We start from the raw sequence: 115,343 nt of genomic DNA, 5'->3' as shown, positions 1-115,343 counted from the left end.
TGGTGTTTCTCAACCGTCGGGGCTTTGCGCCAACGCTGCTGTGCCATGACTGCGGCTGGATGTCCGAATGCGAGCGCTGCGATGCACGCATGACGGTGCACCAGCGCCACGGCGAGTTGCGCTGCCATCACTGCGGCCACGTGGAACGGGTGCCCCGCCACTGCCCGCAGTGCGGCAAGGTGGACCTGCGCCCGGTGGGCGCGGGCACCGAACGTGCAGAAGAACGTCTGGGCATTCTGTTCCCGGACTACCCGGTACTGCGGGTCGACCGCGACAGCACGTCGCGCAAGGACGCGATGAATCAGCTTTTCGCCACTATCCAGAAAGGCCAGCCGTGCATCCTGGTGGGTACGCAGATGCTTGCCAAAGGCCACCACTTTCCACGGGTGACCCTGGTGTCGATCCTGGATGCCGACGGTGGCTTGTTCTCCGGGGACTTCCGCGCCAGCGAACGCATGGCGCAGTTGATCGTGCAGGTCGCAGGCCGCGCCGGGCGTGCCGAGGAGCCGGGCAAGGTGATTATCCAGACGCACCTGGCCGACCACCCTTTGCTGATCCAACTGACCGAGCAGGGCTATTTTGCCTTCGCCGAACAGGCACTGAGCGAACGCCGTTCCGCCGGCCTGCCGCCGTTTGCCCACCTGGCCTTGCTGCGCGCCGAAGCCCATAAACCTGGCCAGGCCGAAGGCTTTCTCGATGAAGCCTGCAGCGTCGCCGAACGTTTGCTCGGCGAACTGGGCATCACCGGCATCGAACTGCTCGGCCCGGTGCCCGCCCCCATGGAGCGCCGCGCCGGGCGTTATCGCGCTCAGCTACTCTTGCAGGCAACCTCGCGCGCACCGCTGCACAAGCTATTAAGTAGCTGGCTGCTTGCCCTGGAGCAAATGCCCAGCGGCCGACAAGTGCGATGGTCACTGGATGTAGACCCGGTAGATTTGTATTAACCCACGCCACAGGTCCCACGAAGGTTGGCAAGCCCGCCCTCGCCACGGATAATGCCCAGTTTTTCCACCTGCGCATCGCGCGCCGCCGCTTGCGGTCGAAAGAGAACACCATGAAAGACACCATTCGCCAGCTGATCCAACAAGCCCTCACCCAACTCGTCAACGAAGGTGTGTTGCCTGAAGGCCTGACGCCGGCGATCCAGGTGGAGAACACTCGCGACAAGACCCACGGCGACTTCGCCAGCAACATCGCGATGATGCTGTCCAAGCCAGCCGGCATGAAACCGCGCGATCTCGCAGAAAAAATCATCGCCGCGCTGCCGGCCGACGACAGTGTGACCAAGGCCGAAATCGCCGGGCCGGGCTTCATCAATTTCTTCCAGAACACCCAGGCCCTGGCTTCGCGCCTGGATGCTGCCCTGGCCGATGCCAAGATCGGCGTGCGCAAGGCAGGTCCGGCTCAGCGCGTGGCCATCGACCTGTCGGCACCCAACCTGGCCAAGGAAATGCACGTCGGCCACCTGCGCTCGACCATCATTGGCGACGGCGTGGCACGGGTGCTGGAGTTCCTCGGCGACACCGTTATCCGTCAGAACCACGTGGGCGACTGGGGCACCCAGTTCGGCATGCTGATGGCGTACCTGCAGGAAAACCCGATCACCAGCAACGAGCTGTCGGACCTGGAGAACTTCTACCGCGCCGCCAAGAAGCGCTTCGACGAATCCGAAGAGTTCGCCGACCGCGCCCGTGGCCTGGTGGTCAAGTTGCAAGCCGGTGACCAGGAATGCCTGGAGCTGTGGGGGCGCTTCCGTGATATCTCGCTGTCCCACTGCCAGGAAATCTACGAGCTGCTCAACGTCAAGCTGACCATGGCCGACGTGATGGGCGAAAGCGCCTACAACGACGACCTGATCAATGTGGTCAACGACCTCAAGGCCAAGGGCCTGCTGGTGGAGAGCAACGGCGCGCAGTGCGTGTTCCTCGAAGAATTCAAGACCGCCGACGGCGAGCCGTTGCCGGTGATCATCGTCAAGGCCGATGGCGGCTACCTCTACGCCACCACCGACCTGGCGGCCGTGCGCTACCGCAGCGGCGTGCTCAAAGCGGATCGTGCGCTGTACTTCGTCGACCAGCGCCAGGCCCTGCACTTCCAGCAAGTGTTTGAAGTGGCGCGCCGTGCGGGCTTCATCACCCACCCGATGCACATGGAGCACATGGGTTTTGGCACCATGAACGGCGCCGATGGCCGCCCGTTCAAGACCCGGGACGGCGGCACCGTCAAGCTGATCGACCTGCTCAACGAAGCCCAGGAACGTGCCTACACCTTGGTGAAGGAAAAGAACCCGGAACTGGCCGAGGCCGACCTGCGCAACATCGCCCGCGTGGTGGGCATTGGCGCGGTGAAATACGCCGACCTGTCCAAGCACCGCACCAGCGACTACAGCTTCAACTTCGAACTGATGCTCAACTTCGAAGGCAACACCGCCCCCTACCTCTTGTACGCCTACACCCGCGTGGCCGGTGTATTCCGCAAGCTGGGCAAGGACTTCAGCGAAGTCCAAGGCCAGATCGTGCTGGATGCACCCCACGAACAGGAACTGGCCGCTAAACTGGCGCAATTCAGCGAAGTGCTGAACAGCGTCGGCGAGAAAGGCACACCGCATATCCTGTGCACCTACCTGTATGAAGTCGCCGGCCTGTTCTCCAGCTTCTACGAGAACTGCCCGATCCTCACCGCCGACGACGAAGCCCAGAAGCAAAGCCGACTGCGTCTCGCCGCATTGGCTGGACGGACCCTCAAGCAAGGCCTGGAACTGTTGGGCCTGGAAACTCTGGAGCGTATGTAAGTTGGCTGCCAAGAAAAAACCTGCACCCAAGCGCGGCGCCAGCCGCTACCAGGCCCCGGCGAAAAAGCCGATCCCGGGCTGGTTGTGGATGGCCATCGGCCTGTCGGTCGGCGCATTTATCGTGTTCCTGATGAAACTGGACCCGGGCCAGGGCGATGACGTCAAACGGGTCAAACAGGAACAGCAGAAAGCCACGAAAATCGCTGAAGCCAACAAGACCGCCCCGAGCCCGACTGCACCGGTGAAGCCGAAGTACGACTTCTACACGCTGCTGCCGGAATCGGAAGTGATCGTGCCGCCAGACGCCGTGCCGGAGAAAACCCTGCCGACGCCGCAAGTGCCGACCACACCGGTTACGCCTGCGGAAGCGGCAAAAATCGACACCGCACGTGCCCAGGCGGCACTGGCCGGGATCACCCCGCCACCCGCACCACCGGTTGCAGAAACCAAAGCGGCGCCGGTGACCAAGTTCTTCCTGCAAGCGGGCTCGTTCCCGAAACAGGCGGATGCGGATCGCGTGCGGGCGCAGATCATTCTGCTGGGCCAGTCGGTGACGGTGGAGTCCGGTACGGTGAAGGATGCGACCTGGTATCGCGTGCTGGTCGGGCCGTTCAGCAACCGTGAACAACTGACCGTGGCGCAGAAGCAATTGGCTGGCGCAGGGTTTAGCAACCTGTTGTTACAACAACGCCAAAGCCGCTGATTCGGGCTCAACTTCGATCAAAATGTGGGAGGGGGCTTGCCCCCGATGGCGGTGTATCAGTCACCAGATTCATTGACTGACACTCCGCTATCGGGGGCAAGCCCTCTCCCACATTTGGTTATGCAGCGCTCTGAAATGCGTGTCAGACCGATAAACACCACTCGTCCGCCATAAACCCCTATGGTTGAAATCCCCCCCGCCACCCCCATATGAGTTTCCATCAGGGCATTTTCGCCCCGCTGCGTGGAGACTCTCCCCTTGACCACCATCGTTTCAGTACGTCGCCACGGCAAAGTCGTCATGGGCGGCGACGGCCAGGTTTCCCTGGGCAATACCGTGATGAAAGGCAATGCGAAAAAAGTGCGCCGCCTGTACCACGGCCAGGTCCTCGCCGGTTTTGCCGGTGCCACCGCCGACGCCTTCACCCTCTTCGAGCGTTTCGAAGGCCAGCTGGAAAAACACCAGGGCCACCTCGTACGCGCCGCGGTCGAACTCGCCAAAGAATGGCGCACCGACCGCTCCCTCAGCCGCCTGGAAGCCATGCTGGCCGTGGCCAACAAAGACGCGTCCCTGATCATCACCGGTAACGGCGATGTGGTTGAGCCCGAGCATGGCCTGATCGCCATGGGTTCCGGCGGCGGCTACGCCCAGGCGGCCGCCAGCGCATTGCTGAAGAAAACCGACCTGTCGGCCCGTGAAATCGTCGAGACCGCATTGGGTATCGCCGGCGATATCTGCGTGTTCACCAACCACAACTTCACCATTGAGGAGCAGGACCTCGCCGAATAAGCCGTAGGCTTATTCCCGCTTGAGGCCGCCAAACACTATGTCCATGACTCCCCGCGAAATCGTCCACGAACTCAATCGCCATATCATCGGCCAGGACGATGCCAAGCGCGCCGTTGCCATCGCCCTGCGTAACCGCTGGCGCCGGATGCAACTGCCCGAAGAACTGCGCGTTGAAGTAACGCCCAAGAACATCCTGATGATCGGCCCCACCGGTGTCGGTAAAACCGAAATCGCCCGGCGCCTGGCCAAGCTCGCCAATGCCCCGTTCATCAAGGTCGAAGCCACCAAGTTCACCGAAGTCGGCTATGTGGGCCGTGACGTCGAGTCGATCATCCGTGACCTGGCCGACGCCGCCCTGAAGATGCTGCGCGAACAGGAAGTGACCAAGGTCAGCCACCGCGCCGAGGACGCCGCCGAAGAACGCATCCTCGACGCCCTGCTGCCACCGGCACGCATGGGTTTCAACGAAGATGCCGCGCCGTCGTCCGATTCCAACACTCGCCAACTGTTCCGCAAGCGCCTGCGCGAAGGCCAGCTGGATGACAAGGAAATCGAGATCGAAGTGGCCGAAGTCTCGGGTGTCGATATTTCCGCACCGCCTGGCATGGAAGAAATGACCAGCCAGTTGCAGAACCTGTTCGCCAACATGGGTAAGGGCAAGAAGAAAAGCCGCAAGCTCAAGGTGAAAGAGGCGCTGAAGCTGGTGCGCGACGAAGAAGCCGGGCGCCTGGTGAACGAGGAAGAACTCAAGGCCAAGGCCCTGGAAGCGGTCGAGCAGCACGGCATTGTGTTTATCGACGAGATCGACAAAGTGGCCAAGCGCGGTAACTCCGGCGGCGTCGATGTATCCCGCGAAGGCGTGCAGCGCGACCTGCTGCCGCTGATCGAAGGCTGCACCGTGAACACCAAGCTGGGCATGGTCAAGACCGACCACATCCTGTTCATCGCCTCCGGCGCGTTCCACCTGAGCAAGCCAAGCGACCTGGTGCCGGAGCTGCAAGGCCGTCTGCCGATTCGCGTGGAGCTCAAGGCGCTGACCCCCGGTGACTTCGAACGCATCCTCAGCGAGCCGCACGCGTCGCTCACCGAGCAATACCGTGAACTGCTGAAAACCGAAGGCCTGGGCATCGAGTTCCAGGCGGACGGCATCAAGCGCCTGGCGGAGATCGCCTGGCAGGTCAACGAGAAGACCGAGAACATCGGTGCCCGTCGCCTGCACACGCTGCTGGAGCGCCTGCTGGAAGAGGTGTCCTTCAGCGCCGGCGACTTGGCCGGGGCGCAGAATGGCGAGGTGATCAAGATCGACGCGGATTACGTCAACAGCCACTTGGGTGAGTTGGCGCAGAACGAAGACCTGTCGCGGTACATTCTGTAAGCCGCAAGCTGTAAGCTACAAGCCGCAAGTGGAGCACATTCAACTTGCAGCTTGTAGCTTACAGCCCAAGGTGTCCCCAATGCCGAAATTCCCCACCGCTGTCAATTTGCACAAAACCTCCAACACCCTCGGCCTGACCTACGGGCCTGATGAAACCTACCAACTCCCGGCCGAACTGCTGCGCACCCACTCGCCTTCTGCCGAGGTCCAGGGCCACGGCAAACCCATCCTGCAATTCGGCAAGCTCAACGTTAAGTTGATCAAGATAGAACCGGCCGGTCAGTACGCACTGAAATTGACCTTCGACGATGGCCATGACAGCGGACTGTTCACCTGGGACTACCTCTACCAATTGGCCGTGCGTCAGGACGCGCTATGGGCCGATTATCTCGCCGAACTCAAAGCGGCCGGCAAAACCCGCGACCCGAGCCAATCGGTCGTGCGGCTGATGCTCTAGCCCAGGCTTCTTGCTCATTAGTGGGCATTTTCTAATTTCATCTGCTTGAATGCCCTGTCGCGTGGCCAACGATTGGCCCGCTTGCGAAAAAAATTAAACTCGGGTAACCAATGGAACTGGCAAGTTCCCTGCATTTGACGATGCGGTATCAACGGTCACCCGAGTCGCAGTACCAGGCTTGTGTTGTGTATCGAAACTTGGTGCACAGCGGTACCCGGTACTCGTCTTTCGGACAATGGAGCGTCGTAGATGAGTAACAAGAACAACGATGACTTGAAACGCCAGGCCTCGGAAAACACCTTGGGGCTGAACCCGATCATCGCGTTACGCAAAAAGGATTTATTGGCCTCGGCGAAGATGGTGCTGACCCAAGCCATCAAGCAACCGTTGCACAGCGTCAAGCACGTCGCCCACTTTGGCGTTGAATTGAAGAACGTGATGTTCGGCAAATCGCAGCTGCAGCCCGAAAGCGATGACCGTCGCTTTCACGACCCGGCCTGGAGCCAGAACCCGCTCTACAAACGCTACCTGCAAACCTACTTGGCGTGGCGCAAGGAACTGCACGACTGGATAGGCGACAGCAACCTGTCGGACCAGGACATCAGCCGCGGCCACTTCGTGATCAACCTGATGACCGAAGCCATGGCGCCCACCAACAGCGCGGCCAACCCGGCGGCGGTCAAACGCTTCTTTGAAACCGGCGGCAAAAGCCTGCTCGACGGTCTGTCCCACTTGGCCAAGGACATGGTGCACAACGGCGGCATGCCGAGCCAGGTCAACATGGGCGCCTTTGAAGTGGGCAAGTCCCTGGGCACTACCGAAGGCGCCGTGGTGTTTCGCAACGACGTGCTGGAGCTGATCCAGTACAAGCCGATCACCGAGCAAGTGCACGAACGCCCGCTGCTGGTGGTGCCACCACAGATCAACAAATTCTACGTATTCGACCTGAGCCCGGAGAAAAGCCTGGCGCGCTTCTGCCTGCGTAATAACCAGCAGACCTTTATCGTCAGTTGGCGCAACCCGACCAAGGCCCAGCGCGAATGGGGCCTGTCGACTTATATCGAGGCGCTCAAGGAAGCGGTCGATGTGGTCACGGCGATTACCGGCAGCAAGGACGTCAACATGCTTGGCGCCTGCTCCGGTGGCATCACCTGCACCGCCCTGCTCGGCCACTACGCCGCGCTGGGGGAGAAAAAGGTCAATGCCCTGACCTTGCTGGTCAGCGTGCTCGACACCACCCTGGACACTCAGGTGGCGCTGTTTGTCGACGAGCAAACCCTGGAAGCGGCCAAGCGCCACTCCTACCAGGCCGGCGTACTCGAAGGCCGCGACATGGCCAAGGTGTTTGCCTGGATGCGCCCCAACGACCTGATCTGGAACTACTGGGTCAATAACTACCTGCTGGGCAATGAGCCGCCGGTGTTCGACATCCTGTTCTGGAACAACGACACCACGCGCTTGCCGGCCGCCTTCCACGGCGACCTGATCGAACTGTTCAAGAACAACCCACTCGTGCGCGCCAATGCACTGGAAGTGTGCGGTACGCCAATCGACCTCAAGCAAGTCACCGCCGACATCTACTCACTGGCCGGCACCAATGACCACATCACGCCGTGGCAGTCCTGCTACAAGTCGGCGCAACTGTTTGGTGGCAAGGTGGAGTTTGTGTTGTCCAGCAGCGGGCATATCCAGAGCATCCTCAACCCGCCGGGCAACCCCAAGGCACGCTACCAGACCAGCGACAGCCTGGCGGGCAAGCCGCTGGAATGGCAGGAGAATGCGACCAAGCACACCGATTCGTGGTGGCTGCATTGGCAAGCGTGGCAGGCGGAGCGTGCGGGCAAGCTGAAGAAGGCGCCGACAGCTTTAGGTAACAAGACCTACGCAGCAGCGCAAGCAGCCCCAGGAACTTACGTACACGAACGCTAAATTGAAATGCGGTCAATGTGGGAGGGGGCTTGCCCTCGATAGCAGTGTGTCAGTCACCTGATCCATTGGCTGATCAATTGCAATCGGGGGGCAAGCCCCCTCCCACATTTGGCCTGCATTCCAACCGTCAAATCTCACAGGGCTTGAGCATGCCGCAACCGTTCATCTTCCGTACCATCGACCTGGATGGCCAGACCATCCGCACGGCGGTGCGCCCGGGCAAGCCTCACTTGACGCCGCTGCTGATCTTCAACGGCATCGGCGCCAACCTTGAGTTGGTGTTTCCGTTCGTCCAGGCCCTGGACCCGGACCTGGAAGTGATCGCCTTCGATGTGCCAGGCGTGGGCGGTTCGTCGACGCCCAAACGGCCCTATCGTTTTCCCGGCTTGGCCAAACTTACCGCACGCATGCTCGATTACCTGGACTATGGCCAAGTGAATGCCGTGGGCGTGTCCTGGGGCGGAGCGCTGGCGCAGCAGTTCGCCTATAACTACCCGGAGCGCTGCAAAAAGCTGATTCTGGCCGCCACCGCTGCCGGCGCCTTTATGGTGCCGGGCAAGCCGAAGGTGTTGTGGCTGATGGCGAGCCCAAGGCGTTACATCCAGCCGTCCCACGTGGTGCGCATTGCCCCGATGATTTACGGCGGCTCGTTCCGCCGCGACTCCAAGCTGGCCGCCGAGCACGCCAGCAAAGTGCGCTCGGCCGGCAAGCTCGGCTATTACTGGCAACTGTTCGCGGGGCTGGGCTGGACCAGCATTCACTGGCTGCACAAGATCCGCCAGCCGACCCTGGTGCTGGCCGGGGACGACGACCCGCTGATCCCGCTGATCAACATGCGCATGCTCGCCTGGCGTATTCCCAACGCGCAGTTGCACATCATCGATGACGGCCACTTGTTCCTGATCACCCGGGCCGAGGCCGTGGCGCCGATCATCATGAAATTCCTGGAGGAAGAGCGCCTGCGCGCAGTGATTCACCCACGACCGGCGATGTAAGGACCGCACCGCCGCGCAACTTGCCAGGAACCGACTATGGTTCTGGATTGGCGTGCCCGTTGATGGCTTGACGAAGGAGTGTTGGCTCATGCGAGAAAGACCTGTGACGAACCCGGCGCCCACCCCCGCTGCGTTCATCAATGCGCAACATGCGATCACCGGCCTGCGTGGCCGGGATTTGCTGTCGACCCTGCGCAGTGTCGCCGTCCACGGCTTGCGTAACCCGCTGCATACCGCCCGTCACGCGCTGGCCCTGGGCAACCAACTGGGTCGCGTGCTGCTCGGTGAGACCGTGCACGAGCCCAACCCGCACGACAGCCGCTTCGTCGACCCGACCTGGGCGCTCAACCCGTTTTATCGGCGCAGCCTGCAAGCCTACCTGAGCTGGCAGAAACAAACCCGCCACTGGATCGACGACAGCGCCCTGAGCGCCGACGACCGCGCCCGCGCGCACTTCGCCTTCGCGCTGATCAACGATGCGGTGTCGCCCTCCAACACTCTGCTCAACCCGCTGGCGATCAAGGAGCTGCTCAACTCCGGCGGCAACAGCGTGGTGCGCGGCGCCAGCAATCTGTTCGAAGACTTGCTGCACAACAACGGCCTGCCGCGCCAGGTCAGCAAGCACGCGTTTGAAGTGGGCAAGACCGTCGCCACCACACCCGGCTCGGTGGTGTTTCGCAATGAGCTGCTGGAACTGATCCAGTACAAGCCCATGAGCGAAAAACAGTACGCCAAGCCACTGTTGATCGTGCCGCCGCAAATCAACAAGTACTACATCTTCGACCTGAGCCCGGCTAACAGCTTTGTGCAGTACGCCCTCAAGAACGGCCTGCAGACATTCATGGTCAGTTGGCGCAACCCGGATGTGCGGCACCGCGAGTGGGGCCTCTCGACTTACGTCGCCGCCCTGGAGGAAGCTCTTAACGTCTGCCGCGCCATCACCGGCGCCCGCGAGGTCAACCTGATGGGCGCCTGCGCCGGTGGCCTGACCATCGCCGCGCTGCAAGGCCACCTGCAAGCCAAGCGCCAGTTGCGCCGCATCTCCAGCGCCAGCTACCTGGTGAGCCTGCTGGACAGCCAGATCGACAGCCCCGCCATGCTGTTCGCCGATGAGCAAACCCTGGAAGCCGCCAAGCGCCGCTCCTACCAGCAAGGCGTGCTGGACGGCCGCGACATGGCCAAGGTGTTCGCCTGGATGCGCCCCAACGATCTGATCTGGAACTACTGGATCAATAACTATCTGTTGGGCAGGGAGCCGCCGGCCTTCGACATCCTGTACTGGAACAACGACAACACCCGCCTGCCAGCCGCGCTGCATGGCGACCTGCTGGATTTCTTCAAGCACAACCCGCTGGCCCACGCCGGCGGCCTGGAGGTGTGCGGCACGCCCATCGATCTGCAGAAAGTCACGGTGGACAGCTTCAGCGTAGCCGGCATCAACGACCACATCACGCCGTGGGACGCGGTGTATCGCTCCACCCAATTGCTCGGTGGCGACCGGCGCTTCGTGCTGTCCAACAGTGGGCATATCCAGAGCATCCTCAACCCGCCGGGCAACCCCAAGGCCAACTACGTCGAGAACCCCAAGCTGAGCAGCGACCCACGCGCCTGGTACTACGACGCCAACCACGTCGAAGGCAGTTGGTGGCCGCAGTGGCTGGAGTGGATCCAGCAGCGCTCGGGCGCGCAACGCGAAACCCTTACCGCCCTGGGCAACCAGAATTACCCACCGATGGAAGCAGCGCCGGGCACCTACGTGCACGTGCGCTGAGCTCAACGATCAGATTAAGAAGACTGGATGAAGACCCGCGACCGTATCCTTGAATGTGCCCTGCAGTTGTTCAACCAGAAGGGCGAGCCGAACGTGTCGACCATGGAGGTGGCCAATGAAATGGGGATCAGCCCCGGCAACCTCTACTACCACTTCCATGGCAAGGAGCCACTGGTGCTCGGGCTGTTCGAGCGCTTTCAAAATGAGCTGGCGCCGCTGCTTGATCCACCGGCGGACGCGCAACTGGTGGCAGAGGATTACTGGCTGTTCCTGCACTTGATCGTCGAGCGCATGGCCCATTACCGGTTTCTGTTCCAGGACCTGTCCAACCTGGCCGGGCGCCTGCCCAAACTGGCCAAGGGTATCCGCACCCTGCTGACCGCCCTCAAGCGCACGCTCGCGTCACTGCTGGCCCGGCTCAAAGCGGATGGACAACTGGTCAGCGATACCCAGGCGCTTGGGCAATTGGTGGAACAGATCACCATGACCCTGCTGTTTTCTCTGGACTACCAGCGGATTCTCGACCGCGAAGGCGAAGTGCAGGTCGTGGTGTACCAGATCATGATGTTGGTGGCGCCGCACCTGTTGTTACCCGCGCGGCTGGCAACGGAGCGTCTGGCGCTGAGTTATCTGGATGAATCGGCCTGAGAGTCGGTCATCCGGGCTCACCGAACTGGTGGGTAAACTTGAACAGCTCACTGTCAGTCTTGATACCCAACTTGCGATACGCCGATTGTTTTTGCGTACTGATCGTACTGGCACTGCGTGAGAACTTTGCCGCTATTGAGTTGACTGACATCCCATCCAGAAAACAACGCAACACTTCCTGCTCTTTGGGTGTGAGGCAGGCATTCAATTGCAACTGAGTCGAGAAGCCTACCCTCGACTTCACACTCGCAACATCAATGACTGACTGCAGCCCCTGAAGGGCCGGCACCATGCATGGCTGCAAGTACACCCGTCCCTGGGCAATGGTTCGCACCGCTGTGATCAACTCCGTGAGGTTTTGCGTCTTACCCAGAATCCCCCAGCACCCCGCCTTCAACGACAATGCAACGGTCGCAGGAGTGTAGTGCGACGCCACAATCAACGGCCGGCACTGGCTGAAGCGTCTGTTCAATGCCTGAAGCAAGCTCAAGCCGTCGATGTCCGACGGCGCCAGGACAAAGTCCATCACCACGACATCCGCAAGTTGCCGGGCCAGAGCCTCCAGCAATTGCGAGCCCGTGCCAAAGGAGCCGATCACTTTGATATCGGATGCTTCGCCAAGGCCCAGCTCAATGCCCTGCCTGACCATTTCATGGTCATCCAACAACATGACGGTGTACGGAATGGCGGTTGAAATAGGCATAAGAACACCCGCATAAGTTAATGCAGCAGCGTGCATACGCTCGCACGCTACCCAGTTCGATATAACACGCGACTTCTCCTAAATCAGTAAAAAATAGTACGGAAACTTACAGCAGGAACTGACAGAACATTCCTAGAGCAATCTTTAAAAGACCAACAACACCTCGAAAAAAACTTAAACAAAACAATATCCTTTCGAACAATCACGAACGGAAAATCGCAACTTCTCTATAGAGAAATTTAACTTTTAGATACAAATTATGTGTGTCCGCTACTCGAAAGAAATTCGAGCCGCTTTATCACTCAAGTACTGGAAACACCATGAACGTCCACGCACTCTCCATCGTCGCAACCGCTTTAGCTTTGACGGTGACGCTCTCGCCCTCCGCCTATGCGGCAGATGGCGTTATCAATTTCAGCGGTCTGGTGACCGATGTAACCTGCACCGTCGAAGGGGCTGCATCTGGTACGGGCGCGGTGGTCAAGGACGTCAACCTCGGCGGTGTCTCCGCTGCACGCCTGGCCACGGCAGGCAATCGCGCCAACCCGACCGGTTTCACCCTTCGCATCGGCGCACCCGGCGAGGGCAGTTGCACCAACGGGCGCACCGCAATGGTTGCATTCGACCCAACCAGCCCGGCCATCGATGTGGCGACCGGGCGTTTGAACATCGACGGTTACGACGACCCGTCCGACACCACCAACGCCAAAAACGTGCAGGTCGAAATCACCCGTCGCAACGGCACACCTCTGAATGTTTACACCGAAAAATCCGAAGGCGTTGTCATTGCCGACAACCAGGCAATCATCCCGCTGGCGGCACAACTGTACGCGAGCGGGCCAGCCTCCGAAGGCAAGGTCAAGACGCGTGTGGGCTTCATGATCGAGTACGCCGAGTAAGGCCGGCAAAGCCTCGTGATGCAGGGAGACCCATGCGATGAAAAGCCTTGTGCTTGCCACCTGTACGTTCGTCCTCTTGGCGCTGCCCGCCCATGCAGGTGTGATTATCCACGGTACACGGGTGATCTACCCTGTCGAGCAGCAGGAAGTGGTGGTGCGCCTGGAGAACAGGGGAAGCCTCCCGGCGCTGGTGCAAACCTGGCTGGATACGGGCGACCGGCATTCGACGCCCGCGACCGCACAGGCGCCGCTGAGCGTCTCGCCACCGCTCTTTCGCATTGAGCCCTCCCAGCAACAGGCGCTGCGCTTGCGTTATACCGGAGGGCCATTGCCTGGCAACCGTGAAAGCCTGTTGTGGCTGAACGTACTGGAAGTGCCGCCGCGCGCCGTGGATGCCGCGCAGAACAACCAGATCGAGTTGTCGTTCCGTACTCGTTTGCGCGTATTTGTGCGACCACAGACACTGCCCTATCCGGTCAGCAGCGCCCCGACAAAACTGCAATGGACACTGGTGCCCCACGAAAAGGGTTTTGCGCTGCAGGTCACCAACCCGACGCCCTACCACGTGTCCCTGGCCACGATCGACTTGCTGAGCAATGGCAAACGGTTCAGCAAAGCCCCCAACAAGGCCGCCAATGACAGCCTGCTGATGCCGGCCGGTGACGTGAAACTGTTTGTGCTGCCCCAACTGCGCAATCGCCCCAGCGGCGCAGCTACCGTCGAGTTCACCACCGTCAGTGACTTTGGTGCCCGGGTACGCCATTCGACGGGCCTTGCCTCTTCAGGCGCGCAGTGACCGTCATGAAGGACATATTCATTTCGCACCTGCCGGCCAAGCTCATAACGATGATGTTTGTACTGCTTGCCGCCGTTGCAGCGCACGCGAGCGTTGTCATCAACAACACGCGGATTATCTACCCCCAGAGTGACAAGGAGGTCACTGTCCGGCTGGAAAACAAAAACCAGGCACCGGTGCTGGTCCAGACGTGGCTGGACGCTGGCGATGAACACTCAACACCGGACCTGGCCGGCATGCCTTTCGTCGTCACACCGCCGATCTTTCGCATGGAGCCCGGAAAACAACAGGTGATACGCGTGGCCTTTACCGGCGAAACGTTGCCAGAGGACCAGGAAAGCCTGTTCTGGTTCAACCTGCTGGAGGTGCCCTCACAACCAGCAGGTGCCCAACAGCGCAACCAACTGCAGTTGGCTTTTCGGTCTCGGATCAAGTTGTTTTTTCGCCCGCCGAACCTGCCTTACGGGGCCGAAGCAGCACCCGGCAAATTGCAATGGCGCTACGTATCGACAAAGCAAGGCCAGGCGCTTGAGACCTACAACCCGACCCCCTACTACCTGACATTCGAACACATTGAAGTCTTGGAGGGCGGGCAACGCTACCCCCGCGAAACCTCGGCCTCAGGCGCTGAGAACATGGTGATTCCCGGCGGGCGCCAACGCTTTGAGCTGCCCAGCCTCAAGGCTACCCCGGGCAGTGCGGCCACCGTTGAATTCCAGACGCTCGACGACTTTGGAACAAAGGTCTCGCACAGCGCCAAGGTGTCCCCATGACGGCCCAGGCACACAGCCTCCCACCCTGACTGTCAGCCCTCTGGTTGAACCGGCTATTTGCGTCATCGAACGCCTTCAGTGGATGCCCGTTTATCAAGGCGGGCATGCCCCATGCCGCCATTCGGGCAACCCTGTTTTTTGAGAACGTAGACATGAGTTTCAAGTGCACAGTGCGCGCCCTGCTGCTGATGGGGGTTGCGCATGCCAGCGGCGCCCAGAGCGCCGAACTGGTTGAGTTCAACCCAGCCTTTTTTGCAGCTGGCGCAGACGGCTCGCCGATCGATATTACAAAATTCAACCGGGGTAACGTCATCCTGCCCGGTAGCTACCGTGCGGATATCCACCTCAACGGTCAGTGGATCGGGCGTGAAACCCTGACCTTCGTGACGAGCGAACGCCAGGCAGCGACGCAGTTATGCCTGGAGCGAGATGCACTGCTCAGGTTCGGCATCAGCCTGGACACAGCAGCACCCGCAGCAGCATTTTCCCGCTGCGCCGATATCGCGTCCTACCTGCCGGGTGCCACGAGCCTGTTTGATCCCGGTGAAAACCGCCTGGACCTGCAGGTTCCGCAGATCTACCTGGCGCGCCAGGCGCGGGGCTATGTCGACCCGCAACAGTGGGACAGTGGGATCAATGCCGCCTTCGTGCGTTATAACACCAACACCTTTACCACTCAGACAAACGGCCGCTCGCTCGGCTCCAGCTACCTGGGCCTCAACACCGGGCTCAACCTGGGCGATTGGCACTGGCGCCACACCGGCAGTTACAGCCGTTCTGCACTCGGTGCCGGCTATCAAAGCAGTGCCACCTACGTGCAGCATGAATTGGGCCCGCTGCGATCACAACTGATGGCGGGAGAGATCTACACCCCCGGTGAACTGTTCGACAGCGTGCGCCTGCGCGGCGCGAGCCTGTTCAGCGATGATCGGATGCTGCCCGACTCCCAGACCGGCTTTGCGCCGGTGGTACGTGGCGTCGCCGAGACCAACGCTCGCGTTACGGTGCGCCAGCGCGGTGTACTGTTGGATGAAGTGTCGGTCGCACCCGGGCCTTTCGTACTCAACGATTTGTTCCCCACCGGCTATGGCGGCGACCTGAACGTCACGATCACCGAGGCCGATGGTCGTCAGCGTGAGTTCGTCGTGCCATTTGCAGCCAACGCCAACCTGCTACGTCCCGGTTACGGGCGTTACGCGCTGAGTATCGGTCAGTTGGATGAAGTCGGCTTGCAGCATCCTCCCACGCTGATACAGGCCACTTACCAGCGCGGCCTGAGCAATCTGTTGACCGGCTACACCGGCGTGGTGGCGGGCGATGACTACCGGTCACAGTTGTTGGGTGCCGCCTTCAATACCCCGCTGGGCGCGCTGTCGCTTGACCTGACCCATTCGTACGCAAAAATACCGGGGCATGGTCCACGTGAAGGCCAAAGCCTGCAGCTGCGCTACAGCAAAAATTTCGCCAACACAGGTACCCACTTCGCCCTCGGGGCGTACCGTTATTCCACCGAAGGTTTCCTCAGCGTGAGCGACGCCGCACGCGTTCGCGACCTTGCCATCGACGGATCAAACCTGGACCACCTGTCACGTCTGCGTGACCGGATGGACATCAGCCTCAACCAAAGCCTGGACAACGGCTCGGTGTACATCACCGGCTCATCACAGAACTATTGGAACCGCCACAGCGGCAACCTGACGTTCAGCACCGGCTACAGCGGCACGTGGAAGCACCTTCACTACACCGTCAGTGCACAGCGCACCCGCGACTTGCTGAGCGACAGAGTCGACGAGCAAGTGGACATAACCGTGAGCCTGCCACTGGGCAGCGGCGCACGTTCACCCACCTTGACCGCCACGACCTATCACGGCGAGCAAAGCAGCGGTGAGCGTGTCAGCCTGGGCGGCAGCCTTGGCGACCGTAACGAGCTCAGCTACGGCGTGAGCACCAGCCAGGCCCAGGGTAGTGGCAATGTGTCCAGTGCCGACATGAAATACCAGACAAACCTGGGGGTGCTTTCCGCCGGGTATGGCCGAAGCGATGCGTACCGCTCAACGTCGCTGGGCATGACCGGCGGTATTGTCGCCCATGCGGGCGGCGTGACCTTTGCCCCGGAGTTAGGCGATACCCTCGGCATCGTTGAAGCGCCCGACGCCCAAGGCGCACGGGTCAATGGCAGCCACAGTGCACAGGTCGGCAAAAGCGGCTATGCGGTAGTACCGCACCTCACGCCCTACCGCCAGAACGTAGTCGAGCTTGACCCCAAGGACCTCGCCGTCGACGTGGAACTCAAGACCGCCGCGCAAAACGTCGCACCGCGTGCCGGTTCGGTGGTGAAACTGCAGTTCGAGACACTCAGCGGCCAGGCGTTGTTGATCACAGCGCTGCGCGAGGATGGCAGCCCACTGCCGTTTGGCGCGGATGTATTTGAGGAAGACGGCGCCAGCGTCGGCGTGGTCGGGCAAGGCGGCAAGGCCTTTGTTCGTGTGACGCACAACCCGGGGGAACTGCACATCAAATGGGGTTCGAGTGCCGCAGCCACCTGCCGACTTCACTACGACCTGAACAAGGCTACTGGCACCGTCGGTGCTGAGCGTTTACGCGATTTGAACGCCGGTACCTGCGTTAAAACGCCCCTGTTTCTGACGCGAGGCTGAAAATGAAACAATCCATAAAATTCATTTCGATACTGAGTGTGCTTTCCCAGGTGCCCATTGTTCAGGCCTGCAATTACTATCCCCATTTCGAAAACGGCTTCTCTTTTGCGGGCACTATCACTGTGCCGGGGAATTTGCCGGTGGGCGGGCTGATCGCTCGCGCGCCAGTTACCGGATCCGTTCGCACAGGTATCAGCACCTGCCCGACCCCTATCACCCAGATAACCACCGGGCGCTTCAAAACCTTTGTAACGCTGCCAGGACTGCGAGGCGTTCATCAAACCAACGTTGAAGGTGTCGGCATGTTGATTCGCTCAAGCCTGCACGGCGGCATAGCCCACTTTCACCCAATGGTAAGCAGTGTCGCAACGCTTCGCCCTGAACGGTATGAACATACCCTATTCAATACATCGGCAGAGTTTTACAAAATCGGACCGGTATCAGCGGGTACGATCCCCAGCGGAAACCTTCAGGAAATCAACTGGGACGGGAGAAAAGTTTCTCACTTTCGGCTAAACACCGCTGTGCGTTTTGTTACCCCCACCGCTACCTGCGACCTGGCAACCGGCGACGTCAACCGCTCCATCTCGCTGGACCCGGTGCAAGTCAGCGCATTCAAAAACGCTATCACCGCAGGCGCCCGCAACTTTGAAATAGCCGCACACTGCACCAACGCCGCCAACGTAACCTTCCGCTTTTCCGGCACACCCGCGCCAGGCAATGACCACGTCTTTGCCAACACCGGCACCGCCGACGGCATTGCGCTGCGGTTGTACTCACGCATCGGCGGTGGGACCCAGAACATTCTTGCCAACGGCACCGAAAACACACGCACGGTGGCGGTTTCCGGTGCCCAAGCGGTCTTGCCGCTCGGCGCGGCTTATCACAAAAACGGCACGGTCAGGCCTGGCACGCTCGCCAGCACCGCCACCGTCAACATCACCTATGACTAAAACCCTGAGGGTTATGGAATGAGCCTTCGAGCGCTATCAGCACTATTTTCAATCACTGCGAGCCTGGCCGCTCCCCCCACCCACGCCGAGACCACGGGCAGCTTGCACTTTATCGGCCTCGTCAACGGCGGTACCTGCAACCTGGCTGCCGGCGATGTGAACCGTACTGTCACACTGCCAACGGTCAAGGTCTCCGATTTCGAATCCACCGACTTTGCAGGCGCACTGACCTTCGAGATCTCCGCTGACTGCGAATCGGACGTCAGCACTGTGACGTTCCTGTTCGCAGGCACACCCGCCACCGGAAACGCCGCCATGTTTGCCAATACGGGAACCGCGGGGGGCACCGCCCTCTGGCTGCAACACCAGGGCATTGCAGACATCCCTGCCAACGGCACCCCCGCTAAGCGCAGCCGCACGATTGCAACGAGCGCAAACAAGGCCGTACTGCCGCTCAGGGCCGCGTACCATAAAACCGGCGCAGCCATCACCCAAGGCACCCTGGCCACTGCGGTTACCGTTTCGATCACTTACAACTGATCAATCCTGACGCGCAAAAAAGCCCGACCTTCGCAGGCCGGGCTTTTCTGTACGTCCCGGAAAAATCAGGACTGACTGGTTGGCGTCGGGGTTGCCGGCGTTGCAGTCGGGGTAGCAGCAGGCGTCGGTGCGGACACCGAGTTGGCTGTCGAAGCAGCCGGGGCCGCAGTGGCGGGCTTGGCGGCAACGGCAGGCTTTGGTGATGCTGGTTTTTTCGCTACAGCGGGCTTTTTCGCCGCCGCAGGTTTCGCGGCAGGCTTGGCGGCCGCTTTGGCAGCAGCCGGTTTGGCCGCAGGTTTCGCAGAGGCTGGCTTGGCAGCAGGTTTGGCAGCAGCGGTTTTAGCAGCAGGTTTTGCTACAGCCTTCGCTGCAGGTTTAGTCGCTGCCTTCGCCGCCACAGGTTTTGCAGCTGGCTTGGCGGCCGGTTTAGCGGCAGCGGTTTTCGCCGCAGGCTTGGCAGCCGGTTTAGCGGCAGCTTTTGCTGGCGCCTTGGCGGCTGGTTTTGCAGCCGGTTTGGCAGCCGCTTTTACCAGAGGCTTGGCGGCCGTTTTCACGGCAGGCTTGGCGGCAGCGGTTTTAGCGGCAGGCTTGGCAGCCGGTTTAGCTGCAGCCGCTTTCACAGGAGCCACTTTGGCACCGGTGAGTTTTTCGATCTGCTTGGTCAGGGTATCGACCTTGCCGTGCAATGCCTTCAATTCAGCTTTGCTCGGCACGCCCAAGCGCGAAATAGCGCTGTTGAGTCGCTTGTCCAGTGCCCCTTCGAGTTCGCCCCAAGTACCCAATACCTGTTTCTTCGCATCGCTGATGCGCGAACCGGCGGTAGCTTTGGCAGCGCCTACTTGTTTACCTACTGCGCTCTTGGTCAACTTCTCGGCCTTCTCGCCGTCTTTAACCAGCGTCTCGAAGAGTTTGCTGCCGTCACTGTCGATCTTCGAGTAAACGCCTAAACCAGCGAGCCAGATTTTGCGGGAATATTCTTCAACTTTCCCGACCCACGAGCTGCCTTCTTTCTGAGTAGTCTTTTTAACAGCCATCCCGATGTCTCCTTAGTGTTTACGCGCGACACGTTCGAGCAATGCCGTCAGCTCTTCGAGCTTAGCAGAGAGTGTCTCCACGTCATGTTTAGACGCAATGCCGATTCGATTCAAGGCACTTGCAACACGAGTATCAAAAGCTTTTTCAACTTTATCCAGCTGAACTTCTACCAGACCTTTGACGGCGGAGACATTACTCTTTACTTGGTCAATCTGACTGTTGGCGGCATCAAGTTGTTCAACTGCAACTTTTTTACCTTTATTTTCAACATGTTGACCGCTCTTAACCAGCTCTTTGAAGTAGTCGCCGCCCTCGCCGCCGACCTTGGCATAGGCACCCAGGCCTGCCAGCCAGATCTTGCGGGCGTAGGTTTTAACGTCAGTCAGGGTGCCGGTCTGTACGTCGATTTTTTTCTTCAGGATAACTTTGGCCATGGTGCACCTCACGCAGGATAGGGTGGAGGAACGGCCCGCAGGAGTTGAGGGCTTGGGCACAAAGTAGGCTGGAAAATTAGAATCGGCACCCTAAGAACAGCCAGGTCAGGCCAGCGCCTTATCCAGGGCTTTCTCGATTTCGGACTTGATAGTGCCACTCATGGCCGACATCAACAGGCCCAGTTCCACATCGATGCGCAGCAAATCATCGGCCACTAAGACCGTGCCTTTAACCCCGGAACGCTTGAGGTTCAAGGTATCGCCAGACCAGGACGGCTCCAGGCCATATTGCTCTTTGAGTTTATGTGCCAACTTCTCGGCCTTTGCCCGTGCCCCTTCTTTACCCAGGGAATGTGCACGCTCAACGGTTATACGGGCCATTGCAATGACTCCTCTTTATAGGGATTTGAATACCTTCCATGCGGCAAAAGGTCTCGGTGGCGGCCTATCTTACCCATACGCAACTCTACAATCTGCAGTGAGCGGGCTTGCCCCGCAAGCTGCAGATTGCGTCGGTGTCTTCAGCCTTGCCAAGACAAAGCAGGCCTTGGGGATTATCATGTCCCGCATTCTCTTTTGGTGACAGCGATATGACTGATCAGCGCAAAGGCAGCGATGCCGAACCCACCACTCACTTCGGCTTCAAGAACGTCCCGGAAAGCCAAAAGGCGGAAAAAGTCGCTGAGGTGTTCCACTCCGTCGCCGCCAAGTATGACCTGATGAACGACGTGCTCTCCGGCGGCATGCACCGCCTGTGGAAGCGCTTCACCATCGAACTGTCGGGCGTACGCACCGGCAACCGCGTGCTGGACATCGCCGGCGGTACGGGTGACCTGGCAGCCAAGTTCTCCAAGCTCGTCGGCCCGACCGGCCAGGTGGTACTGGCGGACATCAACGGCTCGATGCTCAAGGTCGGCCGCGATCGCCTGCTCGACAAGGGCGTGGCCGGCAATATCGAATTCGTCCAGGCCGACGCTGAAAAGCTGCCGTTCCCCGACAACCACTTCGACTGCGTGACCATCGCCTTCGGCCTGCGCAACGTCACCCACAAGGAAGACGCGATCCGCTCGATGCTGCGTGTGCTCAAGCCCGGTGGCCGCCTGCTGGTACTGGAGTTCTCCAAGCCGACCAACGCGCTGATGTCCAAGGTCTACGACACCTACTCGTTCGCCTTCATGCCGTTGATGGGCAAGCTGATCACCAATGACGCCGAGAGCTACCGCTACCTGGCCGAATCGATCCGCATGCACCCCGACCAGGAAACCCTGAAGTCGATGATGGTAGAAGCCGGTTTCGACCGCGTGACCTACCACAACATGACCTCCGGCATCGTCGCCCTGCACCGTGGCATCAAGCCCTGATGCTGCTCGCCGGCCTGCTCGCCAGCGTTGAACACGGCCTCAACCGTGTGCTGCGCCTGGACAGTACCGCCCTGGCACGGCTTGGGCATTTGAATGGCAAGGTGATTGCCGTCGACTGCACCAGCCCCGCCTTGCAGCTGTTTATCCTGCCCAGCGATGAAGGCCTGCTGCTCGCCAGCCATTGGGCCGCCGAGGCCGACTGCACCCTGCGTGCGCCGGCATCGAGCCTGCTGCACCTGGCGTTGAGCCGCAACAAGACCGCCATCCTCCACGGTCCTGAAGTGCATCTGGAAGGCGACAGCGCGGTGCTGATGGACCTGGCCGCCGTGCTGCAAGACCTGGAACTGGATTGGGAGTACGAGCTGTCCCGCTGGATCGGCCCCGTGGCCACCCAGTTGATCAGCGGTCACCTGCGCAGCCGCTCGCGTTGGTACCAGCAAGGGTTTGCCAGCCTCAACCAGAACCTCGCCGAATACCTGAGCGAAGAATCGCGCACCCTGGTCGGGCAGCGGGAAGCGCAAGCGCGCTTTCGTGAACTCGACAAGGCCAAAATCGACCTGGAACGCCTTGAGGCCCGCTTCGAGCGCCTGAGCCGTTCCCTTGATCCAAGCGATAACGCATGAAGCTGCTCGCCGTCCGCCGTCTGTTTCGTATCCAGCGCGTCGTAATCCGCTACCGCCTCGATGACCTGCTGTTCGCCCTGCCACTGCCGTGGTTCCTGCTGGCGGTACGCTATGTGCTGCCGTGGCGCTGGTTCCCGCGCAAACAGCTGGAGCTGAGCCGGGGCGCACGCCTGCGCCTGGCGTTGCAGGACCTGGGCCCGATCTTCATCAAGTTCGGCCAGATCCTGTCGACGCGCCGCGACCTGCTGCCCGAAGACATCGCTGACGAATTGATGCTGTTGCAGGACCGCGTGCCACCGTTCGACTCCAAGCAATCAATGGCGTTGATCGAAGAACAACTGGGCAAGAAGATCAGCGAAGTCTTCAGCCGCTTCGATGTCGAGCCGCTGGCTTCGGCCTCCGTGGCACAAGTACACGCCGCGCAGCTCAAGACCGGCGAAGAAGTGGTGGTGAAGGTGATCCGCCCTGGCCTCAAGCCGATCATCGGCCAGGACCTGGCATGGCTGTTCATCCTCGCCCGCGCCGCCGAACGCTTCTCTGCCGATGCGCGCCTGCTGCACCCGGTGGACGTGGTCGCCGACTACGAAAAAACCATCTATGACGAACTCGACCTGCTGCGCGAAGCGGCCAACGCCAGCCAGCTCAAGCGCAACTTCGAAGGCTCGCCGTTGCTGTACGTGCCGCAAGTGTATTGGGACTGGTGCCGCCCCAAAGTGCTGGTGATGGAACGCATCTACGGCGTGCAGGTCACCGACCTCGCGACCCTGGCCGACCAGCGCACCGACATGAAGATGCTTGCCGAGCGCGGCGTGGAGATTTTCTTCACCCAGGTGTTTCGCGACAGTTTCTTCCACGCCGACATGCACCCCGGCAATATCTTCGTCAGCACCGTCAACCCGTGGAGCCCGCAGTACATCGCGATCGACTGCGGCATCGTCGGCAGCCTCACGCCGGAAGACCAGGACTACCTGGCGCGCAACCTGTTTGCCTTCTTCAAGCGCGACTACCGCCGCGTGGCGCAGTTGCACATCGATTCGGGCTGGGTGCCGGCAGAAACCAAGCTCAACGAATTCGAAGCCGCGATCCGCACCGTGTGCGAGCCAATCTTTGAAAAACCGCTGAAGGACATCTCCTTCGGCCAGGTGTTGATGCGCCTGTTCCAGACGGCGCGGCGCTTCAATATGGAAGTGCAGCCGCAGTTGGTCCTGCTGCAAAAAACCTTGCTCAACATCGAAGGCCTGGGCCGTCAGCTGTACCCCGACCTCGACCTGTGGAACACCGCCCAGCCGTTCCTGGAGCGCTGGATGCGCGAGCGCATGAGCCCGAAAACCGTGCTGGGCAACCTGCACAGCCAGTTCGAACAACTGCCGCACCTGGCCAACATGACCCGCGACCTGCTGGAGCGCATGTCCCAGCCCCACGCCAAAGACCCGCCGCCGCCGTGGCACAAACGCAAGGACGACTGGTTCCTGCGCCTGCTGGGCGCCGCGCATCTGGTCGGTGGGGTGATGCTGGCCATCGGCGGGCCGTTGAACCAGTTGGGCCACTGGCCTGCTGGCATCATGGTCGCCGTGGGTGTTTATCTGATCGTGCGTCGATAGCCAATCCGGTTATACACTGTCGCAAATTGCCGGAGCCGAACATGAAAGACTGGCTGGACGAGATCAAGTGGGACAGTGACGGCCTGGTGCCGGCCATTGCCCAGGACTACAAGACCGGGCGCGTGCTGATGATGGCCTGGATGAACCGCGAGGCCCTGAGCCTCACCGCCGCTGAGCAGCGCGCCATTTACTGGTCACGTTCCCGTGGCAAACTGTGGCGCAAGGGCGAAGAGTCCGGGCACGTACAGACCCTGCACGAGATGCGCATCGACTGCGACGCCGACGTGGTGATCCTCAAGGTCGAGCAGATCGGCGACATCGCTTGCCACACCGGCCGTCACAGCTGCTTCTACCGCGTGTTCGAGAACGGCGAGTGGAAGGTTGTAGAGCCGGTGCTCAAAGACCCGCACGCCATTTACTCCGCAGGACACTGACCATGAGCGATACCCTGAACCGCGTGGCACAGGTGCTGGAAGACCGCAAAGGCGCGGACGCCGACAGCTCCTACGTCGCCAGCCTGTACCACAAGGGCCTGAACAAAATTCTGGAAAAGCTCGGCGAAGAGTCCGTCGAGACCATCATCGCCGCCAAGGACGCACAAATCAGCGGCGACTGCAGCGATGTCATCTATGAGACCGCCGACTTGTGGTTCCATAGCCTGGTCATGCTCGCCCAACTGGGGCAGCATCCACAGGCCGTGCTGGATGAACTGGACCGTCGCTTCGGCTTGTCCGGGCATGCCGAAAAGGCCTCGCGCCCGTCCGCTTGAATAACTTAAGACTAGAGGATTTGCAGCATGGGCATTTTTGACTGGAAACACTGGATCGTCATTCTGGTGGTCGTGGTACTGGTATTCGGCACCAAGAAACTCAAGAACCTGGGCACCGACGTGGGCGAGTCGATCAAGGGCTTTCGCAAAGCCATGAACGACGACGAGAAACCCGCCGACCCGGCCGCCAATCCGGTACCGCCGGCGCAGCCTGTACACCCGCAGGCCACCCAGCCGATCACCGAGCGTCGTACCTTCGACGTGCAGGCTGAGAAAGTCGAAGAGCCGACCCGCAAAGACTCGTGAGCACTGACTAATGTTTGGTATCAGCTTCTCTGAACTGCTGCTCGTCGGCCTCGTGGCCCTGCTGGTACTGGGGCCGGAACGCCTGCCCGGTGCCGCACGCACGGCCGGCCTGTGGATCGGGCGCCTGAAACGCAGTTTCAACGCCATCAAACAGGAAGTTGAACGGGAAATCGGCGCCGACGAGATCCGCCGCCAGCTGCACAACGAACATATTCTGTCGTTGGAGCAGGAAGCACGGAAGATTCTTTCGCCGGTGAATGAACCGGCCACACCGGCAACGCCTGTGGCTGAACACAGCATCACACCTGCAGCACAAGTCCCGCCCGCCGTTGCCACCCCGACCGAGCCTGCGCCGACGCCCGTTGCGTCGCCCGCGCCCCATGACCCTACATTGCCGCCGCGAGCCCCATGAGCGCTGATAAACCGGAAAACGACCAGCACATGCCGCTGGTCTCGCACCTCACCGAGCTGCGTACCCGCCTGCTGCGTTGCGTAGCGGCCATCTTCATCATCTTTGCCGGGCTGTTCGCCTTTACCCAGCAGATCTACACCTTCGTCTCCACGCCGCTGCGCCAGTACTTGCCGGCCGGGGCGACGATGATCGCGACCGACGTGTCGTCGCCATTCCTCACGCCGTTGAAGCTGACGATGATGGTCTCGCTGTTCCTGGCGATCCCGGTGATCCTGCATCAGATCTGGGGCTTTATCGCGCCCGGCCTGTACAAGCATGAGAAGCGCATCGCGGTGCCGCTGCTGGTATCGAGCATCCTGCTGTTCTACACGGGCATGGCGTTCGCGTACTTCCTGGTGTTCCCGTTGATCTTCAAGTTCTTCGCCGCCGCCACCCCGGCCGGTGTGGAGATGATGACCGACATCACCAGCTACCTCGACTTCGTGATGACGCTGTTCTTCGCCTTTGGCGTGGCCTTCGAAATCCCGGTGGCGGTGGTGTTGCTGGTGTGGATCGGCGTGGTCAACGTGGCCTACCTGAAGAAGATCCGCCCGTACGTGATCATCGGCTGCTTCGTGGTCGGCATGATCCTGACCCCACCGGACATCTTCTCCCAGACCCTGCTGGCTGTGCCGATGTGGATGCTGTTCGAAATCGGCATCCTGTTCAGCGGCTTGATCAGCAAGCGTGGCGAACACCCGGATGACCAACCCGCCGACGACGACCAGCCGCCAGCGACCCAGCCGTGAACCTGCTGCTGCTTGAAGAGGCCGACTTTATCGCGGCCGACCGGGTGATCCTGCGTGATCGACGCCTGGTGCATATGCACGAAGTCCACCGCGCCGCCGTAGGCGATAGCCTGCGCGTGGGGCGCATTGGCGGGTTGATGGGCAGCGCGCAGTTATTGCGCCTGGAGGCCAGCGAAGCCGAGCTGCAAGTAAGCTTCGACCAACCGCCGCCGGCCAAATTGCCCCTGACCCTGCTGCTGGCCCTGCCCCGCCCGAAAATGCTGCGCCGGGTACTGCAAACCGTGGCGGCAATGGGCGTGCCGAAGGTGGTGCTGCTCAACAGTTACCGGGTGGAAAAGAGCTTCTGGCAAACTCCGTTCCTGGAGCCCGAGGCGATTCGCGAGCAACTGATCCTCGGCCTGGAACAGGCGCGGGACACAGTGCTGCCCGAGATCATTATCGAGAAGCGCTTCAAGCCGTTCGTCGAAGACCGCCTGCCGGCCATGACCGAGGGCACCCTGGGCCTGATCGGCCATCCGGGTGATTACCCGGCGTGTCCCCGAGGGCTGGATGAGCCAGTGACCCTGGCCATTGGCCCGGAGGGCGGCTGGATTCCCTACGAAGTCGACCTGTTGACCAAGGCAGGCCTGCAGCCGGTACAACTCGGTGCGCGCATCCTGCGTGTCGAAACCGCCGTGACGGCCCTCCTCGCCCGCCTCTTCTAAACACACCGCACATCCAATGTAGGAGGCGGCTTGCCCCCGATAGCAGTGTGTCAGGCGCCGTATAAGCTGACTGATGCATCGCCATCGGGGGCAAGCCCTCTCCCACATTGGAGCTATGTTGCTACAGAATCCCGGGGCCGTGCCGATAACCCCTGAATAAGTCCAAGCCTTGTTCCAAGGGAGTTCGCAGCATGTATCGTTGGTTAGCCGAAAAGCTGGGGAATGTCAGCGTCAAAACCAAGCTGGGCGTGGGCTTCGGCCTGGTATTACTGCTCACCCTGATGATCACCCTCACCGGCTGGACCGGCTTGGGCGATGTGATCAGTCGCGGTGACAAGCTGGGTTTTATCTCCAGCCTCAATGGCTTGACCAAGGACCTGCGTCTCGCCCGCCTGGACTATGACATGCGTCGTGGCGAACAAGGCCCGGGCGCGGTCAGCGAGTTGCTGAACAAGCTCGACAGCGGCCTGAACACCGCCCGCAAACTGATCGAGCAACCCGCCGACGCGGCGCTGGTCGACGAGCAGTTGGCCGCCGTGGACCAGTACAAGCGCGCATTCAGCGACATGGTGCAGGCCGGCGCGAACCGCGAAAACGCTCGTAGCAAGTTGGGTGACACCGCTGACAATGCGGTAGTCAAAATCAACGAGATCGAAAAGTCGTTGCTGCAAGGCGACAGCATCAGCCTGTTCAACAGCGTGGTGGACGTGAGCAAGCTGATCCAGCAGGCGCGCTTCCAGGTACGCGGCTACACCTACAGCGGCAAGGTCGAAGCCGAGCAACCGGCACTGGATGCCATCGACAACGCCCTGAAAAAAATCACCGGCCTCAACGGCCAACTGCCTGATCAATATTCAACCAACCTGCAACAGGCCAGCGTCTCGCTGCAAGCCTACCGCGCCGCCGTCAGCCAGTACCGCGACTCGCAAGTGGCCAACGCAGCAGCGCTTAAAACCATGAGCGCCCAAGGCGACCTGCTGCTCGGCCACAGCGACAAACTGACCATTTCCCAAACCGTGGTGCGCGACACCGATGCCGCGCAAGCCAAGTCCATGTTGCTGCTGGCGACTGTGTTGGCGTTGATCTTTGGCTTGGTAGCCGCCTGGGCGATCACCCGCCAGATCATCATCCCGCTGGACCAAACCCTCAAGGTCGCCGAACGCGTCGCCTCGGGCGACCTGAGCCACAACCTGACCTCCTTGCGCCAGGACGAACTGGGCCAACTGCAACGGGCCATGCAAAGCATGACCGTGGGCCTGCGCGAATTGATCGGCGGCATCAGCGACGGTGTCACCCAAATCGCCAGCGCCGCCGAACAACTGTCAGCGGTTACCGAGCAGACCAGCGCCGGGGTCAACAGCCAGAAAGTCGAAACCGACCAGGTGGCCACTGCCATGAACGAGATGGCCGCCACCGTGCAGGAAGTCGCACGCAATGCCGAAGAAGCCTGCGAGGCTGCCGCAGCGGCTGACCAGCAGGCCCGCGAAGGCGACAAGGTGGTCGGTGAAGCCATCGCCCAGATCGAGCGCCTGGCCACTGAGGTCGGCAACTCCACGGTCGCCATGGGCGACCTGAAACGCGAAAGCGACAAGATCGGCAGCGTCCTCGACGTGATCAAGTCCGTGGCCCAGCAAACCAACCTGCTGGCCCTCAACGCCGCGATTGAAGCCGCACGCGCCGGTGAAGCCGGACGTGGCTTCGCGGTGGTCGCCGATGAAGTGCGCAGCCTGGCCCAGCGCACCCAGAAGTCCACCGAAGAGATTGAAGAGCTGATTGCCGGCCTGCAGAGCGGTACGCAACAGGTGGCGTCCATCATGGACAACAGCCGCAACCTCACCGACAGCAGCGTCGAACTGACCCGCCGTGCCGGGAGCGCGCTGGAGAACATCACGCGCACGGTCTCGACCATCCAGGCGATGAACTCCCAGATCGCCACCGCCGCCGAACAACAAAGCGCCGTGGCGGAAGAAATCAACCGCAGCGTATTGAACGTGCGCGATGTATCGGAACAGACCGCAGCAGCCAGTGAAGAGACCGCCGCGTCGAGCACCGAACTGGCGCGCCTGGGCACCCACCTGCAAGCATTGGTCGGCCGCTTCCGCGTCTGACCCCCTCCCCGTGCGGCGACCTGCCCTGGGTCGCCGCCTGCAATCTGTGAAATTTCCTACACGTTTTTCAGGCCCACCCGACCTTCAAAGTCACTAGCGTTCAACTCAGTTCATGTGTGATCGCGCACCCGCAGTGCTCCGACACATAGAAGAACGCCCGCTAGTTCACTTGTCGGAGGTCAATCATGCTTCGTCGAATGACTCATCTGCTGGGTAACGCCAGTGTCACCCTCAAACTGGCCCTGGGTTTTGCCCTGGTACTGGCCCTGAGCCTTGTCATTGCCGTGACCGGCTGGCAAGCCTTGGCTGCCTCCCTTTACCGCTCGCAAACGCTGACCGTGTTGGCGCAATTGGCGGTGGCGGGCGAAGAACTGCGCGCCGATAGAATCCTCTACCGCACCCTGGACGAGGCTGAAAGCCTCAATCGATTGAGCGCGAGCATGGAGAAGGTCGACAAGGCCCTGACAGAAATGTCGAACCGCCTCAAAGTCCCTAAATCCCTTCAATACCTGCAGGAGATGACCCGCATCTGCGCGACGTTCAAGTCCACCCTCAAGGGCGTGCCCGCACTGGTGGAAAAGCGCGAAAACGCCCGCGAACAACTGACACAGAGCGCCACGCGGGCCGGCGATGTGCTGGCACAACTGGCCAGTGATTTACCTGACCAGGACGATGAAAAGGCCCTGGATACCGTCGAGAACCTGCGCCAGGCCATGGAGCAGGCCGAAGATCGAGCCAAGAGCCCGGCCTGGGCTGCGAGTTCGCTGGATGCCTATGGCCAGTCCGTGGTTGACGCAGAGCGCAGCCTTGAAATCGCCCAGGCCGACGTGGCCAAGCTGCCGGTCGACAGCAGCGCACTGAAAAATGCCGTGCTCAGCTTCCGCACCCATCTGACTCGCCTCAGGGACGCCCAACTCACGACCGAAAGCACCCACAACCAGTTGGAGCAGCAGCTGGATCAGTTGCTTGTGCAAAGTGACCTGCTGAGCCAGGACCAGACCCAGCGGCGCGACCGTGAAGCCGAGCAAGCCCGCACCCAGACGTTAAGCACCACCGCCGCCGCCTTGCTCTTCGGCACCCTGGCTGCCTGGGTGATCGCCGGACAAATCGTGCACCCGCTGCGCAAGGCGCTGTCGGTGGCCAATCGCATTGCCGAGGGCGATCTGAGCCACGATGTGCAGACACTGCGCCGCGATGAGCTGGGCCAGTTGCAACGCAGCATGAGCCAAATGACGCTGAACCTGCGGGGGCTGATCGGCAATATCAGCGACAACGCGCGACAAATCGCCAGCGCCGCCGAGGAGCTCTCGACCGTCACCGAACAAACCCGCGCCGGGGTAAATGATCAGCGTGATGAAACCGAGCAGGTGGCGACGGCCATGAACCAGATGCTCGCCACCGCCCAGGAAGTCGCACGCCACGCCGAGCAAGCGTCAATCGCCGCCAACCAGGCCAATCAACAGGCTGAACTGGGCGATCAGGTGGTGACGGATGCAGTGGCGCAAATTGAACACCTGGCGCATGAAATGGCTCGCTCCAGCGAAGCCATGCTAGGACTGCAGCGCGAAGGCCAGAAAATCGGCAGCGTGCTGGATGTGATCAAGTCGGTCTCGCAGCAAACCAACCTGCTGGCGCTCAACGCCGCGATAGAAGCCGCACGGGCCGGTGAGGCCGGTCAAGGCTTTGCGGTGGTCGCCGATGAGGTGCGTAGCCTCGCGCAGCGGACCCAGCAGTCTGCCGAAGAAATCGAAGAGTTGATTGATGGCTTGCACAGCGGCACGCAACAGGCGGCCGACATCATGGACTACAGCCGCACCCTCACCGACAACAGCGTCGGCCTGACCCGCAACGCCGGGGACGCGCTGACAGAGATCGCCCGCACCGTGGCCGTCATCCAGGAAATGAACCCGCAGATTGCCGCAGCGGCCGAGGAGCAAAGTGCGGTTGCCGAAGAAATCAATCGCAGCGTGTTGAAAGTCCGCGACGCCTCGGAGCAAACCGCTGCCGCCAGCGAGCAGACGGCGGCCGCGAGCATCGAGTTGGCGCGACTGGGAGCAAATCTGCAGCAGTGCGTGGGGAGATTCAAGGTATGAACCTCCCGTTTTCAAAGGCCCGGCCTACAGAACCTGGCGCAGGAACGCCTGGGCGCGTGGGTCTTTCGGCGCAGCGAAAAACTCGGCAGGCGCCGCATCTTCGAGCAACTTGCCGTGATCGAAAAACAGCACGCGGTCCGCCACTTCGCGGGCAAAGCCCATTTCGTGGGTGACGCAGACCATGGTCATGCCTTCCAGGGCCAGGGTCTTCATCACGTCCAGTACTTCGCCGACCATTTCCGGGTCGAGCGCCGAGGTGGGTTCGTCGAACAGCATCACCTTCGGTTCCATCGCCAGGGCCCGGGCAATCGCGACCCGCTGTTGCTGGCCACCGGACAGACGTGACGGAAACTCGTTGGCCTTCTGCGCGATGCCGACCTTTTCCAACAGCGCCAGGGCTTTGGCTTCACGCTCTTTCTTACCGCGCTTGCGCACGACCTTTTGCGCCAGGCACAGGTTTTCGAGCACGGTCATGTGGGGGAACAGGTTGAAGTGCTGGAACACCATGCCGACTTCACGGCGATAGGCGTTCACGTCGGTTTTCGGGTCGGCCAGTTGCAGGCCGTCGATACTCACCGAGCCCGAATCGAACTCTTCGAGGCCATTGAGGCAACGCAGGAAAGTGGACTTGCCGGAGCCGGACGGGCCGATCACCACCAGCACTTCGCCCTTGGCCACCTGGGTGGTCACGTGGTCCACCGCGCGCACTACCTGGCCACGGGTATCGAAGACTTTTACCAGATCGCGGACTTCAATCACTTTGGGCGAGCCTCCGCTCAAGCCGGCTGGCCATCTTCGACAGCGGCAGGTTGATCAGCAGGTACAGGCCTGCGACGCAGAACAGGATTTCAAACGGCGAGAACGAGGTGGTGATGACTTCGCGGCCGCTCTTGAGCAGTTCGGTAATGGCGATCACCGAGACCAGGGACGTGTCCTTCACCAGGCTGATGAATTGCCCGGCCAGGGGCGGCAGCACGCGCTTGAAAGCCTGCGGCAGCACCACATGGCGCATCGACTGGCTGGCGCTCAGGCCTAGGGAGCGTGCGGCTTCGTTCTGCCCACGGGTGATGGACTGCACGCCGGCACGCACGATTTCTGCTACGTAGGCACCCGTGAACAACGACAGCGCGGCGATCCCGGCAAACTCCCGGGACAGGTTGAGCACCGTGCCGATAAAGAAATAGAAAATGAAGATCTGCACCAACAGCGGGGTGCCGCGCACCAGTTCAACGTAGATCGTCGACAGATCACGCAAGGTCGGGTTGTTGGACAGGCGGCACAGCCCCGTGGCCAGGCCAATTGCCAGACCAAGGATGCCGGACACTACCGACAGCCACAATGTGGTCCACAAGCCCCACATCAGTGGCCCCAAGGCCCAATGGCGGTTTACGCCGATGACATCGCCTTCCGCCACATCATCGCCGCGCGCCACTTGCAGGCTGTTGTCGGCGACCGTCACTTTTTGCTCGGCGCCTGCGTCGTTGCGCAGGGTCACTTCGGCAACGTCGCCTTTGCGGACCAGCTCAATAACGGTGGAGATATCCGCTGCTCGCTGGGCTTCTTCGGCTTGGTAGGCGAAGTATTGCGGCACGCGGTTCCAGCGCCATTCGTAGGACATCAGCGAAGTGGCGTAGTACAAAGCGCCGGCCAGACCGACCAGCACGACCACGGTCAGCAGGTGCCAGGGCCATTGGGCTTTTTTCTGTTTCATTTCACTTTCCGGGATGTGTATCGACTGGCAGGCCGTCATCGCGGGCTTGCCCGCTCCCACATTTGAGCTTTGAACACCGTCAGATGTGGGAGCTGGCTTGCCTGGGATGAAGTCGACGCGATGTCAGCTCTTATTCCATGTCCTTGAGCCACTCGGAGCTCTTGAACCACTTGTCATGGATGCGATCGTAGGTGCCGTCGTTCTTGATCTGGTGCAGGAAATTGTTGATGAAGTTGATGCTGTCGTAGTCACCTTTCTTCAGGCCAAACGCCAGTGGCTCGAAGGTGAAGGGCTCGTCCAGGAACACCAGCTTGCCGTTGCCGACTTTCTTCTCGGCAACCACGTTGTACGGCGCGTCGTAGACGAAGGCATCGGCCTTGCCATTGACCACGTCCAGCACACCTTCCTGCTCGTTGTCATAGCCGTGGTACTTGGCTTTGGAGATCAGCTTCTTGGCAACCATCTCGCCGGTGGTGCCGAGCTTGGAGGTCAGGCGGTATTTCTCGTCGTTCAGGTCTTTGTAGGACTTGATGGTGCCTTCCAGCTCCTTGCGGATCAGCAGGGTCTGGCCGACCACGATGAAGGGTTCACTGAAGTTCAGGCGCAGGTTGCGCTCCTGGGTCAGGGTCATGCCGCTGCCGATCATGTCGAACTTGCCGGTCAGGAAGGCTGGGATGATGCCGTCATAACCGGTGGAGACCAACTCCAGCTTGACGCCCATGGACTTGGCCATCGCCTTGAGGATGTCGACTTCAAAGCCAATGATTTCGCCACGCTTGTCTGTCATTTCGAACGGCATGTAGGTCGGGTCCATGCCGACTTTCAGCGTGCCGCGCTTGACCGCATCATCGATGGCGCCGGCCTGGGCCGCAGTGGCCGCGACCAGCGCGGTGACGCCAAGCAGCAGCATCGAAAGATACTTTTTCATCATCAAGTCCCCTGAACGGTTCTTATTAGGTCGGCGCGCAAAAGGGCTGCACCAATTCGGGGTGCGATGCTAACCCACTCGTTGCCTGTCACAAAGGTTTCACGGGGAATTGTTGTCAGCGTATGTCGGAAATGCCTTACAAGGCTGCGACGAAGCGCAGGAGTAGACACCTGCGTAGCCTGCGTCGGCAACGGATTGATGTGTAAGCAGTTATGACTTTGAATCAATTTCCGCCAGCCATGTGGTGTCCCTGAACCACTTATCGTGCAGGCGATCATAGGTTCCATCCTGAGCTATCTGATTGAGGAAATGGTTGATCCAGTTAAGGCTGTCGAAATCACCTTTCTTTACGCCAAATGCCAAGGGTTCAAAGGTGAACGGCTGTTCCAGCACCAACAGTGCGCTGTTCTGCGGCCGGCTCACCGCGATCAGGTTGTAGGGCGCGTCATGGATAAAGGCATCGGCTGCACCGATCACGACCTGGTGCACACCCTCTTCCGGCGTTGCAAAGCTGCTGCGGCGTGCCGCCCCCAGGAACTGCTGCGCTGCGGCTTCACCGGTGGTGCCTTCAGTGGTGACGACCCGGTAGCTGGCGTCATCCAGATCTTCAACGCTCGTGACCTTGCCAACCAAGCTGGGGTGCAACAACACGGTCTGGCCCACCACCACGAAAGAGTCGCTGAAATTCAGCCTCAGGTTGCGCTCTTGAGTGACGGTCATGCCGCTGCCTATCAAGTCGAAATTTTTCGCCATCAGCCCCGGTAACAAATCGGTGTAAGCCACGCTGACCAGCTCAAGCTCCACGCCCAGGGCCTGGCTCATGACTTGCAGCAAGTCGATTTCAAAACCGACGATACGCCCCTGCTTGTCGGTCATTTCAAAGGGGACGTAGGTGGGTGTGGTGCCGACTTTCAGCACGCCACGCTGTACAGCGTCGTCGATGGCACCGGCCTGCACTTCGCCACCATGAACCAGCGCTACCGCGCCAATCAGCGATGCCAAACAATACCTTTTAATCATTGAGTCCCCTGTGACCGAGTCAAATTTGGGGGGCGATCCTAACTCAGTCGCGGACACGCAAATACGTACCGATAAAAGGTATTTTGTTTCGAAATAACAACGATTTTGGAAGATTAGGAGGGAACGCAAAACACGGTAGGAACAACGTCAGGAGCACCCCCGAGGTAAGCCCTCGGGGGTGTCTGAATCAGGCCGGCTGGGCCTGGGACGACAGCGGTTGCAGCGGCAGCAACGGCGCATGCGGGTCGGCTTTGATCGAGTCGCGCCAGGCGGCGAGCCACTCGGCGTGCCCTTCGCTCCAGACCTGCTCGTGCAGGCGGGCCAGGGCCACCGGATCACTGAGCAAGGCCACGCGTTCAGCGTTGTTGAGGCCGGCAGGGCCGACTTTCAACGCATGACGAACCCGCTCGGTACGCAGGTACTCGATCGGCTCGGCCTCACGGTGACGCGAGGTCGCCAAGGCACAGGCCAGGGCGTTCTGCTGCGGGTCGACCACCGAACGCACGAACCCGTCGTTGAGGGCGTGCCAACGGTTTTCGTGGGTGTACTTCTCCGTCGACAGCAGCGCTTGCGGCGGGTTGTACTCCTCGGGGATCAGGAACAGGCTCTCGTCGCGGGACTTGAGGCCCAACTTGACCCGGCTGGAAATCACCGACACCGGGATCGACAGCATCAGCGAACCCACGATCGGCACGAGCCACCACAGGAAGCTTGGGTTCAACCACACCACCAGCAGCGCCCACAGGAAGCCCAGCACGGTTTGCGGGCCGTGGCGCTTGACGGCTTCGCTCCAGGGCGTGGAGTCATCGTCGCGCTGCGGCGAGTTCCAGGTCGCGGCCCAGCCGAGGAACGCGGCGAGCACGAAACGGGTGTGGAAGATCATCCGCACCGGCGCCAGCAACATGGAGAACAACATCTCCAGCAGCATCGACAAGGTCACCTTGAACTTGCCACCGAACTCTTTCGCGCCCTTGGCCCAGATCAGGATGATGCTCAGCAATTTAGGCAGGAACAGCAGCACGATGGTGGTGGAGAACAGCGCCACCGCCTTGTCGGGATGCCATTGCGGCCACAGCGGGTACAACTGGCGGGGGGCCATGAAGTACTGCGGCTCCATCAGGGTGTTCACCGCCAGCAGGGCCGTGGACAGCACCAGGAACAGAAACCACAACGGCGCCGACAGGTAGGACATCACGCCGGTCAGGAACACCGCGCGGTGCACCGGGTGCATGCCCTTGACCAGGAACAGGCGGAAGTTCATCAGGTTGCCGTGGCACCAGCGACGGTCACGCTTGAGTTCGTCCAACAGGTTCGGCGGCAGTTCTTCGTAGCTGCCCGGCAGGTCGTAGGCGATCCACACGCCCCAGCCGGCACGGCGCATCAGCGCCGCTTCAACGAAGTCGTGGGACAGGATGGAACCGGCGAACGCGCCTTTACCCGGCAATGGCGCCAAGGCGCAGTGCTCGATGAACGGCTTCATGCGGATGATCGCGTTGTGACCCCAGTAGTGGGATTCACCCAACTGCCAGAAGTGCAGGCCGGCGGTGAACAGCGGGCCATACACACGGGTGGCGAACTGCTGCATGCGCGCATACAGGGTGTCCATGCCCGACGCACGCGGCGCGGTCTGGATAATCCCGGCATCCGGCGTGGCTTCCATCAGGCGCACCAGGCTGGTCAGGCATTCGCCGCTCATCACCGAGTCAGCGTCCAGTACGACCATGTACTTGTAGTCACCGCCCCAGCGACGGCAGAAGTCGTCGAGGTTGCCGCTCTTGCGTTTGACGCGACGGCGACGACGGCGATAGAAGATCTTGCCAAAGCCACCGGCTTCACGGCACACGTCGAGCCAGGCTTGCTGTTCGGCGATGCAGATGTCGGCGTCGTTGCTGTCGCTGAGCACGAAGAAATCGAAGCGGTCCAGGTCACCGGTCGCGGCCACCGATTCGAACGTCGCACGCAAACCGGCGAATACACGCGGCACGTCTTCGTTGCAGATCGGCATCACCAGCGCGGTGCGGGCATCTTTCGGAATCGGCTCGTCGCCGGCACTTTTACCGGAGATCCGGTATTTATCGTGGCCAGTGAGCAGCTCAAGGAAACCCATCAAGGCGGTCCAGAAGCCGGCCGACACCCAGCAGAACAAGATCCCGAACATGATCAGGATGCTGGTTTGCAGAGCGTAAGGCAGGACCTGGGTAGCGGTTTGCAGCAGGGTCTGGTTGCGGATCTCGTCGAAGTCGACCAGCGACCAGCCCTGGTACGGCATGATGCCTTTCATGTACCAGCCGGCGACGATCGTCTGGCCGAGCATCAGCACCAGCAGGATATAACGACGAATCGAACCCACGGTACGCCAGCGTGCGGCCGGCAATACGCGTTCATCCTTCGGCGGAGCCGGTGGATTGCTGCGGCCAGTGAGACGGCGCCAGCCGCGCACCAGGATATTGGTACGCCACGGCTCCGGCACCACGCGGGTGCGACGGATCGGCGGCGTGGCCTTGAGGCACACGCGACCGCTGGCGTCGAGCGCCAGCATCTCGGCATCTTGCAGCTCTTCAGCGGTGCTGAGCTTCAACCGGCTGCCAACCGACGCCTGGGCGGCGTCGATGGGCGCATCGAAGGTCTTGGACGACAAACGCTCGTGCAACTCGGTGAAAGATGTGCAGCCCGCCAGTTCGGCGCGCTGCTCAGCGGTCATCGGGAGATGCGCCAGGTACTCGGACAGAGTCTCTGGCGTGACTTGAGAATTACTCATCGGCAGGCAACTGATAGCTCCAGGTTTCGGTCAGGACTTGCTCGGTCTTGATCGGCTCCGGTGTGGCTGGGGCAGCTTCTGGCTGCTTGGCTTCCTTGTCCTTGGCGTCTTTCTTGGCCTGTTTCTCGTGCTGCTTGGCCAAAACCTTGTCAGCCTTGAGCACTTGGGTCGAAACCTTCTCAGGCTCAGCCTGCGGGATGTCCTGGACCAGGGCAGCACGCATTTCGGTCGGTTTGCCTGCGTCCTTGATCTTCATGCGCAGGGTCAAACGCCAGCCTTTGGTGTGCTCGTTGTAACGCACGCTGTTTTCTACCAGCTCAGCGTTATCACCCACACTCACCTGGCTGCGCACCGGGGCGTCCGGCAGCAGCTTCTTCAGGGACGGGCCTTCGAAGTCCACCAGGTAGGCGACGCTGCCATCCGGCTGACGGATCAGGTTGGATTGCTTCACATCACCCGTGGAACGCAGGGTTTGCTTGACCCAGGCGCTGTCCGGCGAGTGGAACGCGGCGTCGTCCAGGGTCCAGTGCAGGCGGTAGGCAACTTCCAGCGGCTCGCCGACTTTCGGCAACTCGGCCGGGCTCCAGAACGCAACGATGTTGTCGTTGGTTTCGTCAGCAGTCGGGATCTCGACCAAGTCGACAGAACCCTTGCCCCAGTCGCCGTCAGGCTCGATCCAGGCGCTTGGGCGCTTGTCGTAGTTGTCGTCCAGGTCTTCGTAGTGGCTGAAGTTGCGACCACGTTGCAACAGGCCGAAACCACGCGGGTTCTCGACGGTGAAGTTGCTGACCGACAGGTGTTTAGGGTTGTTCAGCGGGCGCCAGATCCACTCGCCGTTACCGGCATGGATCGACAGACCGCTGGAGTCGTGCAGTTCGCGACGGTAGTTGAGCACCTTGGACGGCTGGTTGGCGCCGAACAGGAACATGCTGGTCAGCGGGGCAACGCCCAGCTTGCTGACCTTGTCGCGCAGGAACATCTGGGATTTGACATCGACCACCGTGTCGGTGCCCGGACGCAGGATCAGGCGATAGGCGCCGGTCGCACGTGGGGAATCGAGCAGGGCAAAGATCACCAGGTGCTTGTCACCCGGTTTTGGACGCTCGATCCAGAACTCGGTGAAACGCGGGAACTCTTCGCCAGACGGCAGCGCCGTGTCGATCGCCATGCCACGGGCGGACAGGCCATACACCTGGTCCTTGCCGACGACGCGGAAATAGCTCGCGCCGAGCATGGTCATGATCTCGTCTTGCTTGTCGGCCTTGTTGATCGGGAACAGCACACGAAAGCCTGCATAACCCAGCTGTTCGGTGGCTTTAGGATCAAACTTGACGTCGCCGAAATCGAAACGCGACGGGTCGTATTTGATTTCCTGGACGCTGTCAGCAGTGACTTCGTTGATTTTCACCGGTGTATCGAAGTGCATACCCTGGTGATAGAAGGACAGCTTGAACGGGGTGTTCTGATCGGCCCACTCGGCTTTTTCATTGCGGAAACGAATCTTCTGGTAGTCCGCGAACTTCATTTCACGGAATTCGTTCGGCAGATTGCTGCGCGGAGCTTCGTATTTCTGCCCGGCCAGCTCTTTTGCCTTGGCCGACACATCATCCAGACTGAATGCCCACAGTTGACCCGCGCCGAACAGGCAAAACAGGGCGGAGCCCGTTACCAGTGCGTTTCGCAACCGTTTGGCAGACAATTTTGGTGCATTACAGGGACTAACAATCACGAGCAACCCTCGCCGAAAACAGATCAAAAAACCAACGGCCAGCTATCTATATGCCAGGTTGGCGAGCATTGTTCCGACTCCCCTGGGTCAAAATGATTCCCCAATGGTTGTCGGACAAGTCTCTACCTAAGTCAAAAATGGACCAAACAACGCTGATCCCCGTAGCGCGCGATTATCTAGTAGCCTGCGAGACAACGCATCAGGGGTAACGAAGTATTTGTAGCGAAATACTGCGTTTTTAAGCATTAAAAGTCGTTTTTAATACATTCACGTCTGTAACAGAAAGGTCACAGGGCCATCATTGACCAAATGCACCTGCATGTCGGCGCCAAAACGCCCCGACGCCACCTTGCCATGCAATTGTTGCGCTTGTAACAGAAGGTGGTCAAAAAGTGCCGCTCCCAAGGCTGGCGGGGCCGCTGTCGAGAAGCTCGGCCGCAGCCCGCTCTTGGTATCGGCCGCCAACGTAAACTGCGAAACCAGCAACAAACCGCCGCCGATGTCCTTGAGCGACAGGTTCATCTTGCCCTCGTCGTCGCTGAAGACCCGGTAGTTGAGCAACTTGTGCAGCAGCTTATCGGCGCTCTCAGGCGTGTCTGAAGGCTCTACCGCCACCAGCACCAGCAACCCCTGGTCGATGGCACCGACGATTTCGCCCGCCACCTCGACCCGGGCGCCACGCACCCGTTGCAACAAGCCCTTCATGCTTCTTCTGGCGGCAGATCAAGCAGGCGGCGTGCCATCTCGCCGGTCGCGCGCACCAATGCATCAGTGATGCCCGGCTCGGACGCCGCATGACCCGCCTCGCGAATCACCTGCAGTTCGCTGTTCGGCCAAGCCTGATGCAGCTCCCAGGCGTTATCCAACGTGCAGATCATATCGTAGCGGCCATGAATGATTACGCCAGGCAGATGGGCGATCTTGTGCATGTCGCGAATCAGCTGGTTGGGTTCCAGGAAAGAATTATTGGTGAAGTAGTGGCACTCGATCCGCGCAATGGACAAGGCGCGCTGCGGTTCGGAAAAACGCTCCACATGCTGCGGGCTTGGGCACAGGCCCAGCATGCGGCCTTCCCAACCGGACCAGGCTTTGGCCGCGTGCATTTGGGCGATCTGGTCGTTGCCGGTCAGCCGTTTATGGTAGGCGGCGATCATGTCGTGACGCTCGTCCGCAGGGATCGGCGCGAGGTAATCCTGCCAGTAATCCGGGAACAAGCGGCTGGCGCCGGCTTGGTAGAACCATTCGATGTCCTGGGGGCGGGCCAGGAAAATGCCACGCACAATCAGGCCATGCACCCGCTCGGGGTGGGTTTGCGCGTAGGCCAGGGCCAACGTGGAGCCCCAGGAGCCGCCAAACAGCACCCATTTCTCGATGCCCAGATGCTCGCGGATACGCTCAAGGTCGGCGACCAGATCCCAGGTGGTGTTGTTTTCCAGACTGGCGCGGGGCGTAGAGCGCCCGCAACCGCGCTGGTCGAAGGTGACGATGTGGTAAAGATTGGGATCGAAATAGCAGCGGCTCTGGGCATCGCAACCGGAGCCAGGACCACCGTGGATAAAGACGACAGGCAAGCCTTCGGGGGAGCCACTTTCATCGACATACAAGGTGTGGGTGTCATCGACGGCCAGATCGTGCCGGGCGTAGGGTTTGATCTGCGGGTACCAAGTCTGCATTGCGCGCTCCGTAGGGGGTCGGGTTCATCCCTGGGGGGACGTCTTTTATTTTGCCGTCTGGCACTATAAACCCGAATTGTGCAATGAGCATGTCCTTGAGCGCTTAGAGCTGTGTCAGTCGTTCACTCCTGAGGTCATCCTGCAGATAGGCCCCCACCTACTGATGCATATAAACCTTGGGAGCCGTCCTACGAGCGTCTCGGAAAGTCTCACCTGAGCAAGGACACAATCGCGTGATTTGATCCCGGTCTTTTCAGACACGGATCGTTACGCATGACTGACATGCTGTGGGCCGCCCGCGAGGGTGACGCGCTTCTGCACAGTTCAATGCTCGCCGACGTGTTAGGCGGCGTCCTGGAGATTGCCGCCAGCGTGGCCGTGATGGCCTTGGCGACAGCCGCTGTTGTTGCCGCAGCCGGCTTCACCGTGGCAACGGGCGGTCTCGGCTGCGTTGTATTGGGCGCCGTCGTGGGTGCGGTGGTCGGCATCGGCATGAGCCAAACCGGCGCGGATAAAGGCCTCTCACGATTATGTGAGTACTTTGCCAATGCGCTGTTCCCTCCGGTCATCGACGCCTTCATCAGCAGCGGTTCGCCCAACGTCTTCATCAACGGGAAACCCGCGGCGCGGGCGGCCGGCAAACTGTCGGATGTCACCGCGGCGCCAGGGGTGGAGCCGTCTTATCTGGATATCGCCGACGGCTTTTTCTCTCAGCTATGGCGCCCTACGGTGGCTGCCCCGGTGGCGGGCGCCGTGCCTTGTCCCGCCGATAAAGTCGACTGCAATAAACACCCGCCGATGCCGGAGCAATACCTGGCGGAAGGCTCCAGCAGGGTCTTTATCAATGGTCAGCCAGCGGTGCGTAGTGGGGACCGGAGCACCTGCGAAGCCAAGGTCGCAAATGTACAGATTTCGCCAAATGTGATCATCGGTGGCGCGCCCGTAGTGGTACGTGAGATTCGCAGCGGCAAGACGCCGGGCGTGGGGTTGGCAGTGACGGCGTTGCTGACGTTGCGCGGCAGTGGCGCGAGGTTTTTCAGCGCGTTGCCGTGCATGGCGGTGGGCGGGCTGGTGTCGTGGGGCAGCAGCCAGGTAAGTAATGCGATGAGCGCTGCGGTCGCGGGTTCGCCCAACCCGGTGCACAGCGCCACGGGCGCGAAGATCCTCGACGGTGAAGACGACCTGGACTTCGCGTTGCCAGGACTGCTGCCTATCGAGTGGCAGCGCTATTACTGCAGTCGCGATGAACGGCGTGACGGCCTGTTCGGCGCCAGTTGGAGCGTGGCTTATGAAGCCCGCGTCGACATTGACGTGCACTCCGGAGGCGGCGAGCAACTGGTCTACATCGATGAACAGGCCCGCAAGGTCGACATGGGCATGATCCCACTGGGCGGCGCGGTATTCAGCGCGGGCGAAGGCTTGAGCGTACGGCGCCATACCGACGGGCACCTGCTGATTGAAAGCGTCGATGGGCGCTATCGGCTGTTTGAACCCGCACCGGGCAACCCCTCGCACCTGCGTCTGAGCCAGTTGGGGGATCGCAATGACAACCGCCTCTTGCTTGACTATGACAACCAGGGCCGCCTGAGCCGGTTGCGCGATACCTTCGATAATGTGCAGATCGAACTGGGCTACAGCCAGCAATGGCCCGCTCGAGTCGCTCAGATTGAACGCCTGTTCCCTGATCACGGCCGAGAAACCCTCGTCAGCTATAGCTATGACAGTCAAGGCAACCTGGCCGACGTTCGCGATGCCGCCGGGCACACTCAACGTCGTTTCGCCTACGACAGCGGCCAGCGCATGATCGAGCACCAACGGCCCACCGGATTGTGCTGCTTCTACCAATGGGCCTGTGTGGACGACCGCGAATGGCGCGTGGTCCGACACTGGACCGACGAGGGTGACGACTACCAATTCGACTATGACCTACAAGCCGGGATCACGCGGATTACCGATGGCTTGCAACGGGTCAGTACCCGCCAATGGAACCCGCAGTACCAGATCACCGCGTATACCGACAGCCTCGACCAAACCTGGCAATTTGAATGGAATGACGAGCGCCAGTTACTCGGAGCCACCGATCCCCAGGGCGGTCAGTGGACGTTCGGTTACGACACCTCCGGCAACCTGTGCGAGACGCAAGATCCGTTGGGGCGCGCCGAATCCACGGTATGGCTGGGGCATTGGTCGCTGCCTTTAGTGGAGACCGATGCCGCCGGCCAAGCCTGGCAGTATCAATACGACCCGCGTGGCAACTGTGTCAGTCAAACCGACCCGCTGGGGCATGTCACGCGCTACCGCCATGATGCGTTTGGCCAGGTCGTCGAAATCACCGACGCCACCGGAAAAAACCACCGCCTGCGTTGGAATGAAGTCGGGCAATTGACCGAGCATGTAGATTGCTCGGGGTATCCCACAAGGTTCGAGTTCGACCGTCGGGGCCACTTGCACGCCGTGATCGATGCGCTGGGTGAGCGCCAGCGCTATCAACACGACAGCCAGGGCCGCCTGCTGCAAACCGAAAGGCCGTATGGGCATATCGAGCATTATCTGCGCGACACCAGTGGCCAGTTGATCGCCTACACCGATGCAGCCGGCCAGACCACCCGTTACCAATACGACCGCCGTGGGCAGGTTCGCCAGCGCGTTGATGCCCAAGGCCGACAGATCGAATTCCGTCACGACGCTTACGGCCGCCTGCAAACCCTGACCAACGAAAACGGCGAGCGCTACCGCTTCGCCTGGGACCAGGGTGACCGCCTTGCGCAGCAGCAAGACCTCGACGGCAGCGCGCGGCGTTATGCCTACGATGCACTGGATAACCTGGCTGCCGTCGAATATGTGCCGTCCAATGGTACGCCTTCTATCGTCCATCGCCTGGAGCGCGATGCAACTGGGCGCTTGCGGGCGAAAGTGACCGATGATGGTCGTACCGACTACACCTACGACCCGTTGGACCAACTCACCAGCGTCACCTTCACCGGCAACGGCCAGATCATCCAGACCTTGGCCTTCGCCTACGATCCACTTGGCCAACTGCTCACCGAACACAGCGCTGCCGGCAGCCTGAACCACCACTACGACGAACTCGGCAACCTGATCCAGACGCAACTGCCCGACGGGCGCTGGCTCAATCGCCTGTACTACGGCAGCGGTCACCTGCACCAGCTAAACCTCGATGGCAACGTCATCAGCGACTTCGAACGCGACCGCCTGCACCGCGAAGTGCTGCGCACCCAAGGGCAGATCACCACCCGCAACGAATACGACCGCTGCGGCCGATTGCGCTCGCGTAAACGCAGCCCTACAGGCCAACCCCGGCAACTGCCGCCCACCCAACAAAAAACCTTCGAGTACGACCCCGCCGACAACCTGATCGGCCGCCTGGAAGCGGGCCAACGCCAACTGCTGCACTACGACGCGACCGGTCGGATTATCGCTACCCAGGACAACACACAAGGTCAGCAGGAAACCTTCGCCTACGATGCTGCCGCGAACTTGCTGGATGGCCCCCAGCTTGGCGCCGGATTAGTGAGCCACAACAAGTTGCTGACGTATCAGGACAAGCGCTACCGCTACGACGGCTTTGGTCGGCTGATCGAAAAACGCAGCACCGTCCGAGGCTTGCAACGCTTCGCGTACGACGCCGAACACCGTTTGATTGAAGTCCATAGCCAGAAAAACGGGCGAGAAACACGGGTAAAAATGAGCTATGACCCACTCGGCCGACGCATCAGTAAAACCGAATACGACAGCCACGGTTATCCGCTGAGCGAAACCCGCTTCGACTGGGAAGGCCTGCGCCTATTGCAGGAGCATCGACATAGTCAGACGAGCCTTTACCTTTATGAAGACGACGGCTACGCGCCGCTTGCCCGAGTCGATGGAAAGGGCGAACACCAGCGCGTGCGCTATTACCACAACGACCTGAACGGGTTGCCGGAACAGCTGACGGAAGCCGACGGGCACAACGCCTGGCGCGCAACTTATCAGGTGTGGGGCAACACGCTGGAGGAGGTGCGCGAGCCTTACTACATTGAAGAACAGAACCTGCGGTTTCAGGGGCAGTATCTGGATCGGGAGATCGGGCTGCACTACAACACGTTCCGGTTTTATGATCCGGATGTGGGGCGGTTTACGACGCCGGATCCGGTTGGTCTACGGGGAGGGCTGAATTTTTACGACTACACGCCCAATCCCTTCGGCTGGATTGACCCGCTGGGTCTTTCATGCCGTCTAAATTCTGTCGGTAGAACGCCAGGCAAAAATAGTAAAACGGGGAAAGCGGTCATTGCACGAATGCGTACTGAGGATCGTATCAAGGGTGAAGGCAAGAATATGAAGTTCAAGAATAGGCTAGATAATGAGTGGTACCCGATAAAGGATGCCGATATGGCGCACCGAACTGATGCTGTCAGATACTGGAATCAGAGAGGCGGCTATCACGGTGCCAAGGCCAAAGAGGTACGAGGTTGGATGCGCGATCCGAACAACTATGAGTTGGAGCATTACAGCTACAACCGATCTCGAGGCGCACGCCTGAAAGACCGATACAAGGAACCAGATGTATTCATAGGGCCGGCCGAGAAGCCTGAATATAGATACTGAGGACATTACCTATGAAAGATCTATCTGAAGAAAGCCCAGACCTAGATGCGAAAATTTCTTCCATCGTAGAAGGTGGAAACAAGCTGGACGAAGAAGGCAAAAAACCTCAGGCGCTTGCTGCTTATATTCAAGCGTGGGAGCTACTCCCAGAGCCAAAATTGGGCTGGAAGCTATTGACCGGATGGATTGCAGGCTCGCTTTACAATTTCTACTTTGACAACGGTGATTTCAAAAAATCTAAGTATTGGGCTCAAGCTGCACTCGCTGGCAGAAGTTCCCAACGGAATACCGGGCCATTGATAGATTTGGGTATGGTTTGTTTCGAACTTTATGAGGAGGGCGAGGCTTTTCGATATTTTGATGAGGCTTATTCCATCGGAAAAGAAAGAGCTTTCAAAGAAAGACCCAAAAAATACCTGAATTTTTATTTGATTAAGAAAAATAAAAATGAATAGACGATTCAAATTTTTTCAACTCTGACGCGACTGCTTTTCAAAAAAACAGTGAATTTATTACAACTAACGTGAGGCATTTGGAGCACGGAAGGTTTTAAAACCCTGAATGGCCGATGGTGTTCATTGGGCAGCTCGACATCAGCGATGCTGAGTCATGACCGCGCTCAGGGTTAGCTGTTTTTTGATGAACAGAAAAACGTCCATACCTACACTCAAATATGCTGGCCTTTTTGCTCTGACGTCTGTCGACAACCTGCTTTCTTAAACTAGCGCGACAACCGGAATGATCTTGGCAAAAAGTGCAAGCGTTACTGCTACGTCGGTCTCAGTCGACGCCCAGTAAAACCGAATACGACAGCCACGGTTATCCGCTGAGCGAAACCCGCCTCGACTTCGGAAGAAGAGTACCTACTCACCGAAACTAACTATGTAGAAACGGTCATTGCAATTTGCCAATGCTTGGGCGCTTCTACGTTGATAGTTAGCAGTCTTGAAATAAATTCAGAGGGTGAACCTTACACCGAAGGACAAAGCATTGAGGTCGATCGACTAGCCCCAGCCCTCCAGGCTATTTTGAGAGAACACATCTGATGCAAGCTGAAATCTGCAAGCGTTGAGTTTCACTTTGGCTATGACTATTACATGTATCTAATCTCGGAAACCGACTTAGTTCTCTGCTTTCCGAAGGAAAAAAGCAAACTGTTCGTTGAGGCTTTTCTATCACCTTATCTTAATAGTTAGCCCTAACGTGAACCGGTTGGGGATAGCTGAAAAATACAGGTGCGCTTTCTGTGCAGGAAACCGCACTTGTATTTATTTCATTCAATAGCGCCCACGCCCCCAAGCCAAAAAACCTTCCAGCAATTGCTTCAACACCACCTGCGTCGGCTCGGCCAGATCCGCGCGATAGCGGAATGGCTCGACCTCTTCCATATAGGTGCTCTGGCACAACTCCAACTGCACCGCATGAATATCCTGCGCCGGGTCGCCGTAATGGCGGGTGATATGCCCGCCCTTGAATCGCCCGTTCAGCACATGGCTGTACTGCGGGTGCCCGGCGCAGATGGCTTCCAGCTGGCTGGCCAGTTCGGGGTCGCAGGCGGCGCCGTTGAAGGTACCGAGGTTGAAGTCGGGAAGTTTGCCGTCGAACAGGTGTGGGATCAGCGAGCGGATCGAGTGCGCATCGAACAGCAGCGCGTAGCCGAACTCGGCCTTGAGCCGTGCCAGTTCCTCTTGCAGCGCCCGGTGATACGGACCCCAAATCTTTTGCAGGTAGCTGGCGCGCTCTGCCTCGCTCGGCGCCAGGCCTTCACGGAACAACGGCACGCCATCGAACAATGTCGCCGGGTACAAGCCGGTGGTGGCGCCGGCGTACAGCGGTTTGTCGTCGCAGGGCCGGTTCAGGTCGATGACGAACCGCGAGTACTCCGCCGAGAGGGTGCTGGCGCCCAGCTCCTCGGCAAAGTCATACAGCGTGGGGATATGCCAATCGGTGTCCGGCAGGCTTTGCGCCTCGGGGATCAACCCGGCCTCGACCGCAGGCGTCAGGCGCAGGCCGGCGTGGGGCATGCTGATCAGCAGCGGCGTGCGGCCTTGTTTGAAGTTCAGAACCTTATCCACAACAGCACTCCTTACACAGTGACATCGACGCCGTGGCGCACGACGCGTTTATCCAACTCGCCGCCCAGCCAGTAGGCCAAGTCGGCGGGACGATCAATCTGCCAGGCGACAAAGTCCGCGACCTTGCCGACTTCCAGCGAACCATGGGTATCGCCCATGCCCAGCGCGGTAGCCGCATGTTGGGTGGCGCCCGCGAGGGCTTCTTCGGGGGTCATGCGGAACAGGGTGCAGGCCATGTTCAGCATCAGGCGCACCGACAGTGCCGGCGAGGTGCCGGGGTTGAGGTCGCTGGCGATGGCGATCTTCACGCCGTGTTTGCGCAGCGCATCCATCGGTGGCAGTTGGGTTTCGCGCAGGAAGTAGAACGCACCCGGCAACAACACGGCAACGGTGCCGGACGCGGCCATGGCGATGGCGTCTTCTTCGGTCATGAACTCCAGATGGTCCGCCGACAACGCGTGATAACGTGCCGCCAGGCTGGAGCCGTGCAGCGACGACAGCTGTTCGGCGTGCAGTTTCACCGGCAGGCCGAGTTGCTGGGCGACCTTGAACACCCGCTCCACCTGCTCGGTGGAAAACGCCAGGTATTCGCAGAAGGCATCCACGGCGTCCACCAGCCCTTCTGCCGCCAGGGCCGGCAGCATCTCGTTGCAGATATGCTCGATGTAGTCGTCGGCGCGGTCCTTGTACTCCGGCGGCAACGCGTGGGCCGCCAGGCAGGTGGCGCGCACGCTGACCGGCAGCGCATCGCCCAGGCGGCGGGCCACGCGCAGCATCTTGCGTTCGTTGGCCAGGTCCAGGCCGTAGCCGGACTTGATCTCCACCGTGGTCACGCCGTCGCGCAACAGGCTGCGCAGGCGCTTTTGAGCACTGGCAAACAGTTCATCTTCTGTCGCCGCACGGGTGGCACGCACGGTACTGGCGATACCGCCGCCCTTGGCCGCGATCTCGGCATAGCTCACGCCCTCAAGGCGCTGCTCGAATTCGCCACTGCGATTGCCACCAAACACCGCGTGGGTGTGGCAGTCGATCAGCCCGGGAGTGACCCACGCGCCTTGCAGGTCATGCACCTGGGCGTAGTCTGCCGTCGGCACTTGGCTGCGCGGGCCGATCCACTGGATGAGTGAGCCGGCAGTGACCATGGCCGCATCCTCGATGATCGAGTAGTTACCATTGGCCATGGTTGCAACGTGGCAGTGTTGCCAAAGGGTTTTCATCAACGCCTCCCTAAGTTATCGATGAGACACAGCCGGGTCGTAATGGACGGTGGCCGCTTGCCCGGCGGCGGGTTTGACCCACAGCAGGTACGCAACCACCAACAGCACAATCCACACGGCGCCGACCAGCAAGGCCGCCTGGGTGTCCGGGAAGTAACCCAGCACACCAAATACAAACAGCATGAATACGATGGCCGCCGCCGGCGCATAGGGCCAGAACGGTACCGGGAATTTCAGCTCGGCGACCTGTTCCTTGGTCATCGAGCGACGCATGGCGACCTGGGTGAACAGAATCATCAGCCATACCCACACCGTGGCGAAGGTGGCAATCGAGGCAATCACCAGGAATACGTTCTCCGGGATCAGGTAGTTGAGCAGCACGCCGCCGAGCAGCGCTGCGCCCATCACCACCACGGTCATCCACGGCACGCCCTGTTTGGACAACTGGGCAAAGCCTTTGGGCGCCTGCCCTTGCTGGGCCAGGCCATACATCATGCGCCCCGCGCCGAAGATGTCACTGTTGATCGCCGAGACTGCCGCCGAGATCACCACGATGTTGAGGATGGTCGCCGCCGAGCCGATGCCCAGGTTGCTGAAGATCTGCACGAACGGGCTGCCCTGGCTGCCGATCTGCGGCCACGGGTAGATGGCCATCAGCACAAACAGGGTCAGCACGTAGAACAACAGGATGCGCAACGGTACCGCGTTGATCGCCTTGGGGATCACGCGTTGCGGGTCCTTGGCTTCACCGGCGGTGATGCCGATGATTTCGATACCGCCGAAGGCGAACATCACCACCGCGAACGAGGCAATCAGGCCACCGATGCCATTGGGCATGAAGCCGCCGTGGGCCCACAGGTTGCTCAGGCCGCTGGCCTGGGTCTCGCCTGCCGAATGGATGCCGAACAGCATGATGCCGAAACCGCCGAGGATCATCGCCACGATGGCGCCGACCTTGAGCAGCGACAGCCAGAACTCCATCTCGCCAAACACTTTGACGTTGCACAGGTTCAGGCCGCCGATCAGGAACACGATGCCGAGCACCCACACCCAGCGCGCGACCTCGGGAAACCAGAAGCCCATGTAGATGCCGAACGCCGTGACGTCGGCGAGGCAGACGATGATCATTTCAAACGCGTAGGTCCAGCCGAGGATAAACCCGGCCATCGGGCCCAGGTAGGTGCTGGCGTACTGGCCGAAGGAGCCGGACACCGGGTTGTGCACGGCCATTTCACCGAGGGCGCGCATCACCATGAATACCGCGGCGCCGCCGATCAGGTAGGCCAGCAGCACGGCGGGGCCGGCCATCTGGATGGCCGAGGCGGAGCCATAGAACAGCCCGGTGCCGATGGCCGACCCCAGTGCCATGAAGCGAATATGTCGGGCGCTGAGGCCGCGTTTCAAACCCTTTTCTTGCTGGTGCATTTCTCGTCCTTAATTATTTTTATCCTGAGAAAATTAGAATCCGCGCTCGGGACAACTGCTTTTTTGTGGTGATCGGGCTTGTTGTGGTGAGCGGGCTTGTCGAATCGTCGCACCGCCCGCGCTGGGCTGCGAAGCAGCCCCACTCCGGTTAGGGGGCTGCTGCGCAGCCCAGCGCGGGGCAAGCCCGCTCACTACAGAGCGAGTGTCGCTTACAGGCTCGGCAACAACTTGGCCGGCACCAGCTCATTCAGGCAGCGGCTGGCGAGCAGTTCGCTGGCGGCGAGGATGTCCGGGGCGAAGAAGCGGTCTTTGTCATAGAACGCCACTTTGCCGCGCAGGATGCTCCGCGCCTGTTCAAGCTTCGGCGAGGTCTTCAAGCCTTCGCGCAGGTCCAGGCCCTGGCAGGCGGCCAGCCACTCGACGGCGAGGATGCCGCGGGTGTTCTCGGCCATTTCCCACAGGCGCTTGCCCGCAGCCGGGGCCATTGACACGTGGTCTTCCTGGTTGGCGGACGTCGGGATGCTGTCGACGCTATGGGGGTGGGCCAGCGCCTTGTTCTCGCTGGCGAGCGCGGCGGCGGTCACCTGGGCAATCATGAAGCCGGAGTTGACGCCGCCATTGCCCACCAGGAACGGCGGCAGTTGCGACATGTGCTTGTCCATCATCAGCGAGATACGGCGCTCACTGAGCGAGCCGATTTCGGCGATGGCCAACGCCATGTTGTCAGCGGCCATAGCCACCGGTTCGGCGTGGAAGTTACCGCCGGAAATCACATCGCCTTCGGCGGCGAACACCAACGGGTTGTCGGACACCGCGTTGGCTTCGACCACCAGCACTTCAGCGGCCTGGCGGAACTGGGTCAGGCACGCGCCCATGACTTGTGGCTGGCAGCGAAGGGAATACGGGTCTTGCACCTTGTCGCAGTTCTGGTGCGACTGGGAGACCTGGCTGCTGTCGCCGAGCAGGTCGCGGTAAGCGGCAGCCGAATCGATCTGCCCACGCTGACCGCGTGCGGCGTGAATGCGGGCGTCGAACGGCGAGCGCGAACCCAGCACCGCTTCCACGGTGAGGCCGCCGCAGGCCAAAGCGCCGGCGAACAAATCTTCGCCTTCAAACAGGCCGCGCAAGGCATAGGCGGTGGACACCTGGGTGCCGTTGAGCAAGGCCAGGCCTTCTTTGGCGGCGAGGGTCAGTGGCGTGAGGCCGGCGATTTTCAGCGCGTCGGTCGCTTCCAGCCATTCGCCTTTGTAACGCGCTTTGCCTTCGCCCAGCAGCACCAAGGACATGTGCGCCAGCGGCGCCAAGTCACCGGAGGCACCCACCGAGCCTTTCAACGGAATATGCGGGTAAACCTCGGCATTGATCAGCGCGATCAGCGCGTCGATCACCTGGCGACGAATCCCGGAGAAGCCGCGGCTCAGGCTGTTGACCTTGAGCACCATGACCAGCCGCACCAGCGCATCGCTGATCGGCTCACCGACGCCGGCGGCGTGGGACAGCACCAGGGAACGCTGGAGGTTTTCCAGGTCTTCGCTGGCGATGCGGGTCGAGGCCAGCAAGCCGAAACCGGTGTTGATGCCATAGGCGGTGCGGTTCTCGGCGAGAATCTGCTCCACGCAGGCCACACTGGCTTCGATCTGGGCCGAGGCACTGTCATCCAGACTGAGGGTCACTGGCTGCTGGTAGATGGCCCGCAGTTGGGCAAGGCTCAGTTGGCCTGGATTCAGGTTTAGCGCAGTCACATTCGTACTCCTTGTGAATTGTTCTTTTTGAAAAATTGTTCAGTGCAAATTCGGTAACGCGGTGTCTTTGAGCAACTTGGCGGCGGCCGCGATATCCGGCGCCAGCCAGCGGTCCTGCTCGTACGCGGGGACCACTTCACGCAGCAAACGCCACGCGCTGTCAGTGCCTGCGCCGAAGCGCTGGTCCTTCAAGAATTCAAAGGCCTGGGCCGCCAACAAGTATTCGATGGCAAGAATCTGGGTAACGTTGGCCAGCAGTTGATGCAGCTTGAGCGCGGCGTTGGTGCCCATGCTCAGGTGATCTTCCTGCAGGCCCGAGGTGACGAAATTATCGAGCACCGCAGGTTGCGCGAGCTGGCGGTTTTGCCCACACAAGGACGCGGCGACGTACTGCACGATCATCATCCCGGAGTTGACCCCAGGGTTGCTCACCAGGAATGCCGGCAAGCCACTGACATGCGGGTTGATCAAACGGTCCAGGCGGCGCTCGGCCACCGAGCCGATCTCGGCCATGGCAATGGCGAGCAGGTCGGCGGCCAAGGCGACGGACTGGCCGTGGGGGTTGGCCTGGGACACCACGCGGTAGTTGCCCGGCGTGCCGAGCAGCAACGGGTTGTCGGTGGCGCTGTTGAGTTCGGTCTCGATCTGGCGCGTGGCGTGCGCCACCTGGTCACGCGCCGCGCCGTGGATCTGCGGGATCGAGCGGATGCTCAGCGCGTCCTGGGTGCGAATGCCTTGGCTGCTGGCGATCACTTCACTGCCGTCGAGCAACGCCCGCAGGTTGCGACCGACGTGCTGCATGCCGGGGTGCGGCTTGAGGGCGATGATTTCTTCATCAAATGCATCGATTTGACCGCGCTGGGCTTCGAAACTCATGGCGCCGATCACGTCGGCCCATTGCAGCAGGTGGTGGGCATCAGCCAAGGCCAGGCAGCTCAGGCCGGTCATGCACGGCGTGCCGTTGACCAGGCACAGGCCGTCTTTCGCGCCGAGCACCACGGGCTGCAAACCTTCGGCCTGCAAGGCCTCTTGCGCGGTCACGACCTGGCCGCGATAACTCACCATGCCGACACCCAGCAGCGCCACGCCGACATGGGCCATGTGGGTCAGGTAACCCACCGAGCCCTGGGACGGCACTTGCGGCGTGATGCCGTGATTGAGCAGCGCCAGCAACGCACGTACCACCTGCGGATGCAGGCCGGATTTGCCGTGGCTGTAGTTGATCACGGCGGCGCAGATGATTGCGCGGGTCTGCTCATCGCTGAGCACCGGGCCGACGCCGCAGGCATGGCTGAGCAAGGTGTTGCGCGACAGCTGGCTGAGTTGCTCGCCCGCCAGCGACACATTGCACAGCGCGCCCAGGCCGGTGTTCACGCCATAGGCGCGTTCACCACTGGTGACGATGCGCTGCACGATGGCCTGGGCGTTGTCGATGCGCGCCCAGGCCTGGCCCGAAAGTTCGAGCAAAGCGCCGTGGCGGGCGACGGCGACGACGTCCTGCCAGTGCAGGGGCGTGTCGGCGATGGTGATGTTTGTTGCCTGGGACATTGTTGACCTCTTCATATTCTCTACAGCTTTGCCGGCCCTATCGGGGGCCAGCAGCCTCACCACCCAACCCGGATCAAACCACCGCCGCCCGCCGCTGAACAAACCTGTCCACATACTCATCCGCCGGCGAATGCAGGATCTCGCGAGGCGTGCCCACCTGGATCAGCTTGCCGTCCTTGAGAATCGCAATCCGGTTGCCGATGCGCACCGCCTCGTCGAGGTCGTGGGTGATGAACACGATGGTTTTGTGCAGGGTCTTTTGCAGCTCCAGCAACTGGTCCTGCATCTCGGCGCGGATCAGCGGGTCGAGGGCGCTGAAGGCTTCGTCCATCAGGATGATGTCGGTGTCGGCGGCCAATGCACGGGCCAGGCCGACGCGCTGGCGCATGCCGCCGGAAAGTTGGTGCGGGTATTTGTTTTCGTAGCCCTTCAGGCCCACGGTTTCGATCCAGTGCAACGCACGTTCGGCGCACACCTGCTTGGTTTCGCCACGCACCTTGAGGCCGTAGGCGACGTTGTCGAGCACGCTTTTGTGGGGCAGCAGGCCGAAGCTCTGGAACACCATGCTGATCTTGTGCCGACGGAATTGACGCAGGGCGTCCATGTCCAGTTGCAGGATGTCTTCGCCGTCCACCAGGATCGCGCCGCTGGTGGGGTCGATCAGGCGGTTGAAGTGGCGCACCAGGGTGGATTTACCGGAACCCGACAGGCCCATGATCACGAAGATCTCACCGGTGCCGATGCTCAGCGACAAGTCGTTCACGCCCACCACGCAACCGGTCTCGGCCAGCACCTGGTCCTTGGTCTTGCCTTGGCCAACCATCGCCAGCGCCTCCTTGGAACGCGCGCCAAAGATCTTGAAGACGTTTTTGACTTCGATTTTGCTGACAGTGGTCATTTGCTCGCCTCATGCCGTGGACGGCCATAGGCCTGGGTAATGCGGTCGATGACCACTGCAAGAATCACGATCGCCAGCCCCGCTTCAAGGCCACGGCCTACGTTGAGGGTCTGGATGCCGACCAGTACGTCTTCGCCCAAGCCACGGGCACCGATCATCGAGGCGATCACCACCATCGACAACGCCATCATGGTGGTCTGGTTGATGCCGGCCATGATGCTCGGCAGCGCCAGCGGCAATTGCACGCCGAACAACTGCTGCCAGCGGTTGGCACCGAAGGCGTTGATGGCTTCCATGACCTCGCCGTCGACCTGGCGGATCCCCAGGTCTGTCAGGCGAATCAGCGGCGGCGCGGCGTAGATCACCGTGGCGAAAATCGCCGGCACCTTGCCCAGGCCGAACAGCATCAGCACCGGGATCAGGTACACGAAGCTGGGCATGGTTTGCATGATGTCGAGCAGCGGCATCAGCACCGAACGCAGGCGATTGCTGCGTGCCGAAAGGATGCCCAGCGGGATGCCGATCAGCACCGAAATGACGGTGGCGACCATCATCAAGGCCAGGGTCTGCATCAGCTTGTCCCACAGGCCGACCGCGCCCACCAGGAACAGCAAGCCGACAATCACGGCGGTGGTCACCACCTTGCGCGTGGCGTGCCAGGCAACGCCGCCGACGATGGCCAGCATCAGCCACCAGGGCGCGGCGCGCAGCAGGCCTTCCAGGTTGACGATGGCCCATAGCAGGGTGTCGGAGATCTGCCGGAACACGTCGCCGTAGTTGGTGACCAGTGAATCCACCCAACCGTTGACCCAGTCGGCAATGGAAAACGTAAAACTCTCAGGAAACATAGCGTGCTCTCGATCCAATGGGTTGCGGCCAGTCGCCCGGCCACCCCTCAGGGTAGCCGTGCACACTTGACCTACAAGGCCGCGTCGATTTTCTTGGCTGCGTCTTCACTGACCCAGGCGTGCCAGACTTCAGGGTGTTCCTTGAGGAAGATCTTCGCCAGCTTCGGCGACTCAATACGCTCCTTGGCCATGCGCCCCAGGTTCTGGTTCAGCAGGTCGATAGGCAGGTTGACCTTTTCCAGCACAGCCACCAGTTCCGGGGCCTGTTCGTGGAAGGCCTTGGACAGGCCGACCTTGATGCTCACGCTCTTGTCCACGCCGGGTTTTTCTTCGAGTTTCACCAGATCGACCTGGCCCATCAGCGGCGTCGGCGACCAGTAGTAGAACAGGATCGGCTCGCCACGCTTGTAGCTCGACAGCACCGCCGCATCCAGCGCCGGGCCGGTGCCTGGGCGGAAGTTGGTGTAGGTGCTTTCCAGGCCGTAGCTTTTGAGCATCTCGCTGTTGTCCAGCTCACAGGTCCAGCCGGCCGGGCAGTTGTAGAAACGGCCCTTGGACGGCTCTTCCTGGTCCTTGAACACCGAGGCGTACTTGGCCAGGTCGGCGATGTTTTTCAGGTCCGGCGCCTTGGCTTGCAGCTTGCGCTTGGCGTCGCCTTCGATCACGTAGCGCGGCACGTACCAGCCTTCGATAGCGCCCACCACCGGGGCACCGACGCCGACCACCTTGCCGGCCTTCTCGGCCTTGTTCCAGACTTCACTGCGGCCCACCCACTCTTCGGCGAAGACCTGGATGTCGTTGCTGCTCAGGGCGTTTTCCATGGTGATGGAGTTGCCTGGCAGGCTGTCGGTTTTGCAGTCGTAGCCTTTTTCCAGCACGGTTTGCAGGATGTCGGTAAGCAACATGCCGCTTTCCCAGTTCAGGCCTGCGAATTTCACCGGCTTACCCGACTCGCACCAACCGGCCGCCTGGGCGCCAGCGCTGGCCAGCAAGCCTGCAGAGAACAACGTGGTCAGCAGGGTCTTATGCATTTTCATTGTGTGACGCTCCCAATCATGAAATGGATTACGGCAGTCAAAAGGCATCCTGCCCTGTCCACGTCCCGTCAGGCCTGCGCCGCAGCGCGACCGGCCCCACTTGTTTTAGTGGGTACAACGCTGTCCTGCTCGACCGGCAGGATCAGGTGATCGGGCACGCTGCCGTGCCATTTTTTCGCACACACGTAATACAGCGCGGCAGGCAACACCAGGCCGATGATCCAAGAGATATCCACACCGCCCAGCGCGTCTACCAACGGGCCGGTATAGAACTTGGTGGAGATGAACGGCATCTGTACCAGCACACCAAAGACATAGACGCTGATACCCAAAGGGTTCCAGCGGCCATAGCGCCCCTTGGGATTGGCCAGCGCCGGCACGTCATAACGCTCGCGGGTGATGCAGTAGTAATCCACCAGGTTGATCGCGCTCCAGGGCGTAAAGAACGCCAGCAGGAACAAGATGAAGGACTTGAACGCACCCAGAAACGAATGCTGGCCGAGCAACGCGATCAGGGTCGCCGTGCCGACGATGGCCAGCACGAAGACCAGACGCTGCAGACGCGTCACCTCCAGGCGACCACGAAAGCCGCTGATGATGGTCGCGATGCACATGAAGCTGCCGTAGGAGTTCAGCGTAGAGATGGTGACCTTGCCGAACGCGATGCTGAAATACAGCAGCGCAGCGGCGGCACCGCTGCCGCTCAACCCGACGATGTAGGCCACTTCATGGCCGGCGAATTGCCCGTTGGACATGGCCGCGGCAAACACACCGAGGATCATCGCCACCTGGGCGCCAATCACTGAACCTGCGCCCGCGGCGAAAAAGGTTTTCACCGACGACGTGCGGCTCGGCAGGTAACGCGAATAGTCCGCCACATACGGCCCGAACGCGATCTGCCAGGAAGCGGCGAGGGATACCGCGAGCAAGAAGCTGCTCCAGCTGAAATGGCGGATTTGCAGCAAGGCGCCGATGTCAGCCTGGCCCATCAGGCGGGTGAACAGGTAAACGAAAGCAATCACCCCAATGACGCTGGCCACGCGCCCGATGAAGTGGATCACCCGATAACCGAGCACCGTGACCAGCACGATCACACTGGCAAAAAGCAGGATGCCGACGCTGTCGCTGACACCAAACAACTGGCCCAGCGCCTGGCCGGAAAGCACCGTACCGGTGGCCGTGAAACCGAGGTACATCAAACAGACCAGCACGATTGGAATCGCCGCGCCATACACGCCGAACTGCACGCGGCTGGAGATCATCTGCGGCAGGCCAAGCTTGGGCCCTTGCGCCGCGTGCAACGCCATGACGCCGCCACCGATCAGTTGCCCGATCAACAGACCGATCAACGACCAGAACACATCACCGCCCAGCACCACGGCCAAGGCCCCGGTGACGATGGCGGTGATCTGCAGGTTGGCACCCAGCCACAGGGTGAACTGGCTCAAGAGACGACCGTGTCTTTCCGCTTCCGGGATGTAGTCGATCGAACGTTTCTCGATCAACGGGGTGGTGTCGTTTGAAGCCATGTAGGTTCAACCTCTGATGGATTGTTTTGTATGCATCTTGCTCTTCTGTGGGAGCCGTTACTTGACCATCGGCAGGTTCAGGCCCTGCTCTTTGGCGCAGTCGATAGCGATCTGGTAACCGGCATCGGCATGACGCATCACCCCGGTCGCCGGGTCGTTGTGCAGCACGCGGGCGATCCGCTCGGCGGCCTCGTCGGTGCCGTCGCAGACGATGACCATGCCGGAGTGTTGCGAGAAGCCCATGCCGACGCCGCCGCCGTGGTGCAGCGAGACCCAGGTCGCGCCGCTGGCGGTGTTGAGCAAGGCGTTGAGCAGCGGCCAGTCGGACACGGCGTCGGAACCGTCCTGCATGGCTTCGGTTTCGCGGTTCGGGCTTGCCACCGAGCCGGAGTCGAGGTGGTCACGGCCAATCACCACCGGCGCCGACAGCTCACCGCTGCGCACCATCTCGTTGAAGGCCAGGCCGAGCTTGGCGCGCTGGCCCAGGCCGACCCAGCAGATACGCGCCGGCAGGCCCTGGAAGCTGATGCGTTCGCGGGCCATGTCCAACCAGTTGTGCAGGTGGGCGTCGTCCGGGATCAGCTCTTTGACTTTGGCGTCGGTCTTGTAGATGTCTTGCGGGTCGCCCGACAGCGCCGCCCAGCGGAACGGGCCGATGCCACGGCAGAACAGTGGGCGGATGTACGCCGGCACGAAACCCGGGAAATCAAAGGCGTTTTCCACGCCCTCTTCCTGGGCCATCTGACGGATGTTGTTGCCGTAGTCGAAGGTCGGGATGCCCTGCTTCTGGAAGTCCAGCATGGCTTGGACGTGCACGGCCATCGACTGCTTGGCAGCCTTGATCACGGCAGCCGGTTCGGTCTTGGCGCGGGCGCGGTATTCGTCCCAGGTCCAGCCGGCCGGCAGGTAGCCGTTGAGTGGGTCGTGGGCGCTGGTCTGGTCGGTGACCATGTCCGGGCGCACGCCGCGCTTGACCAGTTCCGGCAGGATCTCTGCAGCGTTACCCAGCAGGGCAATGGAGATAGCCTTGCCTTGCTGGGTGTATTTGGCGATGCGGGCCAGGGCGTCGTCGAGGTCGGTGGCTTGCTCGTCGACATAACGGCTGGCCAGGCGGAAATCGATGCTGACCTGCTGGCACTCGATGTTCAGCGAGCAGGCACCAGCGAGTGTGGCCGCCAGCGGCTGTGCGCCACCCATGCCACCGAGGCCGGCGGTGAGTACCCAACGGCCGGTCAGGTCGCTGTTGTAATGCTGGCGACCGGCCTCGACGAAGGTTTCGTAGGTGCCTTGGACGATGCCCTGGCTGCCGATGTAGATCCAGCTGCCGGCGGTCATCTGGCCGTACATGGCCAGGCCCTTGGCATCCAGTTCGTTGAAGTGTTCCCAACTGGCCCAGTGCGGCACCAGGTTGGAGTTGGCGATGAGTACACGCGGCGCGTTGCTGTGGGTCTTGAACACGCCGACCGGTTTGCCGGATTGCACCAGCAGGGTTTCGTCGTCGTTCAGGTGGGTGAGGCTCTCGACGATCTGGTCGTAGCACTCCCAATTACGTGCAGCACGGCCGATACCGCCGTACACCACCAGCTCTTTCGGGTTCTCGGCCACTTGCGGGTCGAGGTTGTTCATCAGCATGCGCAGCGGCGCTTCGGTCAGCCAGCTTTTGGCGGTGAGCGTGTTACCGCGGGCGGCGCGGATTTCGACGTCACGGTATTTTGTAGGCTTGGTCACAGCTAAGACTCCTCGGCGATCGATGCGCGGACAGTGATGGTGCGAAGGAGAGTCTTACGCACACATCTTTACTTGTATGTACAAGCATATGCAATCGAGCGGCCAACTTGACGGGAGAGGGGTTGAGATTTTTTTTGAACGCGCGTGGAAGCCTCGGAAATTAAGGCTTGGGGGCTTGATGAAATTTCTTACAGGGGGCTTTGGCAGCGAGGCCGGTTTGTCACGAGAGCATGGTTTTGCGCCACGCTGGGGCATTCGGTAACAAATTGGTGCGGGGGTTGGAAACAGATCGCAACAACAGCGAGAAACAAATGTGGGAGGGGGCAAGCCCCCTCCCACACTTTTTAACCGCGCTGAGTCAGTTCAATGATGCAACTGCGGCCACTGACCGAGATATCCAAAAGCCCAGTGTTACCGTCCACCTGCAGACAATCATGATGCCCGAGCTTCTCGCCCAACACCTTCACCTCATCCGCCACACTGAACACCAGCACCGTCTGCGCCGAGCTGAAAAAACGCTGCGCGCCATCCACCCATTGCAACCGTGCGTGGTAACGCTGGGGCGAGTAAATCAGGTTGAAATCGCGAATAGGCCCTGTGATCAATCGGCACGATACCTGGCTGTCACCCTTGAACGCGAAGGCCTGCAGCGGTAACAGGCCGCGCTGCTCTTCACCGTCCACCGTCAACACCATGCCCGCGCCCTGGATCACAGTGATCACGCGCTGGTAGCCGGCGAAGGTAGAGAAGCCACCCGATTCGGCGATATCGGCAATCGACAGCCGCCAGCCAAAGCCATCCAGGCCGGTGCCTGCGTCACGGGTGATTTCTTCGGTGCTGCCACCGCCGTTTTTCCACGGCATGCGTACGTAATCGGCGGCGCGCCAGACGGTGACTGCACTCATTTGCTGAACCGTCCTTCGAGGCTGTGGCGGGAACCGGGGTGGATCAACCGCGCAGCAGTCACCGGCTGGCGCCCCGACCAAGTACGGCGGCGAATCAACAGGCACGGCTCGTTAGGCTCGATCTGCAGCAGCTTGCACTCGGCAGCGTCGGCGAGAATCGCTTCAACCACGTGCTCACCCTCGGTCAGCGGCGCGACCTGGTTGAGGTAGGCATAGGGCGTTTGTTGGGTGAAATCCTGCTGCAAGTATTCCGGCGCAACCAACGCGTTGACGAAACGGTCTTCGATTTGCACGGGAATGTCGTTCTCGAAGTGCACGATCAGCGAGTGGAACACCCGCCCGCCTTCGCGCATTTCCAGGGCGACGGCACGCTCGGAACCGGCGGCCTCTTCGCCCAGGTGGATAACCTGGCAGGTGTGTCGATGGCCGCGCGAGGCGATTTCATCGGCAATGTTGTGCACTTCAAACAGCGCCGACTGGCTCTTGGGCTCGGCGACGAAGGTGCCGACGCCCTGCATGCGCACCAGCAAACCTTCGGCGGTGAGCTCGCGCAAGGCACGGTTGATAGTCATGCGGCTGAAGCCCAGTTGGCTGACCAGCTCACTCTCCGACGGCACGCGGTAATGGGGCGGCCAGTTGCCGTTGAGGATCTGCTGGCTGATCATTTGTTTGACGCGGGCATACAAGGGCGCCGGACTTTCGTCCATGTGGGCAGCCAGCGAAGACTTGGCGGGCGGAGTCGGCACAGGGAATCCTTGCAGGGGGAAAAGATGCATAGATTGCCGGAGTTTACCGAGCAGGCAAACGTCTGTATATGTATATACAAATAAACACACGACCGGAGTGCTCCGAACATGTCCGCTTTTTTTGCCGAACGCGCACTGCTGCCTAATGGATGGGCCAACGATGTACGTCTTGAAGTCAGCGCCGATGGCCTGCTGACACAGGTGACGGCCAATGCCAGTGCAGAGGGCGCCGAACGGCTCAAAGGCCCGGTTTTGGCGGGTATGCCGAACCTGCACTCCCATGCGTTCCAACGCGCCATGGCCGGTTTGGCCGAAGTGGCCGGCAACCCGAATGACAGTTTCTGGACCTGGCGCGAGCTGATGTACCGCATGGTTGGCAAGATCAGCCCGGAGCAACTACAGGTCATCGCCCGACAGCTGTACATCGAGATGCTCAAGGCTGGTTACACCTCAGTGGCCGAATTCCACTACGTGCATCACGACGTCAGCGGCCTGCCGTATGCAGACCCCACGCAGCTGTCGCGGCAGATCAGCCTTGCGGCGGCCAGCAGCGGAATCGGCCTCACGCTGTTGCCGGTGCTTTACACCCACTCAGGCTTCGGTGGCCAGGCGCCGAATGAAGGCCAGCGGCGGTTTATCAACAGCACCGAGCACTACCTGAAGCTGCAAGCAGACCTTAAACCGATCCTGGCGGCGCAACCGGCGCAGCAACTGGGCCTGTGTTTCCACTCACTGCGCGCCGTGACGCCGCAACAAATCAATCAAGTATTGGCCGCCAGCGACAAAGCCTGCCCGGTCCATATCCACATCGCCGAGCAGCAAAAAGAAGTCGACGACTGCCTGGCCTGGAGCGGCAAGCGGCCGCTGCAATGGCTGTATGACAACGTCGACGTGGATGAACGCTGGTGCCTGGTACACGCCACCCATGCCGATCCCGATGAGGTGACGCGCATGGCCAAGAGCCGGGCGATTGCCGGCTTGTGCCTGACCACCGAAGCCAACCTGGGCGACGGGATTTTCCCAGCCGTCGATTTCCTCGCCCAGGGCGGGCGCATGGGCATCGGTTCCGACAGCCATGTGTCGTTGAGCGTGGTGGAAGAACTGCGCTGGCTGGAATACGGCCAGCGTCTGCGCGATCAACGGCGCAATCGCCTGTATCGCAGTGATCAGCCGATGGTTGGCCGCACGCTGTTCGATGCTGCGCTGGACGGTGGCGCCCAGGCGCTGGGGCAGCCGATTGGTCGGCTGGAAGCGGGCAAGCGTGCGGATTGGATTGTGCTGGACGGTAACGACCCGTACTTGGCGACAGCGACTGAAGACGCGATTCTGAACCGCTGGTTGTTTGCTGGGGGGGATAGGCAGGTGCGCGATGTGCTGGTCAACGGCAAGTGGGTAGTGCGCGATGGGCGGCATGCCGGCGAGGAAGACAGCAGCCGTGCGTTTACGCAGGTCTTAAGGGATCTACTCGGTTAAAAAAATGTGGGAGGGGCGGTGCGACGATTCGACTTGCCCCCTCCCACATTTCTAACAGTGGTGATCCTGGGTTACTGCGAAGTCTTGGCCATCTGCTTGTCCGACGTGCGGTAGATCAACCGCGTGGTGTCATACCCCTGCTGTCGCGCCCTGCTCAGCAGGTCTTCGCGGGTGTCAGCGCTGACCGTCGGCGTGCGCGACAGGATCCACATATAGCGCCGGCTCGGGCTGCCGACGATGGCGGTCTTGTAGTCATCGCTGACGTACAGCACCCAGTAATCGCCCTTGGCGACGCCCGGTAGCAGTGACGTGAACCAGTTATTGAACTCGACCCAGAGCTTGTCAGTCTTGCCAGGCACTTGCGGCGTGGCGGTGCCCTTGGCTTCTTCCCACTTCCATTCGGTGGTCAGGCAGCGGTTGAACACCGACATGTCGCCATCCGGCAGCAAGGTGTAGCGGGCTTCGGACTGCGCGCAGTTGCGCTGGAAGTACATCGGCAATCGGGCCAACTCATACCAGGTGCCCTGGTAACGCTTGAGGTTGACGCTGCCGGCGGTCTTGGGTTGCAGATCATCGCCAGCATGGCTGGCACAGCCCGCCAAAAACAGGCTGGCGCAAAGGAACACAACAAAACGCATCATTCTTCTTCTCCCGCAGGCTCTCGCCCCGGTTTACTTCAGGCCTTGCCCGGAAAACATGAGAACTTTGTCACCGGCATATTGAACGCTGATAAAGCTGGTTTTATCGCCCCAGGTGCAACTGGACATGCCCAGTGCGCCGGAACAATCGGTCGGCTTACCCAACAACGATTCCACTTCGGCCTTAGCCATGCCGGCCGACAACTTCGCGTAATTTTCTTGGTTGACCTTGCTGCAAGCGGCCAACAGCACGCAAAAAGCCAGCAAAGCGAGACGGCGTAACGACATGGAATAACTCCTGGAGGGACAAAGCAGCGTTGGTATCTGCCAGAAGCTTAGAAGGGAAAACAGGTGTCTGGTTCCCGACGAGCAAAAACAAAAAAGCCCCGTAAACGCTGAAACGTTTCGGGGCTTCTTGAAGGGTGATCCGGCTCACAACAACGCCGATCACTTATCGCCGCAGCTTACTTCTTGTGATAGGCCGTGACGCGCTCAACTTCTTCCTTCGAACCCAGGAATACCGCTACGCGTTGGTGCAGGCCTTCCGGCTGGATGTCGAGGATGCGCTGGTGGCCGTCGGTGGACGCACCGCCCGCTTGCTCAACCAAAAACGACATCGGGTTGGCTTCGTACATCAAGCGCAGTTTGCCCGGCTTGGACGGCTCGCGGCTGTCACGTGGGTACATGAACAAGCCACCACGGGTCAGGATGCGATGCACGTCAGCAACCATCGCGGCAACCCAGCGCATGTTGAAGTTTTTCTTCAGCGGGCCTTCTTCACCGGCCATCAGCTCGCCAACGTAACGGGTCACCGGCTCTTCCCAGTGACGCTGGTTGGACATGTTGATCGCAAATTCCTGGGTCGATGCAGGAATGGTGATGTCTTCGTGGGTCAGTACAAAGCTGCCCATTTCGCGGTCCAGGGTGAAGCCTTTGACGCCGTCGCCCAGGGTCAGCACCAGCATGGTCTGTGGGCCGTAGATCGCATAACCGGCAGCGACCTGCTCGGTGCCTGGCTGCAGGAAGGCCTTTTCGTTCAGGGCTTCGTTCTGGCTCAGGTATTCGTTCGGGCAGCGCAGCACAGAGAAGATGGTGCCGACCGGGGCGTTGATGTCGATGTTGGACGAGCCGTCCAGTGGGTCGAACACCAGCAGGTACGCGCCTTTAGGGTACTTACCCGGGATCTGGTAGGCATTGTCCATTTCTTCGGACGCCATGCCGGCCAGGTGACCGCCCCACTCGTTGGCTTCGAGCAGGATCTCGTTGGAGATCACGTCGAGCTTCTTCTGCACTTCGCCCTGCACGTTTTCAGTGCCCATGCTGCCCAGGACACCACCCAGTGCGCCTTTGGACACGGCATGGCTGATTTCCTTGCAAGCACGCGCAACCACTTCGATAAGGAAGCGCAGATCGGCAGGCGTGTTGTTGCTGCGGGTCTGCTCAATCAAATAGCGACTCAAGGTAACGCGGGACATGTAAGGCTCCGGAGAATGGGGGGCTTGAAAACCCGCGCAGTTTAACGCGAGTCGGGGCGTATTTCCTCCTATCAGAGGATTTAAACCCAATAGAGTTCATGGACTTTATTTAACGTGCCACCGGCGGCTTGCGCAGCAGACTGTAGGCCATCGCGCCCAGTGCCGCCACGCCGAGCAGTAACACGGCCCAGAGTCCGAGTTTTTTCCAGTTGGGCCCGTCGTCGACAGGCGCGACCGCCGCCTGCGACGCGACCGCAATTTCCCCGGCGACCTTGGCTTGCCCCAACGTGTTGAGGCGCTCGGCGCTGTAGTCAGGGATCAAGGTCGACAGCGGCAAATTCGCCGCCTTCACCGAGGCATTCCCCAACGCCAGGCTAAACGGCGGTTCACCCCGCGCCAGGAACACCAACTGGGTGGCGCGCACCGCAAAGCGCAGCGCGGGCGCGTCGACACCCAGGCCGCCACCGCGCTCATCCACCTGCAACTGGAGTTCGGCCACGACCTGGCCCGGCAACTGCAACTCATCCTGCGCCACGTCCTGGCCGTTTTGCGTCAGGCGGTACAGCAAGCCATTGCTCAATGGCTGCCACGCCTGTTTGGCATCGCTGCGCCCGGACAACGTCACCGGTGCCAGCGTGTTGGGCTGCTTCAACTCGATGCGCAAGCGCTCGACACTCAGCCCCGTCGGCAACTGCCATCTGTACTCCCCCGCCTTTAGGCGCGTGCCCGCCAACGGTTCAGACCATACCAATGGCATCGGCAGGCTGCTGTGGATGGCGCTCAGCACCTTGGCCGAGGTCAACAGCGGCGCCGCCTGCCCCTTCCACACCAGGCGCAGGTAACGCGCCGAGCGCCCTGGCAGGCTGACGTCATGTTGTTCGACGCGTTCGTCGGCAAACGACAAGCGCGCCACTTGCCCTTCGCCCCACGGCGCCCAACGCTGCAAGTCATCGCTGGCTTCAATGCTGAAACGCTGGAAGCCCTCTTGCTCACGGCTCCAGTCCAGGCTCAGTTGCTGCAACGGCGCCTTGATCGCGCTGGCGTCCAGCACCCAGCCGCGCAGCACCTGTTTGCCGGGCTTGGCGGCGGCGGTGGGTTTGATTTCCACCAAGGTGCCTTCGGCGGTGGTTTTCATCACCACACCGGGCAGTGTTTCCTGGGTGTCGGCGGCGTACAGCGGGAACCACTTCACATCGGTAACGTTGCGGCTTTCTGTGCGCTGGGAGGATTGACGCGACAGCGCATACGCCTGGGGCTCACCGGCAGCGTTGAACACGCGCACGTCGCTCAGATCGGCCTGGCGCGCATTGAGTTGCACCGCCAAGGGCAATTCAAGGCGATACCAAGGGCCGTTGCCGCTGACGCTCAGCGGCACCCGGGTGGCGAAATCTGCCGGCCCTTCCTGGGCCCATGCCGACAACACCGCACACATGCCCAACACGACCACGCTCGACTTTCCGATCAAGAGGATGCTCCTTCAGTTTCCACAACAGGCTCGGCACGCTTGGGCGGCAGCGGCGCAAAGTAGCCCACCACCAGCAACAGCCCGCCCACGCCAATGAACGACACGATCCGCGCCAGGCCGCCACGGTTGCTCAGTTCGACAAAGAACAGCTTGGCCACCACCACCGCAATCAGCGTCGCGCCGATCAGCCACACTTCGCGACGATGGCGCAGGTGGCCGCCGATCATCAGGCCGAGGGCGATCAGGGTCCACACAATCGACAGGCCGGCTTGCACCAACATCGACTCAAGCAGCGCATCCAGCTGGAACGGCACGCCGCCCCAATGGTGGGCGGTGCGCATCACCAGCGCCGTGAAGAACGCAAACAGCGAGAGACCCGCGACCCCTTGGGCGGCCAGTTCGGCACGCGGCCCGCGTTGCGGCGCCACGCTTCGCGACCACAGGTAAATACCCAGCAGCGCGAACAGCAGGCCCAGGTCCAGCGGGTTGAGCAGTGGCACGTAAGGCAACGGATTGGCGGTGCCATCGCTGAAGGTGTTCGCCAGCCAGAACCAGCCGAGCATCAACACGGCCAATGGCAGCGCAGCCAACACTCGGTATTCCCTTGGGTACGCCGATACCGGCCACGGCCAGGTGCGCGGCGCAGCGGCCAGCACCAGGTACAGGCTCGGCAGGATCGCCCAGCCCAGCCAACGCCAGGCGTTGTATTCAGCCGACAGACGCAACAGGCCATAACGCAATTCCAGCGCCAGCACGCCGATCAGCATCCAACAGCCGAGGACATGGGCAATACTCAGCATCCTGGCCGGAACCACCGGCGCCAGGCGGCGCAGCGAGATAAAATGCACCACGAATACCGCCAACCAGGCCAGCCAGCCGTACTGTGCCGCCGGGTGATAGTAGGTGTGGGCAGACACCAGCAATGCCACGCCCGCCGCCGGCATCAGCAAGGTGCACAGCACACCCAGCGAAGCCCAGCGCAGTCGCGCCGCGAGCAGCGCCCAGATCGCCACGCTGAACGCAGCAAGCCCGAGCAGGAAAGACCCCAGTAACTCTTGCGCAATAAAGCGCAATACTTCGCCACCCAGCGCCAATGTCCACCACGCCGCACCCCACACCAGCAACAGGTCGGACAAGCGTTGCAGCTTCAGTACGGCAAACACCGGCGCATGGGGCTCACGCTGCAAGCGCCAGGCCCCGACCATGGCGGCCAGCCCGAGCACCATCGGCGTCCAGAAACCGCTATGGGCCAAGGGGCGCAGCCCCTCAGCGGTGAGTGGCCCGAGCAGGTCTGGCACTGCCAGCAGGAATGAACCACCGCCGATCAGTTGCAGCAGCAACCCAAACACAAAACTCACACGTTGCTGCAGGTACAGGCTAAGCCAGATGATCAGCAAACCACTGGCCGCCCATACGCCGCTGGCGCTTTCCCACGGCAGCACAAACAGCACCGCGAGATTGATCAGCACCAGACCGGCCAGCAGCACCACCGACAACCCACGCAACAGCCGCACATCGTTGCGCACCATGTCATCGCGTGCCGCCAGCAACATGCCGCCAATCAGGGCCAGGCCGATCAGTGAGGCCGTGAGCAAGCCAGTCCAGCCCGCACTGAATACCGCCGCGCCCTCCCCGCCCTGCAAGCGCAGCAGGAACAACGCGCCACCCAGCAATTGCACCGCGAACGCCGTGAACAGGAAGGTGCGCGAGCCGATGCGCAGGCCGATAAACAGGGTCGCCAGACCCGCGATGGCCCAACTGATCGCCGTGCCTTGGGTCAGCAACAGCAACGGCGCCAACAGGTACAAAAAGCTCAAGCCCAGGCACGCCAGCACGGGCAGCCCTTTGCGCTCCCAATCCGCCGCCTGCTCTGCCGACGCCTTGCGCAGTTGCGCGAAGCTGAACAGCAATGCGGCGCCGAGCAACAGCGCACCCAGCGGTGCACCGTCGAGCAGGCTGTACTCGCCAATGCGCAGTTCGCTGAGGAAGGCCAGCGCCGACCCCAATTGCAGCAACAAGCCGAACGCCCGCGCCAACGGCCGCTGCTGGCGCAAGCCGAGCCAGAAGATCCCGGCGCCTTCCACCGCCCACGCCGCAGCCGTCCAACGGGCATCGAGGCCCAGTGGAATCGCCAGGCTGGCAAAGATCACCCCCAGGGCCAGGCACGTTTCGGTCAGCAACAAGGCACGCCCGCCACTGAGCAACCGTGCCAGGCCCATGTAGATAATGCCCAGGCCCAGCGCGCTGAAGGCCGCAGCGAACTCCAGATGCTGTACCAAGGCGAACTGCAAGCCAAAGCCCACCAGCGGCGGGCCGAACAGCAGGCTGCCGTCCACGTAATCACCCTTGGCCGCCGACCAGCGCAGCAGCGCATCGCGGCCTTCGGGCGCGTCGCCCATTTCCAGCAATTTACGACGGGCGAACAACAGGCCGATGGCCAGGTACATCAGGAAGAACAGGATCAGGAACGGCTCAGTGCTCCACAGCAACTCCGGCGTGTAGGAACGCAGGCCCCAGGCGAAGCCGATGCCGAAGGTGCCGACAAACCCGATCAGGTTGAGCAAGCGCCAGGCCTTGAACCAGGCGATCGCGAGGATGCCGGCATTGAGCAGGGCGAAATAACTGAACAGCGCCACATGGTTGCCCGCGCCGGTGGATGTCAGGATCGGCGCCGCAAAGCCGCCCAGCGCCGCTGCGCAGGCCAGGCCCAAGGCATCCTGGGTAATCGCCAGGATCGCCGAGAACACCGTGACCGCCACCAGCAGGCCAAGCGCCGCACCGGGATCGATCAGCGGATGCAGGCGCATCGCGGCAAACACCGTCAGGTACAGCACCGCGATCCCGGTGCCTTGCAGCATCAACCCGTAGTTGCTGTTGCGCAGCCGCAGCCACCAACCCAGGCCGAGCAGGCCCAGAGCTGCAGCGGCTACTGCGGCATAACGCAGTTCGATCGGCACCACCATGCCTTCGGTGGCGTAGCGCAACAGGAACGCCAGGCCGAGGAACAACAGCACCACGCCGACACGCAGCACGGTGTTGCCACCAAACAGCCAATTGCGTGCGCCGCTGATGGCGCGTTCGATCAGGTTGGGGCCACGGGGCGCAGCAGGTTCTTGAGGTGGACGTGGCGTCGGGGCGGGCGCCCAGACATCGTCCGGCAGTGGCTGGCTCGGTTCGGCGACCATCGCGACAGGCGCCAATTCAGCCGGCAGTTCCCACACCAGCTCTGGCGCCTTGGCGACAGGTGTCGGCTCAGGGACAGGCGTTTCGACGATGACAGGGCTCATCGGCGTGGGCACTTCCAGTTGCCGCAAGCGCTCACCCAGGGCGATCAGCGCCTTCTGCGTGGTTTCCAACTGAGCAGCCTGCTGCTGCGCCTGGGTCGCCAGCTTCGACAGGCGAATCGCCTGGCCAATGCCCAACCCCAACAGCGCACCGATGCCCGCCTCGTAGAACGACTCATCGAGCGTCCAGCCGAGCACCAGGCCAATCAGCATGAAAATCCATTGCATGGTCGATATTCCCTAAGCAAACCGGCGCTCAGTATATCGACGCGCAACTAATGTGGGAGGGGCGGTGCGACGATTCCCAGTCGACATATCTGCAAACTGACACGCTGTCGCACCGCCCCTCCCACATTTGCTATCGCAGTGTTTAGTCCAGGGCTTTCCAGATTTCCGTAGCGTACTCGCGGATCGTCCGGTCCGAAGAGAACCAGCCCATCCGCGCCGTATTGAGCACCGCCGAACGCCACCACGCCTTGGAGTCATGCCAATGCGCTTCGACCCGCGCCTGGGCGTCCCAGTAGGAATCGAAGTCGGCACACACCAGGAAGCGGTCGTAGTCGATCAGCCCATCGATCAAGCCCACATACCGGCCTGGATCATCCGGCGAGAACACCCCGCCACGAATCGCCTGCAACACATCGTTGAGGCGATGGGACGCGGCGATATCCGGCCCGGCATTGAACTCGCCCGCATGTTTGCGCGCCTCCACCTGCTGCGCGCTGAGGCCGAAGATAAACATGTGGTCGGCGCCCACGCGCTCGTGCATTTCCACGTTGGCGCCGTCCATCGTGCCGATGGTCAGCGCACCGTTGAGGCCGAACTTCATGTTGCTGGTGCCCGACGCTTCAAAGCCGGCCGTGGAGATTTGTTCCGACAAATCCGCCGCCGGAATGATGCTTTCGGCCAGGCTGACGTTGTAGTTGGGCAGGAACACCACCTTGAGCAAACCGCGCACGGTCGGGTCGTTGTTGACGGTGCGGGCGATGTCGTTGGTCAGTTTGATGATCAACTTGGCCTGGTGGTAGCTGGCCGCGGCCTTGCCCGAGAAGATCTTCACCCGTGGTACCCAGTCGGTGCCCGGCTCGGCGCGGATCGCCTGGTACAGCGCCACGGTGTGCAGCAGGTTGAGCAGTTGGCGCTTGTATTCGTGGATACGCTTGACCTGCACGTCGAACATCGCCGCCGGGTTCACCGAAATGCCCAGGCGCTCGTGGATGATTTCGGCCAGTGCACGCTTACTGTGCAGGCGCTGGTCGGCGAAGGCTTTGCGGAAGGTCTGTTTCTCGGCGAAGGTTTCCAACTCGCCCAGGCGGGTTTCCATAGTGTCGAGGATGTCCGGGCCCAGGGCATCCACCAGCATCTGGGTAAGCTTGGGGTTGGCCTGGTACAGCCAGCGGCGGAAGGTGATGCCGTTGGTTTTGTTGTTGATGCGTTCCGGGTAGAGCTTGTGCAGTTCGGAGAACACCGTGCTGCGCATCAGTTGGGTGTGCAAGCCGGACACACCGTTGACGCTGTGGGAACCCAGGAACGCCAGGTTACCCATGCGCACGCGACGACCGTTGTCTTCTTCGATCAGCGACACGGCGCGCAGCACATCAAAATCGTGGATGCCTTTGGCGCGCAGCGAGTCGATGTGCTGGGCGTTGATCAGGTAGATGATCTGCATGTGCCGGGGCAGCATGCGTTCCATCAGGCCTACCGGCCAGGTTTCCAATGCTTCGGGTAGCAAGGTGTGGTTGGTGTAGGACAGGGTTTCGACCGTGACCTGCCAGGCCGCATCCCAGGCGATATCGTGCAAGTCCACCAGTTGGCGCATCAACTCGGCCACGGCGATGGACGGGTGGGTGTCGTTGAGCTGGATGGCGGCGTGTTCGCCCAGGCTCAGTACCGAGCCGTGCATGTTCTTGTGCCGGCGCAGCAGGTCTTGCAGGGAAGCGGAGACGAAGAAGTATTCCTGGCGCAGACGCAGTTCCTGCCCTGCTTCGGTGCTGTCGGCCGGGTAAAGCACCCGTGAGATGCTTTCGGCACGGGCCACTTCGGCGACGGCGCCCAGGTGGTCACCGGCGTTGAAGCGCTCCAGGTGCAGGTCTTCCACGGCGCGCGCACGCCACAGGCGCAGGGTGTTGACGCTGGCACCGCGCCAACCGACCACCGGCGTGTCGTAGGCAACGGCGCGTACCGTTTCGTTGGGCGTCCACACCTGGATCAGCTTGCCGGCGGCGTCCGGCAGGGTTTCGACGCTGCCGCCAAAGCCGATCGGATAGATCACCTCAGCACGCTCGAACTCCCACGGGTTGCCGAAATCCAGCCAGCGTTCGGTCTGCTCCTGCTGCCAGCCATCGACAATCGCCTGGCGGAACAAGCCGTGCTCGTAACGAATGCCATAACCGTGGCCGGCAATGCCCAGGGTCGACATGCTTTCCATAAAGCACGCGGCCAGACGGCCCAGGCCACCGTTACCGAGCGCCGCATCGGGCTCCAGCAGGCGGATGCGTTCAAGGTCGACGCCCAGCTCGCTGAGCGCTTCGCGGGCAATCTCCAACACACCGAGGTTGCTCAGGCTGTCGTAGAGCAAGCGGCCGATGAGGAACTCCAGGGAGAGGTAATACACCCGCTTCTGGCCTTTGCGGTAGATGCGCCGCGTGTGGTCCATCCAGTGATCGACCATCTGGTCGCGCGCGGCCAGGGCAATGGCTTCGAACCAGTCGTGGTCGAAAGCGTGATCCGGGTCCTTGCCCACCGCGTAGGTGAGTTTGGTCAAGACGGCATCGCGAAATGCGGCTACCTCTGCTTCTCGTGCAAGTGGTTCCTGAGACATCAATTGCGACCTCGGGCGAGATAGAAGGAGTTGCTAGAGCCTAGACGGTCTGACAGACGGTAGACGCTCTGGTTCGGCACTTTTTTAACGCATTTACCTTTAGCGGGTTTTGATGCATTGGCCGTGCCTGCTTTTGAACAAAGCGCACCTTCGGGCCGAAAACCGCAAAATATTGTTCAAAAAATCACCAATCCCGGTATGATCGCGCGCCCGGATACCGCCCCACCTTTTGGAACCCTGATGAAGCCTCAACTGATCGCCGCCGCGGAACTTGACCGTCTCGAGACCTGGCAGAAATATTCCGCCCACATGTGCGGTGGCTGCGTGTCCAGCTGCTGCACGCTGCCGGTCGAAGTGAAGATCAAGGACCTGATCCGCATTGGCATCGTCGATGAGTTCGAGCGCGGCGACCCGCCGAAGAACATCGCCAAGCGGTTGCAGAAAGAAGGCATCGTCGAGCGCTACAACAACAAATCCGAGATTTTTACCCTGCAGCGCATGAGCAACAACGACTGCCTGTACCTGGATCGTAAGACGCGCTTCTGCACTATTTATGACAAGCGCCCGGATACCTGCCGCAATCACCCGAAGATTGGGCCGCGGCCGGGGTATTGCGCGTACAAACCCAAGGAAGTGGTGCGCGAGACCAACTTCCGTACTCTCGATAAGTTCTGATCCAAATTTTGTAGTGTTTTGAAGGGCCTCATCGGGGGCTTGCTCCCGATGAGGCCAGTACAGCCACCCCAAAAACTGCAGACATAAAAAAACGCCCCCGGCCTTTCGACCGGGGGCGTTTTTCATTCAGCCTGAGTTAAATCAGTTCTTGGCTTTCTTGGCAGCGCGGGTACGCTCGCCTTCGTCCAGGATCTTCTTACGCAGGCGGATCGACTTAGGCGTGACTTCGCACAGCTCGTCGTCCTGGATGAATTCCAGGGCCTGTTCCAGGGTGAAGCGAACAGGTGGAACCAGAGCGATGGTTTCGTCTTTGCCCGAAGCACGCATGTTGTCGAGCTTCTTGCCTTTGGTTGGGTTGACGCCCATGTCGTTGTCACGGCTGTTCAGACCAACGATCTGACCGTTGTAGATCTCTTGACCGTGCTCAACGAACAGCTTGCCACGCGCCTGGAGGGTTTCCAGGGAGTAGGTCAGTGCCTTGCCGGTTTCTACCGATACCAGAACACCGTTCTGACGGCCGGACATGTCGCCGGACTTCATGGTGTCGTAGCGATCGAAGATCGAGGTCAGGATGCCAGCACCGTTGGTCAGGGTCAGGAACTGGTTACGGAAACCGATCAGACCACGAGCAGGGATGTTGTATTCCAGACGCACACGGCCTTTGCCATCCGGCACCATGTTGGTCAGGTCGCCTTTACGCAGACCCATCTCTTCCATCACCTTGCCCTGGGATTCTTCCGGGGTGTCGATGGTGACGTTTTCGAACGGTTCCTGCTTCACGCCGTCAACCTGACGGATGATCACTTCTGGACGACCAACGCCCATTTCGAAGCCTTCGCGACGCATGGTTTCGATCAGTACCGAGAGGTGCAGCTCACCACGGCCGGAAACCTTGAACTTGTCAGCCGAGTCGCCTTCTTCAACGCGCAGTGCAACGTTGTACAGCAGCTCTTTGTCCAGACGTTCCTTGATGTTACGGGAAGTCACGAACTTGCCTTCTTTACCGCAGAAAGGCGAGTCGTTTACCTGGAAGGTCATGGAAACGGTTGGCTCGTCAACGGTCAGAGGCTTCATCGCCTCAACGTTGTCCGGCTGGCACAGGGTGTCGGAGATGAACAGGGAGTCCATGCCGCTCACGCAGACGATGTCGCCAGCGAAAGCTTCTTCAACGTCGATACGGTGCAGACCGTGGTGACCCATCAGCTTCAGGATACGACCGTTACGCTTCTTGCCGTCGGCGCCGATAGCAACAACCGGGGTGTTCGGCTTGACGCTACCACGAGCGATACGGCCAACGCCGATAACACCCAGGAAGCTGTTGTAGTCCAGTGCCGAGATTTGCATCTGGAACGGACCATCACGGTCAACTTTAGGCGCCGGTACGTTGTCGACGATCGACTGGTACAGCGGGGTCATGTCTTCAGCCATGTCGGTGTGTTCCAGACCGGCAATGCCGTTCAGGGCCGAGGCGTAGACGACTTTGAAGTCCAGCTGTTCTTCGGTGGCACCCAGGTTGTCGAACAGGTCGAAGATCTGGTCCAGAACCCAGTCCGGACGCGCGCCTGGACGGTCAACCTTGTTGATGCACACGATCGGACGCAGGCCGGCTTCGAAAGCCTTCTTGGTCACGAAACGGGTTTGCGGCATAGGGCCGTCTTGAGCGTCAACCAGCAGCAGAACGGAGTCAACCATCGACATTACGCGTTCTACTTCGCCGCCGAAGTCGGCGTGGCCCGGGGTGTCCACGATGTTGATGTGGTAGCCGTTCCAGTTGATAGCGGTGTTTTTAGCCAGGATGGTAATACCGCGCTCTTTTTCCTGGTCGTTGGAGTCCATCACGCGCTCGTCGTTGAGCTCGTTGCGCTCCAGGGTGCCGGATTGACGCAGGAGTTTGTCTACCAGGGTGGTTTTACCATGGTCAACGTGAGCAATGATGGCGATGTTACGTAGATTTTCGATCACTTGTGTATCTCGATCAGAGGATTCGGTGTGCTGACAGGTCGTGGCAGCGATTAACAGTAGAGTCAGGCCTTGCCGTTACAGCTTGACGGCAGAGTCGGGGGGCCGGTGACGCAGGCCACAGGCAAACAGCCCCGGGCTCTTAGCTCGGTCGATAAACGCGCACATTGGCATGCCCCTCACTGAGCAAATGGTGGGCATGCAGGCGACTCATCACGCCTTTGTCGCAATACAGCAGGTACTGACGGCTGTCATCCAGTTCCTTGAAACGCGCGTTCAATGCATAGAACGGCAGCGTTTGTACGTCGATGCCAGGAATTTCCAGCGGCTCATCTTCAGCGGCATCCGGGTGACGGATGTCGACAACGATCTGGCCGGCCAGGGCTTCGCTGACTTCTTCGATCTGCACATCCTGGCCCAGTTCATCGATCACACGATCGATCGGGACCAGCTTGGCGTTCTGGAGCGCACGCTCCAGAACCGCCATATCAAACTGTTGTTCTTCATACTCCACGCGGTTGCGCTTGGCGTGGGTCTTGGGGTTCACCGAGATGACCCCGCAGTATTCAGGCATATGCTTGGCAAAGTCGGCGGTACCGATTTCTTCTGCCAAATCGATGATGTCCTGCTTGTGGCTGGCGATCAGCGGGCGCAGTACCAGCTTTTCGGTTACGCAGTCGATCAGCGACAGGTTGGGCAGCGTTTGGCTGGACACCTGGGAAATCGCTTCGCCCGTCACCAGCGCGTCGATCTGCAACTGGTCGGCAATGCGGGACGCAGCGCGCAACATCATACGCTTCAATACTACGCCCATATGACTGTTATCGACTTTTCCGAGAATTTCGCCCAGCACTTCCTCGAACGGCACGCTCACAAATAGCACGCGCTGGGAGCTGCCGTACTTCTTCCAGATAAAGTGCGCGACTTCCATCACGCCCAATTCGTGTGCACGCCCGCCCAGATTAAAGAAGCAGAAGTGGCTCATCAGGCCGCGGCGCATGATCTGGTAGGCCGCCACCGTGGAATCGAAACCGCCGGACATCAATACCAGGGTCTGTTCCAGGGCGCCCAGCGGGTAGCCGCCGATGCTGTTGTGCTGGCTGTGGATCACAAACAACCGTTGGTCGCGAATTTCCATGCGCACTTCAATTTGCGGCGCTTTCAAGGAAATTCCGGCGGCACCGCACTCGCGACGCAGCTTGCTGCCGACGTATTTCTCCACATCCATGGAGCTGAATGGGTGCTTGCCGGCGCGCTTGCAACGCACCGAAAAAATCTTACCCTCGATCTCACTGCCAAAGTGCTGCTTGCACTTCTCGGTGATGTCGTCGAAGTCGCCCAGCGGGTACTCGTCCACCTGCAGGAAATGCGCGATGCCCGGCATGCAGCTCAGGCGCTCGGTCATGTCCTTCAAGGCTTTGGCGTCGGTGACACGGGTTTCCAGTTCGAGGTTGTCCCACACGCCGTTCACCACCACAGCCGGGTCCAGATCGCGGAGCACGGCACGGATGTTCTTGGCCAACTGACGGATGAAACGCGTCCGTACCGGTCGGCTTTTAATGGTGATCTCGGGGAAGACTTTAACGATTAATTTCATGGAAACAGCGCGCGCCGGGCCTGCTGAAAAAGGGGGGCGCGGATTATAGCGGAAATCGCTCAAGGTTTAACCAGTTAATATGCACCACACTCGCAACGCACTAAAGCAGTGCATCTTGAGGCGATTTCGCCACATTGCGGTGCGCCATTTTCGGTCTTTTGTCGCAATGCACCTTTATAGGGGCGTTTTTGGAGCAAAAAACCCATGTTGGCGCACTGGCATGCAATTTGCTCTCTTGTGAGGCAGGTTGCCATGGCGGACTATCCGCGCCGGCATCACCCACATTCTAAGGGCTAACTCCACTACCCCAGCCCGAAGCCACCCGGAGGACACTATGTCGAAGTCGGTTCAACTCATCAAAGATCATGACGTTAAATGGATTGATCTGCGCTTCACGGACACCAAAGGCACTCAGCACCACGTGACCATGCCGGCTCGCGACGCGCTGGATGATGCTTTCTTCGAAGAAGGCAAAATGTTCGACGGTTCCTCCATCGCTGGCTGGAAAGGCATCGAAGCCTCCGACATGATCCTGATGCCGGACGACAGCACTGCCGTGCTCGACCCGTTCACCGAAGAAGCCACCCTGATCCTGGTGTGCGACGTGATCGAGCCTTCGACCATGCAAGGCTACGACCGCGACCCACGTGCGATCGCCAAGCGTGCCGAGGAATACCTGAAGTCGACCGGTATCGGTGACACCGTATTCGTAGGCCCGGAGCCAGAGTTCTTCATCTTTGACCAAGTGAAGTTCAAGTCCGACATCTCCGGTTCCATGTTCAAGATCTACTCCGAACAAGGTTCGTGGATGTCCGACCAGGACGTGGAAGGCGGCAACCATGGCCACCGTCCAGGTATCAAAGGTGGCTACTTCCCAGTTCCGCCATTCGACCACGACCACGAAATCCGTACCTCCATGTGCAACGCGATGGAAGACATGGGCCTGGTCATCGAAGTGCACCACCACGAAGTGGCGACTGCCGGCCAGAACGAAATCGGTGTGAAGTTCAACACCCTGGTGGCCAAGGCTGACGAAGTTCAGACCCTGAAGTACTGCGTACACAACACTGCCGTTGCCTACGGCCGTACCGCTACCTTCATGCCTAAGCCTTTGTACGGCGATAACGGTTCGGGTATGCACGTTCACCTGTCCATCGCCAAAGATGGCAAGAACACCTTCGCTGGCGAAGGTTATGCCGGCCTGTCCGACACTGCCCTGTACTTCATCGGCGGTATCATCAAGCACGGTAAGGCCCTGAACGGCTTCACCAACCCGTCGACCAACTCCTACAAGCGTCTGGTCCCAGGTTTCGAAGCGCCAGTGATGCTGGCCTACTCGGCACGCAACCGTTCCGCTTCGATCCGTATCCCTTACGTGTCCAGCCCGCGTGCTCGCCGTATCGAAGCCCGCTTCCCGGACCCAGCAGCCAACCCATACCTGGCCTTCGCTGCCCTGGTCATGGCCGGCCTGGACGGTATCCAGAACAAGATCCACCCAGGCGACGCCGCCGACAAAAACTTGTACGACCTGCCGCCTGAAGAGGCCAAAGAGATCCCACAAGTGTGCGGCAGCCTGAAAGAAGCCCTGGAAGAGCTGGACAAGGGCCGTGCGTTCCTGACCAAAGGCGGCGTGTTCAGCGACGACTTCATCGACGCTTACATCGGCCTGAAAAGCGAAGAAGAAATCAAGGTTCGCACCTTCGTACACCCACTGGAATACGAGCTGTACTACAGCTGCTGATCCGGTAGCGCTGCTTGACGTAGCGCGATGAAAAGGGCCTCCTTCGGGAGGTCTTTTTTTGCCCGCAATTCACGCAAGGCAAACGCACAAAGCAGGGTAGCTCCAGACTGACCCAGCTCTTAATCTGCAAACCCAATCAAAAATGTGGGAGGGGGCTTGCTCCCTCCCACAGGAGATCACTCTTGAAGTTTCGATTTGTGTTCGCTCTGTTGTTCGTCAGTGCCACTGCGACTGCCGCGCCACCCACGCTCGAACCGCTGCTCAACAGCATCGCCGAACGTTTGGAGATTGCCGACCAAGTGGCCCTGAGCAAATGGGACAGCAAAAAGCCTGTAGAAGATAAAAAGCGCGAACAAGAAGTGATCGCCAGCGTCGCCGCGCAGGCACCGAGCTACAAGCTGCCACCTGGCGCTGCCGAGCAGTTCTTCTCGGCGCAAATCGAAGCCAACAAACTGGTGCAGTACACCCAGCTCTCTGACTGGCAATTCCAGGGCAAGGCACCTGACGATCCACGCCCCGACCTGGTGAAACAGATCCGCCCGCAATTGGACGAGCTGCAGAAACGCCTGCTGCAGCAATTGGCCGACTTCACCCCGCATCGTACCGACCCGCAGTGCCCGCAATGGTTGGCCGAGGCCGTGCATGAGCCGCTGAACGATCCGTTGCGTCAGTTGGCGATGATCCGCGCCACGGCCGAATTGTGCACTGGACCTACTTGATTTGAGGACCTGTCCTGCATCTTCACCGAGGCCGGTGGCCATAGCCTGACTGTTCATTTATCGGACAGGATGGAACCATGATCGCCCTCAAGTGCTTGATTACAGCAGCGCTGGGTTTGTCGTTGCTTGGCTGCGGCATCCACCCAAAGAACGCCGCACACATCGAAAAAGAGGTGTTGCTTGAACGCAGCGCGTCATGGGATGGCACACCTTACAAAGCCTACCCAAAAGGTCCGCCGCAACTGACGCTCATACGCCTCAAGATCCCTGCGCACACGCAATTGCCCTGGCACACTCACCCAATGCCGAATGCCGCCTACATCGTTTCGGGAGAGCTGACCGTTGAAACCCGTAAGGGCGGACTGACGCGCACCTTGAGGCAAGGGCAAACCCTGGCCGAGATGGTAGGCATTGAGCATCGTGGTATTACCGGCAACACCCCGGTCGAGCTGCTGGTCTTTTACGCGGGCCGTGCGGGCATGCCACTTTCTGAACAACACTGACCCCCCACCCCGGATCGTTTTCAACCCGCCCTGAAAACGATCCACTCGCCACTTCCTGAACAACCTTGATAAAACCGCACTATATTGGTGCGATAGGCTGCACCCTTCCCACCTGGCCAGCCCATTTTGGTTCGAAACTTCCCGAGCAAGCTGGCAGAACGCCACAGTTTCGCGCCTATAACCCCCATTTCAGGGCTTTAACGCTTCTTTTCGGAGCCTTGGTTTGGTTTTTGCATTTTCCTTGTATCAGCGTGTGCCTCAAGCCCGCGCCTTGCTCCAAAAGAGGTCCTGATGACCATCAGCGATGCACTGCACCGTTTGCTACTCGACAACCTGACCACCGCGACCATCCTGCTCAATGACGACTTGCGTCTTGAGTACATGAACCCGGCGGCGGAGATGCTCCTGGCCATCAGCGGCCAGCGCAGCCATGGGCAGTTCATCAGCGAGCTGTTCACCGAGTCGGCCGAGGCCTTGAGCTCGTTGCGCCAGGCGGTGGAGCAGGCGCACCCGTTCACCAAGCGCGAGGCGATGCTCACCGCCCTCACCGGCCAGACGCTGACCGTCGACTACGCCGTAACCCCAATCCTGAGCAACGGCGCCACCCTGCTGCTGCTCGAAGTGCACCCCCGTGACCGCTTGCTGCGCATCACCAAGGAAGAAGCGCAGCTGTCCAAGCAGGAAACCAGCAAGATGCTGGTCCGCGGCCTGGCCCATGAGATCAAGAACCCATTGGGCGGCATCCGTGGCGCCGCACAGTTGCTGGCCCGTGAACTGCCGGAGGAACACCTCAAGGACTACACCAACGTCATCATCGAAGAGGCCGACCGCCTGCGTAACCTGGTGGACCGCATGCTGGGCTCCAACAAGCTGCCGTCCCTGGCGATGACCAACGTGCACGAGGTGCTGGAGCGCGTGTGCCATCTGGTCGAGGCCGAAAGCCAGGGCTGCATCACCTTGGTGCGCGACTACGACCCAAGCATTCCCGACGTGTTGATCGACCGCGAGCAGATGATCCAGGCGGTGCTCAATATCGTGCGCAACGCCATGCAGGCCATCAGCAGCCAGAACGAGCTGCGCCTGGGCCGCATCAGCCTGCGCACCCGCGCCCTGCGCCAGTTCACCATCGGCCACGTGCGCCATCGCCTGGTGACCAAGGTCGAGATCATCGACAACGGCCCGGGCATTCCTGTGGAACTTCAGGAAACCATTTTCTTTCCCATGGTCAGCGGCCGCCCGGACGGTACCGGGCTGGGCCTGGCCATTACCCAGAACATCATCAGCCAGCATCAGGGCTTGATCGAATGTGAGAGCCATCCTGGCCACACCACGTTCTCGATCTTTCTGCCACTGGAACAAGGAGCCCCATCGACATGAGCCGTAGTGAAACTGTCTGGATCGTCGATGACGACCGTTCTATCCGCTGGGTCCTCGAGAAAGCCTTGCAACAGGAAGGCATGACCACCCAGAGCTTCGACAGCGCCGACGGGGTGATGAGCCGCCTCGCGCGCCAGCAGCCCGACGTGATCATCTCCGACATCCGCATGCCCGGCGCCAGTGGCCTGGACCTGCTGGCGCGTATCCGCGAGCAGCACCCGCGCCTGCCGGTGATCATCATGACTGCGCACTCGGACCTGGACAGCGCTGTCGCGTCCTACCAGGGCGGCGCCTTTGAATACCTGCCCAAGCCGTTCGACGTGGACGAGGCCGTGGCACTGGTCAAGCGCGCCAACCAGCACGCCCAGGAACAGCAAAACCAGGAAGCCCCACCCACCCTGACTCGCACCCCGGAAATCATCGGTGAAGCGCCGGCGATGCAGGAAGTGTTTCGCGCCATCGGACGCTTGAGCCACTCCAACATCACCGTGCTGATCAACGGCGAATCGGGTACCGGTAAAGAGCTGGTGGCCCACGCCCTGCACCGCCACAGCCCACGGGCGGCGTCGCCGTTTATCGCGTTGAACATGGCAGCGATCCCCAAGGACTTGATGGAGTCCGAGCTGTTCGGCCATGAGAAAGGCGCGTTCACCGGCGCGGCCAACCTGCGTCGCGGCCGCTTTGAACAGGCGGACGGCGGTACGTTGTTCCTCGATGAAATCGGCGACATGCCAGCCGACACCCAGACCCGCCTGCTGCGCGTGCTGGCGGACGGCGAGTTCTACCGCGTCGGCGGTCACACGCCGGTCAAGGTCGATGTGCGCATCATCGCCGCGACCCACCAGAACCTCGAAACCCTGGTGCACGCGGGCAAGTTCCGTGAGGACTTGTTCCACCGCCTCAATGTGATCCGCATCCATATCCCGCGCATGTCGGACCGCCGCGAAGACATCCCGACCCTCGCCCGCCACTTCCTCAGCCGCGCCGCCCAGGAGCTGGCCGTCGAGCCGAAGCTGCTCAAAAGCGAGACCGAGGAATACCTGAAGAACCTGCCGTGGCCCGGCAACGTGCGCCAGTTGGAGAACACCTGCCGCTGGATCACCGTGATGGCGTCCGGGCGCGAAGTGCACATCAGCGACCTGCCGCCGGAGCTGTTGAGCCTGCCACAGGACTCGGCACCAGTGACCAACTGGGAGCAGGCGCTACGCCAATGGGCCGACCAGGCGCTGGCGCGTGGCCAGTCGAACCTGCTGGACAGCGCCGTACCGGCGTTCGAGCGGATCATGATCGAAACCGCCTTGAAGCACACCGCCGGCCGCCGCCGCGATGCTGCCGTGTTGCTGGGTTGGGGCCGTAATACCCTGACGCGCAAGATCAAGGAGTTGGGCATGAAGGTCGATGGTGGGGATGATGACGAGGGCGACGACGCCTGATCTCAAATCCACTGCGACTCAAACGTGGGAGGGGGCAAGCCCCCTCCCACATTTGGATCTCCTATAGTTTTGGTTCTCCACCAGGCTTCAGACCGTGCACCGCTTCAATGCACCAGGAACCGGCATCGGGCATGGATCCAACACCTGAAACCTCAGCGCTGCTGAAAAAAATCCAAATCCCGAAAACACCAAAGCCCCGTATTCCGGGGCTTTGCGCTTTCTGATGAAATTATTTGGCACAGTTTGGCGAGTCTGGCACGCGCCCTGCAATAACCCTTGTACAACCCAGTTTCGGGGACCTTGGTACAGGCAGGCCGAGAATCCCCTCTTTACACCCGGGGTGCTTGATGCGAACCGCGTCGCGCTCCACACCGCTTTGGGGAACCTCGGTACAGGCAGGCCGGGGATTCCCTCTTTAACACGGAAGCCTTGACGGCTTCACCCCGTTTTGGGAGCCCTGGTACAGGCAGGCCGGGAACTCCCTCTTTTATTGCTCCTGGAGATGGATCTCCAAACGCCAGCGGTCATCGACCTCCTCCCCCTTCCACTCCCCGCGCAACGGCCGAGCCGCCACCAGGTTCAGCAGCAGGCCGCCATCGGTCTTGCGCACGCGCCAGTTCACGTCCTTGTCGTTGACTTTAAGTTGCCCGGTGGCGGCCTTGCCTTGGGCATCAAACAGCAACGCCACGGTGCCGTCGATATGCTCGCCGTGCAGCTTGGGTTCGCTGTTGAACCACACCACCACGCCGTCCTTGGTCGTCTCTATCTGTTGCAGTTCCACCGGGTCCGCAGTGGTCAGGCGGCCGATCATCAGGCCCACCATCAAGCCGACAATCGCCAGCGAGCCCATGACCTTCGGCAATAGCTTCGGTCTTGGGTCTTCTTCAGGGGTAGAATGCAACGCATCTTTGCCTTCGGAGCCGTGCATGTTTCACGTCATCCTTTTTCAACCAGAAATTCCGCCGAATACCGGCAACGTTATCAGGCTGTGCGCCAACAGTGGATGCCACCTGCATTTGATCGAGCCCCTGGGCTTTGACATGGACGACAAGCGCCTGCGCCGTGCCGGGCTGGACTACCACGAGTACGCCACACTCCAGCGCCACGCCGACTTGGCCAGCTGCCTGGAAAGCCTGGGGCATCCGCGCTTGTTCGCGTTCACCACCAAGGGTTCGCGGCCATTCCATGATGCCAGCTTTGCCGAGGGTGATGCCTTCCTGTTCGGCCCGGAGAGCCGTGGGCTGCCCGCCGAAGTGCTCGACGCCCTGCCCGATGGCCATCGCCTGCGCCTGCCGATGCGCGAGGGCTGCCGCAGCCTGAACCTGTCCAACACCGTGGCCGTCGCCGTGTACGAAGGCTGGCGCCAACTCGGCTTCAAGTAACACACATAACAAATGTGGGAGGGGGCTTGCCCCCCTCCCACATTGTTTACCGCATCGACTTATTGAACCGTCGGGGCGCCTTCCGACTGCATGCGCTGCAGCTCTTGAGCGTACAGGGCATCGAAGTTCACCGGTGCCAGCATCAGCGCCGGGAACGAGCCACGGGTGACCAGGCTGTCCAGGGTCTCACGGGCATACGGGAAAAGGATGTTCGGGCAGAACGCGCCCAGGGTGTGGCTCATGGACGCTTCGTCCAGGCCCTGGATCAGGAAGATACCGGCTTGTTGCACTTCAGCGATGAAGGCTACTTCTTCGCCGTTCTTGACGGTGACCGACAGGGTCAGCACGACTTCGTGGAAGTCGCCTTCCAGTGCTTTTTGACGAGTGTTCAGGTCCAGCGCAACGCTTGGGGTCCATTCCTGGCGGAAGATGGCCGGGCTTTTCGGCGCTTCGAACGACAGGTCACGCACGTAGATCCGCTGCAGCGAGAACTGTGGGCCTTGAGCTTCTGCTGCTTCGGTGTTCTGTTGGTCAGTCATCGCAGATCCTTCTTGATCTTGGGGTCTTTTAGGGTTTAGGAGTCAGACGAGCAGCAGCGCATCGAGTTTACCGGCGCGCTCCAGGGCAAACAGGTCGTCGCAACCACCGATGTGCCTGGCGCCGATCCAGATCTGCGGCACGGACGTGCGTCCCGCCTTCTGGGCCATGTCGGCGCGCACCTGGGGCTTGCCGTCGACCTTGATCTCTTCGAAGGCAACGCCCTTCTTCTCCAGCAGGGCCTTGGCCCGCATGCAGTAAGGGCAATAATCGCTGGAATAGACGACAACCTGGCTCATATCACTTCACCAGCGGCAGGTTATCGGCGCGCCAGCTGCTGATGCCACCGGACAGCTTGGCGGCGGTGAAACCGGTCTTGAGCATTTCGCGGGCGTGGGTGCCGGCGTGCTGGCCTTGGGCGTCGACCAGGATGATGGTCTTGGCCTTGTGCTTTTCCAGCTCGGCCAGGCGTGCGATCAGCTTGTCCTGTGGGATGTTCAAGGCACCGACGATATGGCCGCTGGCGAAGTCCTTGGCTGGGCGGATGTCCACCACAATGGCCTCGTCCTTATTGACCAGCGCGGTCAGCTCCGCCGTGCTCAGGCTGCGGCCACCACGGCTCAATTCGTGAGCGATCAGCAGCGCCAGCAGGATGACGAAGGCACCCACGAGCAGATAGTGGGCAGTGGCAAATGCAATCAGGTGATCAACCATCAAGGAGGTTCCAGGGCGTTAAAATGGCGGTAAGTATACACAGCCGTCAGGGGCGGCCAACCCCCGTAAAGCGGTGACGTGGTCGGAACTTCGCTTTAAACTGCCACTCCCTTTTCAATTGCCTTCCTTTATTACCGCCGCGAGAGGATCTATGACTACCACGCCTAAACCTTTGGTCCTGATAATTCTCGATGGCTTTGGACACAGTGAAAGCCACCACGACAACGCGGTCTACGCGGCCAAGAAGCCCGTGCTGGACCGCCTGACGGCCACCGTTCCCAACGGTTTGATCTCCGGCTCGGGCATGGACGTGGGCCTGCCCGACGGCCAAATGGGCAACTCGGAAGTCGGCCACATGAATCTCGGCGCCGGACGAGTGGTCTATCAAGACTTCACCCGCGTGACCAAAGCGATCCGCGACGGCGAGTTCTTCGAGAACCCGACCATCTGCGCCGCGGTCGATAAAGCAGTGGCCGCCGGCAAGGCCGTGCACTTCATGGGCCTGCTCTCGGACGGCGGCGTGCACAGCCACCAGGACCATCTGGTGGCCATGGCCGAGCTGGCCTTCAAGCGCGGCGCCGACAAGATCTACCTGCACGCCTTCCTCGACGGTCGCGACACCCCGCCGAAAAGCGCGCAATCGTCCATCGAACTGCTCGACGCCACCTTCGCCGCCTTGGGCAAGGGCCGCATCGCCAGCATCGTCGGCCGTTACTTCGCCATGGACCGCGACAATCGCTGGGACCGCGTGTCCCAGGCCTACAACCTGATTGTCGATGGCCAGGCCGAATTCAACGCCGCCAGCGCCCAGCAAGGCCTGGAAGCCGCCTACGCCCGTGGCGAGAGCGATGAATTCGTCAAAGCCACCACCATCGGCGAGCCGGTCAAAGTCGAAGACGGCGACGCCGTGGTGTTCATGAACTTCCGCGCCGACCGCGCCCGCGAACTGAGCCGCGTGTTTGTCGAAGACGGCTTCAGCGAGTTCGAACGCGCCCGCCAGCCAAAGGTGCACTACGTCGGCCTGACCCAGTACGCCGCCAGCATCCCCGCGCCAGCTGCGTTTGCACCGGGCAGCCTGGACAACGTGCTGGGCGATTACCTGGCGAAAAACGGCAAGACGCAGCTGCGTATCGCCGAAACCGAAAAGTACGCCCACGTGACCTTCTTCTTCTCCGGCGGCCGTGAAGAGCCGTTCCCCGGTGAAGAGCGCATCCTGATCCCGTCGCCAAAAGTCGCCACCTACGACCTGCAGCCGGAAATGAGCGCGCCAGAAGTCACCGACAAGATCGTCGACGCCATCGAGCACCAGCGTTACGACGTGATCGTGGTCAACTACGCCAACGGCGACATGGTTGGCCACAGCGGCAACCTGGAAGCCGCAACCAAGGCGGTGGAATGCCTGGACCTGTGCGTCGGCCGCATCGCCGAGGCCCTGGAAAAAGTCGGCGGCGAAGCGCTGATCACCGCCGACCACGGCAACTGCGAACAGATGTCCGACGAATCCACCGGCCAGGCCCACACCGCCCACACCACCGAGCCGGTGCCGTTCATCTATGTCGGCAAGCGCGATTTCAAAGTGCGTGACGGCGGGGTGCTGGCAGATGTGGCGCCGACCATGTTGATGCTGATGGGGTTGGAAAAGCCTGTAGAGATGACTGGCACTTCAATCCTGGTTTGATCTAAAAAACGCCGCGAAACAATGTGGGAGGGGGCTTGCCCCCTCCCACATTGGATCTTCAGTGTTTAGAAGATGCCCTATTGCCATACCACCGCCACTCGGCACCTATCTTGCCCTCCCGCCGAATTGGGCGTTTTTTTTGCCGCGCTTGGCGGGCATACTAGGCCGTCCCTTTCCCTGGTGTCGCCCGCCTCTATGCTTCGCGCCTTGATTACCCTTGCTCTTGTCTGCCTGCTCCAACCGGCGTTTGCCGACGAGCGCGCACAAACCCAACAACAGTTGGACGCTACGCGTCAGGACATTACCGAGCTGAAAAAGCTGCTCGGCAAGCTCCAGGAAGAAAAGTCCGGGGTGCAGAAAGACCTGCGCGGTACGGAAACCGAAATGGGCAAGCTGGAGAAGCAGGTCCAGGAGTTGCAAAAAGAACTAAAGAAGAGCGAGTCGGAACTGGAGCGACTCGACGCTGAGAAAAAAAAACTCCAGAGCGCACGCGTTGAGCAGCAACGCCTGATCGCGATCCAGGCCCGCGCCGCCTACCAGAGCGGCCGCCAGGAATACCTCAAGCTGCTGCTCAACCAGCAGAATCCCGAGAAGTTCGCGCGCACCCTCACCTACTACGACTACCTGAGCAAGGCCCGCCTGGAGCAACTCAAAAGCTTCAACGAGACCCTGCGCCAGTTGGTCAACGTGGAACAGGAAATCGCTAACCAGCAGTCGCAGTTGCAGGACCAGAAAGTCGCCCTCGACGCCCAGCGCGACGAACTCGACAAGGTTCGCAAGGAGCGCCAGCTGGCCCTGGCCAAGCTCAACGACGACGTGAAAGCCCGCGACGCCAAGCTGCAAGCCCGCGAGCAGGACCAGGCCGACCTGGGCAAAGTGCTCAAGACCATCGAAGAAACCCTGGCGCGCCAGGCACGTGAGGCTGAAGAAGCGCGGCAAAAAGCGCTGATCGCCCAGCAGGAAGCGGAAAAAAAGCGCCAGCGTGAGGCCGAACTGGCAGCCACTACGGACGCTCCGGCGCCACGTAAACCGGCGCATGCAGCCCCAGGCCCGCTGGTTTCAAGCGCCGGCGAGTCCTTCGGCGGCCCTTTTGCTGCAGCCCGCGGCAAACTTCCATGGCCAGTTGATGGTCGACTACTGGCACGCTTCGGTGAAACCCGTGGTGATGACACCCGCGCCAAGTGGGATGGCGTGATGATCAGCGCCTCCGCCGGCAGCCAGGTCCATGCTGTCCACGGTGGGCGCGTGGTGTTTGCCGATTGGCTGCGGGGCGCCGGTTTGTTGGTGATTCTTGACCACGGTAATGGCTATTTGAGCCTTTACGGCCACAATCAGACATTACTCAAGTCGGCAGGTGATGTTGTAAAAGCCGGTGAATCCATTTCCACTGTCGGTAACAGTGGTGGCCAGGACACCCCGGCGCTGTACTTCGCTATTCGTCAGCAGGGTCGCCCGAGCGATCCCGCACAATGGTGCCGTTCCCAAGGATAGGGCCGCATCTACATTAGGAGTTCGTTCGACATGCTGCATTTGTCCCGCCTCACTTCGCTGGCCCTGACGATCGCCCTGGTGATCGGCGCGCCTTTGGCTTTCGCTGACCAGGCTGCTGCGCCTGCGCCTGCCGCCACGGCCGCGACCTCTGCCGCGACCACCAAGGCACCGTTGCCGCTGGAGGAGCTGCGCACCTTTGCGGAGGTCATGGACCGGATCAAGGCTGCCTATGTCGAGCCCGTAGACGACAAAACCCTGCTGGAGAATGCCATCAAGGGCATGCTCAGCAACCTCGACCCGCACTCCGCCTACCTGGGCCCTGAAGATTTCGCCGAACTGCAGGAAAGCACCAGCGGCGAGTTCGGCGGCCTGGGCATTGAAGTCGGCGCCGAAGACGGCAACATCAAGGTGGTGTCGCCCATCGACGACACCCCGGCGTCCAAGGCCGGCATCCAGGCTGGCGACTTTATCGTCAAGATCAACGGCCAGCCGACCCGTGGCCAGACCATGACCGAAGCCGTCGACAAGATGCGCGGCAAGATCGGCCAGAAAATCACCCTGACCCTGGTGCGCGACGGCGGCAACCCCTTCGACGTGACACTCACCCGCGCAACCATCGTGGTCAAGAGCGTCAAGAGCCAGTTGCTGGAGTCGGGCTACGGTTACATCCGTATCACCCAGTTCCAGGTCAAGACCGGCGACGAAGTGGCCAAGGCCCTGGCCAAGCTGCGCAAAGACAACGGCAAGAAGCTCAGCGGCATCGTGCTCGACCTGCGCAACAACCCAGGCGGCGTGCTGCAATCGGCGGTAGAGGTGGTCGACCACTTCGTCACCAAAGGCCTGATCGTCTACACCAAGGGCCGTATCGCCAACTCCGAACTGCGTTTCTCGGCCACCGGCAACGACCTCAGCGAGAACGTGCCACTGGCCGTGCTGATCAACGGCGGCAGCGCCTCGGCCTCGGAGATCGTCGCCGGCGCCCTGCAAGACCAGAAGCGCGGCGTGCTGATGGGCACCACCAGTTTCGGCAAAGGCTCGGTACAAACCGTGCTACCGCTGAACAACGACCGCGCATTGAAGATCACCACCGCGCTGTACTACACGCCGAACGGCCGCTCGATCCAGGCCCAGGGCATCGTGCCGGACATCGAAGTGCGCAAGGCCAAGATCACCAACGAGATCGACAGCGAGTACTACAAAGAGGCCGACCTGCAAGGTCACCTGGGCAATGGCAACGGCGGCGCCGATCAGCCGACCGGTAGCGGCAAGAAAGCCAAGCCGATGCCGCAGGACGACGACTACCAACTGGCCCAGGCACTGAGCCTGCTCAAGGGCCTGAGCATCACGCGAAGCCGTTGATATGCGTTTTGCCCTGATCCTCGCTGTGCTGTGCAGCCTGGCGGGAGTCGCCCACGCGACTCCCACCGGCGAACCCCACAAAGCCTACCTGACCCTGATCATCGACGACCTGGGGCAAAACCTGCCCCGGGATCGGCGCGTGCTGGCCCTGCCTGGGCCAGTCACTACGGCGATCATGCCCGACACGCCCCACGCCGCCGAATTCGCCCGCGAAGCCCACAAGGCCGGCAAGATCGTGATCCTGCACATGCCCATGGACCCAGCCACCGGCCCGTTCGCCTGGCACCCCGAACTGCCTATCGAAGAACTGGGCAAACGCCTGGACGCCGCGTTCAAGGCCGTGCCCTACACCGCCGGCATCAACAACCATATGGGCAGCCGCATGACCGCGCAGCCAGAGGCTATGGCCTGGTTGATGGGCGAACTGCAACGGCGCAACAAGTTCTTTGTCGACAGCCGCACCAGCGCACAGACCGTGGCCGCCGCCCAAGCGCAGAAGATTGGTTTGGCCAGCGTGTCGCGGGACGTGTTTCTGGACGACGAGCGCACCGAAGCGGCGATCACCACGCAATTGCAGACCGCAATCAAGCTGGCCCACAAACAAGGCTCGGCCGTGATGATCGGCCACCCTTACCCGCAAACCCTGGCGGTGCTGGAGCGTGAGTTGCCCAAACTCAAGGCACAGGGCGTGGAGTGGATTGATATCAAGCTGATGATCAGTGTGCGCAGCAACCAGGCCATGAGCGGGCATGGGAAGAATGGCGCCTATCGCTAAATAGCTACCACTGCGGACCTTGCGAACTCCTGAATAGTGCATGTGCAACGCTTAACTATTCGGATGCGCAATAACATGAAATCAATAGAGTATGGAAACCTGCTGATCAACTTCACCAGTACGTTCTCCTCGAAATGGAATTACTGGGGGTCGGGCAGTGTGCATAAGATCTGTTTCTGGCGCCCCCTGCCCGATACTCCCAATACACTCGGCTATTTCCCACTGGGCGACCTGGCAAGCTCGGATAACCTCGACACCAACAAGCGCACTATTGTCGCCATCGTCCAGGAGGCCGATCCCGAGAGCGAGGAAACCCGCCTGAAAGGCAAGGCGCTCTGCCCTCCAACTGACTTTGAGCGGATCTGGACGGATTCAGGCTCAGACTCCCTGAGAAATTGCACCCTCTGGCGCCCAATGCCTCCTGCGGGATACGTGGCATTAGGCCTGGTCTGCGAAACCGGCTTTGACAAACCCTCGATCGATTGCATGCGCTGTGTCAGAGAGGATCTGGTCATGGCCGCCGCCGTGGGCGATTGGCTCTGGAACGACAAAGGCAGCGGCATGAAAACCGACTTCAGCGCCTGGAGCATCCAGCCCCAGGCGGCTACGCAAGGTGAAGTGAGTTTCTGCGCAGGCACCTTTGTCGGCACCGACAGCTATACAAAGCCCACCCGCCACCCTTGTGCATATGGCTTGAAGGTACACATCCCCCTGAAGCTCGGCGCCCCGCCACCAGCACCGTTACTTCAAGGTTATGCCCAGCCCTCCGTCTACGAAACCGACACCGTCCGTTATACCTCGCAAATGGCCTGGTTTACGGTCAAAGACCCTGACTTGTCTCCCATCCAACAACTGCAAAACTCTCCCACCTACACTCTGCAAAGGACTGATCGGTATGTACTGGTTGGTTTCGGCCACAACCAAACCTCGGTCGAGCAATCCTTCAAATGGGCAACGGTCCATGGAGCGCACGGCAACCAATCAAGAACCTTCACCCATACCACCGCCATTGATATCGGTACCGAATGGCAAGTCGGCTCGCCGGCTTCTTCAATCAAGGTGTCGGCCAAGCTGAGCAATACCCTCAGTCATACACAAACATCCACGAGCGGCTGGACGACGTCGAAAGGCTTTGAAATCGTCGCAAAAGTGCCCAGCAGAAAGGCCATTGCCACCTACCTGATCCAGAGCAACTACCGCTTGCTACGCCAAGATGGCACTCAAGTCGCCGACACCGTCAGCTATACCGACATCAACAGCGTCTATTGGAGTGAATACCCACCCACCAAGGAGTGCGAAGTCAGCTGCCTGAGCGTGCTTGACGAGTAAACCGCTAGAGATAACGCGCCATGATCTCATCCACTGCACCGTCCTTGCGTAGCTGATCCAACGCTGCCTGCAGCTTGGCCACAAGCTCGTCCGGCACGTCCTTGTTCAACGCCAGATAGAGCTGCGCGCTGTTGAACCGCAACACCGTCTTGAGCCCCGTCACACCGACCTGACGCGCCAGGTAACGCCCGGCCGGGTCGCCCGTGGCCCACAAGTCGATCTGCCCATCCAGCAGCTTTTGCGCGTTGTCCTGGTCACGTAACACCACCACCGGGTTGAGGCCCTGTTTCTCCAGAGTCTCAGCGATAGCGTCACCCTTGTAGGCGCCGATCTTGTAGCGGCGCGCGTGTTCCAGGTCATCCAGCTTGATCTTGCTGTCGGACTTGGCCAACAGCACCCAGTCATCCGGACCGATGGGGCCGACCCACTTGAACAGCGCTTCGCGGTCCGGCAGGCGCGCCATCACGAACACGCCGTAGCCAGGTTTTTCCAGGGCGAGCTTGTAGATTCGCTCCCAAGGGAAACGCAGGGTCAGGTTGTAGGAAATGCCGGCACGCTTGAAGGTCTCGCGCACGATGTCCACGGCGATGCCTTCGATGTTCTCTTCCTTGGCAAAATTCTTGCCATTTTTCGCCATGTTGTAGGGCGGAAAGTTTTCCGTCAGCAACACCAGGGAGGCGTCAGACGGTTCTTCGGCTTGGGCGTTACCGACCATAAGCACGCAGGTGCTGGCGAGGGCGAGCAGCAGGTGTTTGAACATGAAAGTTACCGGAATCCATGGCAAGCGCAGAGAGTGCCCCGCGCTTGCCAGGGTGTCCAGCAACGTTTAGCGAACGACGATACCGCGCGCAGCCATGTAAGCCTTGGCCTCGGGAACGGTGTATTCGCCAAAGTGGAAAATACTCGCCGCCAGCACCGCGCTGGCGTGGCCTTCGATCACGCCGTCGGCCAAGTGCTGCAGGTTGCCGACGCCACCCGACGCGATCACCGGAATGCCCAGCGCATCGCTGATGGCACGGGTCACGCCCAGGTCGAAGCCGTTTTTCATACCGTCCTGGTCCATGCTGGTCAGCAGGATTTCACCGGCGCCCAGGCCTTCCATCTTCATCGCCCACTCCACCGCGTCCAGGCCGGTGGGCTTGCGACCGCCGTGGGTGAAGATCTCCCAGCGCGGGGTTTCGCCCGGACCGGAGACTTTCTTGGCGTCGATGGCCACCACGATGCACTGCGAGCCGAAATGCTGCGCGGCTTCGCCGACGAATTCCGGGTTGAACACCGCAGCGGTGTTGATCGAAACCTTGTCCGCGCCGGCATTGAGCAGGTTGCGGATGTCTTGCACGGTGCGCACACCACCGCCCACGGTCAGCGGGATAAACACCTGGCTGGCCATGCGCTCGACGGTATGCAGCGTGGTGTCGCGACCGTCGACGCTGGCAGTGATGTCGAGAAAGGTAATCTCGTCGGCACCTTGCTCATCGTAGCGACGGGCGATTTCCACCGGGTCGCCGGCGTCACGGATGTTCTCGAACTTGACACCCTTGACCACGCGACCATTGTCGACGTCCAGGCAAGGGATGATGCGTTTGGCCAGCGCCATGGTCAGTCCTCAGCCGTTGTAGGCATCGCAGTAAGCCTGGGCTTCGGCGACGTCCAGGGTACCTTCGTAGATCGCACGGCCGGTGATGGCGCCGATGATCCCTGGGGCCTTGGCGTCGAGCAGCGACTTGATGTCGCCCAGGTTGTGAATACCGCCGGACGCGATCACCGGGATCTTCGTCGCCGCCGCCAACGCTGCGGTGAACGGTACGTTGCAACCCTGCATCATGCCGTCTTTGGCGATATCGGTATAAACGATGGCGGATACGCCGTCGGCTTCGAACTGCTTGGCCAGGTCGATCACCTGGATGGTGCTGATTTCAGCCCAGCCGTCGGTGGCGACGAAGCCGTCCTTGGCGTCCAGGCCCACGATCACCTTGCCAGGAAACGCACGGCAGGCTTCGGCAACGAAGGCCGGGTCTTTCACGGCCTTGGTGCCGATGATCACGTAGCTCACGCCAGCCTTGACGTAATGCTCGATGGTTTCCAGGGAGCGGATACCGCCACCGATCTGGATCGGCAGGTTCGGGTAGCGCTTGGCGATGGCAGTGACCACTTCACCATTGACCGGCTGGCCTTCGAAGGCGCCGTTCAAGTCCACCAGATGCAGACGACGGCAGCCCCCTTCCACCCATTTGGCAGCCATGCTCACCGGGTCATCGGAGAACACGGTGGAATCTTCCATACGGCCTTGGCGCAGACGGACGCAGGCGCCGTCCTTGAGATCGATAGCGGGGATAATCAGCATCTGGCAAACCTTATTCGATATTCAGCAATGCTTGGGAAATCAGGGTTTCTCAAGCGACCACAGGTCGCTTTCGATGCTTTCGAACCTTTCTTTAAGGAGCGTCTGCGCGTCGAAAATCGCCCTGTTGTAATAGTGTGGAGCCACTTCGGTAGTGAACAATTCGAGAATTTCAGCGACCTCGAACGAACCCAGCTTGAGCTCGAAGCGATCCTCCATGAAGCGCTTGATCTTGAGCGTAGCCTCACTCTCCTGCTCGGGAGTGAGGCTCAAGACCGGTTGCTTCGGCTTCCTGGCCACTTACCAGCGCCCGTCCCAGGCGGCGAAGTTCTGCAGCAATTGCAGGCCGTGGGTATGGCTCTTCTCCGGATGGAACTGCACGGCAAAGCGCGACCCTTCTGCCAGCGCTGCGGCAAAATCCACACCGTAGTGTCCGCCACCCACTACCTGGCCCGGTTTACCGGCGGCAATGTAGTAGCTGTGCACGAAGTAAAAACGCGCCATGTCGGGCACTTCGTGCCACAGCGGGTGATCCACCGTCTGGCGGACTTCGTTCCAGCCCATGTGCGGGACCTTCAGGTGTTCGCCATCTTCATGCAGGTCTTTGCCGAAGAACTTCACCTGGCCGGGAAACAGGCCGATGCAGTCGACGCCATCGTTCTCTTCACTGCTGTCGAGCAACGCTTGCATGCCCACGCAGATGCCGAGGAACGGACGGTCCTGGCTGACTTCACGCACCAGGCTGTCAAAGCCCAGGCGGCGGATCTCGGCCATGCAATCGCGAATCGCACCCACGCCGGGAAAGACCACGCGGTCGGCTTCGCGAATCACGTTGGCATCGCTGGTGATCAGCACCTTGCCGGCCCCTACGTGCTCGAGGGCCTTGGCCACCGAGTGCAGGTTACCCATGCCGTAATCGATAACCGCGACCGTCTGCATTACAGGACGCCCTTGGTCGAGGGCATTTGCCCGGCCATGCGGTCATCGAGCTCTACCGCCATGCGCAGCGCGCGGCCGAAAGCCTTGAACACGGTTTCGATCTGGTGGTGGGTGTTGGTGCCGCGCAGGTTGTCGATGTGCAGGCTGACCAGTGCGTGGTTGACGAAGCCCTGGAAGAATTCCTGGAACAGGTCGACGTCGAAGCCGCCCACGGTGGCGCGGGTGTAGGGCACGTGCATCTGCAGGCCTGGGCGGCCGGAGAAGTCGATGACTACGCGCGACAGCGCTTCGTCCAGCGGGACATAGGCGTGGCCGTAGCGACGGATGCCTTTTTTGTCGCCGATGGCCTTGGCAAATGCCTGGCCGAGGGTGATGCCTACGTCTTCCACCGTGTGGTGGTCGTCGATATGCAGGTCGCCCTTGCTGACGATATCCAGGTCGATCAGCCCGTGACGGGCGATCTGGTCCAGCATGTGCTCAAGAAAAGGTACACCGATATCAAATCGGGCCTTTCCGGTGCCATCCAGGTTGATCGAGGCTTTGATCTGGGTTTCCAGAGTGTCGCGCTCGACGGACGCCTTACGTTCGGCCATCACCAGCTCCGCAAAATCATTGGGCGAAAAAGGCAGCCATTATAGGGGCGCGGGCGCTAAACAGAAACATCGAAGGGGATAAGACTGACGAGTTGAAGCGAGGAATGTCGGGGATAGACATGTGCATACATGTGAACGCCAGCCGGTTTTTTACAGCACGGGCTTATGCAGTGAGCGGGCTTGCCCCGCGCTGGGCTGCCAAGCAGCCCCAAAACCTGCCACCGCGTTCTGACTGAAAGAACGCGGTGGCTTCATGGGATCGCTTCGCGATCCAGCGCGGGGCAAGCCCGCTCACCACAACAAGCCCGCGACCTAAGGGCTGGCAGTGTTAGTGGAACAATACCGCCGTCTTCTGCAGGGTCACCCACACACCCCACGCCAACGGAATACCCACCACCAGCCAGGCGGCAATCGCCAACGGCACGCTGCCGGACGCGGCTTTCCACTCCAGGGAAGTGGTGGCATCGGCGCCCTTGTCATGGCCCAGCGCTTGCTCAGCAGCCAGTTCGGCGTCGGTCATGAAGTACTTGTCAGCCACCGGGCGAACCAGCATGTTGCAGATAAAGCCCAGCACCAAAAGACCCGCGAGGATATACAAGGTGATGTCGTAGGCCGCAGCGCGTTCAACGCCGATGCTCAGTTGGTATTCACGCAGGTAGTTGACCAACACCGGGCCCAGCACCCCAGCCGCAGCCCACGCGGTCAGCAGGCGACCGTGGATCGCACCGACCATCTGGGTGCCGAACAGGTCGGCCAGGTACGCAGGAACCGTCGCAAAACCACCGCCGTACATCGACAGGATGATGCAGAACGCCGCCACGAACAGTGCCACGTTACCCAGGTGCCCCAGGTTCGGGATCAGTGCGTACAGGGCAAAACCCAGGGCGAAGAACACGAAGTAGGTGTTTTTACGGCCCAGGTAGTCGGAGAACGACGCCCAGAAGAAACGACCACCGATGTTGAACAGGCTCAGCAAACCGGTAAAGCCTGCCGCGATGGCCGCGATCGACGCCAGTTGCCCGGCATCCAGTTGGCCGAACGGCACATCCACACCCAGCAACTTGCCACCGAACACTTCCTGCAACAGTGGCGAAGCCATGCCGAGGATGCCGATACCGGCCGACACGTTCAGGCACAACACCAGCCACACCAGGCGAAATTGCGGGGTTTTCCACGCCACGTTCACATGCACGTGACGGTGGGTGATCATCGCGTTGCTGGCTTTTTTCGCCGGAGCGGTCCAGCCCTCAGGCTTCCAGCCGGTCGGTGGTACACGGTAGGACAGCGCGCCGCCGATCATGAACACGAAGTAGATCGCGGCCATTACCAGGAAGCTCTGCCACACGCCCACGCTGGTCGGCGAAGCGAAGTGCCCCATCAGCGCTGCAGCCAGCGGCGCACCCACCATCGCACCGCCACCAAAGCCCATGATCGCCATACCGGTGGCCATGCCGCGCTTGTCCGGGAACCACTTGATCAGGGTCGACACGGGCGAGATATAGCCCAGGCCCAGGCCGATACCACCAATGACCCCAGAACCGATCCACATCAGCCAGATCTGGTGGGTATAGATACCCAACGCCGAGATCAACAGGCCGCCGCACCAGCACAACGCCGATACAACACCGGCCTTACGTGGCCCGGCATGTTCCAGCCAGCCGCCCCAGATCGCTGCCGAGCAGCCCAGGAAGATGAAGAACAAGGTGTAGATCCAGCCCAGCATGGAGATGGGCCAGTCACATTGGGACGAGAAGACTTGGGCGATAAAGCTCATGTCCGGCGCGCAGGCCACCGGCTTGGTGATCCCCAGCGCCTTGGACAGCGGCAGCCAGAACACCGAGAAGCCGTAGGCCATGCCGATGCAGAGATGGATAGCCAGGGCGGCCGGTGGAACCAGCCAGCGGTTGAACCCGGGCTTGGCGATAATGCGTTCCTTGGACAGGAACGCAGGCTGTGCGGCGGTAGTCCCGGCCGCAGTGCTAGTGCTCATTGGTGTTTCCCCCAGTTATTAGTATGCGTTCGTCAGGCGCTCTCCCCCTCGGCCTTGCACGCAGAGCGTGGCCGTTTTTGTTGAGTGAAGCTCCATTTTGGCGCGACGATACGTCGCAGAAGGCGAACGAACACGCAGAGATTAGCACCTGCGGATGACAGAAAAACCAAACTGACATCACTTTTTTCAACGAATCCACTTTTCTGACGCCAGAATCCCGTTCTATTACGCCTAGATACAATGTAACGATCGGTGAACTGACGCAGGCCGTCGGGCGTTATACTCTGCGGCTAAATTTTGAAATCGACATACAAGGACTCGCCCATGAAAGCGTTCGGCAAAATCCTGGGTCTGGTACTTCTCGGGCTGTTGCTGATCATTGTGGCTCTGGGCTTTGCCCTGACCCATCTTTTCGATCCCAACGACTACAAAGAAGAGATTCGCCAGATCGCCCGCGACAAGGCCCACATCGAGCTGACGCTCAATGGCGATATCGGCTGGAGCCTGTTCCCCTGGCTTGGCCTTGAACTGCATGAAGCCAGCGTGGCGACCCTGACCGCCCCGACCCAGCCCTTCGCCGACCTGCAAATGCTCGGCCTGTCGGTGCGCGTACTGCCGCTGCTGCGCCGCGAAGTACAGATGAGCGACGTGCGCGTCGAAGGCCTGAACCTGCGCCTCAACCGTGACAAGCAGGGCCATGGCAACTGGGAAGACATCGGCAAGAACGCGCCAGTGGCCACCACCGATACGGCCGCCCCCGTGCAACCAGCATCCGAGGCCAAGCCAGAGAAGCCGGCCCAGCCCATCCGCCTGGACATCGACAGCCTGACGATCAACAACGCCCGCATCGAATACAACGACGAGCAGACCGGCAAGCAGTTCAGCGCCGAGAGCATCCAGTTGAGCGCCGGCGCCGTGCACGAAGGCGCCAGCATTCCGGTGAAACTCACCGCATTCTTCGGCAGCAACCAGCCAGTGATGCGCGTCAAGACCGAGCTCAATGGCAACCTGCGCATCCAGCGCGCCCTCAAACGCTACCAGTTCGAAGACATGCGACTCAGTGGCGAAGCCACCGGCGAACCGCTGCAAGGCAAGACCGTGACCTTCTCGACCCAAGGCCAGTTGCTGGTCGACCTGGCGGCCAACATCGCGGAGTGGACCAACCTCAAGCTCTCGGCCAACCAACTGCGGGCGCTGGGCGAACTGAAAGTCAATGACCTGGACAAGACCCCGCAACTCAGCGGCGCCCTGTCCATCGCCCAGTTCGACCTCGCCAAGTTCCTCGACAGCGTCGGCAACCCACTGCCACCAATGGCCGAGGGCAGCCTGAGCAAAGTGGAGCTGGTCAGCCGCCTCAAGGGCACCCCCACCAGCGCGGCACTGGAAGACCTGACCCTTAAACTCGACGCCAGCACTTTTACCGGCCGTGTCGCTGTGGACGATTTCGCCAAGCAGTCGCTGCGCGTGCAACTCAAGGGCGACACCTTCAACGCCGACAATTACCTGCCGGCCAAGTCTGAATCCGCCAAGGGCGCAACCGCCGCCCGCCAGGCCGAAGTGCAGAACAGCGAAGCCGGCGCCATGGCCGCCGGTGGCACCACACCGCTGCCGGACGCACCGACCAAAGGCGCCTGGAGCACTGACAAACTGCTGCCCTTGGCCCATCTGCGCAAGCTGGACGTGAATGCCGACCTCGCCTTCGGCGAACTGACCCTGAGCAAACTGCCGATCCAGAATGCCGTGCTCAAAGCTTCAGGCATCGATGGCCAGCTCAAGCTCGACACCCTGAGCGGCGGCCTCTACAACGGCAGCTTCCAGGCCAACGGCACGCTGGATGTGCGCCAGGATATTCCAGTGCTGGCGCTGCAAAGCCGGATCAAGCAGGTGCCGGTCGAACGCATCCTGCAAGCCCAGGGGCAAACGCCACCGGTCAAAGGACAGGTCACTCTTGACAGCAATCTCAGCGGCCGTGGCAACAGCCAGAAGGCACTGATCGACAGCCTCAACGGCACCGCCAGTTTTGTGATCAACAACGGTGTGCTGCTCAACGCCAACCTTGAACAACAACTGTGCACGGGCATTGCCATGCTCAACCGCAAGACCCTGAGCGGCGAACAGCGCGGCAAGGACACACCGTTCCAGGAACTCAAAGGCAACCTGACCTTCCGTAACGGCGTGGCCAACAACCCCGACCTGAAAGTGCGCATCCCGGGCCTGGCGGTCAACGGCAACGGCGACATCGACCTGCGCGTGCTGGGCATGGACTACCGCGTCGGCATCATCGTCGAAGGCGACCAGCGCGAAGTCCCGGACCCGGCCTGCGAAGTGGGCTCCAACTTCCGCAACATCGAAGTGCCGCTGCGCTGCCGTGGCCCGCTGGAACTGGGCGCCAAGGCCTGTCGCCTGGATAAGGACGGCTTGAGCCAGGTCGCGATCAAGGCAGCGGGCAACAAGCTCAGCGAGAAGCTGGAAGAGAAGCTCGACAAGGTTAACCCCCAGCTCAAAGATGCTTTGAAAGGCCTGTTCAAACGATGAGAAACGAGCAGTTTTCAACGGCGGTGCTCGACTGGTACGACCGCCACGGTCGCCATGACCTGCCCTGGCAACAGGGCATCACGCCTTACCGGGTGTGGGTATCGGAGATCATGTTGCAACAGACCCAAGTCAGCACCGTGCTCAATTACTTCGACCGTTTCATGGCGTCTTTGCCAACGGTCGAAGCCTTGGCTGCTGCGCCTGAAGACGAAGTGCTGCACCTGTGGACCGGGCTGGGCTACTACACCCGGGCGCGCAACCTGCAAAAGACCGCGAAGATCGTGGTGGCCGAGTATGGTGGCGAGTTTCCCAGGGATGTCGAAAAGCTCACCGAACTGCCCGGCATCGGCCTGTCCACCGCCGGGGCAATCGCCAGCCTGAGCATGGGCCTGCGCGCACCGATCCTGGACGGCAACGTCAAGCGCGTGCTGGCACGCTTTACCGCACAAGAGGGTTATCCAGGCGAGCCCAAGGTGGCCAAGCAGCTGTGGGCCACCGCAGAGCGTTTCACGCCCCATGACCGCGTCAACGCCTACACCCAGGCGATGATGGACATGGGCGCCACCCTCTGCACGCGCAGTAAACCCAGCTGCCTGCTGTGCCCCCTGGAAAAAGGCTGCGAAGCCCACATGCTCGGCCTGGAGACGCGCTACCCGATCCCCAAGCCGCGCAAGACCATCCCACAGAAGCGCACGCTGATGCCGATGTTGGCCAACGCCGAGGGCGCGATTCTGCTTTATCGGCGCCCGTCCACAGGCCTGTGGGGCGGTTTGTGGAGCCTGCCCGAACTCGACGACCTGCAAGACCTTGAACACCTGGCCAACCAGCACGCGCTGGAGTTGGGCAAGCACCAGGCACTGCCGGGGCTGATCCACACCTTCAGCCACTTCCAACTGGCCATCGAACCCTGGCTGGTCCAAGTCGAGGAATCCGCCCATCACGTGGCCGAGGCCGACTGGCTCTGGTATAACCTCGCCACCCCGCCGCGCCTGGGCCTTGCCGCCCCGGTCAAGAAACTGCTGAAGCGCGCGGCTGAAGTATTGAACGCAGGAGTGTCGTCATGACCCGCACCGTAATGTGCCGCAAGTACAAAGAAGAACTGCCAGCCCTGGAACGCCCTCCTTACCCAGGCGCCAAGGGCCAGGACATCTACGACCACGTCAGCGCCAAAGCATGGGGCGACTGGCTGAAACACCAGACCCTGCTGATCAACGAAAAACGCCTGAACATGATGAACGCCGAAGACCGCAAATACCTGGCGGGCGAGATGGACAAGTTCTTTTCCGGCGAGGAATACGCCAAGGCCGACGGCTACGTGCCACCTGCTCAATAATTGATCAAAAACTGGGGTCGGCACGTAAGCGACGGTAATAATTAAATATTTTTTGAAAACTTGCTTGACGACCCCCTGAAAAACCCGTTTAATGCGCCCCGTTGCCCAGATAGCTCAGTCGGTAGAGCAGGGGATTGAAAATCCCCGTGTCGGCGGTTCGATTCCGTCTCTGGGCACCACTAATTAGTTTTAGGTGGTGCAAACGCCACCTGAAACACACAAGAAACCCGCCTAGTGCGGGTTTTTTGTTGGCTGGGATTTATCGTTCGCCACCCCGGCTCCCCGCACAGCCCCTACTTAAGCAAAAACACCAACAGCGGGTTGTCATTCAATCGCCCACTGAACACCGGAGCCAATGGCTCCAGCGGTGTTCCTTGCAGCAGCGCACTTTCCTTGCGCGCCACAATCACCCAAGCCGGCCGCGGTATCGCCGCCAAGCGCTCAAGCTCATGACTACCGATAAACACCGGCAGCTCATCGTGATCCAGGTTCATCATGTAGCGCACCGCCCAGGTATCCCGGCCCAGATTGATAAACACCAAGGGCCCAGGCTGCGCGTTGCGCAACACCTCTACCTGGCTGACAAATGTGCGGGTATCGAACTGCAGATCCTTGGCCGGTTCCACCACGGCCACTAGCAGCAACCATTGCGCCGCTAACGCGATCAGGCTGAGCACCACCAACCGCGCCGCCCTGCGCCAGGCAATCACTGCGGCCAGTTGCAAGATCACCAGCACGCCAATCAGCAGCGGCAACGAAACATCCGGCCAATAGCCGTGCTTCTGCCACCCGTGCCGGCAGACAACCACCACAACCACGCACAACGCCGGTAGCGCCGCGACAAGGCCTTCGTAGCACCTGCGCACGCCAATCAGCCAACTTTGCGCCTGGAGCAGCCCATAGGCGGCAACAGCAGCAAACATCGGCACCATCGGCAGAATGTAGTAAGCGCGCTTGAAGTGCGGTACCGACAAACCGAGCAGGATCATCAAACCGCAGGCGCCGAGGCGCACCACCCACTGCACATCTGCGTCAAACCGCTCTATCCAGCGATGACGCAGCGCAATCAACGTGGCCAGGGCCAGCGGCACCACAGGAAAATAGCGATACAAACTCAGCTGGAAGTAGAAATAAAACGGCTCGCCACTTTCATCCAGGCGCCCGCCCACCTGCATCCTGAACACCTCGTCGGCGAACGCGTCGCCACCGCTGATGCGCGCCAGTTTCACCAACAACCACCAGCAGGCAGCCAGTAACACCAGACCCACAATGCCGTGAATCAACACCTGCTTGACCCGGTCCCCCGGCCTGCCCAGCGCCCAATACACGCAGACCACGCCGCAGACCTCGATCAACCCCAGTGGCCCTCGAATCGCAAAGCCCAGGATAAACAACGGGTACACCGCAAGTTGTCTCCAGCGACCGCCGCTGTGCAGCAGGTAAACGCTGGCGACACAAAGCAACGCCACCATCTGGTCCAGGCACACCGAGCGGGACTTATCCAGAAACTGGGTGGTCAGCAACGTCAACAACACCGTGAGCAGCGCCCACTGCCGGCTCGACGGGACCAGCAAGCGATAGATCAGGGCAACTACCCCAGCGGACGCCAGGGCGGTGGGCAGCACGTTTGCCAGGTGGTTGGGCGCACCGAACAGGCGGGCAAATACAAAACTGAGGAAGGTCGCGGTGCCAGGGTAATCCGCGTAGGGCTGACCATAGGTCGTGGGGAAAAAGCTCGCGCCGTGGCGAAACATTTCTTGCAGGAACAGCGCCCAGCGTCCGTCAAACCCTTGGGGCTGTTGATCCCAGATCCCAAAAGTGAACAACACCAAGGCAAACACAAAGATGCCCAGGGACTCCAGGCGAAAACGGCTGCGGTGATCCATCGGTTGACCTGTCAGGTGGGGAGCGCCGACCTATGGTGCCGAGCACACCCCTGAATAGCGCCTGAACAGACCCGAACATTCACCCGTCTACCGACCTGCGGGCCACACCACTGCCGGGATCAGACGGACATAGATCAACTCGGCGACCAGCTCGATCAACGTTTGCAGGATCACCGCTGTCGCCGCCAACCCACGTACGTCTTCGGGCAGCGCCAGCGCCAGGGGCAACACCACCAGCGAATTGCGCGTCGACGCGCTGAACGTTACCGCCCGCGCCGTTGCCGCCGGCAGCGCGAATAATCGGGAGGCGAGAATGCCCGCCAGCGGCGCCAACACCACAAAGGCAAGGTAGACCGGAATCACCGGCATCAGCAGAGCGAAATCGCGCACCACCGAAGTGACTTGCGAGCCAATCACCACAAACAGCACCACCGCCATCGCCGGCACCGGCAACCACGCCCAAGCGGCGCTCCACGCACTAACAACCGAAGAGCGCCGCGCCAGGGACGTCGTCAGCACCGCCAGCAGCATCGGCACCACGATCAACCACACAAACGCCTCAACAAAAGGCCCCGCCACCACCACCGTCTCGGACTGCGCACCCAACATCAAACCCAGGTACACCGGCAACAACGCTAGTTGCAGCAACAACAACACCGGCGTTGCCGCCAACATCAACCGCGAATCGCCTTTGCCGATATGGGTAAACACCACGACGTAATCGATGCACGGCGTCAGCAACACCAATAACGCGCCAACCAGCAACGCCGGGCGCTCCACCAGGCCACGGGTCAACACCCACACCAGCAGCGGCACCAGAATGAAATTGGCCAACAGCAGCGCCGACAGAAAACGCTTGTTGCCCAAGCCCTCGCGCAGGTCCAGAAAAGGGATCTGCAGGAACATCGCGTACATCAGCACTGCAATGGCGGGGGTGATCAATACGCTGAGGGTGTGTGCAAACAAGGGCGCAAGCAGACCAACGGCGACAGCCAGCAGGATGGCGACGAAGTAGATTGGGATCTGGTTGTGTTCAAGGGTATCGCGGGACATGACGGAGGCTCTGGCTGGCAGCAAAAGTGTGAGCCTACTGCCTTAAGGTCTAGCTAAATAGCCCGCTAGAGCCGCAAGGATATTCTTGACGGGCGTGGAGAACAGCCATTATCTCAATCCGATCTGAAGCAATAAACAAGCATCACACCCCAACACCGCCAATTAGCTGAGGATAACCTTGGGATTTCCTCCAACCTGCGCTTCAATACCCCACCCAGATCCAGAACCTTAGGACGTTGAGCCCATGGCCTCGCCGAACAAGCAGCAAAAACGTGCCCAGCGGGCAAAGACCAAGGCCAAGCAAAACCGCACCCAACGCGCCGTCGCAACCAAGCCGGATGCATTCGCCGGCGATGACAGCCGTATTGACCTTGAGTCGGTGGACTTGACCGAGCTGTTCGTTGAGATGCGCACAGCCGGCGAAACCAGCCAACAGGCGCTGTGCGCAGCATTCCTGGCGCACCCGCTGCTGGCGCTGGTGCTGGAACAGGAAGGCGAAGAAGAAGCCACCGATTTTATCCTGGCGGCACTGATCGAGTATCGGCAGTGGGCCACGGACAGCGACGATGAAGCGGCTGCGCTGGCATGGATCGAATCTTCGGAGTTCCAAGCGGACTACATCGCCGCATCCCAGGCCCTCACCAACACCCAAGCCTGACGCAGAACCAAATGTGGGAGGGGCAAGCCCCCTCCCACATTTTTTTACCGCATTTCGTCAGTTAAGCACCGCAGCGCCCGCTCTCTGCGCCTTGCGACGGCTGGACACAACCAACCCCGCCACCACCACCAGCAAGCTCAGCACCCCAGTCGCGAGAATCTCGACCCGGTGCGCTTCCTGGAACAGCATGATGGTCAACGTACCCACGATAAACACCATCACCGCATAGGTCAGGCCTGGGAACAGCCACATCTTGAAGACGATCTTCTCGCCCGCCGCCGTGCGTTTCTGGCGCATGCGCAGTTGCGACACTGCGATCACCAGGTAAACCAGCAACGCAATGGCGCCGGAGCTGGCCAGCAGGAACTCGAACACTGCCGCCGGTGCTACGTAGTTGGCAAACACCGCCAGGAACGCAGCGCCGGTGGACAGCATCACGGCCCAGTACGGCGTGCCGCTTTTGTTGGTGCGCTTGGCCACGGCCGGTGCATCACCGCGACGGCCGAGGGAGAACAGCATGCGCGACGCGGTGTACAGCGCCGAGTTCAGGCAGCTGGTCACGGCAACCAATACCACCAGGTCGACGATCAGCTTGGCATTCGGGATGCCCATGCGTTCCAGCACGGTCTGGTAGGAACCTACCGCCGCCAGGGTCGGATCGTTCCATGGCACCAGGGACACAACGATGAAGATCGACAGCAGGTAGAACAAACCAATCCGCCAGATCACCGAGTTGGTAGCCTTGGTGATTTGCTGGCCTGGGTTCTTCGATTCGGCCGCCGCAATGGTGACGATCTCAGTGCCCATGAACGAGAACATGGTGGTCAGGATCGCCGCCAATACCGCGCCCATGCCGTTGGGCATAAAGCCTTGGGTGTCGAACAGGTGCGACACGCCGCTGACCTGGCTGGTCGGCAGGAAGCCGAAGATTGCCGCCAGGCCGAGGATCACAAAGCCTACGATCGCCACCACTTTGATCAACGCAAACCAGAACTCGAACTCGCCGTAGTTCTTCACACTGAACAGGTTGGTCGCGGTCAGCAGCAGCGTGATGATCAGCGTGAAGGCCCAGATGGCCACATCCGGGAACCAGGCATGCAGGATGGTCGCGGCAGCGTTGGCTTCCAACGGAATCACCAGCACCCAGAACCACCAGTACAGCCAGCCGATGGTGAAACCGGCCCAGTGACCGATCGCACGGTCGGCGTAGGTGGAAAACGAACCGGTGTCCGGCGAGGCCACGGCCATTTCGGCCAGCATGCGCATCACCAAGACCACCAGCGTACCCGCCGCGGCATACGCCAGCAGTACGGCCGGGCCGGCGGCAGCAATCGCGTGGCCGGAGCCGACGAACAAACCGGCACCGATAACGCCGGCAATCGACAGCATGGTGACGTGACGCGGTTTGAGCCCCTGTTCGAGGTCATTGGAGCTTTGCGTACTACTCATTGACACACCTTTGCGAGGAATTGCGAAAACGGTTCGCCCGGCCTGGACGCTTCTTCGTGAAAAGAAACCAACAGGGCGTTCTTTATTTTTTACGCAAGATTTGCGCCAAAATATTACAAAAGCCCGATTGACGCGGGCTGTAGGACTTATCAACAGGAATCGCAAGTCATTGAGAACACTGGCGTTCCGCTATAGCGTTACCGTGCGACTCACATTGAAGACGAAGAAGCGCACCAAAAACACACACAAAAAGTACGTGACGCGCCATAAAGGGGCTGATAGGTACCGTTTGCCCGCTTAACCCTTCCAACACCCGGCCAAAGCTGGCACCATCGCGCCCTTTTTTACGCGAAGCCTGCGGCTTGTCGGGTTCAAACGGTTGTTCGGTTGTTGATGGCGCGACACGCTGCTGTGCCGATGCGACACCTTGCCGCACACCGCCTGTTTACCGTCCGCGGCGCTGTTGGTGTCCTACGGACGCTATGCTAGCTTGGCGCCTCGCCAGGAAGGCGGCCCAATAGCAGGATCGCAACGAACACAATGAGGACCGCACATGGCCGAGGCCACGCCCGCGCTTGAAATCCGCAACTTGCATAAACGCTATGGTGAGCTGGAGGTACTCAAAGGTATCTCGCTGACCGCTCGCGACGGCGATGTGATCTCGATCCTGGGTTCCTCCGGTTCCGGCAAGTCCACGTTCCTGCGTTGCATCAACCTGCTCGAAAACCCGCACCAGGGCGAGATCCTGGTGGCCGGCGAAGCCCTCAAGCTCAAAGCTGCGAAAAACGGCGAGTTGATGGCCGCCGACGGCAAGCAGATCAACCGCCTGCGCAGCGAAATCGGTTTTGTGTTTCAAAACTTTAACCTGTGGCCGCACATGAGCATCCTCGACAACATCATCGAGGCTCCGCGCCGTGTGCTCGGCCAGAGCAAGGCCGAGGCGATAGAAGTCGCCGAAGCCCTGCTGGACAAGGTCGGCATCAGCGACAAGCGCCACGCCTACCCCGCGCAATTGTCCGGCGGCCAGCAACAACGGGCCGCCATCGCGCGCACCCTGGCGATGCAGCCTAAGGTCATCCTGTTCGACGAGCCCACTTCCGCGCTTGACCCGGAAATGGTTCAGGAAGTACTTAATGTGATCCGCGCGCTGGCCGAGGAAGGCCGCACCATGCTGCTGGTCACCCATGAAATGGGCTTCGCCCGCCAGGTGTCCAGTGAAGTGGTGTTCCTGCACCAAGGCCTGATCGAAGAGCAAGGATCGCCACAGCAGGTGTTTGAAAACCCGCTTTCGGCGCGCTGCAAACAATTCATGTCCAGCAACCGCTAACGGAGCAACATGCATGCAGAACTATAAAAAATTCCTTCTGGCTGCGGCCGTCTCGATGGCGTTCAGCGCCACGGCCATGGCAGAAACCTTGAAAATGGGGATCGAAGCGGCTTACCCGCCCTTCAACAACAAAGACGCCAGCGGCAACGTCGTCGGCTTCGACAAGGACATTGGCGATGCCCTGTGCGCCAAGATGAAAATCGAGAAGTGCGAAGTGTATGTGTCCGACTGGGACGGCATCATCCCGGCCCTGAACGCCAAGAAGTTCGACTTCCTGGTGTCCTCGCTGTCCATCACCGATGAACGCAAGCAGGCCGTCGACTTCACCGACCCGTACTACTCCAACAAACTGCAGTTCATCGCCCCTAAAGCCACCGCCGACTTCAAGACTGACGCCGGCTACCTGAAGGGCAAGGTGATCGGTGCACAGCGCGCAACGCTGGCCGGTACCTACCTGGAAGACAAGCTGCCGGAAACCGAAGCCAAGCTCTACGACACCCAGGAAAACGCCTACCTCGACCTGACGTCCGGCCGCCTCGACGGCATCCTCGCCGACAAATACGTGCAGTACGAATGGCTCAAGAGCAAAGATGGTTCCGCCTACGAGTTCAAGGGTGACCCGGTTGTAGAAAGCGACAAGATCGGTATCGCCGTACGCAAGGGCGACCCACTGCGCGAGCGCTTGAACAAAGCCCTGGCAGAGATCAAGGCAGACGGCACCTACAAGAAGATCAACGACAAGTACTTCCCGTTCAGCATCGAATGACCTGAACGACCTGACCGGCGCGCTCACTTGAGCGCGCCGGCTTCCAGCAATGCCTGCCGCGATATGAAAACACCATGAATTTCGATCTCTACGGATTCGGCCCCGCGCTCGCTGCCGGCGCGCTGATGACCGTCAAACTGGCGCTCACGGCCCTGTGCCTGGGGCTGGTGCTGGGCCTGGCCGGGGCCTTGGCCAAGACTTCGCCGTACAAGCCGCTGCAATGGCTGGGCGGCACTTATTCGACCATCGTTCGCGGCGTGCCGGAACTGCTGTGGGTGTTGCTGATTTACTTCGGCACCATCAACGCCATGCGCGAACTGGGTGAGCTGCTCAACATTCCCGACCTGTCCCTCAGCGCCTTCGCCGCCGGCGTCATTGCCCTGGGGCTGTGTTTCGGCGCCTACGCCACCGAAGTGCTGCGTGGCGCGATCATCTCGATTCCCAAGGGCCACCGCGAAGCGGGTGTAGCGCTGGGCCTGTCGAAGTTGCGCATCTTTACCCGCCTGATCATGCCGCAGATGTGGCGCATCGCCCTGCCGGGGCTGGGCAACCTGTTCCTGATCCTGATGAAAGACACCGCGCTGGTCACGGTCATCGGCCTCGAAGAAATCATGCGCCACGCGCAGATCGCCGTTACCGTCACCAAACAGCCGTTCACCTTCTACCTGGTCGCCGCGTTCATTTACCTGGGCCTGACCTCACTGTCGATGGTAGCCATGCACTACCTGGAAAAACGCGCCGCCCGCGGCTTCGTGAGGACGACGTAATGGAATGGGAAGTCATCATCAAGTGGCTGCCGAAGTTTATCCAGGGCGCCATCCTGACCTTGGAGCTGGTGGGTATCGCTGTGATTCTCGGCCTGATCCTGGCCATCCCACTGGGCATCGCGCGCTCGTCCAAGCGCTGGTACGTGCGCTCCCTGCCCTACGCCTACATCTTCTTCTTCCGGGGTACTCCGCTGCTGGTGCAGTTGTTCCTGGTCTATTACGGCCTGGCCCAATTCGACAGCATCCGCTCAAGCTTCATGTGGCAGTACCTGCGCGACCCGTTCTGGTGTGCCACTGCAACCATGACGCTGCACACCGCCGCCTATATCGCCGAGATCCTGCGCGGCGCCATCCAGGCCATCCCTCCTGGGGAAATCGAAGCGGCGCGGGCGCTGGGCATGTCCAAGCCCAAGACGCTGTTCTACATCATCCTGCCCCGCGCAGCGCGCATCGGCTTGCCGGCCTATAGCAACGAAGTGATCCTGATGCTCAAGGCCAGCTCACTGGCGAGCACCGTGACCCTGCTGGAACTGACCGGCATGGCCCGCACGATCATTGCGCGCAACTACCTGACGGTGGAAATGTTCTTCACCGCAGGCGTGTTCTACCTGCTGATCTCCTTCCTGCTGGTGCAAGGCTTCAAACTGCTGGAACGCTGGCTGCGCGTCGATGCCTGCCAGGGACGTTGAAGCACGCTTGCGAGCGCTGGATGCGTTCCTGATCGAGCATCAAGGGCTGTGGCGACCACGGCCCTTTACTCAGCGCCAATTGCCTTGGGAAAGCGAACACCCCGAACTGGCCCAGTGGCTGCGCCAACGCTCGCTGGCCGATGCCGAAGCCAGTCACAACCAACCCCATGACCTGCCCGCCCCCGCGCCTTTTCCACAACTCGCCTTGCAGGCGCTGCAACTCAGCACTGTGGATAAGTTACCGGCGCAGCCCTTGCAACCCGCCGCGCATCGCCTGAATGTCGACGTGCCCGGCCGCAAATGGCAGCAGATCGAAGCCTTCGGCGCGGCGCTGCACTTTGCGCAAACACCAGGGCATTGGCTAGACTGGTGCGCCGGCAAAGGCCACCTTGGCCGTCGCCTGCTGCACGCGGGCCAACGGCTGACCTGCCTGGAGCACGACCCGGCCCTGGTCGCTTCAGGCCAAGCCTTGAGCGACCACCACCGCTTGCCCGTCACCCATCGCCTGCAAGACGTGATGGCCGACGTTGCCATCAGCGCCGAACACACACCCGTCGCCCTACATGCCTGTGGCGACCTGCACGTACGCCTGCTGCACCTGGCCAGTGCCGCCGGTTGCAAGCAAATGGCGCTGGCACCGTGCTGTTACAACCGCATCAATGCGCAGGTCTACCAGCCGCTGTCCGAAGCGGCGCGCGCGTCCACCTTGCAACTGTCGGTCGACGACCTTGGCCTGCCCCTCAGCGAAACTGTCACTGCCGGCAAACGCGTGCGTCTGCAACGGGACACCTCGATGGCCCGTCGCCTGGGGTTCGATCAGTTGCAGCGCGGTTTGCGCGGTTGCGACGAGTACCTGCCCACGCCCTCCCTGCCCGCCAGTTGGCTGGACAAACCCTTTGCCGACTACTGCCGCGAGCTGGCCAGCCTCAAAGGGTTATCCACAGGCGAGCAAGATTGGTCGGCATTGGAGGCGCACGGCTGGCGTCGCCTGGCCGAGGTCAGGAACCTGGAGTTGGTACGTGGTCTGTTTCGGCGCCCGCTGGAGCTGTGGCTGGTGCTGGATCGGGCACTGTTTCTCGCCGAACGTGGCTACAGGGTGGCGGTGGGCAGTTTCTGCGAGCCGACATTGACGCCGCGCAACTTGATGGTGCTTGCCGAGCGCGATTAAGGGGCAAAATTGTCGCACCCCAGCCTGTGGATAACTCTGTTGATGAATTCTTCACAGAGCCTGTAGCTTTCTACGCTGCCGGCCGAAAGCCATGCTGTTCATTTTTTGTCCATACAATAAAACACACAGAAAACAGCCAGTTGCAGCGTGTTGAGAACAGCGCCGCAAAATGGCTGTTTCGTGACAGTTGCATCCAACCGATTGTGCATAAGCATCTGGCGTTAAGCGCATAAAGCGCGCGTTACAGGCGCTTTTTGCGGGCGATCAATAACCGGCACAGGTCGTTGATATCGTCACCGGCGAGGCTCCTCGCCGTGTTGTCCAGCGGGTCGGTAGAAAAGGCCAAGCCTTCGCTGATCGCCGGATCGCGGTGCACGACTTCCAATTGCGCCTCACCTCGACGCAGCTTGAAGGCGTCGAGCATATCCAGATTGAACGCCGAGTTTTCATCCAGTTGATTGATCACCAAGTGACAACGCGGTGGGCGCTCACGCTCAAGATGGGGTGCCAGCAGTTCATCCACTTGGTCCAGCGTGCCGAGGCACGCGGCGTCCGGTTTGGCGACGATCAGCACGATGTCGGCCACGCTCAGCGCCTGATGGAGATACACGTTGTTACCTGCCGGGGTATCGATGATCACCGTATCCGCTTCGCTCAGCGCCAATGCCGACAGGTGCTGGGCCAGCCACGTCGGCTCACGCGTCAACCAGCCTTGCAGGTTTTCCTTCTGCTGGGTGTCGGTGTCGCCAAAGGGAATCACCTGGCAACCGGCGAAGCCCGATTGCAGGATGCTCCTCCATGGCGCGTTGAGCAGGCTGCTACGGCCCACGCCGGGTAACTCATGATCGACACCGAAGTGCTGGCGCAACGCATTCTGGGGGTCCAGGTCCAGGGCCACGACCGACTCCCCCAGGCGCTGCAAGCCGCTGCTCAGCGCCGTGGCCAAGGTACTGCGGCCCACGCCACCATTGACGGAGACCAGCGCCACCACGGTCGGGCGCAGCGCGACCAAAGGCGCAGGGTGGCGATGTTCCGTGGCGTGGGGCGCATAGGCACCAAAACGCGAGCCCTCTTTCTGGTTCACGCGGGTGCCATCGTCGAAAGGAATGCTGCCAAAAAAATGCAAACGAGCGTTTCGCCCCGCGGGATCACGGGAAACGCTCTTGCCGAACAAGGCAAATAGATCATCAGTGCGGCTCATAGCCAGAGCTCCTCCACAGCGCCCTATAAAGACGGGAAAGGTCGGCAAGGTAAGGCTTCACCGCAGGTCTTTTTGTAGGCGTTTTCATTGCTTCATTCTGTGACAGCGCCCGCGAAGTGTCATTATTTTGATGAAATTACCACCACCCTTTCAGACGAGCGGAAAATAGCCAATTTACTGACGATCCATTCCTACAATTCAATGGCGGTGATTTCATCGTGCCATTGTTTTTTACCCGTTATCAACGCACCATTGCCCCACCTTCAATGCTGCAAGCTTGGGTAATCGCAGTGGCGATACGCTTTAAACTCCCTCGGATTCTGTACGGCTTTGCCATCGCGCTGTTGCTGGGTGGCGGGCTGCTGGGCGATTTGCTCGCCGATTGGGATTTCAGCCAGATCAGCCGCCGCGCCGAGTCGCTTTACGGGCCACTCGGCCCTGGGCGCCAGCGCATCGATGCCTGGCAGCAATTGCTGTCGACGCAAAAGCAGGTGAGTGAGGCCGAACAGCTCAACGTGGTGAATCTGTTCTTCAACCGCCAGTTGCGCTACGAGGAAGACATCGACCTGTGGCACGAGATTGATTATTGGGCGACCCCCATTCAATCCCTGTGGAAAGGCGCTGGCGACTGCGAAGACTACGCCATCGCCAAATACTTCAGCCTGCGTCACTTGGGTGTACCCGCCGAAAAACTGCGGATTACCTACGTTAAAGCCTTACGCCAGAATCGCGCGCACATGGTGCTGACGTACTATTCCAGCCCCGACGCCATGCCCCTGGTACTGGACAGCCTGATGGACGCCATTTTGCCCGCCAGCCAGCGCGCGGACTTGCTGCCGGTTTACGCGTTCAACGGTGAAGGGCTATGGCTGACCGGCGCGGCGGGGAACAAAAAAGTCGGTGACACCAAGCGCCTGTCACGCTGGCAGGATGTCTTGAAAAAAATGACCGCCGAAGGGTTTCCGGCCAGTTCGGATAATTAACAGGAGCTACGATGTCACTGTTCAAACAATTGCTGATCGCTATCTGCGTGTTCCTGGTGGTCGCGTTCAGCGGTAGCTTCTTCGTCAGCCTGGAGAGTTCGCGTACCCAGTACGTCAACCAGTTGCGCTCCCACGCCCAGGACGCGGCTACGGCGCTGGCCCTGTCGCTGACGCCGAACATCGATGACCCGGCGATGACCGAACTGATGGTCAGCTCGATCTTTGACAGTGGCTACTACGCAAGCATCCGCGTGGTGGACCTGAGCAATGACCAAGTGCTGGTCGAGCGTGCCGCCGAGCCGGATGCCAGCAGCGTGCCGGCCTGGTTCGTGAAGATGATCGGCCTGGCGCCGGCTGGCGGCGATGCCATCGTCAGCCGTGGCTGGCAGCAGGCAGCACGGGTTGAAGTGGTCAGTCACCCGATGTTTGCCCTGGCCAAACTGTGGCAAAGCGCGCTGGGCAGCCTGGGCTGGCTGTTGCTCTGCGGCGCCGTGAGTGCGGTGCTGGGCGCGCTGTTGCTGCGGCGTCAGTTGAAGCCTTTGGACTATATGGTGGAGCAGTCCCACGCCATCGCACGTCGCGAGTTCCTCAGCTTGCCCGACCTGCCCCGCACCCCCGAATTGCGGCGCGTGGTACAGGCCATGAACCAGATGGTGGAGAAGCTCAAGGCGTTATTCCACGAGCAGACCGAACGCAGCGAGAAGCTGCGGGTGGAGTCCTACCAGGACAGCCTGACCGGGCTGGCCAACCGTCGCTATTTCGAGATGCAGTTGCAATCGCGGGTCAGCAACCTGGAGGAGTCCAGCTCAGGCTACCTGCTGATGTTGCGGGTCAACGACCTGGGCGGCCTCAACCAGCGCCTGGGCGGGCAGCGCACCGACCAGTTGCTGCAAGCCGTCAGCCAGCAACTGGTGCGCACCTGCGCCAAATACCCGGAAACCCACAACCTGATCACCCGCAGCCGCGGTGGTGAATTCGCCGTGCTGGCGCCGGGCCTGGTGCGTGACGAAGCCGTGCAGTTGGCCCAGGAGCTGGAAACCACCTTGCAAAGCCTGCGCGAAACCGGTGCCACCGACATGCCCACCGTGGCCTACATCGGCCTGGCCCCTTACAACCCAGGCGACGCCTCGGCAGACCTGCTGATGCTGGCCGACCAGGCGCTGACCCAGGCCGAAGCCAGCAGCCTGCAAAGCTGGGTGTGCCTGACCCATCAAACCCTCGACACCGTCAGTGACGACCCGCACAGCTGGCACACCCTGCTCGACCATGCCCTGAGCCAAGGTCGCTTCCGCCTGTTCTTTCAGCCGGTGGTGAGCAGCGGTGATATCGGCCGGGTGCTGCATTACAAAGTGCTCTCGCGCCTGCTCGACAGCCAGGGCCAGACCATTGCCGCCGGGTATTTCCTGCCTTGGTTGGAGCGCTTCGGCTGGACCGCGCGGCTCGACCAGGTAATGCTCGACCTGGTGATCGCCCACCTCGGCCAACACAACCAGTCGGTCGCGCTGAACCTGTCGGCAGCGACCCTGAACGACCCGCAAGCGCTGGAACACATGTTCGAACGCCTGGCCCAACACCCACTGTTGGGCGAACGCCTGACCCTGGAAATCGGCGAAGAACAAGTGCCCGAACAGACGCAACTGGAACGCCTGATCCGGCGCATGCGCGGCCTCGGCTACAGCCTTGGCCTGCAACGCTTCGGCGGGCGCTTCAGCATGATCGGCAACCTGGCGCACCTGGGCCTGGCCTACCTCAAGATCGACGGCAGCTACATCCGTGACATTGATCAGGAAAGCCACAAGCGCTTCTTTATCGAAGCCATCCAGCGTGCGGCCCACAGCATCGACTTGCCGTTGATTGCCGAGCGCGTGGAAACCGAAGGTGAGTTGCGGGTGATCCGCGAGATGGGGATTGAAGGGGTACAAGGCCAACTGGTCGGTGAACCGGCGCCCTGGAAGTGAAGCCCTGACGCATCGTGCCTCCTTGACGGTTATGCCGTAAAGGAGGTGCGCGAGCGTCAGATCAAACCGGTTTCATCATCATTGATCAGCTCACTCAAGCCACCCAGCGCCGCCCGGGCGTGGGTACGCTCCAGAAACTTGGTC

General features: G+C 60.8%; 100 protein-coding genes, 1 tRNA gene and 1 pseudogene (2 of these 102 running past the window's edge). 54 read left to right on the top strand and 48 right to left on the bottom strand.

What is annotated here, in order from left to right:
* The 10 genes from PspS35_RS01955 to PspS35_RS01910 form a co-directional block, all read left to right on the top strand.
* On the top strand, nt 1–944 hold the 3' portion of the coding sequence (locus tag PspS35_RS01955; protein WP_159932541.1) for a primosomal protein N'. The gene continues 1,276 nt to the left of window position 1, outside the view; the window shows 944 of its 2,220 coding nt (coding positions 1,277–2,220); its start codon lies off the left edge, out of view; it ends in the stop codon at nt 942–944.
* Nucleotides 945–1,054: 110 nt separating this feature from the next.
* On the top strand, nt 1,055–2,791 hold the full coding sequence (gene argS / locus PspS35_RS01950) for an arginine--tRNA ligase (RefSeq protein ID WP_159932540.1): 1,737 nt from the start codon (nt 1,055–1,057) through the stop codon (nt 2,789–2,791).
* Between the two features lies 1 nt (nt 2,792).
* A complete protein-coding gene (locus PspS35_RS01945; RefSeq protein WP_159932539.1) occupies nt 2,793–3,494 on the top strand; it encodes an SPOR domain-containing protein in 702 nt (233 codons plus the stop codon).
* 258 nt (nt 3,495–3,752) lie between these two features.
* A complete protein-coding gene (gene hslV, locus PspS35_RS01940; protein WP_010563201.1) occupies nt 3,753–4,283 on the top strand; it encodes an ATP-dependent protease subunit HslV in 531 nt (176 codons plus the stop codon).
* 37 nt (nt 4,284–4,320) lie between these two features.
* The gene (gene hslU / locus PspS35_RS01935; protein WP_112193052.1) at nt 4,321–5,658 is read left to right on the top strand and encodes an ATP-dependent protease ATPase subunit HslU; all 1,338 of its coding nucleotides are present in this window, start codon (nt 4,321–4,323) and stop codon (nt 5,656–5,658) included.
* Nucleotides 5,659–5,737: 79 nt separating this feature from the next.
* Nucleotides 5,738–6,115 (top strand): DUF971 domain-containing protein, encoded by a 378-nt coding sequence (locus PspS35_RS01930; protein ID WP_159932538.1) that lies wholly within the window; start codon nt 5,738–5,740, stop codon nt 6,113–6,115.
* Between the two features lie 249 nt (nt 6,116–6,364).
* Nucleotides 6,365–8,044 (top strand): class II poly(R)-hydroxyalkanoic acid synthase, encoded by a 1,680-nt coding sequence (gene phaC / locus PspS35_RS01925; protein WP_159932537.1) that lies wholly within the window; start codon nt 6,365–6,367, stop codon nt 8,042–8,044.
* Between the two features lie 149 nt (nt 8,045–8,193).
* The gene (phaZ, locus tag PspS35_RS01920; protein WP_159932536.1) at nt 8,194–9,039 is read left to right on the top strand and encodes a poly(3-hydroxyalkanoate) depolymerase; all 846 of its coding nucleotides are present in this window, start codon (nt 8,194–8,196) and stop codon (nt 9,037–9,039) included.
* 88 nt (nt 9,040–9,127) lie between these two features.
* Nucleotides 9,128–10,810, top strand: coding sequence for a class II poly(R)-hydroxyalkanoic acid synthase (phaC, locus tag PspS35_RS01915; protein WP_159932535.1), 1,683 nt, complete (start codon nt 9,128–9,130; stop codon nt 10,808–10,810).
* A 27-nt stretch (nt 10,811–10,837) separates the two neighbouring features.
* Nucleotides 10,838–11,458 (top strand): TetR/AcrR family transcriptional regulator, encoded by a 621-nt coding sequence (locus PspS35_RS01910; protein WP_159932534.1) that lies wholly within the window; start codon nt 10,838–10,840, stop codon nt 11,456–11,458.
* 7 nt (nt 11,459–11,465) lie between these two features.
* Here the strand turns inward: PspS35_RS01910 and PspS35_RS01905 are convergent, their stop codons facing one another.
* Nucleotides 11,466–12,128 (bottom strand): response regulator transcription factor, encoded by a 663-nt coding sequence (locus tag PspS35_RS01905; RefSeq protein WP_159937966.1) that lies wholly within the window; start codon nt 12,126–12,128, stop codon nt 11,466–11,468.
* 353 nt (nt 12,129–12,481) lie between these two features.
* On the opposite strand from PspS35_RS01905, the gene PspS35_RS01900 reads away from it, so the two are divergent.
* The 6 genes from PspS35_RS01900 (at nt 12,482) to PspS35_RS01875 (ending at nt 18,779) form a co-directional block, all read left to right on the top strand.
* Entirely contained in the window at nt 12,482–13,060 is a 579-nt protein-coding gene (locus PspS35_RS01900; protein WP_159932533.1) for a fimbrial protein, read from the top strand.
* A gap of 37 nt (nt 13,061–13,097) precedes the next feature.
* A complete protein-coding gene (locus PspS35_RS01895; RefSeq protein WP_159932532.1) occupies nt 13,098–13,856 on the top strand; it encodes a fimbria/pilus periplasmic chaperone in 759 nt (252 codons plus the stop codon).
* A gap of 50 nt (nt 13,857–13,906) precedes the next feature.
* On the top strand, nt 13,907–14,629 hold the full coding sequence (locus PspS35_RS01890) for a fimbria/pilus periplasmic chaperone (protein ID WP_159937965.1): 723 nt from the start codon (nt 13,907–13,909) through the stop codon (nt 14,627–14,629).
* Nucleotides 14,630–14,781: 152 nt separating this feature from the next.
* Complete coding sequence (locus PspS35_RS01885) at nt 14,782–17,286, top strand: fimbria/pilus outer membrane usher protein (protein WP_159932531.1); 2,505 nt, start codon at nt 14,782–14,784, stop codon at nt 17,284–17,286.
* 2 nt (nt 17,287–17,288) lie between these two features.
* Nucleotides 17,289–18,239, top strand: a complete 951-nt coding sequence (locus PspS35_RS01880) for a fimbrial protein (protein WP_159932530.1) — start codon at nt 17,289–17,291, stop codon at nt 18,237–18,239.
* Nucleotides 18,240–18,257: 18 nt separating this feature from the next.
* Nucleotides 18,258–18,779, top strand: a complete 522-nt coding sequence (locus PspS35_RS01875; RefSeq protein ID WP_159932529.1) for a fimbrial protein — start codon at nt 18,258–18,260, stop codon at nt 18,777–18,779.
* A 65-nt stretch (nt 18,780–18,844) separates the two neighbouring features.
* Here PspS35_RS01875 and PspS35_RS01870 read toward each other — a convergent pair whose 3' ends face one another.
* The 3 genes from PspS35_RS01870 to PspS35_RS01860 form a co-directional block, all read right to left on the bottom strand.
* Nucleotides 18,845–19,813 carry a phasin family protein gene (locus PspS35_RS01870; RefSeq protein ID WP_159932528.1) on the bottom strand — a complete coding sequence of 323 codons (969 nt, stop codon included), beginning with the start codon at nt 19,811–19,813 and terminating at the stop codon, nt 18,845–18,847.
* A 12-nt stretch (nt 19,814–19,825) separates the two neighbouring features.
* Nucleotides 19,826–20,248 (bottom strand): phasin family protein, encoded by a 423-nt coding sequence (locus tag PspS35_RS01865; protein ID WP_159932527.1) that lies wholly within the window; start codon nt 20,246–20,248, stop codon nt 19,826–19,828.
* A gap of 105 nt (nt 20,249–20,353) precedes the next feature.
* Entirely contained in the window at nt 20,354–20,629 is a 276-nt protein-coding gene (locus PspS35_RS01860; RefSeq protein WP_159932526.1) for a polyhydroxyalkanoic acid system family protein, read from the bottom strand.
* Nucleotides 20,630–20,838: 209 nt separating this feature from the next.
* Here PspS35_RS01860 and ubiE point away from each other — a divergent pair, with 209 nt between their 5' ends.
* The 11 genes from ubiE to PspS35_RS01805 all read left to right on the top strand — a co-directional run bounded on the left by ubiE (nt 20,839) and on the right by PspS35_RS01805 (nt 31,013).
* Nucleotides 20,839–21,609 (top strand): bifunctional demethylmenaquinone methyltransferase/2-methoxy-6-polyprenyl-1,4-benzoquinol methylase UbiE, encoded by a 771-nt coding sequence (ubiE, locus tag PspS35_RS01855; RefSeq protein ID WP_003171186.1) that lies wholly within the window; start codon nt 20,839–20,841, stop codon nt 21,607–21,609.
* Nucleotides 21,609–22,232: an SCP2 sterol-binding domain-containing protein gene (locus tag PspS35_RS01850; RefSeq protein WP_159932525.1), complete on the top strand. Its 624-nt coding sequence runs from the start codon at nt 21,609–21,611 to the stop codon at nt 22,230–22,232. The genes ubiE and PspS35_RS01850 overlap by 1 nt, the downstream gene beginning before the upstream one ends.
* Nucleotides 22,229–23,833, top strand: a complete 1,605-nt coding sequence (gene ubiB / locus PspS35_RS01845) for a ubiquinone biosynthesis regulatory protein kinase UbiB (RefSeq protein ID WP_159932524.1) — start codon at nt 22,229–22,231, stop codon at nt 23,831–23,833. Before PspS35_RS01850 ends, ubiB begins: the two co-directional genes overlap by 4 nt.
* Before the next feature lie 41 nt (nt 23,834–23,874).
* On the top strand, nt 23,875–24,267 hold the full coding sequence (hisI, locus tag PspS35_RS01840; protein ID WP_101265664.1) for a phosphoribosyl-AMP cyclohydrolase: 393 nt from the start codon (nt 23,875–23,877) through the stop codon (nt 24,265–24,267).
* Between the two features lie 2 nt (nt 24,268–24,269).
* On the top strand, nt 24,270–24,602 hold the full coding sequence (locus tag PspS35_RS01835; protein ID WP_003209299.1) for a phosphoribosyl-ATP diphosphatase: 333 nt from the start codon (nt 24,270–24,272) through the stop codon (nt 24,600–24,602).
* Nucleotides 24,603–24,629: 27 nt separating this feature from the next.
* Nucleotides 24,630–24,908 carry a twin-arginine translocase TatA/TatE family subunit gene (locus tag PspS35_RS01830; RefSeq protein WP_003171180.1) on the top strand — a complete coding sequence of 93 codons (279 nt, stop codon included), beginning with the start codon at nt 24,630–24,632 and terminating at the stop codon, nt 24,906–24,908.
* Between the two features lie 10 nt (nt 24,909–24,918).
* Nucleotides 24,919–25,320 carry a Sec-independent protein translocase protein TatB gene (tatB, locus tag PspS35_RS01825; RefSeq protein WP_159932523.1) on the top strand — a complete coding sequence of 134 codons (402 nt, stop codon included), beginning with the start codon at nt 24,919–24,921 and terminating at the stop codon, nt 25,318–25,320.
* Nucleotides 25,317–26,108, top strand: a complete 792-nt coding sequence (tatC, locus tag PspS35_RS01820) for a twin-arginine translocase subunit TatC (RefSeq protein WP_049710428.1) — start codon at nt 25,317–25,319, stop codon at nt 26,106–26,108. The genes tatB and tatC overlap by 4 nt, the downstream gene beginning before the upstream one ends.
* Complete coding sequence (locus tag PspS35_RS01815) at nt 26,105–26,812, top strand: 16S rRNA (uracil(1498)-N(3))-methyltransferase (protein ID WP_159932522.1); 708 nt, start codon at nt 26,105–26,107, stop codon at nt 26,810–26,812. Before tatC ends, PspS35_RS01815 begins: the two co-directional genes overlap by 4 nt.
* 191 nt (nt 26,813–27,003) lie before the next feature.
* The gene (locus tag PspS35_RS01810) at nt 27,004–28,920 is read left to right on the top strand and encodes a methyl-accepting chemotaxis protein (protein WP_159932521.1); all 1,917 of its coding nucleotides are present in this window, start codon (nt 27,004–27,006) and stop codon (nt 28,918–28,920) included.
* 185 nt (nt 28,921–29,105) lie between these two features.
* Entirely contained in the window at nt 29,106–31,013 is a 1,908-nt protein-coding gene (locus tag PspS35_RS01805) for a methyl-accepting chemotaxis protein (RefSeq protein WP_174244776.1), read from the top strand.
* A gap of 24 nt (nt 31,014–31,037) precedes the next feature.
* On the opposite strand, the gene PspS35_RS01800 is transcribed toward PspS35_RS01805, so the two are convergent.
* From PspS35_RS01800 to pip, 8 genes and pseudogenes are all read right to left on the bottom strand, one after another.
* Nucleotides 31,038–31,772 (bottom strand): amino acid ABC transporter ATP-binding protein, encoded by a 735-nt coding sequence (locus PspS35_RS01800; protein ID WP_159932520.1) that lies wholly within the window; start codon nt 31,770–31,772, stop codon nt 31,038–31,040.
* Nucleotides 31,765–32,724, bottom strand: coding sequence for an amino acid ABC transporter permease (locus PspS35_RS01795; protein WP_159932519.1), 960 nt, complete (start codon nt 32,722–32,724; stop codon nt 31,765–31,767). Before PspS35_RS01795 ends, PspS35_RS01800 begins: the two co-directional genes overlap by 8 nt.
* A gap of 130 nt (nt 32,725–32,854) precedes the next feature.
* Complete coding sequence (locus PspS35_RS01790; protein WP_159932518.1) at nt 32,855–33,652, bottom strand: transporter substrate-binding domain-containing protein; 798 nt, start codon at nt 33,650–33,652, stop codon at nt 32,855–32,857.
* 210 nt (nt 33,653–33,862) lie between these two features.
* On the bottom strand, nt 33,863–34,672 hold the full coding sequence (locus PspS35_RS01785) for a transporter substrate-binding domain-containing protein (protein WP_159932517.1): 810 nt from the start codon (nt 34,670–34,672) through the stop codon (nt 33,863–33,865).
* A gap of 113 nt (nt 34,673–34,785) precedes the next feature.
* Nucleotides 34,786–37,430: pseudogene (mdoH, locus tag PspS35_RS01780) on the bottom strand (glucans biosynthesis glucosyltransferase MdoH).
* Complete coding sequence (locus PspS35_RS01775; RefSeq protein WP_159932515.1) at nt 37,423–39,159, bottom strand: glucan biosynthesis protein G; 1,737 nt, start codon at nt 39,157–39,159, stop codon at nt 37,423–37,425. Before PspS35_RS01775 ends, mdoH begins: the two are co-directional and overlap by 8 nt.
* Before the next feature lie 267 nt (nt 39,160–39,426).
* The gene (dtd, locus tag PspS35_RS01770) at nt 39,427–39,864 is read right to left on the bottom strand and encodes a D-aminoacyl-tRNA deacylase (protein ID WP_057724454.1); all 438 of its coding nucleotides are present in this window, start codon (nt 39,862–39,864) and stop codon (nt 39,427–39,429) included.
* On the bottom strand, nt 39,861–40,832 hold the full coding sequence (pip, locus tag PspS35_RS01765) for a prolyl aminopeptidase (RefSeq protein WP_099583838.1): 972 nt from the start codon (nt 40,830–40,832) through the stop codon (nt 39,861–39,863). The genes dtd and pip overlap by 4 nt, the downstream gene beginning before the upstream one ends.
* Nucleotides 40,833–41,105: 273 nt before the next feature.
* On the opposite strand from pip, the gene PspS35_RS01760 reads away from it, so the two are divergent.
* Both PspS35_RS01760 and PspS35_RS01755 read left to right on the top strand, forming a co-directional pair.
* Nucleotides 41,106–45,440 (top strand): RHS repeat-associated core domain-containing protein, encoded by a 4,335-nt coding sequence (locus tag PspS35_RS01760; RefSeq protein ID WP_159932514.1) that lies wholly within the window; start codon nt 41,106–41,108, stop codon nt 45,438–45,440.
* A gap of 11 nt (nt 45,441–45,451) precedes the next feature.
* Entirely contained in the window at nt 45,452–45,895 is a 444-nt protein-coding gene (locus PspS35_RS01755) for a hypothetical protein (protein WP_159932513.1), read from the top strand.
* Between the two features lie 822 nt (nt 45,896–46,717).
* Here the strand turns inward: PspS35_RS01755 and hutG are convergent.
* From hutG to hutC, 12 genes are all read right to left on the bottom strand, one after another.
* Complete coding sequence (hutG, locus tag PspS35_RS01750; RefSeq protein WP_159932512.1) at nt 46,718–47,515, bottom strand: N-formylglutamate deformylase; 798 nt, start codon at nt 47,513–47,515, stop codon at nt 46,718–46,720.
* A gap of 11 nt (nt 47,516–47,526) precedes the next feature.
* On the bottom strand, nt 47,527–48,732 hold the full coding sequence (gene hutI / locus PspS35_RS01745; RefSeq protein WP_159932511.1) for an imidazolonepropionase: 1,206 nt from the start codon (nt 48,730–48,732) through the stop codon (nt 47,527–47,529).
* A gap of 15 nt (nt 48,733–48,747) precedes the next feature.
* Nucleotides 48,748–50,157 (bottom strand): amino acid permease, encoded by a 1,410-nt coding sequence (locus PspS35_RS01740; protein WP_159932510.1) that lies wholly within the window; start codon nt 50,155–50,157, stop codon nt 48,748–48,750.
* A gap of 209 nt (nt 50,158–50,366) precedes the next feature.
* Nucleotides 50,367–51,899 (bottom strand): histidine ammonia-lyase, encoded by a 1,533-nt coding sequence (gene hutH / locus PspS35_RS01735; protein ID WP_159932509.1) that lies wholly within the window; start codon nt 51,897–51,899, stop codon nt 50,367–50,369.
* Nucleotides 51,900–51,938: 39 nt separating this feature from the next.
* A complete protein-coding gene (hutH, locus tag PspS35_RS01730; protein WP_159932508.1) occupies nt 51,939–53,447 on the bottom strand; it encodes a histidine ammonia-lyase in 1,509 nt (502 codons plus the stop codon).
* A 73-nt stretch (nt 53,448–53,520) separates the two neighbouring features.
* On the bottom strand, nt 53,521–54,345 hold the full coding sequence (locus PspS35_RS01725) for a glycine betaine/L-proline ABC transporter ATP-binding protein (protein WP_065940754.1): 825 nt from the start codon (nt 54,343–54,345) through the stop codon (nt 53,521–53,523).
* A complete protein-coding gene (locus PspS35_RS01720) occupies nt 54,342–55,193 on the bottom strand; it encodes a proline/glycine betaine ABC transporter permease (protein WP_032890174.1) in 852 nt (283 codons plus the stop codon). Before PspS35_RS01720 ends, PspS35_RS01725 begins: the two co-directional genes overlap by 4 nt.
* 71 nt (nt 55,194–55,264) lie before the next feature.
* Nucleotides 55,265–56,230 (bottom strand): ABC transporter substrate-binding protein, encoded by a 966-nt coding sequence (locus PspS35_RS01715; protein WP_159932507.1) that lies wholly within the window; start codon nt 56,228–56,230, stop codon nt 55,265–55,267.
* Between the two features lie 68 nt (nt 56,231–56,298).
* Nucleotides 56,299–57,759 (bottom strand): cytosine permease, encoded by a 1,461-nt coding sequence (locus PspS35_RS01710; RefSeq protein ID WP_159932506.1) that lies wholly within the window; start codon nt 57,757–57,759, stop codon nt 56,299–56,301.
* Between the two features lie 57 nt (nt 57,760–57,816).
* Nucleotides 57,817–59,487 carry a urocanate hydratase gene (gene hutU / locus PspS35_RS01705; protein ID WP_159932505.1) on the bottom strand — a complete coding sequence of 557 codons (1,671 nt, stop codon included), beginning with the start codon at nt 59,485–59,487 and terminating at the stop codon, nt 57,817–57,819.
* Nucleotides 59,488–59,831: 344 nt separating this feature from the next.
* A complete protein-coding gene (locus PspS35_RS01700; RefSeq protein ID WP_159932504.1) occupies nt 59,832–60,392 on the bottom strand; it encodes a HutD family protein in 561 nt (186 codons plus the stop codon).
* The gene (gene hutC, locus PspS35_RS01695) at nt 60,389–61,168 is read right to left on the bottom strand and encodes a histidine utilization repressor (RefSeq protein ID WP_174244775.1); all 780 of its coding nucleotides are present in this window, start codon (nt 61,166–61,168) and stop codon (nt 60,389–60,391) included. The genes PspS35_RS01700 and hutC overlap by 4 nt, the downstream gene beginning before the upstream one ends.
* A 78-nt stretch (nt 61,169–61,246) precedes the next feature.
* On the opposite strand from hutC, the gene PspS35_RS01690 reads away from it, so the two are divergent.
* Nucleotides 61,247–62,611 (top strand): formimidoylglutamate deiminase, encoded by a 1,365-nt coding sequence (locus PspS35_RS01690; protein ID WP_159932503.1) that lies wholly within the window; start codon nt 61,247–61,249, stop codon nt 62,609–62,611.
* A 71-nt stretch (nt 62,612–62,682) separates the two neighbouring features.
* Here the strand turns inward: PspS35_RS01690 and PspS35_RS01685 are convergent, their stop codons facing one another.
* The 6 genes from PspS35_RS01685 to PspS35_RS01660 all read right to left on the bottom strand — a co-directional run bounded on the left by PspS35_RS01685 (nt 62,683) and on the right by PspS35_RS01660 (nt 72,294).
* Nucleotides 62,683–63,252 (bottom strand): lipocalin family protein, encoded by a 570-nt coding sequence (locus PspS35_RS01685; protein WP_159932502.1) that lies wholly within the window; start codon nt 63,250–63,252, stop codon nt 62,683–62,685.
* Nucleotides 63,253–63,282: 30 nt separating this feature from the next.
* Nucleotides 63,283–63,537 carry a hypothetical protein gene (locus tag PspS35_RS01680; protein ID WP_122305425.1) on the bottom strand — a complete coding sequence of 85 codons (255 nt, stop codon included), beginning with the start codon at nt 63,535–63,537 and terminating at the stop codon, nt 63,283–63,285.
* A gap of 176 nt (nt 63,538–63,713) precedes the next feature.
* Entirely contained in the window at nt 63,714–64,724 is a 1,011-nt protein-coding gene (locus PspS35_RS01675; RefSeq protein ID WP_003237460.1) for a class 1 fructose-bisphosphatase, read from the bottom strand.
* 109 nt (nt 64,725–64,833) lie between these two features.
* Nucleotides 64,834–66,186, bottom strand: coding sequence for a DUF3999 domain-containing protein (locus PspS35_RS01670; RefSeq protein ID WP_159937963.1), 1,353 nt, complete (start codon nt 66,184–66,186; stop codon nt 64,834–64,836).
* A complete protein-coding gene (locus PspS35_RS01665) occupies nt 66,186–69,701 on the bottom strand; it encodes a DUF2339 domain-containing protein (protein ID WP_159932501.1) in 3,516 nt (1,171 codons plus the stop codon). Before PspS35_RS01665 ends, PspS35_RS01670 begins: the two co-directional genes overlap by 1 nt.
* 142 nt (nt 69,702–69,843) lie before the next feature.
* Complete coding sequence (locus PspS35_RS01660; RefSeq protein ID WP_159932500.1) at nt 69,844–72,294, bottom strand: glycogen/starch/alpha-glucan phosphorylase; 2,451 nt, start codon at nt 72,292–72,294, stop codon at nt 69,844–69,846.
* A 240-nt stretch (nt 72,295–72,534) separates the two neighbouring features.
* On the opposite strand from PspS35_RS01660, the gene PspS35_RS01655 reads away from it, so the two are divergent.
* Entirely contained in the window at nt 72,535–72,969 is a 435-nt protein-coding gene (locus PspS35_RS01655) for a YkgJ family cysteine cluster protein (protein ID WP_159932499.1), read from the top strand.
* Between the two features lie 141 nt (nt 72,970–73,110).
* Here the strand turns inward: PspS35_RS01655 and typA are convergent, their stop codons facing one another.
* On the bottom strand, nt 73,111–74,931 hold the full coding sequence (gene typA, locus PspS35_RS01650; protein ID WP_032890153.1) for a translational GTPase TypA: 1,821 nt from the start codon (nt 74,929–74,931) through the stop codon (nt 73,111–73,113).
* A 139-nt stretch (nt 74,932–75,070) separates the two neighbouring features.
* Complete coding sequence (thiI, locus tag PspS35_RS01645) at nt 75,071–76,525, bottom strand: tRNA uracil 4-sulfurtransferase ThiI (protein ID WP_159932498.1); 1,455 nt, start codon at nt 76,523–76,525, stop codon at nt 75,071–75,073.
* A gap of 334 nt (nt 76,526–76,859) precedes the next feature.
* On the opposite strand from thiI, the gene glnA reads away from it, so the two are divergent.
* The 5 genes from glnA to ntrC all read left to right on the top strand — a co-directional run bounded on the left by glnA (nt 76,860) and on the right by ntrC (nt 82,298).
* The gene (glnA, locus tag PspS35_RS01640) at nt 76,860–78,266 is read left to right on the top strand and encodes a type I glutamate--ammonia ligase (protein ID WP_032890148.1); all 1,407 of its coding nucleotides are present in this window, start codon (nt 76,860–76,862) and stop codon (nt 78,264–78,266) included.
* 182 nt (nt 78,267–78,448) lie between these two features.
* Entirely contained in the window at nt 78,449–78,985 is a 537-nt protein-coding gene (locus PspS35_RS01635; RefSeq protein ID WP_159932497.1) for a chorismate mutase, read from the top strand.
* A gap of 77 nt (nt 78,986–79,062) precedes the next feature.
* Complete coding sequence (locus PspS35_RS01630; protein ID WP_159932496.1) at nt 79,063–79,488, top strand: cupin domain-containing protein; 426 nt, start codon at nt 79,063–79,065, stop codon at nt 79,486–79,488.
* Nucleotides 79,489–79,779: 291 nt separating this feature from the next.
* On the top strand, nt 79,780–80,865 hold the full coding sequence (gene glnL, locus PspS35_RS01625) for a nitrogen regulation protein NR(II) (protein ID WP_012721758.1): 1,086 nt from the start codon (nt 79,780–79,782) through the stop codon (nt 80,863–80,865).
* On the top strand, nt 80,862–82,298 hold the full coding sequence (ntrC, locus tag PspS35_RS01620; RefSeq protein ID WP_034095448.1) for a nitrogen regulation protein NR(I): 1,437 nt from the start codon (nt 80,862–80,864) through the stop codon (nt 82,296–82,298). Before glnL ends, ntrC begins: the two co-directional genes overlap by 4 nt.
* A gap of 487 nt (nt 82,299–82,785) precedes the next feature.
* Here ntrC and PspS35_RS01615 read toward each other — a convergent pair whose 3' ends face one another.
* A complete protein-coding gene (locus PspS35_RS01615; RefSeq protein ID WP_159932495.1) occupies nt 82,786–83,226 on the bottom strand; it encodes a hypothetical protein in 441 nt (146 codons plus the stop codon).
* On the opposite strand from PspS35_RS01615, the gene PspS35_RS01610 reads away from it, so the two are divergent.
* Nucleotides 83,225–83,680 carry a tRNA (cytidine(34)-2'-O)-methyltransferase gene (locus tag PspS35_RS01610; RefSeq protein ID WP_010563141.1) on the top strand — a complete coding sequence of 152 codons (456 nt, stop codon included), beginning with the start codon at nt 83,225–83,227 and terminating at the stop codon, nt 83,678–83,680. The two genes, PspS35_RS01615 and PspS35_RS01610, sit on opposite strands and share 2 nt — an antisense overlap.
* A 59-nt stretch (nt 83,681–83,739) precedes the next feature.
* Here the strand turns inward: PspS35_RS01610 and secB are convergent, their stop codons facing one another.
* From secB to PspS35_RS01595, 3 genes are read right to left on the bottom strand one after another with little or no spacing between them, the layout of a single operon-like run.
* A complete protein-coding gene (gene secB / locus PspS35_RS01605; RefSeq protein WP_112193023.1) occupies nt 83,740–84,219 on the bottom strand; it encodes a protein-export chaperone SecB in 480 nt (159 codons plus the stop codon).
* A gap of 42 nt (nt 84,220–84,261) precedes the next feature.
* The gene (gene grxC, locus PspS35_RS01600) at nt 84,262–84,516 is read right to left on the bottom strand and encodes a glutaredoxin 3 (protein WP_159932494.1); all 255 of its coding nucleotides are present in this window, start codon (nt 84,514–84,516) and stop codon (nt 84,262–84,264) included.
* 1 nt (nt 84,517) lies between these two features.
* Nucleotides 84,518–84,931, bottom strand: a complete 414-nt coding sequence (locus PspS35_RS01595) for a rhodanese-like domain-containing protein (protein ID WP_159932493.1) — start codon at nt 84,929–84,931, stop codon at nt 84,518–84,520.
* Nucleotides 84,932–85,082: 151 nt separating this feature from the next.
* Here PspS35_RS01595 and gpmI point away from each other — a divergent pair, with 151 nt between their 5' ends.
* The 5 genes from gpmI to PspS35_RS01570 all read left to right on the top strand — a co-directional run bounded on the left by gpmI (nt 85,083) and on the right by PspS35_RS01570 (nt 91,563).
* Nucleotides 85,083–86,609, top strand: coding sequence for a 2,3-bisphosphoglycerate-independent phosphoglycerate mutase (gene gpmI, locus PspS35_RS01590; protein WP_159932492.1), 1,527 nt, complete (start codon nt 85,083–85,085; stop codon nt 86,607–86,609).
* Nucleotides 86,610–86,804: 195 nt separating this feature from the next.
* The gene (locus PspS35_RS01585) at nt 86,805–88,100 is read left to right on the top strand and encodes a murein hydrolase activator EnvC (RefSeq protein WP_159932491.1); all 1,296 of its coding nucleotides are present in this window, start codon (nt 86,805–86,807) and stop codon (nt 88,098–88,100) included.
* 30 nt (nt 88,101–88,130) lie between these two features.
* Complete coding sequence (locus PspS35_RS01580; RefSeq protein ID WP_159932490.1) at nt 88,131–89,459, top strand: S41 family peptidase; 1,329 nt, start codon at nt 88,131–88,133, stop codon at nt 89,457–89,459.
* 1 nt (nt 89,460) lies between these two features.
* A complete protein-coding gene (locus PspS35_RS01575; protein WP_159932489.1) occupies nt 89,461–90,234 on the top strand; it encodes a divergent polysaccharide deacetylase family protein in 774 nt (257 codons plus the stop codon).
* Between the two features lie 75 nt (nt 90,235–90,309).
* On the top strand, nt 90,310–91,563 hold the full coding sequence (locus PspS35_RS01570) for a Vps62-related protein (RefSeq protein WP_159932488.1): 1,254 nt from the start codon (nt 90,310–90,312) through the stop codon (nt 91,561–91,563).
* 4 nt (nt 91,564–91,567) lie between these two features.
* Here PspS35_RS01570 and PspS35_RS01565 read toward each other — a convergent pair whose 3' ends face one another.
* The 7 genes from PspS35_RS01565 to PspS35_RS01535 form a co-directional block, all read right to left on the bottom strand.
* Nucleotides 91,568–92,323: an ABC transporter substrate-binding protein gene (locus tag PspS35_RS01565; protein ID WP_159932487.1), complete on the bottom strand. Its 756-nt coding sequence runs from the start codon at nt 92,321–92,323 to the stop codon at nt 91,568–91,570.
* A 66-nt stretch (nt 92,324–92,389) separates the two neighbouring features.
* The gene (hisF, locus tag PspS35_RS01560) at nt 92,390–93,160 is read right to left on the bottom strand and encodes an imidazole glycerol phosphate synthase subunit HisF (RefSeq protein ID WP_003171107.1); all 771 of its coding nucleotides are present in this window, start codon (nt 93,158–93,160) and stop codon (nt 92,390–92,392) included.
* Between the two features lie 9 nt (nt 93,161–93,169).
* Entirely contained in the window at nt 93,170–93,907 is a 738-nt protein-coding gene (gene hisA, locus PspS35_RS01555) for a 1-(5-phosphoribosyl)-5-[(5-phosphoribosylamino)methylideneamino]imidazole-4-carboxamide isomerase (RefSeq protein WP_029295899.1), read from the bottom strand.
* A gap of 39 nt (nt 93,908–93,946) precedes the next feature.
* A complete protein-coding gene (locus PspS35_RS01550; protein ID WP_159932486.1) occupies nt 93,947–94,204 on the bottom strand; it encodes a DUF2164 domain-containing protein in 258 nt (85 codons plus the stop codon).
* Complete coding sequence (hisH, locus tag PspS35_RS01545) at nt 94,205–94,843, bottom strand: imidazole glycerol phosphate synthase subunit HisH (protein WP_065910792.1); 639 nt, start codon at nt 94,841–94,843, stop codon at nt 94,205–94,207.
* A complete protein-coding gene (gene hisB, locus PspS35_RS01540; RefSeq protein ID WP_003218037.1) occupies nt 94,843–95,436 on the bottom strand; it encodes an imidazoleglycerol-phosphate dehydratase HisB in 594 nt (197 codons plus the stop codon). The genes hisH and hisB overlap by 1 nt, the downstream gene beginning before the upstream one ends.
* A gap of 328 nt (nt 95,437–95,764) precedes the next feature.
* Nucleotides 95,765–97,426 carry an OFA family MFS transporter gene (locus tag PspS35_RS01535; protein ID WP_159932485.1) on the bottom strand — a complete coding sequence of 554 codons (1,662 nt, stop codon included), beginning with the start codon at nt 97,424–97,426 and terminating at the stop codon, nt 95,765–95,767.
* Nucleotides 97,427–97,750: 324 nt separating this feature from the next.
* Here PspS35_RS01535 and PspS35_RS01530 point away from each other — a divergent pair, with 324 nt between their 5' ends.
* The 4 genes from PspS35_RS01530 (at nt 97,751) to PspS35_RS01515 (ending at nt 101,473) form a co-directional block, all read left to right on the top strand.
* Nucleotides 97,751–99,961 (top strand): AsmA family protein, encoded by a 2,211-nt coding sequence (locus tag PspS35_RS01530; RefSeq protein WP_159932484.1) that lies wholly within the window; start codon nt 97,751–97,753, stop codon nt 99,959–99,961.
* Nucleotides 99,958–101,025 carry an A/G-specific adenine glycosylase gene (mutY, locus tag PspS35_RS01525; protein WP_159932483.1) on the top strand — a complete coding sequence of 356 codons (1,068 nt, stop codon included), beginning with the start codon at nt 99,958–99,960 and terminating at the stop codon, nt 101,023–101,025. The genes PspS35_RS01530 and mutY overlap by 4 nt, the downstream gene beginning before the upstream one ends.
* Nucleotides 101,022–101,294, top strand: a complete 273-nt coding sequence (locus tag PspS35_RS01520; protein WP_057010599.1) for an oxidative damage protection protein — start codon at nt 101,022–101,024, stop codon at nt 101,292–101,294. The genes mutY and PspS35_RS01520 overlap by 4 nt, the downstream gene beginning before the upstream one ends.
* Before the next feature lie 103 nt (nt 101,295–101,397).
* A tRNA-Phe gene (locus tag PspS35_RS01515) sits at nt 101,398–101,473 on the top strand.
* A 114-nt stretch (nt 101,474–101,587) separates the two neighbouring features.
* On the opposite strand, the gene PspS35_RS01510 is transcribed toward PspS35_RS01515, so the two are convergent.
* Entirely contained in the window at nt 101,588–103,180 is a 1,593-nt protein-coding gene (locus PspS35_RS01510) for a glycosyltransferase family 39 protein (protein ID WP_159932482.1), read from the bottom strand.
* A gap of 87 nt (nt 103,181–103,267) precedes the next feature.
* Nucleotides 103,268–104,233 (bottom strand): arsenic resistance protein, encoded by a 966-nt coding sequence (locus PspS35_RS01505; RefSeq protein WP_159932481.1) that lies wholly within the window; start codon nt 104,231–104,233, stop codon nt 103,268–103,270.
* Between the two features lie 244 nt (nt 104,234–104,477).
* Between PspS35_RS01505 and PspS35_RS01500 the strand changes: the two genes are divergently transcribed.
* Nucleotides 104,478–104,891 carry a hypothetical protein gene (locus tag PspS35_RS01500; protein WP_159932480.1) on the top strand — a complete coding sequence of 138 codons (414 nt, stop codon included), beginning with the start codon at nt 104,478–104,480 and terminating at the stop codon, nt 104,889–104,891.
* A gap of 57 nt (nt 104,892–104,948) precedes the next feature.
* On the opposite strand, the gene gabP is transcribed toward PspS35_RS01500, so the two are convergent.
* Nucleotides 104,949–106,340, bottom strand: a complete 1,392-nt coding sequence (gene gabP / locus PspS35_RS01495) for a GABA permease (protein WP_159932479.1) — start codon at nt 106,338–106,340, stop codon at nt 104,949–104,951.
* A 553-nt stretch (nt 106,341–106,893) separates the two neighbouring features.
* Here gabP and PspS35_RS01490 point away from each other — a divergent pair.
* The 5 genes from PspS35_RS01490 (at nt 106,894) to PspS35_RS01470 (ending at nt 111,057) form a co-directional block, all read left to right on the top strand.
* Nucleotides 106,894–107,667: an ABC transporter ATP-binding protein gene (locus PspS35_RS01490; RefSeq protein ID WP_159932478.1), complete on the top strand. Its 774-nt coding sequence runs from the start codon at nt 106,894–106,896 to the stop codon at nt 107,665–107,667.
* A 13-nt stretch (nt 107,668–107,680) separates the two neighbouring features.
* Nucleotides 107,681–108,433 (top strand): ABC transporter substrate-binding protein, encoded by a 753-nt coding sequence (locus tag PspS35_RS01485; RefSeq protein ID WP_159932477.1) that lies wholly within the window; start codon nt 107,681–107,683, stop codon nt 108,431–108,433.
* A 74-nt stretch (nt 108,434–108,507) separates the two neighbouring features.
* Entirely contained in the window at nt 108,508–109,200 is a 693-nt protein-coding gene (locus PspS35_RS01480; protein WP_159932476.1) for an ABC transporter permease, read from the top strand.
* Nucleotides 109,200–109,889 (top strand): ABC transporter permease, encoded by a 690-nt coding sequence (locus PspS35_RS01475; RefSeq protein ID WP_159932475.1) that lies wholly within the window; start codon nt 109,200–109,202, stop codon nt 109,887–109,889. The genes PspS35_RS01480 and PspS35_RS01475 overlap by 1 nt, the downstream gene beginning before the upstream one ends.
* Nucleotides 109,870–111,057, top strand: a complete 1,188-nt coding sequence (locus PspS35_RS01470; protein WP_159932474.1) for a methyltransferase — start codon at nt 109,870–109,872, stop codon at nt 111,055–111,057. Before PspS35_RS01475 ends, PspS35_RS01470 begins: the two co-directional genes overlap by 20 nt.
* Nucleotides 111,058–111,298: 241 nt before the next feature.
* On the opposite strand, the gene bcsQ is transcribed toward PspS35_RS01470, so the two are convergent.
* Nucleotides 111,299–112,258, bottom strand: coding sequence for a cellulose biosynthesis protein BcsQ (gene bcsQ / locus PspS35_RS01465; RefSeq protein WP_159932473.1), 960 nt, complete (start codon nt 112,256–112,258; stop codon nt 111,299–111,301).
* A 266-nt stretch (nt 112,259–112,524) separates the two neighbouring features.
* On the opposite strand from bcsQ, the gene lapG reads away from it, so the two are divergent.
* Both lapG and lapD read left to right on the top strand, forming a co-directional pair.
* Nucleotides 112,525–113,241: a cysteine protease LapG gene (gene lapG / locus PspS35_RS01460; protein ID WP_159937962.1), complete on the top strand. Its 717-nt coding sequence runs from the start codon at nt 112,525–112,527 to the stop codon at nt 113,239–113,241.
* Nucleotides 113,242–113,252: 11 nt separating this feature from the next.
* Nucleotides 113,253–115,199, top strand: coding sequence for a cyclic di-GMP receptor LapD (gene lapD, locus PspS35_RS01455; RefSeq protein WP_159932472.1), 1,947 nt, complete (start codon nt 113,253–113,255; stop codon nt 115,197–115,199).
* A 56-nt stretch (nt 115,200–115,255) separates the two neighbouring features.
* Here lapD and PspS35_RS01450 read toward each other — a convergent pair whose 3' ends face one another.
* Nucleotides 115,256–115,343, bottom strand: partial view of a tryptophan synthase subunit beta gene (locus PspS35_RS01450; protein ID WP_159932471.1) — the 3' portion only. The gene runs 251 nt beyond the window's last position; 88 of the gene's 339 nt are visible here — the last part of the coding sequence; its start codon lies off the right edge, out of view; its stop codon occupies nt 115,256–115,258.

Origin of the sequence: Pseudomonas sp. S35 (genome assembly GCF_009866765.1) — a bacterium.
Classification (GTDB): domain Bacteria; phylum Pseudomonadota; class Gammaproteobacteria; order Pseudomonadales; family Pseudomonadaceae; genus Aquipseudomonas.
Note: the sequence above shows the minus strand (reverse complement) of the source record. Positions and strands in the feature narration are given on the sequence as shown.

Excerpts from the sequence above, each read along its gene's own strand:
- phaZ (WP_159932536.1), top strand. The coding sequence starts at position 8,194 with ATGCCGCAACCGTTCATCTTCCGTACCATCGACCTGGATGGCCAGACC.
- PspS35_RS01910 (WP_159932534.1), top strand. The coding sequence starts at position 10,838 with ATGAAGACCCGCGACCGTATCCTTGAATGTGCCCTGCAGTTGTTCAAC.
- hisA (WP_029295899.1), bottom strand. The coding sequence starts at position 93,907 with ATGCTGATTATCCCCGCTATCGATCTCAAGGACGGCGCCTGCGTCCGT.
- PspS35_RS01630 (WP_159932496.1), top strand. The coding sequence starts at position 79,063 with ATGATCGCCCTCAAGTGCTTGATTACAGCAGCGCTGGGTTTGTCGTTG.
- mutY (WP_159932483.1), top strand. The coding sequence starts at position 99,958 with ATGAGAAACGAGCAGTTTTCAACGGCGGTGCTCGACTGGTACGACCGC.
- PspS35_RS01470 (WP_159932474.1), top strand. The coding sequence starts at position 109,870 with ATGCCTGCCAGGGACGTTGAAGCACGCTTGCGAGCGCTGGATGCGTTC.
- PspS35_RS01720 (WP_032890174.1), bottom strand. The coding sequence starts at position 55,193 with ATGTTTCCTGAGAGTTTTACGTTTTCCATTGCCGACTGGGTCAACGGT.
- dtd (WP_057724454.1), bottom strand. The coding sequence starts at position 39,864 with ATGAAGGGCTTGTTGCAACGGGTGCGTGGCGCCCGGGTCGAGGTGGCG.
- PspS35_RS01615 (WP_159932495.1), bottom strand. The coding sequence starts at position 83,226 with ATGCACGGCTCCGAAGGCAAAGATGCGTTGCATTCTACCCCTGAAGAA.
- ubiB (WP_159932524.1), top strand. The coding sequence starts at position 22,229 with ATGAAGCTGCTCGCCGTCCGCCGTCTGTTTCGTATCCAGCGCGTCGTA.
- gpmI (WP_159932492.1), top strand. The coding sequence starts at position 85,083 with ATGACTACCACGCCTAAACCTTTGGTCCTGATAATTCTCGATGGCTTT.
- PspS35_RS01885 (WP_159932531.1), top strand. The coding sequence starts at position 14,782 with ATGAGTTTCAAGTGCACAGTGCGCGCCCTGCTGCTGATGGGGGTTGCG.
- lapD (WP_159932472.1), top strand. The coding sequence starts at position 113,253 with ATGTCACTGTTCAAACAATTGCTGATCGCTATCTGCGTGTTCCTGGTG.
- PspS35_RS01530 (WP_159932484.1), top strand. The coding sequence starts at position 97,751 with ATGAAAGCGTTCGGCAAAATCCTGGGTCTGGTACTTCTCGGGCTGTTG.
- hutI (WP_159932511.1), bottom strand. The coding sequence starts at position 48,732 with ATGAAAACCCTTTGGCAACACTGCCACGTTGCAACCATGGCCAATGGT.
- PspS35_RS01760 (WP_159932514.1), top strand. The coding sequence starts at position 41,106 with ATGACTGACATGCTGTGGGCCGCCCGCGAGGGTGACGCGCTTCTGCAC.
- hisH (WP_065910792.1), bottom strand. The coding sequence starts at position 94,843 with ATGCAGACGGTCGCGGTTATCGATTACGGCATGGGTAACCTGCACTCG.
- grxC (WP_159932494.1), bottom strand. The coding sequence starts at position 84,516 with ATGAGCCAGGTTGTCGTCTATTCCAGCGATTATTGCCCTTACTGCATG.
- PspS35_RS01700 (WP_159932504.1), bottom strand. The coding sequence starts at position 60,392 with ATGAGTGCAGTCACCGTCTGGCGCGCCGCCGATTACGTACGCATGCCG.
- PspS35_RS01500 (WP_159932480.1), top strand. The coding sequence starts at position 104,478 with ATGGCCTCGCCGAACAAGCAGCAAAAACGTGCCCAGCGGGCAAAGACC.
- tatC (WP_049710428.1), top strand. The coding sequence starts at position 25,317 with ATGAGCGCTGATAAACCGGAAAACGACCAGCACATGCCGCTGGTCTCG.
- PspS35_RS01890 (WP_159937965.1), top strand. The coding sequence starts at position 13,907 with ATGATGTTTGTACTGCTTGCCGCCGTTGCAGCGCACGCGAGCGTTGTC.
- PspS35_RS01565 (WP_159932487.1), bottom strand. The coding sequence starts at position 92,323 with ATGTTCAAACACCTGCTGCTCGCCCTCGCCAGCACCTGCGTGCTTATG.
- hisB (WP_003218037.1), bottom strand. The coding sequence starts at position 95,436 with ATGGCCGAACGTAAGGCGTCCGTCGAGCGCGACACTCTGGAAACCCAG.
- hisF (WP_003171107.1), bottom strand. The coding sequence starts at position 93,160 with ATGGCGCTGGCCAAACGCATCATCCCTTGCCTGGACGTCGACAATGGT.
- PspS35_RS01510 (WP_159932482.1), bottom strand. The coding sequence starts at position 103,180 with ATGGATCACCGCAGCCGTTTTCGCCTGGAGTCCCTGGGCATCTTTGTG.
- PspS35_RS01810 (WP_159932521.1), top strand. The coding sequence starts at position 27,004 with ATGTATCGTTGGTTAGCCGAAAAGCTGGGGAATGTCAGCGTCAAAACC.
- PspS35_RS01610 (WP_010563141.1), top strand. The coding sequence starts at position 83,225 with ATGTTTCACGTCATCCTTTTTCAACCAGAAATTCCGCCGAATACCGGC.
- PspS35_RS01850 (WP_159932525.1), top strand. The coding sequence starts at position 21,609 with ATGCTGCTCGCCGGCCTGCTCGCCAGCGTTGAACACGGCCTCAACCGT.
- PspS35_RS01875 (WP_159932529.1), top strand. The coding sequence starts at position 18,258 with ATGAGCCTTCGAGCGCTATCAGCACTATTTTCAATCACTGCGAGCCTG.
- PspS35_RS01505 (WP_159932481.1), bottom strand. The coding sequence starts at position 104,233 with ATGTCCCGCGATACCCTTGAACACAACCAGATCCCAATCTACTTCGTC.
- PspS35_RS01740 (WP_159932510.1), bottom strand. The coding sequence starts at position 50,157 with ATGCACCAGCAAGAAAAGGGTTTGAAACGCGGCCTCAGCGCCCGACAT.
- tatB (WP_159932523.1), top strand. The coding sequence starts at position 24,919 with ATGTTTGGTATCAGCTTCTCTGAACTGCTGCTCGTCGGCCTCGTGGCC.
- PspS35_RS01830 (WP_003171180.1), top strand. The coding sequence starts at position 24,630 with ATGGGCATTTTTGACTGGAAACACTGGATCGTCATTCTGGTGGTCGTG.
- ntrC (WP_034095448.1), top strand. The coding sequence starts at position 80,862 with ATGAGCCGTAGTGAAACTGTCTGGATCGTCGATGACGACCGTTCTATC.
- PspS35_RS01835 (WP_003209299.1), top strand. The coding sequence starts at position 24,270 with ATGAGCGATACCCTGAACCGCGTGGCACAGGTGCTGGAAGACCGCAAA.
- PspS35_RS01805 (WP_174244776.1), top strand. The coding sequence starts at position 29,106 with ATGCTTCGTCGAATGACTCATCTGCTGGGTAACGCCAGTGTCACCCTC.
- PspS35_RS01655 (WP_159932499.1), top strand. The coding sequence starts at position 72,535 with ATGAAGCCTCAACTGATCGCCGCCGCGGAACTTGACCGTCTCGAGACC.
- PspS35_RS01675 (WP_003237460.1), bottom strand. The coding sequence starts at position 64,724 with ATGTCCCGCGTTACCTTGAGTCGCTATTTGATTGAGCAGACCCGCAGC.
- PspS35_RS01490 (WP_159932478.1), top strand. The coding sequence starts at position 106,894 with ATGGCCGAGGCCACGCCCGCGCTTGAAATCCGCAACTTGCATAAACGC.
- PspS35_RS01865 (WP_159932527.1), bottom strand. The coding sequence starts at position 20,248 with ATGGCCAAAGTTATCCTGAAGAAAAAAATCGACGTACAGACCGGCACC.
- glnL (WP_012721758.1), top strand. The coding sequence starts at position 79,780 with ATGACCATCAGCGATGCACTGCACCGTTTGCTACTCGACAACCTGACC.
- PspS35_RS01785 (WP_159932517.1), bottom strand. The coding sequence starts at position 34,672 with ATGATTAAAAGGTATTGTTTGGCATCGCTGATTGGCGCGGTAGCGCTG.
- PspS35_RS01485 (WP_159932477.1), top strand. The coding sequence starts at position 107,681 with ATGCAGAACTATAAAAAATTCCTTCTGGCTGCGGCCGTCTCGATGGCG.
- phaC (WP_159932537.1), top strand. The coding sequence starts at position 6,365 with ATGAGTAACAAGAACAACGATGACTTGAAACGCCAGGCCTCGGAAAAC.
- PspS35_RS01895 (WP_159932532.1), top strand. The coding sequence starts at position 13,098 with ATGAAAAGCCTTGTGCTTGCCACCTGTACGTTCGTCCTCTTGGCGCTG.
- glnA (WP_032890148.1), top strand. The coding sequence starts at position 76,860 with ATGTCGAAGTCGGTTCAACTCATCAAAGATCATGACGTTAAATGGATT.
- PspS35_RS01880 (WP_159932530.1), top strand. The coding sequence starts at position 17,289 with ATGAAACAATCCATAAAATTCATTTCGATACTGAGTGTGCTTTCCCAG.
- PspS35_RS01665 (WP_159932501.1), bottom strand. The coding sequence starts at position 69,701 with ATGCAATGGATTTTCATGCTGATTGGCCTGGTGCTCGGCTGGACGCTC.
- PspS35_RS01710 (WP_159932506.1), bottom strand. The coding sequence starts at position 57,759 with ATGGCTTCAAACGACACCACCCCGTTGATCGAGAAACGTTCGATCGAC.
- hslU (WP_112193052.1), top strand. The coding sequence starts at position 4,321 with ATGTCCATGACTCCCCGCGAAATCGTCCACGAACTCAATCGCCATATC.
- PspS35_RS01690 (WP_159932503.1), top strand. The coding sequence starts at position 61,247 with ATGTCCGCTTTTTTTGCCGAACGCGCACTGCTGCCTAATGGATGGGCC.
- PspS35_RS01860 (WP_159932526.1), bottom strand. The coding sequence starts at position 20,629 with ATGGCCCGTATAACCGTTGAGCGTGCACATTCCCTGGGTAAAGAAGGG.
- PspS35_RS01585 (WP_159932491.1), top strand. The coding sequence starts at position 86,805 with ATGCTTCGCGCCTTGATTACCCTTGCTCTTGTCTGCCTGCTCCAACCG.
- hisI (WP_101265664.1), top strand. The coding sequence starts at position 23,875 with ATGAAAGACTGGCTGGACGAGATCAAGTGGGACAGTGACGGCCTGGTG.
- PspS35_RS01575 (WP_159932489.1), top strand. The coding sequence starts at position 89,461 with ATGCGTTTTGCCCTGATCCTCGCTGTGCTGTGCAGCCTGGCGGGAGTC.
- PspS35_RS01580 (WP_159932490.1), top strand. The coding sequence starts at position 88,131 with ATGCTGCATTTGTCCCGCCTCACTTCGCTGGCCCTGACGATCGCCCTG.
- PspS35_RS01870 (WP_159932528.1), bottom strand. The coding sequence starts at position 19,813 with ATGGCTGTTAAAAAGACTACTCAGAAAGAAGGCAGCTCGTGGGTCGGG.
- ubiE (WP_003171186.1), top strand. The coding sequence starts at position 20,839 with ATGACTGATCAGCGCAAAGGCAGCGATGCCGAACCCACCACTCACTTC.
- PspS35_RS01680 (WP_122305425.1), bottom strand. The coding sequence starts at position 63,537 with ATGTCGTTACGCCGTCTCGCTTTGCTGGCTTTTTGCGTGCTGTTGGCC.
- PspS35_RS01715 (WP_159932507.1), bottom strand. The coding sequence starts at position 56,230 with ATGAAAATGCATAAGACCCTGCTGACCACGTTGTTCTCTGCAGGCTTG.
- PspS35_RS01795 (WP_159932519.1), bottom strand. The coding sequence starts at position 32,724 with ATGAAACAGAAAAAAGCCCAATGGCCCTGGCACCTGCTGACCGTGGTC.
- PspS35_RS01535 (WP_159932485.1), bottom strand. The coding sequence starts at position 97,426 with ATGAGCACTAGCACTGCGGCCGGGACTACCGCCGCACAGCCTGCGTTC.
- hutC (WP_174244775.1), bottom strand. The coding sequence starts at position 61,168 with ATGCATCTTTTCCCCCTGCAAGGATTCCCTGTGCCGACTCCGCCCGCC.
- thiI (WP_159932498.1), bottom strand. The coding sequence starts at position 76,525 with ATGAAATTAATCGTTAAAGTCTTCCCCGAGATCACCATTAAAAGCCGA.
- secB (WP_112193023.1), bottom strand. The coding sequence starts at position 84,219 with ATGACTGACCAACAGAACACCGAAGCAGCAGAAGCTCAAGGCCCACAG.
- argS (WP_159932540.1), top strand. The coding sequence starts at position 1,055 with ATGAAAGACACCATTCGCCAGCTGATCCAACAAGCCCTCACCCAACTC.
- PspS35_RS01685 (WP_159932502.1), bottom strand. The coding sequence starts at position 63,252 with ATGATGCGTTTTGTTGTGTTCCTTTGCGCCAGCCTGTTTTTGGCGGGC.
- lapG (WP_159937962.1), top strand. The coding sequence starts at position 112,525 with ATGCTGCAAGCTTGGGTAATCGCAGTGGCGATACGCTTTAAACTCCCT.
- phaC (WP_159932535.1), top strand. The coding sequence starts at position 9,128 with ATGCGAGAAAGACCTGTGACGAACCCGGCGCCCACCCCCGCTGCGTTC.
- PspS35_RS01660 (WP_159932500.1), bottom strand. The coding sequence starts at position 72,294 with ATGTCTCAGGAACCACTTGCACGAGAAGCAGAGGTAGCCGCATTTCGC.
- PspS35_RS01900 (WP_159932533.1), top strand. The coding sequence starts at position 12,482 with ATGAACGTCCACGCACTCTCCATCGTCGCAACCGCTTTAGCTTTGACG.
- PspS35_RS01930 (WP_159932538.1), top strand. The coding sequence starts at position 5,738 with ATGCCGAAATTCCCCACCGCTGTCAATTTGCACAAAACCTCCAACACC.
- hutH (WP_159932508.1), bottom strand. The coding sequence starts at position 53,447 with ATGTCCCAGGCAACAAACATCACCATCGCCGACACGCCCCTGCACTGG.
- gabP (WP_159932479.1), bottom strand. The coding sequence starts at position 106,340 with ATGAGTAGTACGCAAAGCTCCAATGACCTCGAACAGGGGCTCAAACCG.
- PspS35_RS01790 (WP_159932518.1), bottom strand. The coding sequence starts at position 33,652 with ATGAAAAAGTATCTTTCGATGCTGCTGCTTGGCGTCACCGCGCTGGTC.
- pip (WP_099583838.1), bottom strand. The coding sequence starts at position 40,832 with ATGCAGACTTGGTACCCGCAGATCAAACCCTACGCCCGGCACGATCTG.
- PspS35_RS01905 (WP_159937966.1), bottom strand. The coding sequence starts at position 12,128 with ATGTTGTTGGATGACCATGAAATGGTCAGGCAGGGCATTGAGCTGGGC.
- PspS35_RS01475 (WP_159932475.1), top strand. The coding sequence starts at position 109,200 with ATGGAATGGGAAGTCATCATCAAGTGGCTGCCGAAGTTTATCCAGGGC.
- PspS35_RS01755 (WP_159932513.1), top strand. The coding sequence starts at position 45,452 with ATGAAAGATCTATCTGAAGAAAGCCCAGACCTAGATGCGAAAATTTCT.
- PspS35_RS01520 (WP_057010599.1), top strand. The coding sequence starts at position 101,022 with ATGACCCGCACCGTAATGTGCCGCAAGTACAAAGAAGAACTGCCAGCC.
- PspS35_RS01725 (WP_065940754.1), bottom strand. The coding sequence starts at position 54,345 with ATGACCACTGTCAGCAAAATCGAAGTCAAAAACGTCTTCAAGATCTTT.
- PspS35_RS01595 (WP_159932493.1), bottom strand. The coding sequence starts at position 84,931 with ATGGTTGATCACCTGATTGCATTTGCCACTGCCCACTATCTGCTCGTG.
- PspS35_RS01480 (WP_159932476.1), top strand. The coding sequence starts at position 108,508 with ATGAATTTCGATCTCTACGGATTCGGCCCCGCGCTCGCTGCCGGCGCG.
- bcsQ (WP_159932473.1), bottom strand. The coding sequence starts at position 112,258 with ATGAGCCGCACTGATGATCTATTTGCCTTGTTCGGCAAGAGCGTTTCC.
- PspS35_RS01570 (WP_159932488.1), top strand. The coding sequence starts at position 90,310 with ATGAAATCAATAGAGTATGGAAACCTGCTGATCAACTTCACCAGTACG.